General features: G+C 67.6%; 101 protein-coding genes (1 of these 101 only partly in view). 51 read left to right on the plus strand and 50 right to left on the minus strand.

Annotated elements, in window-relative coordinates:
* The first annotated feature begins 346 nt into the window (after positions 1–346).
* Together GBZ48_RS00275 and GBZ48_RS00280 are read left to right on the plus strand one after the other, a co-directional pair.
* Positions 347–2,041: a methyl-accepting chemotaxis protein gene (locus GBZ48_RS00275; RefSeq protein ID WP_174469147.1), complete on the plus strand. Its 1,695-nt coding sequence runs from the start codon at positions 347–349 to the stop codon at positions 2,039–2,041.
* Between the two features lie 104 nt (positions 2,042–2,145).
* Complete coding sequence (locus GBZ48_RS00280) at positions 2,146–3,099, plus strand: alpha/beta fold hydrolase (protein ID WP_174469148.1); 954 nt, start codon at positions 2,146–2,148, stop codon at positions 3,097–3,099.
* 361 nt (positions 3,100–3,460) lie between these two features.
* Here GBZ48_RS00280 and GBZ48_RS00285 read toward each other — a convergent pair whose 3' ends face one another.
* Positions 3,461–4,090: an LbetaH domain-containing protein gene (locus tag GBZ48_RS00285; protein WP_174469149.1), complete on the minus strand. Its 630-nt coding sequence runs from the start codon at positions 4,088–4,090 to the stop codon at positions 3,461–3,463.
* Positions 4,091–4,394: 304 nt separating this feature from the next.
* On the opposite strand from GBZ48_RS00285, the gene GBZ48_RS00290 reads away from it, so the two are divergent.
* Positions 4,395–5,432, plus strand: coding sequence for an ABC transporter substrate-binding protein (locus GBZ48_RS00290; RefSeq protein WP_246306887.1), 1,038 nt, complete (start codon positions 4,395–4,397; stop codon positions 5,430–5,432).
* A gap of 81 nt (positions 5,433–5,513) precedes the next feature.
* Here the strand turns inward: GBZ48_RS00290 and GBZ48_RS00295 are convergent, their stop codons facing one another.
* The 11 genes from GBZ48_RS00295 to GBZ48_RS00345 form a co-directional block, all read right to left on the minus strand.
* Entirely contained in the window at positions 5,514–8,252 is a 2,739-nt protein-coding gene (locus tag GBZ48_RS00295; protein ID WP_174469150.1) for a PAS-domain containing protein, read from the minus strand.
* Between the two features lie 105 nt (positions 8,253–8,357).
* Positions 8,358–9,437 carry an ABC transporter ATP-binding protein gene (locus tag GBZ48_RS00300; RefSeq protein ID WP_174469151.1) on the minus strand — a complete coding sequence of 360 codons (1,080 nt, stop codon included), beginning with the start codon at positions 9,435–9,437 and terminating at the stop codon, positions 8,358–8,360.
* Entirely contained in the window at positions 9,434–11,623 is a 2,190-nt protein-coding gene (locus GBZ48_RS00305) for an ABC transporter permease (protein WP_174469152.1), read from the minus strand. Before GBZ48_RS00305 ends, GBZ48_RS00300 begins: the two co-directional genes overlap by 4 nt.
* A 136-nt stretch (positions 11,624–11,759) precedes the next feature.
* A complete protein-coding gene (locus GBZ48_RS00310; RefSeq protein WP_343049028.1) occupies positions 11,760–12,809 on the minus strand; it encodes an ABC transporter substrate-binding protein in 1,050 nt (349 codons plus the stop codon).
* Positions 12,810–12,957: 148 nt separating this feature from the next.
* Positions 12,958–13,707: a response regulator gene (locus GBZ48_RS00315; RefSeq protein ID WP_174469154.1), complete on the minus strand. Its 750-nt coding sequence runs from the start codon at positions 13,705–13,707 to the stop codon at positions 12,958–12,960.
* A 50-nt stretch (positions 13,708–13,757) separates the two neighbouring features.
* Positions 13,758–14,675 carry an NAD(P)-dependent oxidoreductase gene (locus GBZ48_RS00320; RefSeq protein WP_174469155.1) on the minus strand — a complete coding sequence of 306 codons (918 nt, stop codon included), beginning with the start codon at positions 14,673–14,675 and terminating at the stop codon, positions 13,758–13,760.
* A 59-nt stretch (positions 14,676–14,734) separates the two neighbouring features.
* Complete coding sequence (locus tag GBZ48_RS00325; protein ID WP_174469156.1) at positions 14,735–16,627, minus strand: TRAP transporter large permease; 1,893 nt, start codon at positions 16,625–16,627, stop codon at positions 14,735–14,737.
* Between the two features lie 193 nt (positions 16,628–16,820).
* Positions 16,821–17,861, minus strand: a complete 1,041-nt coding sequence (locus GBZ48_RS00330) for a TRAP transporter substrate-binding protein (RefSeq protein ID WP_174469157.1) — start codon at positions 17,859–17,861, stop codon at positions 16,821–16,823.
* 96 nt (positions 17,862–17,957) lie between these two features.
* Positions 17,958–18,974, minus strand: a complete 1,017-nt coding sequence (locus tag GBZ48_RS00335; RefSeq protein ID WP_209798177.1) for a transketolase family protein — start codon at positions 18,972–18,974, stop codon at positions 17,958–17,960.
* A complete protein-coding gene (locus GBZ48_RS00340; RefSeq protein ID WP_174469159.1) occupies positions 18,971–19,828 on the minus strand; it encodes a thiamine pyrophosphate-dependent enzyme in 858 nt (285 codons plus the stop codon). Before GBZ48_RS00340 ends, GBZ48_RS00335 begins: the two co-directional genes overlap by 4 nt.
* A gap of 25 nt (positions 19,829–19,853) precedes the next feature.
* Complete coding sequence (locus GBZ48_RS00345; protein ID WP_174469160.1) at positions 19,854–20,603, minus strand: SDR family NAD(P)-dependent oxidoreductase; 750 nt, start codon at positions 20,601–20,603, stop codon at positions 19,854–19,856.
* A 221-nt stretch (positions 20,604–20,824) separates the two neighbouring features.
* On the opposite strand from GBZ48_RS00345, the gene GBZ48_RS00350 reads away from it, so the two are divergent.
* The gene (locus tag GBZ48_RS00350) at positions 20,825–21,769 is read left to right on the plus strand and encodes a LysR substrate-binding domain-containing protein (RefSeq protein WP_174469161.1); all 945 of its coding nucleotides are present in this window, start codon (positions 20,825–20,827) and stop codon (positions 21,767–21,769) included.
* On the opposite strand, the gene GBZ48_RS00355 is transcribed toward GBZ48_RS00350, so the two are convergent.
* Complete coding sequence (locus GBZ48_RS00355; RefSeq protein WP_343049030.1) at positions 21,766–22,758, minus strand: LacI family DNA-binding transcriptional regulator; 993 nt, start codon at positions 22,756–22,758, stop codon at positions 21,766–21,768. The genes GBZ48_RS00350 and GBZ48_RS00355 overlap by 4 nt on opposite strands.
* 309 nt (positions 22,759–23,067) lie before the next feature.
* Here GBZ48_RS00355 and GBZ48_RS00360 point away from each other — a divergent pair, with 309 nt between their 5' ends.
* Genes GBZ48_RS00360 through GBZ48_RS00380 form a run of 5 tightly spaced genes read left to right on the plus strand, consistent with a single transcriptional unit; the run spans position 23,068 to position 27,929 of the window.
* Positions 23,068–24,090 (plus strand): TRAP transporter substrate-binding protein, encoded by a 1,023-nt coding sequence (locus tag GBZ48_RS00360; protein ID WP_174469163.1) that lies wholly within the window; start codon positions 23,068–23,070, stop codon positions 24,088–24,090.
* A 28-nt stretch (positions 24,091–24,118) separates the two neighbouring features.
* Positions 24,119–25,015, plus strand: coding sequence for a ribokinase (locus tag GBZ48_RS00365; RefSeq protein ID WP_174469164.1), 897 nt, complete (start codon positions 24,119–24,121; stop codon positions 25,013–25,015).
* Between the two features lie 56 nt (positions 25,016–25,071).
* Positions 25,072–26,010 carry a dihydrodipicolinate synthase family protein gene (locus tag GBZ48_RS00370; protein ID WP_174469165.1) on the plus strand — a complete coding sequence of 313 codons (939 nt, stop codon included), beginning with the start codon at positions 25,072–25,074 and terminating at the stop codon, positions 26,008–26,010.
* Positions 26,011–26,053: 43 nt separating this feature from the next.
* Positions 26,054–26,599 carry a TRAP transporter small permease gene (locus tag GBZ48_RS00375; RefSeq protein ID WP_174469166.1) on the plus strand — a complete coding sequence of 182 codons (546 nt, stop codon included), beginning with the start codon at positions 26,054–26,056 and terminating at the stop codon, positions 26,597–26,599.
* 49 nt (positions 26,600–26,648) lie between these two features.
* A complete protein-coding gene (locus GBZ48_RS00380) occupies positions 26,649–27,929 on the plus strand; it encodes a TRAP transporter large permease subunit (RefSeq protein ID WP_174469167.1) in 1,281 nt (426 codons plus the stop codon).
* Between the two features lie 15 nt (positions 27,930–27,944).
* Here the strand turns inward: GBZ48_RS00380 and GBZ48_RS00385 are convergent, their stop codons facing one another.
* Positions 27,945–28,664 (minus strand): FadR/GntR family transcriptional regulator, encoded by a 720-nt coding sequence (locus tag GBZ48_RS00385; RefSeq protein WP_174469168.1) that lies wholly within the window; start codon positions 28,662–28,664, stop codon positions 27,945–27,947.
* 192 nt (positions 28,665–28,856) lie between these two features.
* Between GBZ48_RS00385 and GBZ48_RS00390 the strand changes: the two genes are divergently transcribed.
* From GBZ48_RS00390 to hydA (GBZ48_RS00415), 6 genes are all read left to right on the plus strand, one after another.
* Positions 28,857–29,657, plus strand: a complete 801-nt coding sequence (locus GBZ48_RS00390; protein ID WP_174469169.1) for a transporter substrate-binding domain-containing protein — start codon at positions 28,857–28,859, stop codon at positions 29,655–29,657.
* Positions 29,658–29,761: 104 nt separating this feature from the next.
* Entirely contained in the window at positions 29,762–30,433 is a 672-nt protein-coding gene (locus GBZ48_RS00395; RefSeq protein ID WP_174469170.1) for an amino acid ABC transporter permease, read from the plus strand.
* A 1-nt stretch (position 30,434) separates the two neighbouring features.
* Complete coding sequence (locus GBZ48_RS00400; protein ID WP_174469171.1) at positions 30,435–31,229, plus strand: amino acid ABC transporter ATP-binding protein; 795 nt, start codon at positions 30,435–30,437, stop codon at positions 31,227–31,229.
* The gene (locus GBZ48_RS00405; protein WP_174469172.1) at positions 31,226–31,753 is read left to right on the plus strand and encodes an ureidoglycolate lyase; all 528 of its coding nucleotides are present in this window, start codon (positions 31,226–31,228) and stop codon (positions 31,751–31,753) included. Before GBZ48_RS00400 ends, GBZ48_RS00405 begins: the two co-directional genes overlap by 4 nt.
* A 17-nt stretch (positions 31,754–31,770) precedes the next feature.
* Positions 31,771–33,024, plus strand: a complete 1,254-nt coding sequence (locus GBZ48_RS00410; protein WP_209798179.1) for a cysteine desulfurase-like protein — start codon at positions 31,771–31,773, stop codon at positions 33,022–33,024.
* Between the two features lie 56 nt (positions 33,025–33,080).
* Positions 33,081–34,517 (plus strand): dihydropyrimidinase, encoded by a 1,437-nt coding sequence (gene hydA / locus GBZ48_RS00415; protein ID WP_174469173.1) that lies wholly within the window; start codon positions 33,081–33,083, stop codon positions 34,515–34,517.
* Between the two features lie 13 nt (positions 34,518–34,530).
* On the opposite strand, the gene GBZ48_RS00420 is transcribed toward hydA (GBZ48_RS00415), so the two are convergent.
* The 12 genes from GBZ48_RS00420 to GBZ48_RS00475 form a co-directional block, all read right to left on the minus strand.
* Positions 34,531–35,799 carry a CynX/NimT family MFS transporter gene (locus GBZ48_RS00420; protein ID WP_174469174.1) on the minus strand — a complete coding sequence of 423 codons (1,269 nt, stop codon included), beginning with the start codon at positions 35,797–35,799 and terminating at the stop codon, positions 34,531–34,533.
* A 152-nt stretch (positions 35,800–35,951) separates the two neighbouring features.
* Positions 35,952–36,653 (minus strand): (5-formylfuran-3-yl)methyl phosphate synthase, encoded by a 702-nt coding sequence (locus GBZ48_RS00425; RefSeq protein ID WP_174469175.1) that lies wholly within the window; start codon positions 36,651–36,653, stop codon positions 35,952–35,954.
* Positions 36,650–37,270, minus strand: a complete 621-nt coding sequence (locus GBZ48_RS00430) for a DUF447 domain-containing protein (protein WP_174469176.1) — start codon at positions 37,268–37,270, stop codon at positions 36,650–36,652. The genes GBZ48_RS00425 and GBZ48_RS00430 overlap by 4 nt, the downstream gene beginning before the upstream one ends.
* Positions 37,267–38,691: a DUF6513 domain-containing protein gene (locus tag GBZ48_RS00435; RefSeq protein WP_174469177.1), complete on the minus strand. Its 1,425-nt coding sequence runs from the start codon at positions 38,689–38,691 to the stop codon at positions 37,267–37,269. The genes GBZ48_RS00430 and GBZ48_RS00435 overlap by 4 nt, the downstream gene beginning before the upstream one ends.
* On the minus strand, positions 38,667–39,236 hold the full coding sequence (locus GBZ48_RS00440) for a flavoprotein (RefSeq protein ID WP_174469178.1): 570 nt from the start codon (positions 39,234–39,236) through the stop codon (positions 38,667–38,669). The genes GBZ48_RS00435 and GBZ48_RS00440 overlap by 25 nt, the downstream gene beginning before the upstream one ends.
* Entirely contained in the window at positions 39,233–39,934 is a 702-nt protein-coding gene (locus GBZ48_RS00445; protein ID WP_246306889.1) for an amino acid kinase family protein, read from the minus strand. Before GBZ48_RS00445 ends, GBZ48_RS00440 begins: the two co-directional genes overlap by 4 nt.
* Before the next feature lie 4 nt (positions 39,935–39,938).
* Positions 39,939–40,436, minus strand: coding sequence for a dihydroneopterin aldolase (locus GBZ48_RS00450; protein ID WP_174469179.1), 498 nt, complete (start codon positions 40,434–40,436; stop codon positions 39,939–39,941).
* Positions 40,437–40,627: 191 nt separating this feature from the next.
* On the minus strand, positions 40,628–41,572 hold the full coding sequence (locus GBZ48_RS00455) for a GlxA family transcriptional regulator (protein WP_246306890.1): 945 nt from the start codon (positions 41,570–41,572) through the stop codon (positions 40,628–40,630).
* Positions 41,573–42,015: 443 nt separating this feature from the next.
* On the minus strand, positions 42,016–42,825 hold the full coding sequence (locus GBZ48_RS00460) for a formylmethanofuran dehydrogenase subunit C (RefSeq protein WP_174469181.1): 810 nt from the start codon (positions 42,823–42,825) through the stop codon (positions 42,016–42,018).
* On the minus strand, positions 42,822–43,727 hold the full coding sequence (fhcD, locus tag GBZ48_RS00465) for a formylmethanofuran--tetrahydromethanopterin N-formyltransferase (protein WP_174469182.1): 906 nt from the start codon (positions 43,725–43,727) through the stop codon (positions 42,822–42,824). The genes GBZ48_RS00460 and fhcD overlap by 4 nt, the downstream gene beginning before the upstream one ends.
* Entirely contained in the window at positions 43,718–45,406 is a 1,689-nt protein-coding gene (locus tag GBZ48_RS00470) for a formylmethanofuran dehydrogenase subunit A (RefSeq protein ID WP_174469183.1), read from the minus strand. The genes fhcD and GBZ48_RS00470 overlap by 10 nt, the downstream gene beginning before the upstream one ends.
* Positions 45,399–46,595, minus strand: a complete 1,197-nt coding sequence (locus GBZ48_RS00475; protein ID WP_343049034.1) for a formylmethanofuran dehydrogenase — start codon at positions 46,593–46,595, stop codon at positions 45,399–45,401. Before GBZ48_RS00475 ends, GBZ48_RS00470 begins: the two co-directional genes overlap by 8 nt.
* 366 nt (positions 46,596–46,961) lie before the next feature.
* Between GBZ48_RS00475 and GBZ48_RS00480 the strand changes: the two genes are divergently transcribed.
* From GBZ48_RS00480 to fae (GBZ48_RS00510), 7 genes are read left to right on the plus strand one after another with little or no spacing between them, the layout of a single operon-like run.
* A complete protein-coding gene (locus tag GBZ48_RS00480) occupies positions 46,962–47,975 on the plus strand; it encodes a beta-ribofuranosylaminobenzene 5'-phosphate synthase family protein (RefSeq protein WP_246306891.1) in 1,014 nt (337 codons plus the stop codon).
* Between the two features lie 50 nt (positions 47,976–48,025).
* The gene (locus tag GBZ48_RS00485) at positions 48,026–48,928 is read left to right on the plus strand and encodes an NAD(P)-dependent methylenetetrahydromethanopterin dehydrogenase (protein ID WP_174469186.1); all 903 of its coding nucleotides are present in this window, start codon (positions 48,026–48,028) and stop codon (positions 48,926–48,928) included.
* Positions 48,925–50,088 carry an ATP-grasp domain-containing protein gene (locus tag GBZ48_RS00490; RefSeq protein ID WP_343049037.1) on the plus strand — a complete coding sequence of 388 codons (1,164 nt, stop codon included), beginning with the start codon at positions 48,925–48,927 and terminating at the stop codon, positions 50,086–50,088. The genes GBZ48_RS00485 and GBZ48_RS00490 overlap by 4 nt, the downstream gene beginning before the upstream one ends.
* Positions 50,063–51,028 carry a methenyltetrahydromethanopterin cyclohydrolase gene (gene mch / locus GBZ48_RS00495; RefSeq protein ID WP_174469188.1) on the plus strand — a complete coding sequence of 322 codons (966 nt, stop codon included), beginning with the start codon at positions 50,063–50,065 and terminating at the stop codon, positions 51,026–51,028. The genes GBZ48_RS00490 and mch overlap by 26 nt, the downstream gene beginning before the upstream one ends.
* 13 nt (positions 51,029–51,041) lie before the next feature.
* Positions 51,042–51,959, plus strand: a complete 918-nt coding sequence (locus tag GBZ48_RS00500) for an ATP-grasp domain-containing protein (protein ID WP_174469189.1) — start codon at positions 51,042–51,044, stop codon at positions 51,957–51,959.
* Positions 51,956–53,032, plus strand: coding sequence for a triphosphoribosyl-dephospho-CoA synthase (locus GBZ48_RS36045; protein WP_246306892.1), 1,077 nt, complete (start codon positions 51,956–51,958; stop codon positions 53,030–53,032). Before GBZ48_RS00500 ends, GBZ48_RS36045 begins: the two co-directional genes overlap by 4 nt.
* The gene (gene fae, locus GBZ48_RS00510; protein WP_246306893.1) at positions 52,927–53,415 is read left to right on the plus strand and encodes a formaldehyde-activating enzyme; all 489 of its coding nucleotides are present in this window, start codon (positions 52,927–52,929) and stop codon (positions 53,413–53,415) included. Before GBZ48_RS36045 ends, fae (GBZ48_RS00510) begins: the two co-directional genes overlap by 106 nt.
* Here fae (GBZ48_RS00510) and GBZ48_RS00515 read toward each other — a convergent pair.
* Positions 53,394–54,122 (minus strand): HisA/HisF-related TIM barrel protein, encoded by a 729-nt coding sequence (locus GBZ48_RS00515; RefSeq protein ID WP_174469191.1) that lies wholly within the window; start codon positions 54,120–54,122, stop codon positions 53,394–53,396. The two genes, fae (GBZ48_RS00510) and GBZ48_RS00515, sit on opposite strands and share 22 nt — an antisense overlap.
* Between GBZ48_RS00515 and GBZ48_RS00520 the strand changes: the two genes are divergently transcribed.
* The 4 genes from GBZ48_RS00520 to GBZ48_RS00535 all read left to right on the plus strand — a co-directional run bounded on the left by GBZ48_RS00520 (position 54,121) and on the right by GBZ48_RS00535 (position 57,959).
* Positions 54,121–55,113 carry an ATP-grasp domain-containing protein gene (locus GBZ48_RS00520; RefSeq protein ID WP_174469192.1) on the plus strand — a complete coding sequence of 331 codons (993 nt, stop codon included), beginning with the start codon at positions 54,121–54,123 and terminating at the stop codon, positions 55,111–55,113. The genes GBZ48_RS00515 and GBZ48_RS00520 overlap by 2 nt on opposite strands.
* Positions 55,106–56,155 carry a hydantoinase/oxoprolinase family protein gene (locus GBZ48_RS00525; RefSeq protein WP_174469193.1) on the plus strand — a complete coding sequence of 350 codons (1,050 nt, stop codon included), beginning with the start codon at positions 55,106–55,108 and terminating at the stop codon, positions 56,153–56,155. The genes GBZ48_RS00520 and GBZ48_RS00525 overlap by 8 nt, the downstream gene beginning before the upstream one ends.
* A gap of 10 nt (positions 56,156–56,165) precedes the next feature.
* Positions 56,166–56,648, plus strand: a complete 483-nt coding sequence (locus tag GBZ48_RS00530; RefSeq protein ID WP_174469194.1) for a GreA/GreB family elongation factor — start codon at positions 56,166–56,168, stop codon at positions 56,646–56,648.
* A gap of 237 nt (positions 56,649–56,885) precedes the next feature.
* Complete coding sequence (locus GBZ48_RS00535; protein ID WP_209798180.1) at positions 56,886–57,959, plus strand: HAD family hydrolase; 1,074 nt, start codon at positions 56,886–56,888, stop codon at positions 57,957–57,959.
* 104 nt (positions 57,960–58,063) lie between these two features.
* Here GBZ48_RS00535 and pabB read toward each other — a convergent pair whose 3' ends face one another.
* The 8 genes from pabB to GBZ48_RS00575 form a co-directional block, all read right to left on the minus strand.
* Positions 58,064–59,515 carry an aminodeoxychorismate synthase component I gene (pabB, locus tag GBZ48_RS00540; protein ID WP_174469195.1) on the minus strand — a complete coding sequence of 484 codons (1,452 nt, stop codon included), beginning with the start codon at positions 59,513–59,515 and terminating at the stop codon, positions 58,064–58,066.
* A gap of 3 nt (positions 59,516–59,518) precedes the next feature.
* Positions 59,519–60,121 (minus strand): GNAT family N-acetyltransferase, encoded by a 603-nt coding sequence (locus GBZ48_RS00545; protein WP_246306923.1) that lies wholly within the window; start codon positions 60,119–60,121, stop codon positions 59,519–59,521.
* A 128-nt stretch (positions 60,122–60,249) separates the two neighbouring features.
* A complete protein-coding gene (locus GBZ48_RS00550; protein WP_174469197.1) occupies positions 60,250–61,134 on the minus strand; it encodes an ABC transporter permease in 885 nt (294 codons plus the stop codon).
* A gap of 3 nt (positions 61,135–61,137) precedes the next feature.
* Positions 61,138–62,421, minus strand: a complete 1,284-nt coding sequence (proV, locus tag GBZ48_RS00555; RefSeq protein ID WP_246306894.1) for a glycine betaine/L-proline ABC transporter ATP-binding protein ProV — start codon at positions 62,419–62,421, stop codon at positions 61,138–61,140.
* Between the two features lie 67 nt (positions 62,422–62,488).
* On the minus strand, positions 62,489–63,286 hold the full coding sequence (locus GBZ48_RS00560; RefSeq protein WP_174469198.1) for an adenine nucleotide alpha hydrolase family protein: 798 nt from the start codon (positions 63,284–63,286) through the stop codon (positions 62,489–62,491).
* The gene (locus GBZ48_RS00565) at positions 63,279–64,523 is read right to left on the minus strand and encodes an electron transfer flavoprotein subunit alpha/FixB family protein (RefSeq protein WP_174469199.1); all 1,245 of its coding nucleotides are present in this window, start codon (positions 64,521–64,523) and stop codon (positions 63,279–63,281) included. Before GBZ48_RS00565 ends, GBZ48_RS00560 begins: the two co-directional genes overlap by 8 nt.
* Positions 64,520–66,436: a DUF3483 domain-containing protein gene (locus GBZ48_RS36890; protein WP_174469200.1), complete on the minus strand. Its 1,917-nt coding sequence runs from the start codon at positions 66,434–66,436 to the stop codon at positions 64,520–64,522. Before GBZ48_RS36890 ends, GBZ48_RS00565 begins: the two co-directional genes overlap by 4 nt.
* Before the next feature lie 39 nt (positions 66,437–66,475).
* Positions 66,476–68,521, minus strand: coding sequence for an NADH:flavin oxidoreductase (locus GBZ48_RS00575; protein ID WP_174469201.1), 2,046 nt, complete (start codon positions 68,519–68,521; stop codon positions 66,476–66,478).
* Between the two features lie 315 nt (positions 68,522–68,836).
* Between GBZ48_RS00575 and GBZ48_RS00580 the strand changes: the two genes are divergently transcribed.
* A complete protein-coding gene (locus GBZ48_RS00580) occupies positions 68,837–69,970 on the plus strand; it encodes a DJ-1/PfpI family protein (RefSeq protein WP_174469202.1) in 1,134 nt (377 codons plus the stop codon).
* 43 nt (positions 69,971–70,013) lie between these two features.
* Here the strand turns inward: GBZ48_RS00580 and GBZ48_RS00585 are convergent, their stop codons facing one another.
* The 3 genes from GBZ48_RS00585 to GBZ48_RS00595 form a co-directional block, all read right to left on the minus strand.
* The gene (locus GBZ48_RS00585) at positions 70,014–71,168 is read right to left on the minus strand and encodes a helix-turn-helix domain-containing protein (RefSeq protein ID WP_209798181.1); all 1,155 of its coding nucleotides are present in this window, start codon (positions 71,166–71,168) and stop codon (positions 70,014–70,016) included.
* A 107-nt stretch (positions 71,169–71,275) separates the two neighbouring features.
* Positions 71,276–72,397 (minus strand): FAD-binding oxidoreductase, encoded by a 1,122-nt coding sequence (locus tag GBZ48_RS00590; protein WP_246306895.1) that lies wholly within the window; start codon positions 72,395–72,397, stop codon positions 71,276–71,278.
* Positions 72,398–72,479: 82 nt separating this feature from the next.
* Positions 72,480–73,760 carry an aromatic ring-hydroxylating oxygenase subunit alpha gene (locus tag GBZ48_RS00595; protein WP_174469203.1) on the minus strand — a complete coding sequence of 427 codons (1,281 nt, stop codon included), beginning with the start codon at positions 73,758–73,760 and terminating at the stop codon, positions 72,480–72,482.
* Between the two features lie 759 nt (positions 73,761–74,519).
* On the opposite strand from GBZ48_RS00595, the gene GBZ48_RS00600 reads away from it, so the two are divergent.
* From GBZ48_RS00600 to fae (GBZ48_RS00610), 3 genes are all read left to right on the plus strand, one after another.
* Positions 74,520–75,410, plus strand: coding sequence for a glycine betaine ABC transporter substrate-binding protein (locus tag GBZ48_RS00600; protein WP_174469204.1), 891 nt, complete (start codon positions 74,520–74,522; stop codon positions 75,408–75,410).
* A gap of 136 nt (positions 75,411–75,546) precedes the next feature.
* Positions 75,547–77,262, plus strand: coding sequence for a methyl-accepting chemotaxis protein (locus GBZ48_RS00605; RefSeq protein WP_246306896.1), 1,716 nt, complete (start codon positions 75,547–75,549; stop codon positions 77,260–77,262).
* 38 nt (positions 77,263–77,300) lie between these two features.
* A complete protein-coding gene (gene fae, locus GBZ48_RS00610) occupies positions 77,301–77,834 on the plus strand; it encodes a formaldehyde-activating enzyme (RefSeq protein WP_174469205.1) in 534 nt (177 codons plus the stop codon).
* A gap of 54 nt (positions 77,835–77,888) precedes the next feature.
* On the opposite strand, the gene GBZ48_RS00615 is transcribed toward fae (GBZ48_RS00610), so the two are convergent.
* From GBZ48_RS00615 to GBZ48_RS00640, 6 genes are all read right to left on the minus strand, one after another.
* Positions 77,889–78,635 carry a substrate-binding periplasmic protein gene (locus GBZ48_RS00615; RefSeq protein ID WP_174469206.1) on the minus strand — a complete coding sequence of 249 codons (747 nt, stop codon included), beginning with the start codon at positions 78,633–78,635 and terminating at the stop codon, positions 77,889–77,891.
* 199 nt (positions 78,636–78,834) lie between these two features.
* Positions 78,835–80,109: an MFS transporter gene (locus GBZ48_RS00620; RefSeq protein ID WP_174469207.1), complete on the minus strand. Its 1,275-nt coding sequence runs from the start codon at positions 80,107–80,109 to the stop codon at positions 78,835–78,837.
* A 75-nt stretch (positions 80,110–80,184) separates the two neighbouring features.
* A complete protein-coding gene (locus GBZ48_RS00625) occupies positions 80,185–80,361 on the minus strand; it encodes a hypothetical protein (protein WP_174469208.1) in 177 nt (58 codons plus the stop codon).
* A 20-nt stretch (positions 80,362–80,381) separates the two neighbouring features.
* A complete protein-coding gene (gene purU / locus GBZ48_RS00630; RefSeq protein WP_174469209.1) occupies positions 80,382–81,245 on the minus strand; it encodes a formyltetrahydrofolate deformylase in 864 nt (287 codons plus the stop codon).
* Between the two features lie 41 nt (positions 81,246–81,286).
* Positions 81,287–81,817, minus strand: a complete 531-nt coding sequence (locus tag GBZ48_RS00635) for a prolyl-tRNA synthetase associated domain-containing protein (protein WP_174469210.1) — start codon at positions 81,815–81,817, stop codon at positions 81,287–81,289.
* Between the two features lie 191 nt (positions 81,818–82,008).
* Entirely contained in the window at positions 82,009–83,022 is a 1,014-nt protein-coding gene (locus GBZ48_RS00640; RefSeq protein ID WP_174469211.1) for a GlxA family transcriptional regulator, read from the minus strand.
* Between the two features lie 114 nt (positions 83,023–83,136).
* On the opposite strand from GBZ48_RS00640, the gene GBZ48_RS00645 reads away from it, so the two are divergent.
* The 7 genes from GBZ48_RS00645 to GBZ48_RS00675 all read left to right on the plus strand — a co-directional run bounded on the left by GBZ48_RS00645 (position 83,137) and on the right by GBZ48_RS00675 (position 92,007).
* Positions 83,137–84,390 carry a sarcosine oxidase subunit beta family protein gene (locus GBZ48_RS00645; protein ID WP_109085702.1) on the plus strand — a complete coding sequence of 418 codons (1,254 nt, stop codon included), beginning with the start codon at positions 83,137–83,139 and terminating at the stop codon, positions 84,388–84,390.
* A 10-nt stretch (positions 84,391–84,400) separates the two neighbouring features.
* Positions 84,401–84,742: a sarcosine oxidase subunit delta gene (locus tag GBZ48_RS00650; RefSeq protein ID WP_174469212.1), complete on the plus strand. Its 342-nt coding sequence runs from the start codon at positions 84,401–84,403 to the stop codon at positions 84,740–84,742.
* Positions 84,739–87,750 carry a sarcosine oxidase subunit alpha gene (locus GBZ48_RS00655; protein WP_174469213.1) on the plus strand — a complete coding sequence of 1,004 codons (3,012 nt, stop codon included), beginning with the start codon at positions 84,739–84,741 and terminating at the stop codon, positions 87,748–87,750. Before GBZ48_RS00650 ends, GBZ48_RS00655 begins: the two co-directional genes overlap by 4 nt.
* Positions 87,751–87,761: 11 nt before the next feature.
* On the plus strand, positions 87,762–88,316 hold the full coding sequence (locus GBZ48_RS00660) for a sarcosine oxidase subunit gamma (protein WP_174469214.1): 555 nt from the start codon (positions 87,762–87,764) through the stop codon (positions 88,314–88,316).
* Between the two features lie 15 nt (positions 88,317–88,331).
* Positions 88,332–89,606 (plus strand): serine hydroxymethyltransferase, encoded by a 1,275-nt coding sequence (glyA, locus tag GBZ48_RS00665; protein ID WP_174469215.1) that lies wholly within the window; start codon positions 88,332–88,334, stop codon positions 89,604–89,606.
* 215 nt (positions 89,607–89,821) lie between these two features.
* Entirely contained in the window at positions 89,822–91,204 is a 1,383-nt protein-coding gene (locus tag GBZ48_RS00670) for an L-serine ammonia-lyase (protein ID WP_174469216.1), read from the plus strand.
* A 53-nt stretch (positions 91,205–91,257) separates the two neighbouring features.
* Positions 91,258–92,007 (plus strand): hypothetical protein, encoded by a 750-nt coding sequence (locus GBZ48_RS00675; protein WP_174469217.1) that lies wholly within the window; start codon positions 91,258–91,260, stop codon positions 92,005–92,007.
* Between the two features lie 10 nt (positions 92,008–92,017).
* On the opposite strand, the gene GBZ48_RS00680 is transcribed toward GBZ48_RS00675, so the two are convergent.
* Together GBZ48_RS00680 and GBZ48_RS00685 are read right to left on the minus strand one after the other, a co-directional pair.
* On the minus strand, positions 92,018–92,662 hold the full coding sequence (locus tag GBZ48_RS00680; RefSeq protein WP_174469218.1) for a response regulator transcription factor: 645 nt from the start codon (positions 92,660–92,662) through the stop codon (positions 92,018–92,020).
* Entirely contained in the window at positions 92,659–94,308 is a 1,650-nt protein-coding gene (locus tag GBZ48_RS00685; RefSeq protein ID WP_246306897.1) for an ATP-binding protein, read from the minus strand. The genes GBZ48_RS00680 and GBZ48_RS00685 overlap by 4 nt, the downstream gene beginning before the upstream one ends.
* 235 nt (positions 94,309–94,543) lie before the next feature.
* Here GBZ48_RS00685 and GBZ48_RS00690 point away from each other — a divergent pair, with 235 nt between their 5' ends.
* The 8 genes from GBZ48_RS00690 to mnhG are packed head-to-tail and all read left to right on the plus strand — an operon-like array spanning position 94,544 to position 102,095.
* Positions 94,544–95,413 (plus strand): universal stress protein, encoded by an 870-nt coding sequence (locus GBZ48_RS00690; RefSeq protein WP_174469219.1) that lies wholly within the window; start codon positions 94,544–94,546, stop codon positions 95,411–95,413.
* Between the two features lie 21 nt (positions 95,414–95,434).
* On the plus strand, positions 95,435–95,932 hold the full coding sequence (locus tag GBZ48_RS00695; RefSeq protein ID WP_174469220.1) for a PTS sugar transporter subunit IIA: 498 nt from the start codon (positions 95,435–95,437) through the stop codon (positions 95,930–95,932).
* 51 nt (positions 95,933–95,983) lie between these two features.
* Positions 95,984–98,935 carry a monovalent cation/H+ antiporter subunit A gene (locus GBZ48_RS00700; protein ID WP_174469221.1) on the plus strand — a complete coding sequence of 984 codons (2,952 nt, stop codon included), beginning with the start codon at positions 95,984–95,986 and terminating at the stop codon, positions 98,933–98,935.
* Positions 98,935–99,279 (plus strand): Na+/H+ antiporter subunit C, encoded by a 345-nt coding sequence (locus GBZ48_RS00705; RefSeq protein WP_109085712.1) that lies wholly within the window; start codon positions 98,935–98,937, stop codon positions 99,277–99,279. The genes GBZ48_RS00700 and GBZ48_RS00705 overlap by 1 nt, the downstream gene beginning before the upstream one ends.
* A complete protein-coding gene (locus GBZ48_RS00710) occupies positions 99,276–100,904 on the plus strand; it encodes a monovalent cation/H+ antiporter subunit D (protein WP_343049049.1) in 1,629 nt (542 codons plus the stop codon). Before GBZ48_RS00705 ends, GBZ48_RS00710 begins: the two co-directional genes overlap by 4 nt.
* Positions 100,901–101,401: a Na+/H+ antiporter subunit E gene (locus GBZ48_RS00715; RefSeq protein ID WP_246306898.1), complete on the plus strand. Its 501-nt coding sequence runs from the start codon at positions 100,901–100,903 to the stop codon at positions 101,399–101,401. The genes GBZ48_RS00710 and GBZ48_RS00715 overlap by 4 nt, the downstream gene beginning before the upstream one ends.
* Positions 101,398–101,679, plus strand: a complete 282-nt coding sequence (locus GBZ48_RS00720; protein WP_174469222.1) for a K+/H+ antiporter subunit F — start codon at positions 101,398–101,400, stop codon at positions 101,677–101,679. Before GBZ48_RS00715 ends, GBZ48_RS00720 begins: the two co-directional genes overlap by 4 nt.
* Positions 101,676–102,095, plus strand: coding sequence for a monovalent cation/H(+) antiporter subunit G (mnhG, locus tag GBZ48_RS00725; RefSeq protein WP_174469223.1), 420 nt, complete (start codon positions 101,676–101,678; stop codon positions 102,093–102,095). Before GBZ48_RS00720 ends, mnhG begins: the two co-directional genes overlap by 4 nt.
* Positions 102,096–102,118: 23 nt before the next feature.
* On the opposite strand, the gene GBZ48_RS00730 is transcribed toward mnhG, so the two are convergent.
* On the minus strand, positions 102,119–102,847 hold the full coding sequence (locus tag GBZ48_RS00730) for a GntR family transcriptional regulator (protein WP_174469224.1): 729 nt from the start codon (positions 102,845–102,847) through the stop codon (positions 102,119–102,121).
* 223 nt (positions 102,848–103,070) lie between these two features.
* On the opposite strand from GBZ48_RS00730, the gene GBZ48_RS00735 reads away from it, so the two are divergent.
* From GBZ48_RS00735 to hydA (GBZ48_RS00760), 6 genes are read left to right on the plus strand one after another with little or no spacing between them, the layout of a single operon-like run.
* The gene (locus tag GBZ48_RS00735; RefSeq protein WP_174469225.1) at positions 103,071–104,087 is read left to right on the plus strand and encodes an ABC transporter substrate-binding protein; all 1,017 of its coding nucleotides are present in this window, start codon (positions 103,071–103,073) and stop codon (positions 104,085–104,087) included.
* A 52-nt stretch (positions 104,088–104,139) separates the two neighbouring features.
* Positions 104,140–104,961, plus strand: coding sequence for an ABC transporter permease (locus GBZ48_RS00740; RefSeq protein ID WP_174469226.1), 822 nt, complete (start codon positions 104,140–104,142; stop codon positions 104,959–104,961).
* A gap of 4 nt (positions 104,962–104,965) precedes the next feature.
* Positions 104,966–105,784 carry an ABC transporter ATP-binding protein gene (locus tag GBZ48_RS00745; protein WP_174469227.1) on the plus strand — a complete coding sequence of 273 codons (819 nt, stop codon included), beginning with the start codon at positions 104,966–104,968 and terminating at the stop codon, positions 105,782–105,784.
* Entirely contained in the window at positions 105,781–107,115 is a 1,335-nt protein-coding gene (locus tag GBZ48_RS00750) for an amidohydrolase family protein (RefSeq protein ID WP_174469228.1), read from the plus strand. Before GBZ48_RS00745 ends, GBZ48_RS00750 begins: the two co-directional genes overlap by 4 nt.
* 50 nt (positions 107,116–107,165) lie before the next feature.
* A complete protein-coding gene (locus tag GBZ48_RS00755; RefSeq protein WP_246306899.1) occupies positions 107,166–107,912 on the plus strand; it encodes a maleate cis-trans isomerase family protein in 747 nt (248 codons plus the stop codon).
* 24 nt (positions 107,913–107,936) lie between these two features.
* Complete coding sequence (hydA, locus tag GBZ48_RS00760) at positions 107,937–109,373, plus strand: dihydropyrimidinase (protein WP_174469229.1); 1,437 nt, start codon at positions 107,937–107,939, stop codon at positions 109,371–109,373.
* 22 nt (positions 109,374–109,395) lie between these two features.
* Here the strand turns inward: hydA (GBZ48_RS00760) and GBZ48_RS00765 are convergent, their stop codons facing one another.
* The 3 genes in view from GBZ48_RS00765 to GBZ48_RS00775 are tightly spaced (each overlapping or abutting the next) and all read right to left on the minus strand, a layout consistent with a single transcriptional unit that may run on beyond the window.
* The gene (locus GBZ48_RS00765; RefSeq protein ID WP_246306900.1) at positions 109,396–110,133 is read right to left on the minus strand and encodes a GntR family transcriptional regulator; all 738 of its coding nucleotides are present in this window, start codon (positions 110,131–110,133) and stop codon (positions 109,396–109,398) included.
* On the minus strand, positions 110,130–111,533 hold the full coding sequence (locus tag GBZ48_RS00770) for an amidase (protein WP_174469230.1): 1,404 nt from the start codon (positions 111,531–111,533) through the stop codon (positions 110,130–110,132). Before GBZ48_RS00770 ends, GBZ48_RS00765 begins: the two co-directional genes overlap by 4 nt.
* Positions 111,530–112,577, minus strand: the 3' portion of a protein-coding gene (locus GBZ48_RS00775) for an MFS transporter (protein ID WP_246306901.1). 80 nt of this gene lie beyond the right edge of the window; only the last 1,048 of its 1,128 coding nucleotides appear in the window; the start codon falls outside the window, past its right edge; the stop codon is at positions 111,530–111,532. Before GBZ48_RS00775 ends, GBZ48_RS00770 begins: the two co-directional genes overlap by 4 nt.

Raw genomic sequence — 112,577 nt, forward strand, 5'->3', positions numbered from 1 at the left:
ATCACCCCAGGACCGGAGATTGCAGACCGCATCATGGTTCCCGAACCGTTCGCCCACACTGGCCATGGTGGATTGTGCATTGCCATATACGGTGCCATGGACGCAATGGATCCTATTGCCGCGTGGTTTTGTGCGGCCGCAGGGGAATTCGGGTGCTTCCGAAGAATAACTCCAGAAAGAATTTTGAATTTTAAGATCGAAATTAAATAAAAATCACGCTACTCGCAGATATATACCGATAAAAACAAGGAATGCTCTGGATATTTTTAATATTAGAAATGATCTGTTAAGACAATTTTGGGATAGTCAAAGTATAAGACCTGAATTTTCGAGAGATCATGACGCGATGACCACCGTTTCCCTGAATTTATCGATCCGCGGAAAGCTGTGGGGGCTTGTCGTGGCGGCGAGTGTCGCGTGTCTGGCGATCGCGGGGGCCGGCCTGTACCTGAACCACGAGCGCATGCACCAGGACCGGGTGGCCACGCTGAAGTCGCTGGTCGACATCGGGTACAGCATCGCCGAAAAATACGAGGCCGATGCCGTGGCCGGAAGAATCACGCGGGAAGACGCGCAGGCGCGCTTCAAGGAGGCGCTGCTGTCGCTCAGGTACCAGGGCAGCGGCTATCTCTTCGCCTACACCTACGACAACCACGGCTTCGCGCATCCCAACGCCAAGGTGATGGGCAAGGACGCATCGGGTCTGAAAGACGCCAAGGGCGTGCCGATCCTGCCGGCCATGGTGAAGATCGCAAGGCAGGGGGAGGGTACGTATCTCTATCCCTGGTTCGTCAACAACAACGGGACCGACGAGACCGAAGAGAAGCTGTCCTATGTCCGGGGCTTCGAGCCCTGGAAGATCTTCATCAGCACCGGCATCACCATCGACGATCTGCAGGCCGCCACGATGGGGCAGCTCTGGAAGTTGCTTGGGATCGCGGCCCTCCTGGGGCTGCCGGCCATCGCGCTGATCGCGCTGGTCGGCCGCAACGTCAGCGCCGACATCGCGCGGCTGAGCCGGAGCATGCACGCTTTGGCCGGGGGCGATCTGTCGGTCGCCCTTCCGGAAACCAACCGGCAGGACGAGATCGGCGCAATGGCCAAAGCGGTCCAGGTGTTCAAAGAGAACGCCGCGGGCAAGGCCCGGCTGGAAGCGGAGCAGGCCGAATACGCGCGCCGGGCCGAGCTGGAAAAGCGCCAGACCATGCTGACGCTGGCCGCCGACTTCGAGGGTCGCGTGAAGGGCATCGTCGACACGGTGGCGGCGGCGGCGACGGAGATGCAGGGTTCCGCGCGCTCCCTCTCACATGTGGCGGAAGACAGCGTCCACCAGATCACGGCGGTGGCGGCCGCGTCCGAACAGGCCTCCACCAATGTGCAGACCATCGCCGTCGCGGCGGAGGAACTGTCGGCGTCCATCACGGAGATCGGGCGTCAGGTCGACACCTCCACCCGCATCGCCGGACAGGCGGTGACGGAGGCGCAGCGGACCGGCGATGCGATCCGCGGTCTGGTGGAGGCCGCCCACGAGATCGGCCAGGTGGTCGAACTGATCAACAGCATCGCCGGACAGACCAACCTGCTGGCGCTGAACGCCACCATCGAGGCGGCGCGGGCGGGGGAGGCCGGAAAAGGCTTCGCCGTCGTCGCCAGCGAGGTGAAGGCTCTGGCGACGCAGACGGCGCGCGCCACCGAAGGCATCCAGAGCAAGGTCGTTGAAATCCAGGCGGCGACCACCGGCGCGCAGGACGCAATCGGGGCGATCGCCAAGACCATCGGCCAGATGAGCGAGATCGCCACCGTCATCGCCTCCTCCATCGAGGAGCAGAACGCGGCGACGCAGAACATCGCCGGCAACATCACGCAGGCGGCGCGGGGCACGGAGGTCGTCTCGACCAACATCGTCGGGGTGAACCGGGTGGCCACCGACACCGGCAGCGCGGCGATCCAGGTGCTGGGCGCATCGCAGGGGCTGGCGCTCGAAGCGGAACGCCTGCGGGAAGAGGTGGCGGGCTTCATCGCCACCATCCGGGTCGCCTGACGACCGGCTGAAGACAAGGGGGCGGCAGCAGCGGACCGGCGGAGTCCGGTCGGCCCGCGCCGTCCCCCCTTGCGCACACCATGCGAACCAACGGGAAGATGACGATGAGACGTACTGTGACGCTTGGGCTCGGCATGGCGCTGTACGCCCTGGCCTGTTCGGCCAGCTTGGCTGCCGATGGGATCACCGGGGCCGAGCATTGGGTCGAGAATGCCGGAATCCGGATTTATGTCTGGGAGAAATACGCCGACAAGCCGACCGGCAAGAAGGTCGTGGTCCTGGCCCATGGTTCTGCCACGGCCGGCCGGGAAAGCTTCGACCTGCAGGTTCCGGGCAAGCCCTCCTACAGCCTGATGGACCGGCTGGCCCGGGAGGGGTTCGACGTCTTCGCGCTCGACACCCGCGGGTTCGGGCGCTCGACGCATCCGGACACGCACATGACCACGGCGCAGGCGAAGGACGATCTGAAGGCGACGATCGATTACGTCCTGAAGCTGCGGGGCGTGTCGAAGGTTGACCTGCTCGCCTGGTCCTGGGGAACGCAATATGGCGGGATGTATGTGATGGACCATCCCGGCACGGTCGAGAAATACGTCAGCTACGCCCAGATGCACGCGAACAGCCCGGACGTCGCCCGGCGCCGTGCCCGGATCGATGCCTTCCGGGCGACTCCCTACATCACCATTCCCGAGGCCGGCTGGAAGCCGCGCTTCACCTCGATGGCGCCGGCGGAGGTCAATGAATCCGACGTCGTCGATGCCTTCGCCAAAGCCGCGGCGAAGGTGGAGGTGAAGACTGCGACCGGGCCGCAACTGGACCTCGCCACGATTCTGCCGATGGTCAACGCCCGGCTGGTATCCGTGCCGACGATGCTCATTCATGGCCAGTACGACGACGTGGCGGACACCGACGGTCTGCTGCCCTTCTTCGCGCAACTGCCAAACCCGCGGAAGGCCTACGTCGTCGTTCCGGACGCCGGTCACATGATGCACCTGCAAAAGGGACACCGCCTGTTCCAGCAGGAGGTCGTCGGCTTCCTCAAGGATGCGGCGCCCTGATCGGCTCCCGGTCACCGGTCGGACCTTGACCTAGTCTATGCCCATGAATGGAACCTTGTTCGACAGGACGCACCCGGCGCGTGGAAATTGGGCTGTTGCCAAGTGCGCTCTGCCAAGATGCTTAGGCGGCGAGTGTGCGACTGGAAGACCGGTTGCACACTCGCCGCCTTCTTCTCACCGTATTATTGTCCTGTGCCGTCCTCCTGTCTGGCGCCAGCATTGTGGCGACCGACGACGGAGCCGCACCCGGCAGCTTTGCGGCCCGATTGGTCGAGGCAATCATCCCCATCATCGTCGCAGCCGGTTGGTTCGATGAAGGCCAAATCCTGCCCCCGCAAGACCAGGGCCGGTTCACTTGGCGTCACGTCCGCTGTTTTTGATGGAAGAAGGACTGAGGGCGCAGAGGGGCTTCGTTGAACAGGCCGAAAGCCTGGATGACCATTCCGGTCGGTACGGTGAGGCCGCGGGCGACGCCGCTCCCCTTGAGGACGCCACCCCGCCGGTCCGGGTCCGGGTCGCGGTGGCAGCCGCCGGCCTGGAGCCTGCAATTCTGCATCCGGATCGCGCCGAGAACCTGGGCTCCGTCGCCGATGTGGTTGTCGAGTGCGAGCGAACCGGCGCCGAGCAGCCGGACGCGGCTGCCGATCTCGATCAGGCCGTGGGGATGATCGGCCTTGATGGTGAAGCCACCCTCTTCGCCGATTTCGGTGTCGGCACCGATTGTCACCCGCGCGTCGGCAGCGACGATGCGTGTGCCGGCAAAGAGCCGGGTGCCGCTGCCGACCGTCACCTCGCCGCCCCCCGTCGCCTGAATGATCGTTCCGGGCCAGAGCGTGACGCCGGCCGCCAGGGTGACGCCCGGTGAAACCAGGGTCGAAAACGGATCGAACACCAGAACGCCGTTGTCGGCGAGCGCCGCCACCGCTTCGACGGGCAGGAAACCGGCGCATCCACGCGCCCGGTTGACGGCGGCGACGAGGGAGTCACTCAAGATCGCCGGCCTCCGTGCGCCTCGATCCGGGCAGAGCCGGGCGCCTTCGGTTAACAGTGTTTCGCCGATTTCCCATAACGGTGACATCCGCCATTCATTCGGCCCTTGTATGAACAATTGGAAACAATGGTGCCGGCAAACAATGCGGCATGCACAAATACGGAGCGGTCGAAGGAACACGGGAAGTTGCCTCTGTCCCTCCTCGCCATTGATACCAGCCTTATCCCTGATGTGCCAAAGCTTTTGGGCGACACGGTATCGTCAGAGAAAACAAGAACACAAGTTCACTCGGAGGATTCTTCTCATGGTTGGTGCGGTTGCCAAGATGAAGTCTGTCGGTGTCGGCATCGGCGCGTTGGTTGCGCTTGCCGCGATCCCGGCTTATGCACAGGGAAGCGTCACCGTCATGTGCGGTGTGCAGGAGGAATGGTGCAAGGCCATGGTCGTCGCCTTCGAGAAGAAGACCGGCATCGGCGTCGCCATGACCCGCAAGAGCGCCGGCGAGGCTCTGGCCCAGATCCGTGCCGAGGCGGCCAATCCGAAAATCGACATCTGGTGGGGCAGCTCGGGCGATCCGCATCTCCAGGCGGCCGAGGAAGGCCTGAGCGTTGCTTACGAGAGCGGGCAGATGAAGGACCTGCAATCCTGGGCGGAGAGCCAGTACAAGCAGTCGCAGGGACGCAGCGTCGGCGTCTATGCCGGCGCGCTCGGCTTCGTCTACAACACTGAGATGCTTGCCAAGCGGGGCATCCAGCCGCCGAAATGCTGGGCCGACCTGCTGCGCCCGGAGTTCAAGGGCGAGATCCAGATGCCCAACCCCAATTCGTCGGGGGGGGCCTATACCGCGGTGGCGACCCTCGTGCAGATCTTCGGGGAGGATGCCGGCTTCGATTATCTGAAGAAGCTGAACGAGAGCATCAACCAGTACACCAAGTCCGGTGCCGCACCCGCGGCGGCGGTGGCGCGGGGCGAGACGCTGGTCGGCATCTCCTGGGTCAATGACAGCGTCATCCAGAAGGTGAACAAATTCCCGGTCGAAATCTCCACCCCGTGCGAGGGGACCGGCTACGAGATCGGTTCGATGAGCATCCTGAAGGGAGCCAAGAACCTTGAGGCGGCCAAGAAGTTCTACGATTTCGCCCTGACGCCGGAAGCGCAGGATTACGGTGCCACCAACTTCCAGATGACGCCGTCCAACAAGCAGTCGGTGCTGCCGCCCGCCGCGCCGAAATTCGAGGATGTCCGGCTGATCGACTATAATTTCCAGAAATACGGCATGGCCGAGGAGCGCAAGCGGCTGTTGAGCCGTTGGGATGCCGAGATCAAATCCGCTGCCAACTGATCGATCGGTCCGGCTTCGATGAGCCCGCTTTCCCCATGTCGGGGGAGGCGGGCTTTTCTGTCTTTGGGAGCTTGTTCGGCGTCAGGCCTGTCCCGGCAGGGCCGAAATCTCCGCCCGACCACGGGCCGCGGGAGGGGCCCCACCACCCAGGACGTTCCGGATTTGGGCGGCCAGCAGGGGCTTCTGGTAGGGCTTTTGGATGAAGTGGATGTCGAGCGGCAAGCTGGCGCTTTCCACCAGGAAGTCCCGCGCATAGCCGGAGCAGAAGAGGATCTGGAGCGTCGGTTGCCGGACCTTGGCGATAGCGACCAGGGCGGGGCCGTTCATGCCGCCCGTCAGGATGACGTCGGTGAACAGGAGATCGAACGCCGTCCCCTCCAGCAGGAGCAGCGCCTCTTCCGCCGAGGCCGCCGGCACCGCCCGGTAGCCCAGCGCCGTCAGCATGTCGACCGTGGTCGTGCGGACGGCGGGATCGTCCTCCACCACCAGGATGCGCTCGGGACCGCCTTCGACCGGGCCGGCGTCGCGCGGCAGGACCAGTGTTTCCGGCAGCATCCGGGCGCGCGGGAAGGCCATCGCCACCAGCGTGCCGACGCCGGCCTCGCTCTGGATGTCGACCTTGCCGCCCGACTGGCGGACGAAGCCGTAGACCATCGACAGGCCGAGCCCGCTGCCCCGCCCGAAGCGCTTGGTGGTGAAGAAGGGCTCGAAGACGCGCGACAGTACGGCGGGCGGCATGCCGCTGCCGTCGTCGCGGACCGACAGGACGATGGCGTCGCTCCCATCCTGTCTGGAGTCCTGCGTGGCGGCTTCCGTGGCGATGACGATGGTGCCGCCGTCGGGCATGGCGTCGCGTGCATTGACCACGAGATTGAGCAGGGCGTTCTCCAACTGGCCAGGGTCGACCAGGGCGGGGGGCAGCCCCGGCGTCAGCGCCGTCTTCAGGACGATGCCGCCGCCCAGCCCATAGGCCAGCAGGTCGAGCATGCCCTCCACCAGTTCGTTCAGGTCGACGGCTTGCGGCTGCAACGCCTGCTGCCGCGAGAAGGCCAGCAGCCGCTGGATCGTCGTGGCACCGCGTTCGGCGGCGTCGAGCGCCCGCAGCGCCTTGCCGCGCACCGGATCCTGCTCCGGTGACTCGTCATGGATCATCTGCAGATTGCCCATGATCGCGGCGAGCAGGTTGTTGAAGTCGTGGGCGATGCCGCCGGTCAACTGGCCGACCGCCTCCATCTTCAGGGCGTGGCGGAGCTGCTTCTCGATGTCCTTGCGTTCGGTCAGGTCGGAATAGGTGGTGATGAAGCCGCCCGACGGCATCGGGCTGCTGTGCAGCTCCACCACCCGGCCATCGGGGAAGTGATGCTCGCAGCGGACCGCCTGTTCCGTGCGCAGCCGGGTCAGCGCGTCGAGATCGACGCTGCTGCCGTCGAGCATACGGATGCCGACCCCGCGCCGCAACAGGCTGCGTTGCAGTTCCGCCAGTTCGCGGCCGGCGACCTCGGCCGGGGTGAAACCGTTGAGGTCGAGGAAGCGCGGATTCCAGGTGACCAGCCGGCCATTCTCGTCGAACACCGACAGTCCGTCATTCATGTTGACGAACACCGCTTCCAGCATGCGGGAGTTCTCGCCGAGCTTGCGGGCCAGCGCGTCGCGCTCTGCGACATTTTCCTTGAAGACGCTGAAGGCGCGGGCAAGGTCGCCGATCTCGTCCGGCCGGCCGGTGGCGGGGACGCTGACCAGCCTGTCGCCGCCGGCCAGCGCCGACATCGCCCGCGTCACTGCGCGCAAATTGCCGGCAACGTCGCGCATGACGTAGACCGCCGCCGCGATGGCGGCGAGCGCGCAGAGGGCGCCCAGCGCCAGGATGCTGGCCTTGCCCGAGGACAGGGCGGAGAAGGTTGCGTCGCCCCGGCTGCGCGCGGCCGTCTGCATCGTGCTGGTGACGCTCTCGACCTCGCGGTTCAACTGGACCGACAGGGTGTTGGCGGCGGCGACCAGGAAACGGCTGCGCTGCTCGATGCCGAGCTGGCGGGTGCGGATGTCGAAAACGGCTGCCTGGCTGTCGAGCACGGCCAGAAGCTGGTCGAGCGAGGGGGCCATGATCGCCAGCGCCGGGGCGGTGGTGTCGATTGCCCGCAGGCTCTGCCGGTCGGCGTCGAAGCCGCTGTACCAGCGCGCGAGGTCGGCCGGGATGGTGGTCGTCAGGGCGGCGGAGACGGCGTCGCGCGTGCGGTCGGCCAGCCGCAAGACCGAGAAGGGCAGGGGCGGCGTCCCGGTTCCCTCAAGGCCGTGGAAGCCGGGATGCTCAAAGGTCTTGGCAGCGGCCCCTGCCAGTGTCTCGCCGAGGATGCGCTGGTGCTCCAGCCCGAGCCGGATCGCCGACGCCTCCGCCCGTACGGCGATGGCCTCGCCGGTGACGTCCATCAGGTTGCGCAGCGTACCGTCGAGCCGGCCGGCGAGGCGGACCAGCGACGGAACGTCGGACGGGACATGCAGCGAGGCCCGCTCCAGCCCCGGCAGGCGGTTGACCAGGCCGGTCAGGTCGGCGAGCTTGAGTTCGAGCTGGCTGCGTTCCTCGTCCAGGCTGGGGGTGGCCTCGATGGCGGCGATGAAGGGCGCGCGGGCGGCGAGCCCGGTGCTCAGCTCCGCCATCCGCATCGCCAGCGCGATGTTGCCCAACCCCTCGCGTTGGAGGGAGAGCAGGGCGCGTTCCGTCTCCCCCAGCCCGAACCAGCCGACCCCGCCGACCGCCGTCGTCAGGACCACCATGGCTCCGAAGGCGGCGAGCAGCCGGCCGCGAACACTAACGGGGGACAGCATGCGTCTGACCATCGGGTTGGAGGCTAGCGCCGGCCGCCCCGCCGACGCCAGCGGTAAAAGCGGCGGCCGGCGCGAGCGGGGCGGTAGGTGGCGGAGCGGGAGGTGTCAGCGCGCGACGGCGGCGATGCCATCGCCGGTGAAGGTCGCGAGCGCGCTGGCCCCCGCCGGCACCGGGGTGGCGACGTTCGGATCGACCACGAACAGGTCGCCGAACTCGCTGACCAGCCCATACTCCATGTGCGAGCCGAGATATGTCGCCTTGCGGACCGTCACCGGGATGCCGTCTCCGCCAGTTTCGCCGGCCGACACGGTCCGCAGGCGGATCGCGTTCGGCCGGACGGCCAGCAGCACCCCGCCGGCCGGCAGCCCCGGGTCGGGAACCGACAGCGTCACCCGGCCGAGCGCCACCGTGGCCATGCCGCCGCTGCGCCCCACCAGTTCGCCGTCGATCAGGTTGGCGCCGCCGATGAAGTCGGCGACGAAACGGCTGTTCGGCCGGCGGTACAGCTCGTCCGGCGTGCCGGTCTGGGCGATCACCGATCTGTTCATCACGATGATCCGGTCGGAGACGGCCAGCGCCTCCTCCTGGTCGTGGGTGACGTAGACGGAGGTCAGGCCGAGCTTCTGCTGAAGCTCGCGGATGTCGTCGCGCATCTTGCGGCGCAGCTTGGCGTCGAGGTTGGACAGCGGCTCGTCGAACAGCAGCACCTCCGGCTCCAGCACCAGGGCACGGGCGACGGCGACGCGCTGCTGCTGTCCGCCGGACAGCTCGCTCGGCAGGCGCTGGCCGTAGCCGCCGAGCCCGACCAGTTCCAGCCCCTCGGCCGCCTTGGCGGCGGCGTCGCGCTTGCGCACGCCGCTGACCACCAGCCCGTAGGCGACGTTGTCGGCCACACTCATGTGCGGGAACAGCGCGTAGGACTGGAACACCATGGTGACGTTGCGGTCGGTCGCCGGCAGACGGGTGACGTCCTTGCCGCCGATCAGGATGGTCCCGCTGCTCGCCATCTCCAATCCGGCGATCATGCGCAGCGTGGTGGTCTTGCCGCAGCCGGACGGCCCCAGCAGGGTGACGAGGGTGCCCGATTCGATCGTGAAGCTGACGTTGTCCACCGCCGCCGTGTTGCCGTAGCGGCGGGAAACGTTGCGGAACTCGACGCCCGCGGGCTTGCTGGCGATGCTCATACCGGCTTCTCCTGAAGCGTGACGGGGGTGGCGGTGCGGCGGCCGATGCGGCGCTCGCCGACAAGCAGCTGGATGAGGGCGATGACGACCGACATCAGCACGATCAGGGCCGAGCTGTAGGCGATGGCGAGGCCGAAATCGCCCTGCTCGACACGGCCAACGATGTAGGCGGTGGCCAGCTCGTATTTCGGGCTGACCAGGAAGATGACCGCGCTGATCGAGGTGATGGCCCGGACGAAGCTGTAGACCAGCGAGGCGACGATGGCCGGGCGCAGCAGCGGCAGGATCACCCGGCGGATCGTCTGCACGCTGCCGGCCCCCAGCGTCAGCGAGCATTCGTCGAGGCTGCGGTCGATCTGCGACATGGCGGCGACGCCGGCCCGGATGCTGACCGGCATGTTCCGGAAGACGAAGCAGACGATCAGGATGGTGACGGTGCCGGTCAGCTCGATCGGCGGCTGGTTGAAGGCGAGGATGTAGCTGATGCCGATCACCGTGCCTGGGATGGCGAAGCTCAGCATCGTCAGGAACTCGAAGGCGCCCTGGCCCTTGAAGCGCTGGCGCACCAGCAGATAGGCGGTCAGCAGACCGACGGCGGCGGTCAGCGGGGCCGACAGGGCGGCGACCTCGATGGTCGTGAACAGCGAGCCCCAGGCCCGGCCGGACCAGATCAGCCCGCCCGGACCCCAGCTGAGGTCGAAGGCCGCCAGATAATGGCGCAGGGTCAGGCTGTTGTTGCGGCCCCAGTTCTCGGTGAAGCCGCCGAACAGGATCAGGCCGTAGAGCACGAAGGTGAAGGCGGCCCAGGGCAGGGCGGTGGCATAGGCGGCGATCTTGATGCCGCGCGGAAGCTGCGACGGGATGCCGTTGTCGCCCTTGCCGCCGACCGTCGCGTAGGATTTCTTGCCGAGCCATTGCCGCTGCACCCAGAAGGCGCCGAGGCACATGCAGAGCAGGATGATGCCGAGTGCGGCGGCACGGCCGGGGTCGTTCTGGGCGCCGACGACCGCGAAATAGATCTTGGTCGACAGCACTTCGAAATTGCCGCCGAGGATCAGCGGGTTGCCGAAGTCGGCCAGGCTCTCGATGAAGCTGATCAGGAAGGCGTTGGCGACGCCGGGACGCATCAGCGGCCAGGTGACGGTGCGGAAGGTGACCCAGCGGCTGGCCCGCAAGGTCTGCGCCGCCTCCTCCAGCGAGGGGCCGATGCCCTGCACGACGCCGATCATCACCAGGAAGGAAATCGGCGTGAAGGCCAGCGTCTGGGTCAGCAGCACGCCGGGAAGCCCGTAGATCCAGCGCGAGACCGGGATGCCGAACCAGTCGGCCAGCACCAGCGTGACGGTGCCGTTGCGCCCGAACAGCAGGATCACGGCGAGGCTGATGACGAAGGGCGGCGTGATGATCGGCAGGACGGTCAGCACGCGCAGCAGCTTCTTGGCACGGAAGCCGGTGCGCACCGCCACCAGGGCGAAGGCCAGCCCGAGCAGGGTCGTCGCGATGCCGGTCATCACCGCCAGGAAGACGCTGTTCCACACCACCCCGCAGGCTTTCGCCTCGGTCAGGCAGGACAGGCGCCAGATGTCGGGAGCGGCGAGGCGTGACCACAGCGCCGCGGCCGAGAAGGCGCCGGTGCCGGTGTCGCCGGCGCCGCTCAGGACATAGCCGACCGGCAGGAAGACGAAGGCGGCGATGGCGGCCAGCACCAGCCCGATGGCGCCCGCCGTGAAGCGGTCGCCCTTCATGAAGCCCAGCCCGGCGAAGCCGTTGGTCATCAGGAACAGGAAGGACAGCGCGGTCAGCGCCGCCCCGGCGCCGAAGCCGCCCTGGCCCAGCGGCAGCGGGCCGAACAGCGCGCCGAGCCAACCCCAGGCCCAGCCATTGAGGCCGATGGCGAAGCCCTGTGCGGCGGTCCAGGCCAGTCCGAAGGCTCCGCTCGCCAGCAGGATCGCCGGTTGCCGGGCGTGGAGCCGGGGCAGGGCGGTGGCGACGAGCGCCAGGATCAGCGGCAGGGCGGCGGGCAGGAGCCACCAGCGCCCGTTGGTCAGTCCGTCGATCAGGGCGGAGCCGGCCGGGCCCGGGGACGGTGGTGCAAGTGTGGGCTGGGTGCCGCTGCCGGCGAACCAGGGCAGCAGGGCGAAGCCCACCCACCCCAGCGCCAGCCAGACTGCTGAACGAGGACGCATCACGTCACCTGCGAATTTTTGCGGTCCGGGCATGACCGCCCCTTCCCTCCCCCGTTACGGGGGAGGGGGACGACGGATGTCCCGATCGGAGAAAAGGTGCGGAGGCGGTTACGCTGTAACCGCCATTCGGCAACCGTTACTTGGCGACGGCCTTGATTTCGGCGTCCCAGCGCGACAGCAGGCGCTTGCGCTCTTCGGCGGTGCCGAATTTCTGGAAATTGTAGTCGATCATGCGGATCGCCTCCAGCTTCGGCGCCTCCGGCGGGATCGCCGCCTTGCGGTTGGACGGCATCTGGAACTGCTTGGTCTCGGCGCCGGTCGCCTGACCTTCCGGCGACAGGGCGAACTCGTAGAAGGCCTTGGCGGTGTCGAGGTTCTTCGTGCCCTTGATGATGCTGACCGAGCCGATCTCATAGCCGGTGCCCTCGCAGGGGGCGGCGACATCGACCGGGAAGCCGTTCACCTTCTGGTTGATGCCGTCATGCATGAAGATGATGCCGACCAGAGTTTCGCTGCGTGCGACGGCCGCCGCCGGGGCGCTGCCCGACTTGGTGTACTGGTTGACGTTGTCGTTCAGCTTCTTCAGGTAATCGAACGCCCCATCCTCTCCCAGAACCTGGACCAGGGTGGCCAGCGCGGTGTAGGCGGTGCCCGAAGCGTTGGGGTTCGCGATCTGGATCTCTTCCCTAAATTCCGGACGCAGCAGGTCGGCCCAGCATTTCGGCGCGCTGATCTTGCGCTTGGCCAGAAGCTCGGTGTTGTAGACGAAGCCGAGCGCACCGGCGTAGATGCCGACGCTGCGCCCCTGCGACTGCTTGTACTGGCTCTGCGCCCAGGGCTGGAGGTCCGCGAACTGCGGGCTTTCATAGGCCAGCGTCAGCCCTTCCTCGGCCGCCTGCAGATGCGGGTCGCCGGGGCCGCCCCACCAGACATCGGTCTTCGGGTTGGCGGACTCGGCGCGAATCTGCGCCAGCGCCTCACCGGCGCTCTTGCGGCTCATGGCGACGGCGGTGCCGGTCTTCTTCTCGAAGGCGACGGCAATCGCCTTGCACCATTCCTCCTGCACGCCGCAGAGAACGGTGAGGGGGCCTTGCGCCTTGGCCGGGGTCGCCGTCAGGGCGATCACGGAGCCGGCCGCCAGGATGCCGAGGCCGACCGACTTGATCCAGTTGCCAGCGGATGTCACGGAGCACTCCTCCCTTGGAGTTCGGGTTGATTTTTGACGATCGTACATTTGTTCGCTTCCCCAGCGTAAGCGGCCAGGGTGAACGGCGAATGTCACGCTTCAAGGGAGTGGCTGTAACTTTGTTAACAGAAGCCCGCTTGGGGGGCGGTCAGTGACCGAATGCCTCAATGTCGCAGTCGAAAACATATCCCAGCCCGCGCTCGGTGCGGATCAGCCAGGGCTGCTGCGGGTTGCGTTCGATCTTGCGGCGCAGGCGCAGGATCAGCACGTCGATGGTCCGGTCGAAGACATCGTCCCGGTCATGGTGGGTCAGGTCGAGGATCTGGTTGCGGCTGAGCACCCGTCCATGGGCGCGGACCAGCGCCACCAGCAGATCGAACTCTGCCACCGTCAGCGGCACCGGCTTGCCGGCCGGATCGAACAGCCGCCGCCCGTCCTCGTCCAGGGTGAAGCCGGCGAAGCGGTAACCGCGCTTGCAGGGGGCCGGGACGGGAACGTTCTCGCGGGCGGTGCGGCGCAGGACAGCCTTCACGCGTGCGATGAACTCGCGGTTGTTGAAGGGCTTCACAATGTAGTCGTCGGCGCCGACCTCCAGCCCCATGATGCGGTCGATGTCGTCGCCGCGGCCGGTCAGCATGATGATCGGGACATCCATCGTGCCCCGTACCTGGGCGGCGATGGAGATGCCGTCGCGGTCGGGCAGCCGCAGGTCGAGCACGATCAGGTCGAGCCGTCCGGCGCCGAGCACCGTCATCAGCGTCGCCGCATCGGGACAGCGGACCGTCTCGTACCCCTCGCCGGCAAGCAGGTCGGCGACCATCTGGAGGACCGCCGGATCGTCGTCGACGATTCCGATCGTCAGACGCCTGCCGCCATTCGGTGACGTGTTCGATGACATCCTGCCCGCCCGCTGATGAGGGCGCAGGATCGCATTCCTTCCCGCCGGGATCAACCGGTCTGGCCGGGATTTCCAATCGGTTCCGCAGCCTGGCCTGTTCCATTGAGAGCGTGGTAGCTGCGGATCACCTGACTGTCGTCCATCGCCCCCTCTCCGCGGCCGGAGGTGGCGAGGAACATCTGGTGGGCGACGGCGGCCAGCGGCAAGGCCACCTTGGTGTCGCGGCCGGCCTCCAGCACGATGCCGAGATCCTTGACGAAGATGTCGACGGCGCTGGTGATGCCGGGGTCGGCCTGCAGCATGCGCGGGCCGCGGTCCTTCAGCATCCAGCTGGATGCCGCGGAACCGCTCATGATCTCCAGCAGGATGTCGAGATCGACGCCGACCTTGGCGGCGAGCGCGAAGGCTTCGGCGACCACGGCGATGTGGACGCCGCACAGCAGCTGGTTGACGGTCTTCACCGTGGCGCCCTGGCCCGGCCGCTCGCCGACATGAAAGACCTTGTCCCCCATCGCCGCCAGCACCGGGCGCAGCCGCTCCACCACCGCTGCCGGTGCCGCCGCCATGATCGACAGCGTACCGGCGACCGCACCCACCACGCCGCCGGACACCGGCGCGTCGACGAAGCGGCGGCCCGCCGCCTCCACCCGCGCCGCCAGGGCGGCAACCGCTCCCGGCGGGCAGGTCGCCATCAGGATCACCGCCGATCCGTCCGGCAAGGCCTCCAGCGCGCCGTCGGCGAACAGCGCCTGCTCGGCCTGGGCGGCATTCACCACCATCAGCACCAGTGCATCGGCACCGGCCGCCGCCGCGGCGGCGCTGGCCGCCGGCCGGGCGCCGCGCGACGCCAGGGCGGCAATGCTGTCGCCGCGGACATCGAAGCCCTGCACGGCGAAACCCTTGGCCAGCAGGTTGTTCGCCATGGGCATTCCCATGGACCCGAGGCCGATGAATCCGACGGTCGTCATTGTCCGGTGTCCTTGGATACGGAGACTGTGAAGGGGAGAGAGGCCAGTGCCGGGGCGGGTCAGCCGAGGAAGCCGATCGACACCCAGGGGAACGCCGCGACGACGATCAGCCCGACCGCCAGCGCCGCCAGATATCCCAGGATGGGTTTCATGCCTTCGTCCGGGCTGATGCGGCTGATGGCGCAGGCGGCGTAGTAGCCGACACCGAAGGGCGGGGCGAACAGGCCGATGCCCATCGCCAGGATGACGATCATCGCATAGTGGACCTCATGCACGCCGATCTGGCGGGCGATGGGGAACAGGAGCGGTCCGAACAGCACGATGGCGGGGATGCCTTCCAGCACGCTGCCCAGGATGATGAAGGCGACGATGGACACCGCTATGAATACCGGCACGCCGCCGGGCAGTTCGCGCATGACCGTCGCCAGGGTGTTGGAGAAACCCGACTGGGTGAGCGCCCAGGCCATGCCGGTGGCCGCGCCGATGATCAGCAGGATGGCGCCGGACAGGGCTGCGGTATCGACCAGCATCGGATAGATGCGGCGCCAGTCGAACTCGCGATAGACCAGCAGCCCGGCGATCACGGCATAGACGATGCCGATGGTCGACACCTCGGTCGCCGTCGCCACGCCTTCGATCACCGCGGCGCGGATGATGAAGGGCAGGGCGATGGCGGGCAGGGCGATCAGGAACGCCTTGCCGATCTCGCCCCGGCTGGCGCGGCGGACATGGGACAGATCCTCGTCGCGGTAGCGCCACCAGACCAGGGCGGCGAGCGCCACGCCCAGAACGATGCCGGGAAGCAGTCCGCCGGTGAACAGGGCGGCGATGGACACGCCGGTGACGGAGCCGATGGTGATCAGTACCAGGGAGGGCGGAATGGTTTCGGTCTGGGCGCCGGTGGCGGACAGCAGGGCGACCAGATCGCCGGGCTTGGCGCCGCGCGCCTTCATCTCGGGGAACAGCACCGGCGCCACCGCCGCCATGTCGGCCGCCTTGGAGCCCGAGATGCCGGACACGAGATACATCGCACCGATCAGCACATAGGACAGGCCGCCGCGCACATGGCCGAGCAGGCTGGCGAGGAAGCCGACCATGGCGCGGGCCATCCCCGTCATCTCGATCAGCTGGCCGAGAAAGACGAACAGCGGCACCGACAGCAGAATCAGGTGGCTCATGCCCTCGTCCATGCGGCCGACCATGACGATGGCCGGAGTCGAGGTGGCGAGCGACAGATAGCCGAAGGTGGCAAGCCCGAAGGAGAAGGCGATGGGCAGGCCGAGGAACACCATCACGCCGACGCCGACGACGAAGAAAAGCAGCAGGTTGAGGTTGCCGAGTCCGGCGAAGACCGGACCGGCCAGCACCGCCGCACCGATGGTTGCGACCACCGCCAGCGCCGCCCACAGCACGTCGGCAGCGCGGCCGACACGGGCCAGCCGCAGCAGGGCGACCGAGATCATCAGGACGATGCCGACCGGCAGCGCCGAGGCGCGCCAGGAGTTGGCGATGTCGAGCGCCGGGGTGGTGACCCACACCTCTTCCGAGGCGAATTCATAGGCGGGTTCGGCCATCAGCAGCAGGAAGGCCAGCGCCGCCGTCATGGCGAGCACGTCGAGGAAGGCCTGGGCGCGCGGTCCCAGCATGCCGACCAGCGCCGTCATCCGCATATGCTCGCCCCGGCGCAACGCCACGACCGAGCCGAACATGGCGAGCCAGAGAAACAGGATGGAGGCCAGCTCGTCCGACCAGATGATCGGGCTGTGGAGGAGATAGCGCCAGATGACGCCGACCAGCAGCACGCCGACCTCGGCGAGCACCAGCAGCGCCGCCGGAAGTTCGACGAGGAGGCCGATGCCCCGGTCGAGCTGGCCGAGCCAGCGGGCCTGGGTGCCGGACGGCTGTCCGGAACCGTGGGCGACGGTTGCCGCCGCATTGATGGGAGTGTTCATGAGGCCAGCCCTTCGGAAGGACGATCGGTGGACGGGACGGCCGCCCCGGACCCGCCGCCCCTGAAGCCGGTGCCATTCGAACCGGGTTCAGGGCGGGGGCGCGGGTCGGCCGGGTCGCAATCGACGGCAGTCTCAATGGACGGCAGTCTCAGTCTGGAGGGCCTCGGCCTGGACGGTTTCGGCCCGGACGGACTCAGCCGAGTTTGCCGGACACCTTTTCCAGCAGTTCCCAGGCGGTGGCGCCGTACTTGTCCTTCCACTCCTGATAGAAGCTGGTCGAGGACAGCGCCTTGCGGAACGGCTCGCGATCGACGGTGTGGAAGGTCAGCCCCTTGGCGGCCAGATCCTTCTGGAGGCTGTCGTTCAGGGCGGCGATGTCGGCGCGCTGGTCGTCGGCCGAGCGGTCCAGTTCGCGGCCGACGATCCCCTGCACATCGGCCGGCAGCTTGGCGAAGGCGCGCTTGTTGCCCAGCACCCAGTAGCCGTCCCAGACATGGCCGGTCAGGCTGCAGGTCTTCTGCACCTCGTACAGGCGGGCGGTGGCGATGATCGCCAGCGGGTTTTCCTGCCCCTCCACCACCACGGTCTGGAGCGCCGAATACAGCTCGTTGAAATTGATCGGGGCGGGAGCGGCGCCGATGGCCTTGAACAGCGAGGTCAGAGCCGGCGCCGGCGGCACCCGCATCTTGAAGCCCTTGATGTCGTCGGCGGTCTTGATGACGCGGGTGGAGGAGGTGACGTGGCGGAAGCCGTTGTCCCAGATCTTGCCGAGCGTCATGATCGGGGTCTTGGCGATCTCGGCGCGGATGTGCTTGCCGAGGTCGCCGTCCATCGCCTGCCAGACGGCGTTGTAGTCGTTGAAGGCGAAGCCCATGCTGGTGATGCCGGACACCGGGACGAAGGTGGCGAGGATCAGCGAGCTGAGATTGAAGATCTCGACGCCGCCATTGCGCACCTGACCCAGCAGGTCGGTGTCGCTGCCCAGCTGGTTGGCCGGGAACAGCTTGATGTCCAGCCGGCCGGAGGTCGCTTCGCGGATGCGGTCGATCGCTTCCTGGGCGCGGATGTTGACGGGATGGGTCGGGTCCTGGCCGGTGGCGTACTTGAACTGGAATTCGGCGGCGTCCGCCGGGTATTTCAGGATGGTGACCAGCGGCATGGCACCGGCGGCGGCCAGAACGGCGCGGCGGCTGGGACGGAACGAGGTCGCGCGGAAGGGCGGCATCTTGAGCATGGTTTCCTCTCCGGAATTCTATAATTCGGCTTTTTTGGGTTTGGCCTTTTTGGGCGGCGAGGGCGGGGAGGCAGCCTCCCCGCGTCCCGAAGGCCCTTACAGCCAGCCCTTGATGCTGGCCGCCATCGCGTCGGTCGAGATGCCGTAGAGGTCGTGCAGGGTCGGCAGGGCGCCGGCCTTCAGGAACTCGTCGGGCAGGCCGATCTGGCGGAAGACCGGGGCGACGCCGGCGCGCAGCAGGGTGCCGGCCACCGCCTCGCCCAGCCCGCCGATGACGGTGTGGTTCTCTGCCACCACCACCATGCGGCCGGTGCGCGCCGCCTCGCGCAGGATCGTCTCGGTGTCGAGCGGCTTGATGGTGGGGACGTGCAGCACCCCGACGCCGATCTTGTCGGCCTCCAGCCGCTGCGCCACCTCCAGCGCCCGCATCGTCATGATGCCGGACGAGATCACCAGCACGTCCGCGCCGTCGCGCAGCAGCTTGGCCTTGCCGAGTTCGAAGGTGTAATCGTACTCGTCCAGCACCAGCGGGACGTTGCCGCGCAGCAGGCGCATATAGACCGGCCCCTGGTGCGCGGCCATGGCGGGCACCACCTGCTCGATCTCGTGCGCATCGCAGGGGTCGATCACCACCATGTTCGGCATGGCGCGGAACAGCGCCAGATCCTCGGCCGCCTGATGGCTGGGACCGTAACCGGAAGTCAGGCCCGGCAGGGCGCAGGCGATCTTGACGTTGCGGTTCTCCTCCGCAATCGTCTGATGGACGAAGTCGTAGGCGCGGCGCGAGGCGAAGACGGCGTAGGTGGTGACGAAGGGCATCATGCCCTCATGCGCCATGCCCGACGCCGCCCCCATCAGCAGCTGTTCGGCCATCCCCATCTGATAGAAGCGATCCGGGTATGCCTGGGCGAAGATGTGCAGGTCGGTGTATTTGGCGAGGTCGGCGGTCATGCCGACGATCTCCGTCCGCTGCTTCGCCAGCTCGACCAGCGCATGGCCGAAGGGGGCCGGCTTGGTCCGCTGCCCTTCCGCCGCGATGGAGGCGATCATCGCGGAGGTCTTCAGGCGCGGCTTGGCGGCGTTGGAGCCGGGGGTGGCGGTGGCGGTGCTCATGCGGTCCTCCCGGCGTCGAGCGCGTCCAGCGCCAGCTGCCATTCGTGCGCGTCGACGCGGATGAAGTGGTTCTTTTCGCGGGCTTCGAGGAAGGGCACGCCCTTGCCCATCCTGGTGTCGCAGACGATCATCCGCGGCTTGGGCTCCGGGTGGGACTTCGCGGCGTCGAAGGCAGCGACCACCGCGTCCATGTCGTTGCCGTCGACCCTTTGGACGAACCAGCCGAAGGCCTCCAGCTTGTCGACCAGCGGCTCGAACGCCATCACCTGGGTCGACGGGCCGTCGGCCTGCTGGTTGTTGACGTCGACGATGGCGATCAGATTGTCGAGCTTGTAATGGGCGGCCGACATGATGGCCTCCCACACCGAACCCTCGTCCAGCTCGCCGTCGGAGAACAGGGTGTAGACGCGGCTGGCCGAGTTCTTGCGCTTCAGCCCGAGGCCGATGCCGACCGCGATGCCGAGGCCGAGACCGAGCGAACCGCCCGACATCTCCATGCCCGGGGTGTAGGCGGCCATGCCCGACATCGGCAGGCGGCTGTCGTCGCTGCCGTAGGTCTCCAGCTCTTCGGCCGGGACGATGCCGGCCTCGATCAGGGCGGCGTAGAGCGCGATGGCGTAATGGCCGTTGGACAGCAGGAAGCGGTCGCGCCCCTCCCAATGCGGGTCCTCCGGCCGGTAGGTCATGGCGTGGAAGTAGGAGACCGCCAGCACGTCGGCGATGTCCAGCGCCTGCCCGATATAGCCCTGGCCCTGGACTTCGCCCATCAGCAGGGCGTTGCGGCGGATGCGGTAGGCGCGTTCGGCCAGCGGCACATTGTGCCCCAGCGGGGTGGAGTCGATTGCGGTGTCCACGGGAGGTGTCTCCAGCATTTCGGGATCAGTGGATCAGCATGCCGCCGTTGACGTCGAGCGTGGCGCCGGTGACGTATGAGGACAGCTCGGACGCCAGGAACAGGCAGGAGCGGGCCACATCGTCGGCGTCGCCCAGGCGGTTCAGCGGAATGCCCTTGAGGATTTCCGTCCGCAGCTCCGGGGTCAGCTTGTCGCCGGTGATGTCGGTCTGGATCAGGCCGGGCGTGACCGAATTGACGCGGACATTGTCCGGCCCCAGTTCGCGGGCCATCGCCTTGGCCAGCCCCAGCACGCCGGCCTTGGCCGCGCTGTAGTGCGGACCGCCGAAGATGCCGCCGCCGCGCTGCGCCGACACCGACGAGATGCAGACGATGGAGCCGGACTTGCGCTCCCGCATGTGGGGGACGACCGCCTGGCTCATGTAGAGCGTGCCGCGCAGGCTGACGTCGGTCACCGCCTCGTAATTCTTCGGGCCGATGTCCATGAACTTCAGCGGCTGGGTGATCCCGGCGTTGTTGACCAGCACGTCGATGCGGCCGAATTCCTCCACCACGCGGTTGGCGACGGCGAAGCAGGTCTCGCGGTCGGTCACGTCGCAGGCGAAGCCGCGGTGCGCCTCGCCCAGTTCGGCGGCGGCTTCGGCAGCCTGGGCACCGTCGAGGTCCAGGATGATCGCGCGCCCGCCATGCAGCGCGAAGAGCTTGGCGGTCGCCCGTCCGATGCCGCGGCGCGACGCCGCCCCGGTGATCACGCAGACCTTGTTGGACAGCAGCATGGTCGCTTCCTCTTTTCGAAGCAGGCTCCGCCATGGCGGCCATGCGGGTGCCGCGACGGAGCATCGGATTTGTTGGGAGTTCTGTTGGATTATCGGGGTGTTCGGTGTGGTCGGCTGATGGTTCGTCCTGCCGACCGTTGAGGAAATACTATGTTCTTGAGATGAGTCTGACAAACGAATAAGATCGCAATTAGATGAGCTGAATTCACTGAAATGCTGCGATGCGGAAGCGGGTCTCAATCAAGGCGTTGCAAGCGTTCGAGGCTGCCGCGAGGTTGCAATCCTTTGCAACCGCAGCGCAGGATCTCGGACTGACACCGTCGGCGATCAGCCACCAGGTGAAGCTTCTGGAGGAGCAGCTGGGCTTTCCGCTCTTCCACCGGGTGCACCGGTCGGTGACGCTGACCGATGCGGGGCGGGCCTATGCCGCGGAAATCATCGCGGCTTTCGCCCGCATCGACACCGCCACGCGCAACGCCACCACCGCCGGGGCCGGCACCACCATCCTGACCGTCCGTTCGATGCCGAGCTTCGCCACGCAATGGCTGATGCCGCGGCTGAGCCGGGTGAAGGAGCTTCACCCGGCCATCGACATCCGGCTCCAGGCCTCGGTCTCACCCATCGACCTGACGACGGGGGCGGTGGACATCGACATCCGCTACAACCCCGGTCCATCGCCGTCCGGTTGCGTGATGGCCCTGTTTCCCGAGGACACCATCGTGCCGATGTGTGCCCCGGAGCTGGCGAATGGCCTGAACCCGATCCGCCGGCCGCAGGATCTGAGCCGGCATATCCTGATCCATTCGGAAATCAACATCGTCGGCTGGCGCGACTGGGCCCGCCGGCATCGCGGCGTGCAGCTGGACATGGAGCGCGGCCTGCGCTTCGACCGGTCCTTCATGGCGATCAACGCCGCGGTGAACGGGATGGGGGTTTGCCTGGACAGCCTGCTGCTCGCCCGGCGGGAACTGGAGTCGGGCAGGCTGGTGATCCCGTTTCCGCCCCGGCCGCTCAAGGCGCAGGGGCACGGCTTCGTGACCTTGAAGTCGTCCTTCGACCTGCCGAAGGTCCGGCTGTTCCGCGACTGGCTGTTCGACGAGTTGGAATCCTGCCGCCAGTGGGAGGAGCGCTGCCTCGCGTCCCTGCAAGGGGGGGCGGCGCGTTAGCGGCGTGGAGCCGCCGTCGTCCCCCGGCGGATCAGGGTCGGCACCAGCGGCGGCAGAGCGGACGGTCGGCTCCCCTCCAGGCAGGCGAGCAGATAGGCGGCGGCGCGCCGGCCGATCTCGTGATTGTCGACGTGCATGGTGGTCAGCGGCGGATCGAGCTGGCGGCTGATGGCGATGTCGTCGAAGCCGGTGATGCTGAGGTCATGCGGCACCGACAGCCCCATCGCCCGCGCCTCCAGCAGGGCGCCGAGGGCCAGGTAGTCGTTGCCGCAGATCACCGCGGTCGGCGGCGGATCGGTCGCCAGCATGGCGCGCACGCTCTGCCGGCCGAAATCGATGCTCCATTCCCCTTCGCACAGATGCTGCGGACGGATGCCGAGGCCGCGTTCGGCCAGCGCCTCGCGCACCCCGTCCAGGCGCGCGGCGACACGGTCGTTGCCGGCCGTCGGCTGGATGATCACCCCGATGGTTTCGTGGCCGAGGTCGAGCAGATGGCGGGCGATGGTGTGGAAGGCCTGCCGGTTGTCGAAGCCGATGCAGGGATGCGGGCTGTCCGGACGGTGGCTGTAGGTGACGATATAGGGAATGTGCCGGGCCTGGATGCTGGCGAACAGATCGGGCCGGTGGGCCTCGCCGACGATGGCCAGCGCCTCCACCCCGCGGGCCAGCATCGCCTGGACGTCGTGCGCCGCCTGATCCTGGTCGTAATTGAAGCAGCTCAGCAGCAGCGTGATGCCGCGGTCGGCGAAGGCGGCCTGCATCGCCCCGACCTGGGCGGCAAACACCTCGTTGTCGAGGGTGGGGATCACTGCCCCGACGATGGAGGTGCGGCGGCGAGCCAGCGCGCTGCCGGCGGCATGCGGCATCCAGCCCATCGCCTTGGCGGTCGCCAGCACCCGTTCGCGGATCGCCGGGGCGACCTTTTCCGGATTGTTGAAGACGCGCGAAACGGTGGCGATCGACACCTCCGCCGCCGCGGCGACATCCACGGCACGGGGCGCACGCGGTGCACCGGATACAGGGGGCGCACCGGACGCACGGGGCGCAGGTCCGGGCTTCGGATCGCGCTCTGACATCGCCGGCATCTCCATAAGGTTGTGCGGAACCGCTTCATTGAAAGCGGTTACACATCCTCCATGCCACGTCAAGTTTGTTGTTGCATCAGTCCGTGATGCGATCTATGTAAGCGCTTACATCAATGGCGCCGGCCCTGTGACGCGCTCACGTTTCCCGGCCCGTTTTTTCCATGGCAACCCGCGAAGGCCCGCCGACGAACGGGCCGCATCAGGAGGAATGGTATGCGCAACGGTCTTCAGGCAGTTCTGGCGAGCGCCGTCACGGCAGGCATGCTGCTGTTCAGCGGCATGGGCAATGCGGCGGAGATCGGCGCGCACACCATGAAGCTGGCGAGCGCTGGTGCCGACGGGTCGCCGCTGGCGCTGGGCATGGCGAAGTTCGCCGAGATCGTGAAGGAAAAGAGCGGCGGCAAGATCAAGGTCCAGCTCTTCACCAACGGCGTGCTGGGCGGCGACGTTCAGATGATCTCCGCGCTGCAGGGCGGCATCGTCGAGATGACGGTGCTGAATGCCGGGCTGCTGTCCAGCCTGGACGACAATTTCGTCATGGTCGACCTTCCGTTCCAGTTCGACTCGCCGAAGGTCGCCGACGCGGTGATGGACGGCCCGGTGGGCAAGACCCTGCTGGACAAGCTGTCGGCCAAGGGGCTGGTCGGTCTCGGCTATTGGGAACTCGGCTTCCGCCAGCTGACCAACGGCCGCCGTCCGATCGCCACGGTCGAGGACATCGCCGGCCTGAAGATCCGCGTCGTGCAGTCGCCGATCTACATCGACCTGTTCAACACGCTGGGCGCCAACGCCGTGCCGCTGCCCTTCCCGGAAGTCTACACCGCGCTTGAGAGCAAGACGGTCGACGGCCAGGAGAACCCGGCCCCCAGCATCCTGACCGCCAAGCTGAACGAGGTGCAGAAGTACCTGACACTCAGCAACCACATGTACAACCCGCAGGCCGTGCTGGTCGGCGCCAAGTTCTGGGCCAAGCTGAACGAGGACGAGCGCAAGCTGATCCAGGACGCCACGCTGGAGGCCCGCGATTACGAGCGCCGCGTCTCGCGCGAGCAGGCGAGCAAGGCGGTGGACGAGCTGAAGGCGAAGGGCATGACCGTGACCGAGCTGGCCCCGGCGGAAATCGAGAAGTTCCGCGCCAAGATCCGCCCGGTGGTCGAGAAGTTCTCGCAGAAGGTCGATCCCGCCCTGATGGCGCAGGCCCAGGCCGAGATCGCCAAGGCGCGCGCCGCCCAGTGACGGTGCGGTAAGGCAGCGGAGCAGAGCCATGATCGTCGTCTTCGGATCCATCAACCTCGACATGATCTTCGCCATGGAGGATCTGCCCCTTGCCGGGCAGACCCTGCTGGCGCGGTCGCTGGACTTGCATCCCGGGGGCAAGGGGGCCAACCAGGCCGTCGCCGCCGCCCGCGACGGCGCCGTGGTGACGATGGTCGGGGCCGTCGGCGGCGACGGGCTGAAGGAAACCGCGCTGAGCGGGCTGCGCGGCGCCGGTGTCGATCTGTCCCGGGTTGCGGTGACAGACCGGGCGACCGGCACCGCCGCCGTCTGCACCGACGCGGCGGGCCGCAACCAGATCGTCGTCGCCGGCGGGGCCAACCTCCAGGCGCGTGCCGATCAGGTGGAGGACGCACTGCTCTCGCCCGGCACCACCCTGATCGTGCAGATGGAGTCCGATCCCGGCGAGACCGCGGCGCTGATCCTGCGCGCCCGCCGGCTCGGCGCACAGGTGATCCTGAACCTCGCTCCGGCCGCCCCGCTGCCGCTGCCGGTGCTGAAGTCCGTCGACATCCTGGTGGTGAACGAGGATGAGGCGGCGTGGCTCGGCAATCATCTCGGATGCACTGGCACCGCGCCGTCGCTCAACTCACTGCTGGGCAACACGGTGATCCGCACGCTGGGCGGCGACGGCGTCGAATGGTCGTCGATTGATGGCAGCGGCCGGCAGCCTGCTCCCGCCGTTGCCGTGCGCGACACCACCGGAGCCGGCGATTGCTTCGTCGGGGCGCTGGCGGCCGAACTGGACCGCGGTCAGCCGCTTGCTGCGGCGATCCGCCGCGCCGCTTGTGCCGCCTCGCTGTCCTGCACGCGGGCCGGCGGTCAGGCCAGCCTGCCGGCGGCGGCGGAAACCGACGGAGCACTCGGCGGGCTGGCGGCAGCCTGACAGGCAAGCTGTCCATTCCCTCGCTTTCGCATTCCCTCCCGATTGGAAGAGTTCCCATGGCGCAGCGCATTGACGGCATCATCCCGGTGATGCTGACCCCCTTCACCGATGCCGGCGAGATCGATTATCCGGGGCTGACCCGCCTGATCGAGTGGTATCTGGCCAATGGCGCCGACGCGCTGTTCGCCGTCTGCCAGTCCAGCGAGATGCAGTTCCTGTCGCTGGCCGAGCGGGTGGATCTGGCGAAATTCGTCGTCGCCGCCGTTGCCGGCCGGGTGCCGGTGGTGGTCTCCGGCCACATCAGCGACGATCTCGACACCCAGGTCGAGGAACTGACGGCGATGGCCGCCACCGGCGGCGACGCGCTGGTTCTGGTGACCAACCACCTCGACCCGAAGAACGAGGGAACGGAGGAGTTTCGCCGCCACCTGTCCCATCTGCTGGAGCGGCTGCCGAGCGACATCCCGCTGGGCCTCTACGAATGCCCGGCGCCCTACCGCCGGCTGCTGAGCGACGAGGAGCTGCGGCTGTGCATCGACAGCGGCCGCTTCGTCCTGCTGAAGGACGTCAGCTGCGATCTGCCGACGGTCGAGCGCCGGCTGAAGATCGCCGAGGGCTCCGGCCTCGCCATCATCAACGCCAATGCGGCCATCGCGCGCGACGCCATGCGGGCCGGGTCGCCGGGCTTCACCGGCGTCTTCACCAACATCCACCCCGACCTCTATCGCTGGATGCGGCTGCATGGCGACCGACATCCCGAACTGGCGGACGAGCTGGCGACCTTCCTGGTGGTGGCCGCGGTGTCGGAAAGCCTGGGCTATCCGGCCTTCGCCAAGATGTACCACCAGCGCCTCGGCACCTTCGGGTCGATCCGATGCCGGGTGATTCAGTACGACGTGCGCGAACGCTTCTGGGCGCTCGACGCGGTGCTCGACAAGGTGGTTGCCGGCACCGAAGCCTTCCGCGCCAAGATCGCTGCCCTGCCGGCCGAATGACCTGACGGCATCCTGAAAGAAAAGAGTCTTAGGGGAGGAACGGATGGGCCGCTTCATCGACGGGTATGTCTTCGTTTTGAAGGTCGCGATCGTGGCCTGTCTGGCCGGCATGCTGGTGCTGGTTTTCGGCAACGTGGTGCTGCGCTACGGCTTCAACAGCGGCATCACGGTGTCGGAGGAGCTGTCGCGGCTTCTCTTCGTCTGGATGACCTTCATGGGGGCGGTGGTGGCTTTGCACAAGCACGGCCATCTCGGCATGGACACGATGGTCGCCCTGTTGCCCAGGACGGGGCGGTTGGTCTGCTTCTGCCTCAGCCATCTGCTGATGATCTACGCCACCGGACTGCTGCTTGGCGGCAGCTGGGACCAGACCCTGATCAACCTGTCGGTGACGGCGCCGGCCACCGGCCTGTCGATGGGGTTCTTCTATGGCTCCGGTGTCGTGTTCGGCGTCCTGGCGCTGGTGATCCTGGCCTTCAACCTCGTCCGCGCGCTCACCGGCCGCCTCAAGGACGGCGAGCTGATCACGGTGACGGAGTCCGAGGAAACGGTCGACGCCACGCATGCGCCCACCGGCCGGCACGCCTGATTCCCCCGGCCTGATTCCGCGATAGCCCGAGCGGCAAGGAGTTCCTTCCATGACCGTCACCGTCTTCCTCGGCTCGCTGCTGGGGGCCATGGCCATCGGCACGCCGATCGCCTTCGCGCTGCTGCTGTGCGGCGTGGCGCTGATGTTCCATATGGATCTGTTCGACGCCCAGATCGTCGCCCAGAACGTCGTCAACGGCGCCGACAGCTTCCCGCTGGTCGCCGTACCCTTCTTCATGCTGGCGGGCGAGGTGATGAATGCCGGCGGACTGTCGCGGCGCATCGTCGCCGTGGCGATGGCGCTGGTCGGCCATATCCGCGGCGGGCTCGGCTATGTCGCGATTCTCGCCTCCTGCATCCTCGCAAGCCTGTCCGGGTCGGCGGTGGCCGATGCCGCCGCCCTGTCGGCCCTGCTGGTACCGATGATGGTGCGGGCCGGCCATGACAAGGCGCGCTCCTGCGGGCTGATCGCCGCCGGCGGCATCATCGCGCCGATCATCCCGCCCAGCATCGGCTTCATCCTGTTCGGCGTCGCGGCCAACGTGTCGATCACCAAGCTGTTCCTCGCCGGCATCTTCCCGGGCCTGATGCTGGGTCTGGGGCTGGTCGCCGCCTGGTGGCTGGTGGTCCGCCACGAGGATCTGGCCCCGCCGCCACGCGCGACGAAGGGCGAGGTCGCGGTGGCGGTGAAGGATGGCTTCTGGGCACTGATGCTGCCGGGCATCATCATCTTCGGCCTGAAGTTCGGCATCTTCACGCCCACCGAGGCGGCGGTGGTGGCGGCGGTCTACGCGCTGTTCGTCGCCGTGGTGGTCTATCGCGAGCTGAAGCCGTCGCAGCTGTTCGAGCTGTTCGCCTCGGCGGCCACCACCACCGCGGTGGTGATGTTCCTGGTCGCCGCCGCCATGGTGTCGGCCTGGATGATCACCATCGCCAACCTGCCGGCCCAGGTCGGCGATATGCTGGAACCCTTCATGGGCAGCCCGACCCTGCTGATGGCCGCCATAATGGTGCTGGTGGTGATCGTCGGGACGGCGATGGACATGACGCCGACCATCCTGATCCTGACCCCGGTCCTGATGCCGGTGATCAAGCAGGCCGGCATCGATCCCGTCTATTTCGGCGTGCTGTTCATCATCAACAACGCCATCGGCCTGATCACCCCGCCGGTCGGCACCGTGCTGAACGTGGTGGCCGGCGTGGCGAAGCTGAACATGGGCAGCCTGATGCGTGGCGTCTGGCCCTTCCTGCTGGCGCAGCTGCTGGTCCTGGCCCTGTTGGTGCTGTTCCCGTCGCTGGTCATGGTGCCGGCCCGCTGGTTCGCGGGCTGACACCGACCGTAGTCTCTACAGGGAGCTGCCGGCCACGGGTTCGGCAGCTCCCCCAACACCCAGCAGAATGCCCAGGCGCCCCGCGGCACCGGTGATGTGATCGGACATTGCCTGTGCCGCGCGGGCGCCGTCGTGCGTCTGCAAGGCCCTTAAAATTCGCTCGTGCTCTTCCAGCGTTTCCCAGATGCGATCCTCCTGGGCGAAGGGAAGCGTCTGGATCTCCGTGACCACCGCATCGACCGTCCGGAACAGGTCCAGGACCATGCGGTTGCCGCAGCCTTCGACGATCAGGTGGTGGAACTTGCTGTCCTCCACCCCGGCCTGGGCGAAGTCGTGCGCCTCGAAGGCGGTGCGCATCCTCACCAGTGTGCTGGAGAGCGTTTCGAGTGCTGCGTCGGGCAGGGCGACGGCGGCGAGCTGGGCGGCGTGAGGCTCCAACGCCAGACGCGCCTCGTAGACTTCGCGCGGTGAATAGAGGTCGGCGAACCGCCAGGCGGCGACCGGGTCCGGCGGCTTGCCGTCGGTCAGAAAGACGCCGCGCCCAACCTCGATCCGGATCATGCCGAGCGTTTCGAGCGCCGACAGCGCCTCGCGCAGCGATGCGCGGCTGATGCTCAGCCTCTCGGCAAGCTCGCGCTGGGGCGGCAGCTGGTCGCCCGGACGCAGTCCCTGTTCGTCGATGATCCGGCGGATCTTCTCGACCGCCGCCTGTGGCACCAACAGCCGTCCACGCATCCTGCCGTTCCCTGTCCGTCGTTGCTCTTGCCGGGGTGCCCCACGCGACGCCTTGACAATAACCCGGAAAGGGCGTGCAATCCAACTGGTCAGACCGGTATGGCCTATCAGACCAAAGAAGACGACAAAACCGGCTTTCAGGGATTCGCGTCAGGCATTCACCCACCCATGCAGGGAGACGCAGGTACAGCCATGCGCAGACAGATTCTCAAATTCGCTCTCTTCGCCGCGGCTTCCGCCACCGTCTGGGGCGGCATCGCACCGGCCCACGCCGCCGACCTCGCCGTCGGCGCCAACATCGGCAACGTTCCGTGGGAGTTCCAGGACGCGACCGGCAAGTTCGTCGGTTTCGAGATCGATGTGGTCAACGAGGCGGCCAAGCGCCTGGGCAAGACCGTCGAGATCGTCAACATCCCCTTCAACGGCCTGTTCTCCGCCGTCCAGTCGGGCCGGATCGCTATGGCGATCTCGTCGATCACCATCACGGACAAGCGGTTGGACTCGGTCTCCTTCGCTCAGCCCTACTATGACAGCGACCAGTCGCTGACCGTGCGGGCGAACACCCCGCTGAAGAGCGTCGATGACCTCAAGGGCAAGTCGCTGGGTGTCGATACCGGCTCCACCGGCGACATGTGGGTGAACCAGAACCAGGCCAAATACAGCTTCGGCGATGTCCGCCGCTATGAGGGGCTGCAACCGGCGATGCTCGACCTCGGGGCCGGGCGCCTGGACGGCTACATCAGCGATATTCCGGCGCTGCTCTACTACACCAAGGACAAGCCGCAGTTCAAAGTCGTCCAGCGCATCCCGACCGGCGAGCGCTATTCCGTGATGTTCGCCAAGGACAGCCCGCTGTTGCCTGCCGTCAACGACCAGATCACCGCGATGAAGAAGGACGGCACCCTGGCCGCCCTGCACGAGAAGTGGTTCGGGGTGAAGCCGGATGCCGACGGCAGCACCGTCAAGGTTCTCGACATCCCGAAGAAGTCCTGAGCGCGGACCGTCTCCCCGCCATCGGACTCCCCGACATCGGATGCCATGGCCGGGCACATAGCGCCTGAGTTGCGCGTGCCCGGCCCATGCCTGGACATTTTCTCATGGATTTGATCGACACCTTCTTCAATGGAAGGGTGCTGTGGGACGCGCTGCCGCTCCTGCTGATGGGGCTGGGGACCACGCTGTCGCTGGGGATCCTCAGCATCGTGCTCGGCCTGATCGGCGGCCTGATCCTGGCACTTCTGCGTCTTTACGGCCCGCCGACCCTGAGCGGACTGTGGGTTCTGTACATCGACCTGTTCCGCGCCATTCCGATCCTGGTGCTTCTGGTCATCGTCTATTACGCCCTGCCGTTCGTCGGCATCCGGCTTTCCCCCTTCGCATCCGCCACCACCGCCCTGTCGCTGGTCAGCGCCGCCTACAGCGCGGAAATCCTGCGGGCCGGCATCCAGGCGATCCCCCGTGGCCAGTTCGAGGCCAGTCAGGCGCTCGGCCTGTCCTACTGGAGCATGATGGGGGACATCGTCCTGCCGCAGGCCGTCCGCATCGTCATTCCGCCGATGACCAGCAACTGCATCAACGTGATGAAGGACACCGCGCTCGCCTCCGTCGTCGCGATGCCGGACCTGCTGAAGCAGGCGACCCAGGCCCAGGCGCTGGCGGCGAACCCGACGCCGCTGATCGGCGCCGCCGCGCTGTATGTGCTGCTGCTCCTGCCGATGGTGCGCGCCGTGGGCACGCTGGAAAAACACTTCGCCAAGGAGCGCCGCTGACATGCAGTTCAACGACATGCAGGCGGGTGAAGCCGGCAGGGCGGCATCGGCGCCCCCAGCCGGCCGGCCGATCATCTCCATCCGCGAACTGCGCAAGATGTATGGAAGTTTCTGCGCACTGTCCGGCATCAATCTCGATGTGGCGGAAGGCGAGGTGGTCGTTCTGCTCGGCCCGTCGGGCTCGGGAAAATCGACCCTGATCCGCTGCATCAACCTGCTGGAGACCTACGATTCCGGAACCGTGACGGTCGACAATGTCGCCGTCCGGCCCGGTCCCAATCTGGCGGCCGTCCGCAGCGAGGTCGGGATGGTGTTCCAGAGCTTCAACCTGTTCCCCCACATGACCGTGCTCCGCAACGTCGCGCTGGCGCCGATCCGGGTGCGCAAGCTGGCACCGAAGGCCGCCGAGGAGCGGGCCATGGAACTGCTGACCCGCGTCGGCATCGCCGAACAGGCCGGCAAGTTTCCCGGCCAGCTGTCGGGCGGCCAGCAGCAGCGCGTCGCCATCGCCCGCGCCCTGGCGATGGAACCCAAAATCCTGCTGTTCGACGAGCCGACCTCGGCACTCGACCCGGAGATGGTCGGCGAGGTGCTGGATGTCATGCAGTCGCTGGCCCGCACCGGCGTCACGATGGTGGTGGTTACACATGAGATGGGCTTCGCCCGCCGCGTTGCCGACCGCGTCATCTTCATGGAGCGCGGCCAGATCGTCGAGGAGGCGAAGCCGGAAGCCTTCTTCTCAGCACCCAAGGAGGAGCGCGCCCGCGCCTTCCTGCAAGCGGTCCTGAACCATTGAGCGCCGCCCGGATCATCCCGACGGTGCCGCTGACCGGCGACGCCTTCGCCCCGTTCGGCACGGTGCTTTCCGCCGGCATGGGCAGGTCGTCCCTGGTCAATGACGGGCGCGGCATCCGCTACGACGCCGAGCATGGGCTGGGCTTCGCCGGCGAGCCGCTGCCGCCGGTGCTGGCGCTCTACCGCATCACGCCCTCGCAGCTGCCCTTCGCCGTGACGGCGATGGAGCAGCATCCGCTCAGCAGCCAGACCTTCGTCCCCATGACCGGCGGGCGCTTCCTGGTGGTGGCCGCCCTCGCCGACGACGGGGGCGAGCCGGATCCGGAGACCGCCCGCGCCTTCGTCGCCGGTCCCGACCAGGCGATCACCTATGCGGGAGGGGTCTGGCACTGTCCGCTTGTGGCTCTCGACGAGACCGCCGACTTCGCCATGATGATGTGGCGCGCCCCCGATCCCGACGCCGACTGCCGCGTCGTCTCCCTGTCCGTGCCGCTGCTGGTCGCCGACCACGCCGCGGCGATCTGACCGAAGGAACTGAACCCGTGTCGAACGTGACGACCTCCCCGCTCGATCTGTCCTTTGTCCGCGCGCAGTTCCCGGCGCTCGCCGGCGACTGGATCTTCATGGACAATGCCGGGGGTTCCCAGACCCTGACGCGTGTCGCCGACCGCATCCGGGATTATCTGCTGACCAGCAACGTGCAACTGGGGGCCAGCTACGCCGTGTCGCGCAAGTCCGGCGCCCGGGTCGCCGACGCCCATGCCGACATCGCCGAACTGATCGGCGCCGCCCGGCCGGACGAGGTGGTGATGGGCGGGAGCACCACGGCCCTGCTCTATACCCTCTCGGCGGCGATGGCCGAACAGATCCGGCCCGGCGACGAGATCGTCGTCACCAACTGCGATCACGAGGCCAACATCGGCCCCTGGCGCAAGCTGGAAGAGAAAGGCGCGGTGATCCGGACCTGGGCGGTCCGCCCCGACAGCCTGGAACTGGCGCTGGACGATCTGGAGCCCCTGCTGAACGGGCGCACGCGGCTCGTCTGCGTCACCCATGCCTCGAACATCCTCGGCACCATTAACCCGGTGGCCGACATCGCCCGGCTGGTGCACCGGCACGGCGCCAAGCTGCTGGTCGATGCCGTCGCCTATGCCCCGCACCGCGCGGTGGATGTGGCGGGCTGGGACGTCGATTACTACGTCTTCAGCTTCTACAAGGTCTATGGTCCCCATTTCGCCGTTCTCTACGGCAAGCACGAGCATCTGGCGGCGCTGCCCAGCCTGAACCATTACTTCATCGACCGCTCGGTGATCCCCTACAAGCTCCAGCCCGGCAACGTGAATTACGAACTCGCCGTCGGCTGCACCGGCATCGTCGACTACCTTGCCGAGCTGGGCGAGCGCTGCGGCGCCACGGGGCCGCGCCGGGCCAGGATCGAGGCCGCCTTCGACGCCATCGCCGCCCATGAGGAGGCGCTTGCCGAACGGCTGCTCTCCTATCTGCGCGAACGCAACGACGTGAAGGTCATCGGCCACGCCGCGGCCGACCGCTCCCTGCGGGTGCCGACCATCAGCTTCGTGGTGGACGGATACCGGTCGGACGAGGTGGTCAGCGCGGTCGATGAGTCGATGATCGGCATCCGTTTCGGCGATTTCTATGCCAAGCGCCTAGTGGAGACGCTGGGGCTGGCCGCGGTCAACGGCGTGATCCGCGTGTCCCTGGTCCACTACAACACGCTGGAGGAGGTTGACCGTCTCATCGCGGCGCTTGGTCGGGCCATGCCGCAGCGGCGGTGAGTGCCGGAATAACCCGAGGATGACCGACCGATCACATCTGGAACAGGATAAGGCACATGGCTGAGTTCGATCTGGTGGTGCGCAACGGCACGGTGGTCACGGCCGCCGATGTCAGCCGCTGCGACATTGGCATCAAGGATGGCCGTATCGTGGCGCTGGCCGAGCGGCTCGACACATCCGGGCAGGTGCTCGACGCCTCCGGCAGGCTGGTGATGCCGGGCGGCATCGACAGCCACGTCCACATCGCTCAGGACGGCGACGACGGCACGGTCATGGCCGACGATTTCCGCAGCGGCACGCTCTCCGCGGCCTTCGGCGGCAACACGACGGTCATTCCCTTCGCGCTCCAGCCCAAGGGCAAGTCGTTGCGCGCTGCCGTCCAGAACTACCATGCACGAGCGGAAGGCCAGTGCCTGACCGACTATTCCTTCCACCTCATCATCTCCGACCCGACCGAGCAGGTGCTGGGGCAGGAACTGCCCGCCCTGGTGCAGGACGGCTACACCTCGTTCAAGGTCTTCATGACCTACGACGATCTGAAGCTGAACGACCGCGAGCTTCTGGAGGTGTTCGACGTCGCCCGGCGCGAGAAGGCGCTGGTGATGGTCCATGCCGAAGGTTATGACGCCATCAAGTTCCTGACCGAACGGCTGGAGCGCGCTGGCCGCACCGATCCCTATTACCACGCCGAATCCCGCCCAATCCCGGTGGAGCGGGAGGCGACCCATCGCGCCATCTCCTTCGCCGAGATCGTCGACGTGCCGATCATGATCGTCCATGTCTCGTCCGCCGACGCCATCGAGCAGATCCGCTGGGCGCAGAGCCGCGGCCTGAAGGTCTATGCCGAAACCTGTACCCAGTATCTGACCCTGACGGCCGACGACCTGAAGGGGCTGAACATGGAGGGCGCCAAATACGTTTGCAGCCCGCCGCCGCGCGACAAGGAAAGCCAGGACGCCTGCTGGACCGGCCTGCAATCCGGGCTGTTCTCGGTCTTCTCCTCCGACCATTGCCCCTTCCGCTTCGACAGCCCCGCCGGCAAGAAGAAGCAGGGCGAGCGGACGGCCTTCAAATGGGTCCCCAACGGCATTCCCGGCGTCGAGGTCCGGCTGCCGATCCTGTTCTCCGAAGGGGTGGGGAAGGGGCGGATCTCCTTGCAGGAGTTTGTCGCCCTGACATCCACCAACCATGCCCGGATGTACGGCCTTGCCCCGCGCAAGGGCAGCATCGCCATCGGCGCGGACGCCGACCTCGTATTGTGGGATCCCGACCGCAAGGTGACGATCACCCAGGAGCTGATGCACCACGGGGCCGACTACACGCCCTATGAGGGGATGGAGGTGACGGGCTGGCCCGAAACCGTCCTGCTGCGCGGCACCGTCATCATCGACAAGGGCGTCCAGACCGGCAAGTCCGGCGATGGCCGGTTCCTGCACCGGTCGATTTCGCCCTTCGCGGCACCGCGCGGCCGCCGCCCGACTCAGTATGACTGAGCGGAGGGCGTAATCAGAGGCGGAGTTGGCGGGGGCGGCCGGCGAGATAACCGAAGACGCCCGCCGCCACCGCGATCACGACGAAGAGCAGGGCGGAGGCGTGCCAGTCGCCGCTCCAGCCATGCAGCAGCCCGACCAGGAAGGGGCCGCTCGACGCCAGAGTGTAGCCGACGCTCTGCGACATGCCCGACAGGTGCGACGCGATGCGGCTGTCGGGCGAGCGCAGCACGATCAGGGTCAGCGCGACGGCGAAGGCCCCGCCCTGGCCGATGCCGAGGATCGCCGCCCACAGCGCGATGGTCCAGAGCGGAGCGTAGAGGCAGCCGATCATGCCGACGAGGCTGCAGCCGAGCATGGAGACGGCGGCGAGGCTCTGGCTCGGGGTGCGGGTCGCCAGCATGGGTGCGACCAGCGCCGCCACCACCTGGACCATGACCGAGCCGGAAACGATCAGTCCGGCCGTCGTCGGGTCGAACCCGCGGTCGCGCAGCATCGGCGCCATCCAGCCGAGCACGATGTAGGCCAATGCCGATTGCAGCCCCATGAACAGGGTGATCTGCCAGGCCAGCCAATTGCTCCACAGGCCGCGCACAGACGCGCTGGCGGGGCCGGCCTCGCTCTGCCGTCCGCAGGTCAGCGGCAGCCAGGCCACTGCCGCCACCACCGCTGGCACCGCCCAAAAGGCCAGGGCGCCGGTCCATTGCCCGAGCGCCCGCTCCAACGGCACCGTCGCGCCCGCGGCAGTCGCCGCCCCGGCGCAGAGCGCCATGGTGTAGACCCCCATCATCAGGCTGATCTTGCGGGGGAAGTCGCGCTTCACGACGGCGGGCAGCAGCACGCCGATGATGCCGATCCCCGCACCCGCCAGCGTCGCCCCTGCGAACAGTGCGGCGAAATTGCCGACGCCGCGCAGCGCAACGCCGAACCCCAGGACCAGCAGCGTGAAGAAAATCGTCCGCTCCGTGCCGAAGCGCTGGGCCAGACGCGGGGCGATCACCCCGAACAGGCCGAGGCAAAGCACGGGTGAGGTCGTCAGCAGCCCGGCCTGCCCGGAACTCAGGCCGGCATCGCGCACCACATCGCCCATCACCGGTGCAAGGCTCGACAGCGCCGGCCGCAGGTTCAGCGCCACCAGCACGAGGGTGACGGCGACCAGCAGCGGATGATGCAGCGCCGGGTTCTCCGCCTGTGAATTTTTCGTCGGAAGGGCGGCAGGTCGGGTGGCCGCCGGGCTGCCGCTGGGAGACTCGGCGGATCGGCCGGCGGCGCTTTCGATGGTCATGGACAGCCTGGGCGGTTTTGTTGGCGGAGCCAAGCAATCGACCATTGGTTGCCCGCAGGGTCAACCCGCCCACGCTGCAACCCACCCCAGCGACCGTGGGGACCCGTGGTGTGAAAAAAGAAAGCAGCAAATCCGGGGCAGGCGTTCGAGTGTTAGAGGCACTCGTTCAGAACAACCGCATCGCGCACGCTTCGGACGACCTCGGCAACCCTGTCCGGGTCGATTGCGTCGCGCCGCGCGCCGCCCTGGCAAAGCGCGCCGCGGAAGCCGAGGATCGAGGGCCCTAGCGCAGCCAGAGGACCGATGTCGGCAAGCCTCAGCGACCCCGCCAGCCCGGCCAGCAGTCTGGCCTCGCGCACCTGCCCGATGAAGGCGGCCAGAGCGTCGGCCGACAGATGATCGCGCAGGGTGCGGCCATCCTTCAGGCCGGTGTCGAGCATCACGCCGGCAAAGCCGGCATCGGCCATGGCGCGGACCAGTTCGGGGGTGGGCGCGGTCAGGTCGGCCAGGATGACGCCGACCAGGGCGGCGGCGCCGCGCGCCCGTGCTGCCGCGGCGATGCAGGCATGCGGATCGCCCCCGGCCATAATGCCTATCTTCACGATGTCGACACCCGTGGCCGCCGTCCGGGAAACCGCCGCCGCCATGACTGCCGGGTCCATCGGCAGATCGCCGATGGTGGCGCTGACCGGTCTGCGTCCATCGACCGTTCGCAGGCAGGCGTCGATAATGTTGGCCGGCAGCGCACCCAGGGCACCGTCGTCCGGGTTCTTCAGATCGATCAGGTCGGCCCCGGCTGTCACGGCGATCCCGGCTTCCACGGGATTGGTCACGCTGGCGAGCATGCGGATCATGAGGACACCTGTTGTTTTGCCATATCGTCCGCAACGGGGCCGGCGGGCGGTTCTGCCGCGAGACTTTCGGACCGGAAGGCCGTCACGCGGTCGGACAGCCAGCCCCAGGCTTCCCGCTCGCGGTCTCCGGCGGTCTTCTCGACGGCGATGGCAAGGTAGGCCATTTCCCGCTCCACCTTCTCCCAGGGCAGCATGTGCAGCCGGCTGCACAGGATCGCCGCCTCGATCACAGCGGCGGCGGCACGGTTGTGGCCCTCGAAGGGCCGATGCGCCTCCCGATGGACGGTCCGGCAATGGAAACGCGGGCGCACCGGGTCGGCCTCGATCCGGACCACCTCCACCTCCCAGTGGGCGAGGCTGTCGACCAGACGCACGCCAACGATGGCGGTTGCCGGGACCAGCGGCCAGTTCCGCCGCCCGGTCAGGCAGCCGGCGAACAGGCGCGCATCGTCGGTGAAATTGATCACGGCCCGGCCGGTGGCTTCGAGCGCGTTGAGCGTGACGGAGGGGCGGAAGGGCGCGATCACCAGATCGTCCGCGGTCCGCGTCACTCCGAAGGGGGCGATGTGCGGAGTCCCGTCGGCGCCCAGCGTGGTGACGATGGTTTCGATGATCATGATGTCTTTCCGCAGGCCCGCCGCCGCTCCTGCAAGGTCGTGCCCGCTGCTTTGAAGCCGTGCGGGTCGCTGCCTGCCTCCGCTTCCGGCGCCTCCTCCACCGTGCAGCCCCAGGTGAGATCCTCATCCTGGACGTAACGTTTGCCGAGTTGCCAGGCGAGGAAGGCCTTCTGCAACTCCACCCCCATGTAGAAGGCGTGTCCGCCATCCTGCGCCAGACCGAGCAGGGGATAGAGCTGGTAAGGGTCGGTCGCCACATGGTGGCCGTCGCGGTTGTAGACATGGACCCCGTCCTCCGCCACCTCGACCCGGAAGGAGGGGTCGCGGATGTTGCGGGCGGTTTCCGCGATCTCGGCCGGCGTGCCGGCGTAGGGACGGCGGTCGCGCAGGGCCATCAGCCCGTCGTCGATGCCCTTCGGCAGGCTGCCGCTTTCCGCGGCGGCATGCATGATCCGCCGCGCCCGGTCGGCCTCGCGCACCGCGGTGCGGGCATGCGGGCTGACCTGAAGGGTGAGGACCGCGCCGATCGACAGTTCCGACACCATGCCCATCAGCAGTGCCGTCGTGCCCGTGGTGTCGGCGTCGGTCAGCTCGGTCAGGTTGCCGATGCCCATCAGCATCCCGATGTCGGGATAGCGCCGGCGCAGGGCGTGATAGCGCACCACCGAGTCCGTGAAGCCGTAATGGATGGGGTCGAGCACCGGGTCGGCCAGGAAACGCCGGCCGGCGGTTTGCAGCCGGTCGATGGCGCGGCACAGCGATTCCAGGTCGCGCGGCTTGGCCGGAACCAGGATTGGCGTGGCGTCCGTCCGGTCCAGCACCCACAGCGTGTCCTCGCTGAGGCTGAGCAGGTAGGAGGCGCCAGCCGCCGCCCCGCGCAGCAGCTCGTCGGGGTCGGCGCTGTCGACGCTGACGCTGTGGCCGGCGGCGACCAGGGCGGAAACGGCAGCCTCCAGTCCCTCGAACCGTTCGCCCGGCTGGCAGCCGAGGTCGATGACGTCGGCGCCGTCGCGGCGCAGCCTTGCGGCGGTCTCCAGCAGATTGTCGATGGAACGGCGGGGCGCGTCGACGATCTCGGCGAAGATCGTCACCGCATGGGCGCTCAGGTCGGCCTGCGTTGCCCGCCCGCCGAGATAGGCGGGAATGTCGCGCAGCTCCTCCGGCCCGCGTTCGAAGGCGACGCCGAAATGAGCGGACAATGCCGCCAGATCGCAGCGCGTCCTGCCGGGCAGGAGCACGCGCGCGCCGGGAGGCGGGGGCGGCAGGCGGCGCCTGATCAGCTCCTCGGTCATCAGGGCGGCGACACTGACGCCGATCTGCACCACGTCGAAGCGGAAGGGGGCGGGCGCCATCCCGTCGAGCATCGCCCGCAGGCGCGGCTCCGCCAGCTTTCCGGTCACGAAGACGAGGTGGTCAGACATTCCAGACGCGCCTTCAGCGCCGCTTCGAGTTCGGGAACGGTTTCGACGACGGCGGTTGCCTCGAACCCGCGCAGCCGTTCGACATTCTCCAGATCGATGCGCCGGGGATAGACCGGCACCATGCCGTGCGGGGCCTCGGTCATCATTTCCGGCGCGGTGTCGCAGGCGAAGACGATGCAGGGCACCCGGCATTTGCCGGCCTGGGCGAAGGCGTTGGTCGGCAGCGTGTCGGAAATCCCCTGCACGCATTTGGCGACCGTGTTGGAGGTCGCCGGCCCCACCACCAGCGTGTGGTATTCGCCGAAATAGAACCGCCCGATCTGCGGGGCGCTGGCGGCCCGGTCGCGGAACAGGCGGGTGCCGGGGGGGAAGTTGCCGTCGCGGCGGCGGTACATCCGCATGACCTCCTCGGCCGCCTTGCTGAGGAAGACGTCGAGGGGCGCCAGCCGCGCCATCAGGTCGAGCGTCTCCTTGATGTAATGGCCCGACCCGGTCAGCGCCCAGGCCAGCCGCGGCGGTGCCGGCGGGGGAGAGATGCTGTTCATGCGCGCACGCTGGGCAGGGGCTCGACCTCGGGGCAGCGCAGCAGGGCGCAGCCGGGGATGCCGCGGCCCGCCAGCGCCTCTTCCATCAGGATGTGGTTGTCGCGATGGATGCACCAGCTGTCGCCGGCGAAGCGTGCGCGCCAGAACGGGAAAGCCGCGTCGACCAGCCCGTCGCGGGCCAGCGACGCCGCGTCGGTCGCCGCACAGGGGCAGGGGCCCGACTTGACCAGCACCAGCGCCGCCGCGTCCAGTTCCACCGCCAGCCATGCCGCGAGGCTGTCGGAGGTGACCTCCCAGCTTTCGGCGATCTCGGGCTGGTCGAGCGCCATGGCCGACGGCAGCCACACCGCCGGCATCCGCACCCGGATCAGCGACCGCAGCCGCTCCCGCGTCGCCGCCGGTTGCAGGGTCGGGCAGATGCCGTGCAGCATCAGCCCGAACTGTTCCATCGCCAGCAGGGCCATGCGGTGGGCGAGCCGGTCGTCGAAGCGCCAGTTGTCCTGGGCGTCGCGCACGGCATCGGCGAAGGGCCCGCCGCCGGGCACGATCACCACGGGATGGAGATGGCCGGGCCGGGCGATCAGATCCAGCCAGGTTCCCAGCCGGTGCCAGTCGGACAGGCTGCCGCCGATCTTGATCACCCAGGGCCGCGCCGCGGGGGCTGGAGATCCGTCTTCGGGCGATGGGTTGGCCATCATCGGGTCAGATCCGCCGGTCCGCCATCGCCAGCGGGCGGCGCGACGCCGGCAGGGATTGGCCCGGCATCTGGTCGCGGGTCCGCTCCAGCCGGATCCCCGGCACCGCGACGCCGTCATAGATGTCCAGCTTCGCCACCGACACGCGGGCCGACTGCACCTGATCGTGGGCGAGGCACATGCGGGCGATCTTTTCCGCCAGCATCTCGACAAGGTTGGTGTGCTCGTCCATCAGGATCCGCTTCAGTCCGGACAGCAGGTCGTCGTAGGACAGCACGTCGCCGATGTCGTCGGAGAACTGGGCGCCGTCCTGGCGCACCTGCAGCAGCAGGTCGATGCGCACCCGCTGAGGCGCGTCACGCTCATAATCGAAGACGCCGATCCGGCAGGGCAGGATGACGTTTTCCAGGAACAGCTCGTAAAGGCCGGCAGGGATGGTGGACAGCCTGGAGTCGGCGGCGGTCAGGCCACGCGCGCATTGGGCGGAAAGAATCGCGTCTAGCATCGGTGCCGTCCTCCTGGCTGTTGTCCGGCGGGGCCGAGCGTGGAACTGGTGTCGGGCGGGCCGCATTTGTACCTTACCGACCTCCGGAGGGCGGCATCTGTTCGAACGCGACAGCAATCTGGCGATTTCCGCCGCCCCATGCCTGTTTTCCTCGATCCGGTCCCGCTTGATCGTCCGCCCCCGCTGCGGCGTCAGGTCAGGCCGGCGAACTCATGCGCGGCGGCAAGTGGGCTGTGACGCTGGCTCTGACGGTCGCTGCGCGGGGCGATGCCGAAATGGTCGCGGTAGCATTTGCTGAAATGGGTGGCGGAGATGAAGCCGCAGCTGATCGACACCTCCATCACCGACATGCGGGTCTGGCACAGCAGCTGCCGCGCCCGCTTCATCCGGAGGCCGAGATAGTATTTGGCCGGCGAGCAGTTCATGTATTTGCGGAACAGCCGTTCCAGATTCCGGCGGGATTGGCCGAGTTCCGCGGCGAGCGTCAGCAGATCCAGCGGTTCCTCGATGTTGGCCTGCATCACCGCCACCGCGGCGTGGAGATCCTCATGGTCCAGCACCGGATTGGCTTGCAGCTCCTCCTGCTGGCGGATGCTGCCGGCGCGGATCTTGGTGTGCAGAAGCTGCTCGGCGATGTCCATCGCCAGCTTCTCGCCATGGCGCGCGGCGATCAGGTGCAGCATCATGTCGGTGGCGGCGGTGCCGCCCGCGCAGGTGAAGCGGTTGCGGTCGATGGTGAACAGCTCGCCGGTCGCTTCGATCTCCGGGAAGGTTTCGGCGAAGCCGGCCATGTTCTCCCAATGGATGGTGCAGCGGTAGCCGTTCAGCAGGCCGGCCCGGGCCAGGATATGGCTGGCCGTGCACAGGGCGCCGAAGGCGATCCCCTGGGCGGCCGAACGCCGCATCCACGAGAACATCGCCCGATCCTCATACCAGTGGCCGCCGATGCCGCTGCACACCATCACGGTGGACAGCGGGGGTGCGTCGGCGATGGCGTGGTCGACGCAGACGCCGATGCCGTTGCTGGCCCGCTGTACGCCGCCGGTCGGGGAAAGCAGCACCCAGCGATACAACTCCTTGCCGCTGATGTGGTTGGCGAGGCGGAGAGGCTCAACCGCCGCGGTGAATGCGATCATGGAGAAATCGGGAACCAGGAGAAAACCGACTGTGTCGGCCTGGGAAACGCCGGATTGCTGCTCGTTGCACTTCATTGTCCCGTGCCCCTCTTCCGCTTTCCTGTTCGTATCGTCGTGGGTCGCGAATGGTCGGCGAACACGCTGTTTACCCGCGGCCTTGTTTGCAGTGGCGGCCGCGTTCGGATGGGCGGGGATCGGTCCCTTTGCGCACCATCAAGTTTTTATGACAAGCAGCCTACGCAGGTCGGGGCCCTGCGACATTGAACAAAGCGGACATAATCCTTGAAGGAGCGCGACGTTGATCGAGTCGGGATTGTTTTTCATGCAAATCATCCGTGTGCACGAACGATAGCACCATCCGCCGGAGCATCCACGTTCTCTCTATGAGGTAGCCCTCCTTTCCCCGAAGGGTCGCTGCCCGCTGGCCTTCGGCCAGGGAGCTTTCACAGGCAGGCCAGCAGCTCGCCACGCCCACCGAACCCACGGTCGCCCAGCCAGCGCCGCGCCCGTCCGGTCAGGCCCCGGCAGGCGGGCGGCACTTCGTTAAGCCCCGACAGGTGATTGTCCAGAAGCGACAGGAAGGGCAGCCGGTTGAGGCCGCAATCGGCGAAGCCCGGCAGCGGATCGATCTCGCCTCGGAACAGAATGGTGCCGTTGCGCATGCCATGGCCGATGAAGGCACCCGGCCTGCCGCCGATCAGCAGGCTGCCGGCATTCATGTGCAGGGCGGCGTAGGCGCCGGTATTGCCGCCGATGGCGATCAGCCCGCGGCGCATGCGCTCGCCGGCGCGGTCGCCGCATGTGCCATGGACCAGGATCCGCCCGCCGGTCATCCCGGCCCGCTCGCCGGGGAGGGCGCCGCCCAACTCGTTGCCGGCGTCGCCCCGGACGATCAGCTCGCCGCCTTGCATGGACGCACCCGCCGCCAGCCCTGCCGCCCCTTCCACCAGCAGCGAGCCGCCGCTCATGCCGGTGCCGGCGCGGTGGCCGACCGGTCCGGCAACCCGTATGATGCCGCCCGCTAGTCCGGCCCCGACGAAGTCGAGCCGCTCGTCGCCCTCCAGTTCCACGATGTCGCCCGGGTTGCCCGACAGGTCGAACAGGTCGCCCACCGCGACATGGCCCCGGCCGAGCCGCAGAGGCAAGGCGGCGATTTCCGACAAGGCCAACTCCGCCAACCGGTGTGGCAGCAGGGGGGAGGCGTCGATGCGGCCGGTCAGCGGGCCTTTCAGACGGAAGCTCAGCACGCTCATGGCAGCAGCTCGTAAAGGTGGAAATGGTGGCGGCCCAGCTTGCCGCCGTAATTGCCGGCGGTGACGCCCCAGATGCCGGAGCCGCGCCCGCGTTCGATCAGGCATTTCAGCCCGGCCGTGGTGGCGGCCGCGACATCGGCGGCGGTCAGCCCGTCGATGACGATCTCCAGCACCGATTCGACCTCGGCCGGCAGGCGGGAGCGGGGCAGGCCGCGCAGTGTCGGACAATAGGCGTCGTTGGTGGAGGCCGGCATCCCCTTGTACTTCGCCCCGATCTTGGAGCCGGAGCGGACGACCCCGCCGGGAAAGGGCAGCACCACGTTGGGCACGGCGCGCATGGCGTCCGCCGCCGCTTCCGCTGCCTCCAGCGCCGCTGTCCGCGCATCGGCAAGGATCAGCAGATTGCCGCCGCCGACCGCGGGGACGCTCCAGCTCGATTCCTCGCACAGGAACTCGCCGTCCATCACCGGGATGCGCCAGTAGCGCCGGCCGCACAGCAGCTTCGACATCTGCTGGCCGTCGCCGAAATAGCGCAGCTTCCGGCCCAGCGGGATCAGATCCTCCTTCACCCCGCGCGGCACGCCGGAAAAGCAGGCGGTACCGGGACAGGTCAGGATGCACTGGCCGACGCGGGTCTCCACCTGCTTTCCCAGAACGCTGCGTCCGGTGGCGAAGAACAGCAGGGCCACGCCTGGGCGCCCGTCGGGAGTTTCCTCCGGCGCCAGCTCCCGCTCGATCCCGGCTTCGCAGCCACAGGCGATGACCGAGGTGGCGAAACCGGTGGCGGCCATGCCGGCATGGCGTGCCCAGGCCGGCGTGTCGGCGGTCACGATCAGCCGGGTCGCCTTCATGTCGAAAGCCTCGGCATAAGTGTTTTCGATATGGATGCCGTTCAGAAGCATGGGTCGGACGCCGTCAGGGTCGGGACGATGGACAGGCCGCCGCGGCCATGGTCGAGGATCTCGCCGTCCGCGATGCGGAAGTTGCCGAGCCGCACGGTCTGGTGATCCTCGAACCATGGCTTCAGCCGCCGCTCGATGGCGGGGTCGAACTCCGGCCGGACGACGATGGTGTCGCCCCAGCCGGTTGCGGTCAGCCGGCCGTTGCGCGCCACCGGCCGACCGTTCTTGAACACCCAGGCAGGGGCAGCGAACATCGCCTCGCGGTCGGGCAGATCATCATAGACCACCACGTCGGCGACGGCGCCGGGGCGCAGGTGGCCGCGGTCGCGCAGCCCCAGCACGCGGGCGGGGCCGGCACGGGTCATGATGGCGATCTCGTCGAGCGTGTATTCGCGCTCGAGGGAGCCGAGCCGGCTGTGCGCCGCGACATCGGGGTTGATCCGCGCCAGCTGCTCGTTGCGGAAGCTGCGGTCCATCAGCAGGCGGATCAGATGCGGATAGCTTGTGAAGGGGCCGCCGTTCGGATGGTCGGTGGTCAGATAGACCCGCCAGGGATCCTCGATCAGCAGGAACAGCTCCAGCCCGATGGCCCATTGCAGTGCGTTGACGAAGGCCTTGTCACGGTAGCGGAACGGCACCAGCCCGCAGCCGCCGTCGCATTCGATGTCGGTGCACACCCATTTGCGCGGGCTGGCGAGGCCGCTGTTGCGGAACTGCGACATGATATCGGCCGACGCGGTGATGGTCTGGCCGAAGATGATCTGGCCGACATCGACCGAGATGTTCGGGCTGCGGTTCACCGCTTCGGCGATCTCGGCGGCGGCCGAGGAGAAACGGCGGTCGCCCTCCGTCCCATAGCTATGGAATTGCAGATGGGTCAGGTGGGCCGGCAGCCCGTCGAGCGCGGCGATGGTGTCGCGCGTCACCGCTTCGTTGCCGGGGATGCCTAGATTGTTGCAGTGGATGTGCAGCGGATGCGGCACTGCCAGGTCGGACAGGGATGTGGCCAGCGTTGTCAGGATGCGGCGCGGCGTGATGCCGTAATGGGGATGCGCCTCGTCCAGATCCAGCCGGCGTTGGTTGAACTTGAAGGCGCTGATGCCGCCGGGGTTCACCACCTTGACGCCGACCGCCTGGGTGGCGTGCAGGGTCCAGGCGACATAGTCGTTGACCTCCGACTGTGTCGCCCCGGCGGCCAGCCGTTCCAGCAGGAAATCGTCGTTGCCGAGGACGGCGTAGCAGCCCTTGTCAATGATCGGAACGTCGGCCAGTTCCAGATGGGTGTGCCGCGCATTGGACGGCAGCATCGCCGGCTCGAAGGCCGCCGTGTAGCCCATCTCGGCATAGCGGTAACCGGTGACGAAACTGGACGGGGTGAACAGGCCGCTGCCGGAGCGGCGCAGCCCGTCCGGGCCGCTGGCGTGCTCGCGATGCTCCTCCGGGAGAAGCAGGCGGGCGAGGTTCACCTTGCCGCCACCGATGTGGCTGTGGATGTCGATGGCGCCGGCCATGACGATGCGGCCGTCCAGATCGACCACCTCCCCGATGCGGGCGTCCTGCGGAGGTGTCGCGGCGATGCGGCCGTCCTTCAGATACAGGTCACGCAACCCGCCGCCGTCGGTGCTCACGGTCGGATCGCAGACGCGACCGCCGCGCAGCAGGGTGTAGGCGTCAGACATGCGCTGTCTCCCGAAGCGGGACGGGGAGTGGGGAGGAGGGCAGGCGGTCGAGCAGGGCGCTCAGCACCGACGCGGCCGACGGCAGCGTCATGGCGGTCGTTCGCAAACGGCGCAGGGGCAGAGCGGCGACACCGTCGCCGCGGTGGATGCTGCCGGAATGGTCGAGGCCGGGGATGGCGACCGGGATCAGCACCTCCGGGTCACGGGGCAACGGCTGTCCGGGGCGGGCCAGCACGATCATCGGTGTGCGGGTGTCCGGCAGTTCCGCGCCGTTCAGGGCCGAAAGCCAGACCAGCGCATCGACCTCGTCGCCTGCCAGCAGGCTTTTCAACCGGTAGCGCAGCGGATCGTGTTCCGGCGGGCCGGCCCCCAGACGGGAGCGCAGCGGCACGCCATACTGCCAGGCGCACACGTAATTGGCGCCCAGCGCGTTGCCCTTGCCGCCCAGCGGCAAGCCGGCACAGCGGGTCGAGGCGTTGGCGGTCACGACCAGGCGGTTGAAGGCCTCGATGGCGACATCGCCGGCCGTCGGGTCCAGCGTGGCGGCGATCCAGCCGACGACGCCGAAGTGTGCCTCGCGCAGCGCCGCGGCGACACGGGCAAGATCCTCCATCGCGATACCCCCGACTTGGTCACCGCGGGGTGTTTCGCCGGCCAGCAACTGCGACAGGGCGGCGGCGATGGCAGGGGCGTGGGTCAGGTCGGCGCTCAGGCGTTCGAACCCGTCCTGTGCCGGGCCGTCACCGGGACCGATCAGGAAGCCGCGCGCCGCGCCGGCATCGCGGAACAAGGGCGTCGGCGGGCGGACGATGCGGTCGAACAGGCGGGGGGCATGGCGCTCGAACTCGGTTCCGAACAGGACGAACAGGTCGGCACGGTTGCGAATTTCGCCGAAGGTGGCGGTCATGGTGCCGGTCACCTGGAGCGCGCGCAGGCCGTGGAACAGGCTGTCGGACGCGGCGTGGTCCACCACCGCACCCAGCCGTTCGGCCAGCGCCAGGGCCGCGGAGACTCCCTCGGTGTCGGCGGCGAGCCCTCCGACTGCGGGAGACACCGCATCTCTCAGCAAGGCCGCCGCGGCGTCCAGCGCTTCGTCGAGTGGAACGGCGCGGCCATTGATGAAGCAGTGGGCCGGCAATGCCGGAAGGGCGAACAGGGTGCGTGCCCGCGCGCAACCGTTGGCGGTCACCCTGAGCTGTCCTGTGCCATCGCGTGCGACCGCAAGGTCGTCGCAGGCCATTGCGCAGAACGGGCAAACGACATCGCTCATGGGCGGTGGAAGGTCGCTCCCGCCGAATACGTAGTCCATATCCCAAACCCCGCGCGTGATGACGAGTGTGGAGAATTATCTTAAATAATAATAGGCATGAGATGTCAGTTCATCTCTTTGCAGAAATGAATAAGTTGGATCCTATTTTTGGGGATTTTCAGAATATAATTTGTTTTCTATTGCTGTTCTCATTGATTTTATCGCCGTCGATTTTATTATGTGCAAAAGGCGGCTGATCGCCTTGGCTTTTGCGACAGGTAGGCCATGATTTGCGGCGAACAGCGCATGACGGTCGACACGGTGCGGGTGGAGGTGCCAGCCCGGCTGCATCTTGGGTTCCTCGACATGGAGGGCGGGCTGGGCCGGCGCTTCGGCAGCCTGGGCCTGACGCTCGGCGGGCTGGGAACGGACCTGATGCTGATCCGGGGAAAATCGGGAAGCGATGTTCCCGTCGGTGCGGACCGCCGGGCGGCGGGGTATCTCGACCGGCTGTGCGGGGCGTTGGGCTTGGAAAACCGCTTTTGCCTGCGGCTGGGCCGGACCATACCGTCCCATTCCGGGCTGGGGTCGGGCACCCAACTGGCGCTGGCCGTCGGGGCTGCCCTGTCGGCGATGACCGGCCGGTCGTTGCCGCCGCGCCGGGTCGCCAGCCTGCTCGACCGGGGCGCGCGGTCGGGCATCGGCGTCGGCGCCTTCGAACAGGGCGGAGTCATTCTGGACGGCGGCAAGGGCGCGTTGGACGAGCCGCCGCCGGTCATAAGCCGCATGGCCCTGCCGGAGGCGTGGCGCATGCTGCTGGTGTTCGATGACGCCAACCGCGGCCTGTCCGGCACGGCCGAGACGGTCGCTTTCCGCGATCTGCCGCCCTTCCCAGCGGACAAGGCGGCCTATCTGTGCCGCTTGGCGCTGATGGTCGGGCTGCCGGCGCTGGCGGAAGGGGATGCGATTCGGTTCGGTGCCGCCGTGACGGAACTCCAGAGCGTGGTCGGCGACCATTTCGCCCCGGCCCAGGGCGGGCGCTTCAGCAGCCCGGACGTGGCCGAGGTTCTGCGCTGGCTGCCGTCGGTTGGTGCTGCCGGGGTCGGGCAGAGTTCCTGGGGGCCGACCGGCTTTGCCATCTTCGGCGATGTAGCATCGGCAGAGCGGGCGGCGGAGGGTGCGCAGGCGCGCTGGCGGACGCGGCCCAACCTGCGCTTCGTCATCTGCCGGGGGCGGAATCACGGTGCTGTTGTGGAGACTTTCTCCGATCAAAGCGCAGTCGCTGCCGGATATGAAAAAGTCGCAAAAAAGACAGCGTGAGTTTGTAAGGTGAAAGACAGTGCCATGAAGCGAACCGAGGACTTCGTTTCATGGAAAAGCCCTATATTATGCACGCCGTTACTCCGGTAAAGGCGGTCAGTCCATTCGACATCAACATGGCGTGCGATGCCGGATATGGCGTCATCGTGCCCTATAGCAATGTCGAGACTGGCGAGGTGCCGGGTCTTGTCCAGGATATGATCTTTTCCCGCGCTCCGGGCGACGCCAAGCGGACCGGTCTGTTCATCGCCGGCCGAGACATCCTGATGGCGCTGGACATGCTGGACGCGGCGTGCCGGGCCATGGTCCCGCCGTTCGAAATCTCGGTCTTCGCCGATCCGTCCGGCGCCTACACCACCGCCGCGGCGATGATCGCGAAGGTCGAGGCCCAACTTGAGAAGGTTGGGTTGGCGTTGGCCGGATCGCGGGTCGCGGTGTTCGGTGGCAAGGGGCCGGTTGGCGGTGTCGCCGCGGTGCTGGCCGCGCGTGCCGGCGCGGCGGTTCAACTGATCGGCCATGACGGTGCGGCGTCCGTCGCCGAGCGGGCGGCCTCATACCGTCACCGGTTTGGCGTGACGCTGGGCGCGGTGGATGGCTCGACCGACGCCCATAAGGCCGCCATCCTCGCGGAAACCGACGTGGTTCTGGCGGTCGCCCGTGCCGGCGTCCAGGTGCTGAGCCGCGCGCAGATCGCCGCTGCCCCGTCGGTGCGGGTGGTGGCCGACGTCAATGCCGTGCCGCCGGCCGGCGTGGAAGGGGTGGACGCCTTCAGCGACGGCGTGGCCATCGACGGGACGGACGCCGTCGGCATCGGCGCGCTCGCCATCGGCAACGTGAAGTTCAAGACCCAGCATGGCCTGTTCAAAGCGATGCGCGAGGCGGCGAAGCCGGTCTATCTGGCCTTCGACGACGCGTTCACCCTGGCCCGCGCCCAATGCCGGAAAACGGCGTGATCCTGGTCGCCGCCCTGTCGGGCCGGGCAATCGCCCAGGCGGTGGCGCGAACCGGAGCCGTCGTGGCGACGCTGGACCAGTTCGGCGATGCCGATCTGCCGCTGCCCGCCCTTTGCGTGGCCGGTGATCCCGTCACCGGCTTCGAGCGGGACGCGTTGATCGCCGCCGCCCGGACGCTGGCTCCGCCGGGCAGCGGTCTGGTCGTCGGATCGGGATTTGAACAGGCGCCCGACCTGCTGGCCGCCCTGATGCAGGCCGGTCCTTATCGGCTGCTCGGCAACGGGCCGGACGCGGTGCGGGCGGTCAAGGACCCGGCCGGTTTTGCCGCGCGGCTGGCGACGCTGCGGCTGGAGGAGTTGGGCATCGGGCATCCGGAGATGCGGGTGGCGATGTCCGACGATGAGGTTTCCGGGGACTGGCTGGTCAAACGGGTGGGTGCGGCCGGGGGTTGGCACATCGTCCCCTGGACCGGCGGCCCACTGCCGGACGGTCATTACCTGCAATGGCGGGCGGCGGGGCGGCCAACCTCCGTCGCCTTCATCGCCGACCGCTCCGGCTGGTGCGAAACGGTGGCGATCAGCCGGCAATGGGCCGATCCGGCACCCGATGCGCCCTTCCGCTATGGCGGGGCGGTGCTTCCGGCGGCGGTGCCTCAATCCCTCGCCGACCGGCTTGCGGAAGCGGCACGCCGCATTGCTGCCGCTTTCGGGCTGGTCGGGCTGAACAGCCTGGACCTGTTGGTCGACGGCAAATCGGTGACGGTGCTGGAGGTCAATCCGCGTCCGGGGGCCACGCTCGACCTGCTCGAACGCCACCGGCAGGGCGGGGTGATGCGTGCCCATCTCGACGCTGCCGCCGGACGCGACTGGAAGCTGGGGGCAGCGCGTCCGGGCGTCATTGCCGGGGCGGTGGCCTATGCCGACTCTGCCCTGACGGTGCCGGCGGATTTCCCCTGGCCCCCTTGGTGCGCCGACCTGCCTCGGGCTGGAGGCGCGGTGGGCGTCGGGCAGCCGCTGTGCAGCGTCACCGCCTGGGGCGGCGACGAGGAAGAGGCGCGACGCCGTCTGTCCTGCCGGATCGAACGCATCGTCGCGGACTGCACGCGGCGGGCCTGCTTTGTGGAGAGAACCGCCGATGTCGTCCCTTCCCTTCAGTGTTAACCGGCTTGCCGCACCCCTGGTCCATGCCCTGGTGGCGGACGCCGCCATGCTGCGGATCGGGGTGGAACAGCATCCCGCGGGCTGCACCGTGATCGATGCCGGCATCGACCGGCCCGGCAGCCTGGAGGCCGGGCGCCGCATCGCCGAGATTTGCCTGGGCGGCGCCGGCAGCGTGCGCATCGGCATGGACTCTCCCTTCGCCCATTGGCCGGCGCAGGTGACGGTGACCGCCGCCGATCCGGTCCTGGCCTGCCTCGGCAGCCAGTATGCCGGCTGGAGCCTGTCGGGCGAGAAGTTCTCCGCCTTGGGATCGGGGCCGGGACGTGCCCTGGCGGTGAAGGAACCGCTGTTCGCAGAACTCGGCTACCGCGACATGGCCGACCGCGCTGTGCTGGTGCTGGAGACGGACAAGCGGCCGCCGGCATCGGTGGTGGAGAAGGTGGCGCGCGACTGCGGCGTGCCGGCGGAGCGCGTGACCCTGATCCTGACGCCGACCCGCAGCCCGGCCGGCATCATCCAGATCGTCGCCCGCGTGCTGGAGGTCGGGCTGCACAAGCTGCATGCCATGCATTTCCCGCTGGAGCGGGTGCGCGACGGCGTCGGCTGCGCGCCGTTGCCGCCGCCGGGGCGCGACTTTGTCCAGGCGATGGGCCGCACCAACGACGCCATCCTGTTCGGCGGCACCGTCCATCTGCTGGTCGACGGTCCGGACGACGACGCGGCTGATCTGGCGGCCCGCCTGCCCAGCTCAGCCTCCGCCGACTATGGCCGGCCCTTCGCCGATCTGTTCGCGGCGAGCGGCTTCGACTTCTTCAAGATCGACCCGATGCTGTTCAGCCCGGCCCGCGTGATCGTGACCGCCTTCGAAAGCGGGCGGAGCTTCAGTGCCGGGGTTCTGGCTCCGGCGCTGCTCGACCGCTCCTTTGGCATCGGCATGTAGGGGAGGCCGGGGCATGGGGCTGATCCATATCGCCATCTTCGTGGACGGCGCCGACTGGCACACCCGGCGGCTGACCGCCGCCTTCGCCCGCCTTGGCGCGAAAGCGCTCCCGGTGTCGCTCAGCTCCTGCGGCTTCGGTCCCGAGGGGCCGGTGATTCCGGGTTTCGCGGGGGGGCTGCCCGACGCCTGCCTGGTTCGCACCATCTCCGCCGGCAGTTTCGAGCAGGTGACGCTGCGGCTTGGCGTGCTGCATGCGCTGGCCCATGGCGGGGTGCCGGTTGCCAACACCCCCGTGTCCATCGAGCGCTGCGTCGACAAGAGCGCCACCGCCTTCCGGCTGGCCGCCGCCGGGATACCGACCCCACGGACCTGGAGCGTTGCCGACCCGGTCCAGGCCTCCGCCATCCTGGCCGCCCTCCATGCCGAGGGACGGGCCGCGGTGCTGAAACCGCTGTTCGGATCGCAGGGCAAGGGGTTGCGCCGGCTCGATCCCGGCATGGCTCTGCCCGGCCCGGAGGAGATCGCCGGTGTCTATCATTTGCAGGAGTATGTCGGCGCGGCCGATGGCGGCTGGTTCGACTGGCGGGTCTTCGTGGTGGATGGGCGTCCGTTGGCCGCCATGGTCCGCCAGGGCGATCACTGGATCACCAACGTGAAGCAGGGAGCGCGCTGCCATCCGGCAAGTCCGGGCGGTGTGCTGGGCGATCTGGCGGTGGCCGCCGCCGCCGCGGTCGGTGCCGACTATGCCGGGGTGGACGTGATCCGCGCGCCCGACGGCCGGTTCCTGGTGCTCGAGGTCAACAGCATGCCGGCATGGCGCGGCCTGCAGGCGGTGACGCCGGTGGACGTGGCGCAGGCGCTGGCCGATCTGGTCCTTGCCCGTCTGGCATCGGCCTCGCCGGTGTCGGCGGACGCACGGAGGGCCGGATGAGCGCCCTGTTGCCGACCCCGATCTACGATTGCCGGTCCTTGGTGGAGGAGGCGGTGTTCACCGCCTGCCGGCTGGAGCTGATGGCGCTGAAACCCGGCAACGTTCATATCCATGCAGACGGCCATGGGATGAGCGTGGCGCAGTTCCTGGACAGCGCCGCCGCCATCGCCCCGATCCTCGCCACGCCCGGCCGCCGGGTGGGGGAAGCGATCCTGCATGCGGTCGCGGCGACACGGGATGTGGCCGGCTGCAACACCAATCTCGGCATCGTCCTGCTGCTGGCGCCGCTCGCCACGGCAGCGCTGTGCCGCGATAAGGGCGAGCCGTTGCGGCTTCGGCTGGCGCGGGTGCTCGACGGGCTGAGCGTCGCCGATGCCGCCGACGCCTTCGCAGCCATCCGCCTGGCTCTGCCGGCCGGGCTGGGAGAGGCCCAGCAGCATGACGTCGCCGCGGCCCCGCGTGTCGACCTGCGGGCCGCGATGGCGGCGGCGGCCGACCGCGACCTGATCGCCCGACAGTACGCCACCGCCTTCGCCGACGTCTTCACCTTCGGCGTTGCGCGCGGCCGCTCGGCCCTGCGTCGTGGCGCCAGTCCGGCGGAGGCGGCGAGCGCCATTCACCTGGGCTTCATGGCGCTGCACCCGGACACCCACATCGCCCGCAAGCATGGTGCGGCGGTGGCGGAGCGGGTGCGGGCGCAGGCGTTCCGGCTGGAGCGGCGACTATCCATTGGTTCTGCCTTTGGCGGCAACTCCGGAACAGCGCGCCGGCTCCTCGCTTTCGACCGCGCGCTGAAGCGCCGCGGCCTCAATCCGGGCACGTCCGCCGACTTGACGGTGGCCTGCCTGTTCGTGCTTCGGCTGGCCGGCGATCTGCCGGCCGGGCCGTGGCCGCCGGACGACTGCCGGCGGAATCTGATCGAACCAACCATCGCAAGGGACGCGCAATGCCTAAGATCGACAAGGTTATGGTCGGCGAAGCTCTGGTGGGCGACGGCAACGAGGTCGCTCACATCGATCTCATCGTCGGTCCGCGCGGCAGCGCCGCCGAGACCGCCTTCTGCCAGACCCTGACCAACCAGAAGGAAGGGGTGAACGGCCTGCTGGCCGTGCTGGCGCCGAACCTGATGGTCAAACCCTCCACGGTCATGTTCAACAAGGTGACGATCAAGAACGCCAAGCAGGCCGTGCAGATGTTCGGCCCGGCCCAGCGTGCCGTCGCCCTGGCGGTCGCCGAATGCGTCGAGGACGGCACCATTCCGGCGGACGAGGCCGACGACCTGTTCATCTCGGTCGGCGTCTTCATCCACTGGCAGGCGGAGGACGACCGCAAGATCCAGGACTACAACCATGAGGCCACCAAGCTGGCGCTGAAGCGCGCCATCGCCGGCAACCCGACCGCCAAGGAAATGCTCGACGGCGTGGCCGCCGCGGTTCACCCCTTCGCCGCCTCCTGATCGGAGACGAAGCGGGACAGCGTTCCGGCGTCGAGGCGCCGGTCGTGGAGCGCGCTGGCCACCAGCACGGCATCCGTTCCGTGCCGCGCCAGCGCGTCCAGGTCCGCCGCATCGCGCACCCCGCCGGCGCCCCACACCCGAACCCCCGGGCGTCGGGCCGCCAGCGAGGCGATGCGGTCGAGGTCCGGCCCCTCGCCCGAGCCGACCCGGTCCAGCGTCATGGCGATCACCCGTGCGGGCCAGAGGCAGGCATCCTCGTGCAGCGCCGCCGGTCCCAGCGCTTTGCCCCGCCGGACATCCAGCGACAGCGCCACCCGGTCCCCGCCGGTCAGCGCCAGCGCTGCGTCCAGCGTCTTTCCGTCCGTCTGGCTTTCGCTGCCGATCACCAGATGCCAGAGCCCGGCATCGACCCAGCGGCGGCAATCGTCCGCCGTCGCCAGCCCGGCATCGACCCAGAAGGCGACCTCCGGCCAGCGCGCCTGGAGAGCCGCGACGGTGGAGCGATGGTCGCCATGCCCGCGGATCGCGTCGAGGTCGGCGACATAGCAGGCGCGGAAGGGTTGCAGCGCCAGCAGCGCGGCCACGATATCCTGCGGTGCCGATCCTGCGGTCAGCGCGCTTTCGATGGGGCGGTAGCGGTCGCGCTCCCCCCGCTTGGCATGAACCACCTGCCCGCCCAGCAGGTCGATGACGGGAACGATGTCCATGGAGAACAGCCTTCGTCGGGTTCTGGTCTGCGAGTATGTCACCGGCGGCGCGCTGTGCAACGGGCCGCTTCCGACCGACCTGATGGCGGAGGCCAACGCGATGGTCGCCGCCCTGGTCGGCGATCTGGTCGCGCTGGATGGAATACACGTCACGCTGTGCTGGGACAACCGGCTTGCCGCGCCGTCCTTCCCAGCGGACCGGGTCACCCTGTTCCCGGTGGCGCCGGGCGAGGAGCCGGAGGCGCGCTGGCGCGCCGCGGCCGCTCTGTGCGACGTGGTCTGGCCGATTGCGCCGGAAAGCGACGGGCTGCTGGCGCAAGTGACCGCCCTGTTCCACGACACCGGCCGGCCGGTGGTCGCCTGCGCTGCCGACGCCATTGCTCTGGCGTCGTCGAAGACGGCGACGGCGGCCCGGTTGGCCGCCCACGGCATCGCGACGATTCCCACCTTCCCCTTCGGCGCCCCGCCGCCGCCCGCCGCCCGTCATGTGGTGAAGCCGGACGACGGCGCCGGCTGCCTCGACACCTTCATCGTCGACGACATCGCCAGTTGGACGCCGCCGCATACCGGCCGCTGGATCGTCCAGCCGCTGGTGGAGGGGGAGGCGTGCAGCCTGTCCATGCTGGTCGACGACACCGGCGGAGTGAGGCTGCTCGGCTGCAACCGCCAGAAGGTGAAGCGTGGCGATGGGAGCTTCTCTTTCCACGGTGTCGAGGTCGGGGCGATGGAGCACCGCCGCATCGTCTGGGAACCGCTGGCGCGTGCGATTGCCGCCGCGATCCCGGGCTTGCGCGGCTATGTCGCCGTGGACCTCATCGACCGGCCCGATGACCCGGATTCGAATGGCCCGGTGGTGGTGGAGGTGAACCCGCGCCTGTCCGTCGGCTATTCCGGGCTGTCGCGGGTGCTGGGCTGGAACCCGGCGGGTGAAATCCTGGTTCTGTTCCACACCAGATCGGCCGATGCCGGCCGGGAGGATGCGCATGTCTGACACCCGTGGAACGGCCCCCGATGGAACGGCGATCATCGGCTGGGACATCGGCGGCGCCCATCTGAAGGCCGCCTGGGCGGAGGAGGGCCGGCTGCGAGATGCCGTGCAGGTGCCGTGCCGGCTCTGGCAAGGGCTGGGCGAGTTGGACACGGCGCTGACCACGGTTCTGGAGCGCCTGCCGGCCGGCGCCGACCATGTGGTGACGATGACGGGCGAACTGGTCGACCTGTTCGACGACCGCACCCAGGGCGTGCAGACGCTGATCGATCGCATCGCGGCTGCCGTGCCGCCGGGGCGGCTGCGCGTTTATGCCGGGCGGCGCGGGCTGCTGTCGCCGCAGGAGGCGCGCGGACAGGTGATGGACGTGGCGTCGGCCAACTGGATGGCGACCGCCGCCGTGGTCGCCAAGCGCCTGCCGGCGGCGCTGCTGGTCGACATGGGCAGCACCACCACCGACATCGTGCCGGTGCGGGACGGCGGGGTGGTGGCGCGCGGCGTCACCGATCATGACCGGATGGCGGTGGAGGAACTGCTCTATACCGGGCTGACCCGCACGGCGGTGATGGCGATGGAGCGCACCGCTCTGGTCGCTGGCGAGCGGCTGCCGATGATGGCCGAGTATTTCGCCACCAGCGCCGACCTCTACCGCGTGCTGGGCCGGCTGGACGAGGCTGCGGACCAGCATCCCGCCGCCGACAATGGGCAGAAGACGGTCGAGGCCAGCCTGCGCCGTCTGGCGCGCATGGTCGGCCATGATGCCGGCGATTACGATCCGGCGGTCTGGCGGGCGATGGCCGGCGATCTGGTCGAACGCCAGCTGCGCCGCATCCATGACGCCGCTTCGCGGGTTCTGTCGGCCGGCGCGCCGCCGCTTCCGCAGGATACGCCCGTGGTCGGGGCCGGTGTCGGGCGCGCGGTGGTGAAGGAGGTGGCTGCCCGGCTCGGTCGCCCCTACCTGGATTTCTGCGATGTGGTGGGGGCTCCCGGTCAGGGTTGGGTCGCAAGCTGCGCCCCCGCTGCGGCCATGGCGCTGCTGGGCTGAGGGAACCGGGATGAGCCGCGCCTTCGTCAAGGAAAGCGATGCCGAGACCGAGGGTCCGTTGCCCCAGGTCAACGGGCCCCTGCATGTGTCCGCTGCCACTGTCGCCGCCTGGCAGGAGGAGCTGGCCGCGGCAGACGCGGAGGTGGCGCAGCTGCGCGGTTCCGATGCGCCGGAGGACCGGCAGGCGATGAGCAGTGCCAAGCGGCGAGCCGACCTGCTGCGCGCCCGGCTGGCCGCCGCCGTCGTGATGCGTCCAGCCGGCCCGGAAGATGAGGCCGGGTTTGGCTCCGTCGTCGTCGCCGAGGATGAGACCGGGCGCCGGTGGACCTTCACGCTGGTTGGCGGGGAGGAGGCCGACCCCGCTGCCGGCCGCATCAGCTGGCAATCCCCGTTGGGGGAGGCGCTGGTCGGCGGACGCGTCGGTGACGTGGTGGACTGGCCGCGCCGGGGCAAAGCCCTGTCCCTCACCATCCGTTCGGTCTCGCCGAACTGAGCGGCTACAGATATCTCAAGGAAATCCTCTGTATAGACGACCGATTCAGGCCAATACGCGACGGATATTGAAAATTAGATTCAGTGGACATGTGTAAATAATCTGTCATAAACTGTGCTCCTCAACTGAAAAAATCTTGGACAGTTCGGGATAATCCCCAGAACAGCCCGCACCACTCCAACGCAGTGGTTCCGGTCTCGAAGAATCGTGTCTTTGAACAGGGAAGAGAGGGCGCAGATGAAGACGCTTTTCCGCTCCGCGCTGCTTGCGGGCATGGTCGCGATGGCTCCAATGGCCGCCATGGCCCAATCGGGCTCTCCTCAACCGCTCGCCCATTGGCCGGCGGAGGCGGCGACGAGCCTCAAGGCGCTGGTGTCCGCCAATGCCGGCAAGGGCGCCTATGCGGTGTTCGATGCCGACAACACGCTGTACCGCTACGACCTTGAAGAATCCCTGCTGCCCTATCTGGAGCGCAAGGGCGTGCTGTCGCGCGAGAGCATGGACCCGTCCTTGAAGATCATCCCGTTCAAGGACGTGAACGGGCACAAGGAAAGCCTCAACAGCTATTATTACCGGCTGTGCGAGATCGACGATCAGGTGTGCTATCCGTGGGTGGCGCAGATCTTTTCCGGCTTCACCCTGACCCAGTTGAAGGGCTTCGTCGACGAGATGCTGGCCGACGGCAAGCCGATCCCCGCCACCTACTACGACGGCGGCGCGGTCAAGACGGTCGAGGTGAGCCCGCCCAAATTCTACACCGGCCAGCAGGAGCTGGTGAACCATCTGACCGCCAACGGGATCGACGTCTATGTGGTGACCGCCGCCAGCGAGGAGCTGGTCCGGATGGTGCTGTCCGACCCGAAATACGGCTACAATATCAAGCCGCAGAACGTCATCGGCGTCACCATGCTGCTGAAGAACCGCGCCACCGGCGAGGTGACCACGGCACGCAAGCTGATCGCCGAGGGGAAATACGACTGGGCCAAGACTATGGACCTGGAACTCGGCACCTATCTGTGGGCGCCGCTGACCTGGTTTGCCGGTAAGCACGCGGCGATCCTCACCTATATCGACCAGTGGAAGAAGCCGGTGCTGGTGGCGGGAGACACCCCCACCAGCGATGGTTACATGCTGCTCCATTCCACCGATGCGGCGAATGGCGGCTTGCGGGTGTGGGTCAACCGCAAGGACAAGTACATGAAGCAGATCAAACAGATGTGGGAAACTGCCGCTGCGGGCCAAGCGGACCAGAAGCTGCCGGTCCTCGCCGACCGGAACTGGGTCGTCGTCCAGCCGAACGATATCCAGTGACAACGGCGGTTCTTGCCCGCCATCGCCCAAAACAGGAAGGCCCCGACCGTGAAACCGGCCGGGGCCTTGGTTTTTTCCTGGCACCCGCGCCGGTCTTCGCCGGCTCAGCCGCCATCCAGCGCGCGCAGCAGCGGGCGGATCTTCACCATCATCTCGTCATGCTCGCCGCCGGGATCGGAATCGGCGACGATGCCGCCGCCGGCCTGGGCGATGACGCGGTCGGGCGTGACGGTCAGGGTGCGGATGACGATGTTGCTGTCCATCGCTCCGTCGAAGCCGATCCAGGCCACCGATCCGCAATAGGCGCCGCGTCGAGAGGATTCCAGCTCGTCGATGATCTCCATGGCACGGATCTTGGGCGCGCCGGTGATCGAGCCGCCGGGGAAGGTGGCGCGCAGCAGGTCAACCGGTCCCAGCCCAGGCCTCAGCCGCCCTTTGATCACCGACACCAGATGATGGACGGAAGCGAAGCGCTCAACCCCGCACAGGACCGGTACCTTGACGCTGCCGATGCGCGCCACGCGGCCGATGTCGTTGCGCAGCAGGTCGGTGATCATCAGGTTCTCGGCCCGGTCCTTGATGCTGTGTTCAAGCTCGCGGGCGAGAGCCTCGTCTTCCTCCACGGTGGCGCCGCGCGGGCGGGTTCCCTTGATCGGACGGGTTTCCATGCGGCCGTCGCCATCGAGCCGGATGAAGCGCTCCGGCGAGGCGCTGGCCAGACCGGCGCCATCGGGCAGCGACAGGCAGGCCGCGAAGGGGGCGGGGCTGCGCGCCAGCAGGCGGCGGTAGAGATCGAGCAAAGACAGGCCCGCCGGCCGGTCGGCCAGGAAGCGTCCGGTGAAGTTGGCCTGGAAGATGTCGCCCGCGCGGATGTATTCCAGCACCTGCTCCACCCGGCGGCAATACTCGTCGCGTTCGATCTCGGCCCGCCAGGGCGCGCTGGTGGGGTTGGGCGGCGGCAAATCGATTGACGCCGCCGCCAGCATATCGGTGAACGACTGAAGGCGGCCGGCCGCGCGGAGTCGGCGCCGGACCGGACTGCTTTCGGGAAATCCATTGGACAGCACCCAGCCGCGCCGCTCCCATTCATCGAAAACGATGACCGTATCGTAGAAACCGAAGGCCATGTCGGGCAGGCCGCTGTCGTCGCCGTGCCGTGCGGGCAGCCGTTCCAGCACCTGTCCCAATTCGTAGCCGAGGAAGCCGACGGCGCCACCGGCGAAAGGAACGGGCAGGTCGGCGGGAAGGGGCAGGCGATGGGCGTCCAACTCCCGTTCGAGCACCGTGAACGGATCGCCGACGACGGCCTCGCCATCCACCGTGACGGAGCCGCCGCGCGCTTCGACCGTGCGGAAGGGATCGACGGCGACGATGCTCCACCGGCCCCGGCCGCCGGCTTCCGCGGCGCTGTGCAGAAGTGTGGCGAAAGGTTGGCCGGACCAGGGTGCGAAGGCGGCGACCGGATCGCGGTAGGGAATTTCGCGGATCAGCAGCGGACACTCGTCGCCCGCGCTCTCCCCGGCCGGGAGGTCGAAGACAAGGCCGTCATGCGGCATGCGTCATGCTCCGGCGCTGGGGGTGAAGGACTTGACCCAGAAGCGAAGGGGTTTGGCTGTTTCTTCCCGGTCGCAGGAGTCGCACCAGGACAGGGTGCCGCCGATGTCCGGCTCCAGCCGGTAGCCCAGCCGCCGCCATGCGGCATCGGGCGTCCGGTAGGTCTTCGGGCGGCGGGGATGGTCGGTGGAGCGCACGATCTCGCCGAAGGCGGCGGATGCGAAACGGCCATTGTCGCGGATATGGGATTCGCCGATTTCGAGCAGGGCCGTTCCGACACCCCGCCCACGGTGGGAGGGCAGGACAACCACCTCACCGAAATAGAAGATCGCGCCCGGATCGCGGCCGGCATGGGTGAAGGGATCGCTCAAGGCGTCGATTTCCTGGTCGAGCGGCGCGCCGGTGACCGCCGCGACCATGCGGTTGCGGTCGAAAGCGGCAAGGATGAGCCCGCCCGGCAGGCTGCCGAGATCGGAGAGATACCGTTCCTCGTACGCGGCCGACCCGCGATAGAGATAGGGAAAATCGCCAAGCACCGCCAGCCGCAGGGCGGCCAGCTCCTCCAGCCGGTCGGCCAGTACGACGCCGGCCAGCCGCTCCACCTGCATGTCGCCCAACGCCAACCCCGGCCCCAGGCCATGTGCCTGTGCATCGGCATGCGGCCGCAGCCCGTGAGGAGGCAGGGGCCGCGCCGGAAGAGCGGCGGCGGAGCCCCCTTCCGGAAGAGCCCCCGCGCTCACCGTGCCGGCACCGGCAGGAACCGGCGCAGGAACGCGAAGCGTACCGGGCGCGAAGCGGCGGCGGTCTGGCCGAAGCTCTGGGTGATGCGGTCGAGGATGATCGCCAGCAGAACGACGCTGAGACCGCTTTCGAAGCCGAGCGCGATGTCCAGCCGCTGAATGCCCTGCAGCACGACATTGCCCAGGCCGCCGGCACCGATCATCGAGGCGATGACGATCATCGACAGCGCCATCATCATGGTCTGGTTCACCCCGGCCATGATCGAGGGCAGGGCGTTCGGCAGCTGAACCTTGAACAGGAGCTGTCGGTCATGGCAACCGAAGGCCTTGCCGGCCTCGACGATCTCGGCCGGAACCTGCTGGATGCCGAGCGAGGTCAGGCGCACGGCCGGCGGCATGGCGAAGATCACGGTGGCGAGGATACCCGGCACCCGGCCCAGGCCGAAGAACATCACCGCCGGGATCAGATAGACGAAGGCCGGCATGGTCTGCATGAAGTCCAGCGTGGTGCGGACGATGCTTTCGACCACGCGGTTGCGCGCCATCCAGACGCCCAGCGGCACGCCGATCAGCAGGCTGAGCAGGGTGGCGGTCAGCACCAGCCCCAGGGTGGAGGCGGTCTCCGTCCACAGCCCCATGCCGGCGATCAGCGACAGGGCGGCGACCGTGAAGACGGCGAAGCCGGTGCCGACCCGCCACAGGGAGGTCGCGACGATCAACCCGATCAGCAGCCAGGCGGGCGCGCCCACCAGCACGAAGTCGATAGCGCCGCCGAAGCCGTTCACCACCGTCGCGATCGCGTCGAAGGTCGGCTGGAAATGGTCGAGCATGAAGGTGACCAGTTCCTCGACCCATTTGCCGATCCTGATTTCGAAATCCATCGGTCAATCCCCCCGAACCAAGGTGTGGAGCATGAGGGCGCGCGAGATGGCGCCGAGGAAGTTGTCGTCGTCGTCGACGACCGGCACCGGCCATTCGCTGTCGGCGACCAGGGCAAGCAGGGAATGGATCGGCGCCGAGGCGTTGACCGTGCGGACGCCGGGCAGGAAGGCATTGACGAAGCGCGGCTGCGGACCGTTCAGCTCGCGTTCCAGCGTCGCCCGCGAGACGATGCCTTCGAAGTGGCCTTCCGGGGTGCGGACATAGCCGAAGTTGTGGTGGTTCTCGCGCAACTGGTGCAGGGCGGGAGCCAGTTCGCCGGGCAGGCGGATGACGGTGTTGGTCGCCTCGAACCGGGCGACGTCGCCGGCCCGCAGCACCTTGGAGGCATCGACGTTGCGGAAGAAGGAGCGGACGTAGTCGTCGGCCGGGCGGCTGAGGATCTCGTAAGGCGTGCCGACCTGCACGATGCGTCCGCCTTCCATGATGGCGATGCGGTCGCCGATGCGCATCGCTTCATCGAGGTCGTGGGAGATGAAGACGATGGTGCGCTGCTGTTCGCGTTGCAGGCGCAGCAGCTCGTCCTGCATCTCGGTGCGGATCAGCGGGTCGAGGGCGGAGAAGGCTTCGTCCATCAGCAGGATGGTCGGGTCGTTGGCCAGCGCGCGGGCAAGGCCGACGCGCTGTTGCATGCCGCCAGACATCTCGCGCGGATAGCGGTGGGCATAGGTGCCCAGGCCCACCTGCTCCAGCGCCTGCTGTGCGGCCTTGTGGCGCTCCGCCTTGGAGGCACCGGAGATTTCCAGGCCGAAGGCGGCATTGTCCAGTGCGGTCAGATGCGGCATCAGGGCGAAGGACTGGAAGACCATGCCCATGTTGCGGCGGCGGGCCTGGATCAACTCGGCCTTGGACATGCTGACCAGATCCTTGCCGTCCAGCAGGATTTCGCCGCTGCTGGGCTCGATCAGCCGGTTCAGTAGGCGGATCATGGTGGATTTGCCGGATCCCGACAGTCCCATGATGACAAAGATCTCGCCGGCGCGGACCTGAAAGCTGGCGTCGAGGACACCGACATTGACGTTCAGCTTTTCCAGGACCTCCGCCTTGCTGGCGCCCTGGCGCAGCATCGACAGGGCCGGCTTCGGATCGGCCGAGAAGACCTTGTAGACGTTCCGCACCTCCAGGCGGACCGCCGCATCTTCTCCGGTGCCGCTCCTGGCGGCTGAGCGGGGAAAGCCCAGGCTGGCAGGGCCGCCGACCGAAACCGCGCTTCGCGTCATCGTGCTCATCGGCATGCCTCCCCCGGGTTGGCGACAGCGTGACCTGCGGTACTGGGAGGGTCGTTTTGCATGGTTTTCATGGAAGCATTCCCTGTTCGACAAGGCTGTCGTAGATGGCCAGCGCCCCCGCTTCAGGTGTCGGGTTGACCAGCAGTTGGCCTTTTCCGCTCTTGCTCTCGGTCGCCGCCTTCAGCCGGTCCAGGGCCGAACCGCCGCGCTTGACGCGCATCAGCTTGGGCTTCGGGCGCCACGGCCGATGCTCGCACTCCGACAGGAAGAGATCGGCGGTCGCCTGGGCCGCCACCGGCTCGATGACGCCCCGCCGGGCCGGGCCGAAGGCCGAGGCGCGGGCGGGCGGGGCGGATGGATGGACGGTCGCTATGAGGCGGCCGGTGACGGTCAGTGCCCGGCGCTGTCCGCGCGGCAGCGCCTGGACGAGGTCGGTCATGCTGGCCGAGTAGTCCGGTGCATCGGATGGGCCGATCCGCACCACATCGGAGACGACGGCGGCTTCGAGGCCGCGGGCGATCAGATAGGGCAGCATGCCGCTGCCCTCGCCGTCCTCCGCCTGCCTCCCGGTCAGGACCAGCGACGGGGCGAGACGGCGCAGGTGGGCGATCAGCGGTTCGACCGGATCGGCATCCTCCGGCAGGACCAGAACCGTCAGCCGCTCCAGCCCCATGCCGAGATAGGCGCGCAACGCGTCGGCATCAGCGGCCGGACCGGCATGGATCGCCGTCAGCCGCTTTGGCCGCAGCGCCAGCGCCATTTCCAAAGCCTGCGCGTCGGTGGCGGCACGGCGGGCGCGGCCGGAGACCGGATGGCGGCCGATGGACAGCAGGACCGCGACATCGTTTGTGGCGGCTTCAGTCATGGCGGCGCTCCCGGATCAGCCGGATCAGGGCAGGCATGACGGCCTGCGCATCGGCGACGATGGACAGGTCGGCGCGCTTGATCATCTCGGCATGGAGGTCGGTGTTGACAGCGATCACATGGCGGACGCCGGTGATGCCCTGAAGATGCTGCGGCGCGCCGGCGATGCCGAAGGCAAGGTAGCAGCGCGCGCTGACCAAGGTGCCGGAAGCGCCGACCTGCCGTTCGCGGGGCAGATGGCCGGCATCGCAGACCACGCGGCTGCCGGCACGGGTGGCGCCGAGTGCTTCGCCCAGATCGGCGAAGCTCCGCCAGTCGGTCACGCCGTTGCCGGCGCTGAGGATGAAGTCGGTCTCCGACAGGGACAGGGCGTCGGGATCGACGGCCAGCCGGCGGGCGCCGCCCAGCCGGGGCAGAACCTCCTCCCCGGCGATCACCGGCGTGGCGAGGTCGAGCGGCCGGGCCTCGTGCCGCACGCCGTCGAGCGGGGCGAAGGCATCGGCGGCCACCGTCATCAGCCGGGTAGGGCGGTGCCCGGTCTCCAGCGAGCCGCCGGCGGACTGGCGGGTCGCGCGGTCGGGTCCGAGGCCCTGCACCCCGGCGAACAGGCGCTCTCCCATCGTTGTGGCGACCCGCCGGGCAACGTCGGCGCCGTCCGGGCTGTCCGGGAATAGAATGTGGCGAGGGGACAGCGTGGTCATCAGTGCGGAAGCGGCGGCGGCTCGTCGTTCCGGCACGTAATCGTCGGCCCAGCCGTCGGGCAGGGCGACATGGCGGTCGGACCCGGCCTCGGCCAGCGCCTCGCCCGAACCGGTGCAGACGGTCACCACGGCACCGCCTCCCGCATCGGCCAGCAGACGGGCGGCGGCGATCACCTGCCGGTCATGTTCGCTGACCTCGCCGCCGGGGCGGTCGAGCATGGCGAGAACCAGATAGGCCGGCTCGACGATCACCTGGAGCGGAATTGCGGGCACGGTGGCGACGGCGATCCCGACAGCCGCGGCGGTGCCGGCCGAAGCCGCGTCGCGGGTCCAGTCATAGCGCGGGCGCGGCTGGCTCTGGATCAATGCGGCAGCCCGAAGGGCGCGCGGGTCGCGGCGGCGTTCGTTGACAGCGGCGGCGACCGGCTGACGCAGCAGGCGCGGACGCTGGCCGGTCAGGACTGTTCGGGCGGCGCGTTCGGCCCGGGGATCGACACGCCGACGGAATTGAGGGCGGATCGGCGAGGGTTGGGTCATCGGGCGGTCTCCGTCGCGGCGAGCACCAGTTCGGCGATCTCCGCCACCTCCGGTCGAGGACCGACGACGCCTTCCAGCATCAGGGTGCAGTTGGGGCAGGCGACGGCGACCAGCGAGGCGCCGGTCTCGCGGGCGTGCTCCATGCGGACGTCGGGGATGCGGCGCTCGCCCGCCACGTCGGTCAGCGGGGCGCCGCCGCCCCCGCCGCAACAGCTCGACCGCATTCCGGCGCGCAGCATCTCCCGGCGTTCCACCCCGATGGCGTCGAGCAGGGCGCGCGGCGCCTCGATCTCGCCATTGTAGCGGCCGAGGTAGCAGGGGTCGTGGAAGGTGACGCTGCGCCCCACCGGCCTGGCGACCGACAGCGCGCCGGCGGCGACCAGCTCCAGCAGCAGGGCGGTGTGGTGGACGACGGTCCAATTGCCGCCGAAGGCCGGATATTCGTTGCGCAGCGTGTGCAGCGCATGGGGGTCGGCGGTGACGATGCGGGTGAAGCGGCGGGCGTTCAGCGTCGCCACGTTGCGGGTCGCCAGCGACTGGAAGGTCGCCTCGTCGCCCAGCCGACGGGCGACGTCGCCGCAATCCAGCTCCTCCTCGCCCAGCACGGCGAAATCCACCCCGGCGCGGCGAAGCAGAACGACCAGCGCCCGCAGCGAGCGCTGGACCCGCAGGTCGAAGGCGCCGTCTCCGACCCACAGCAGCGTGTCGCAGGAGCCACCGGCCGGCAGCCGGGGCAGGGCAAGGTCGGCAGCCCAGTCCCAGCGCCGGGCGAGCGCACGGCCGCCGGGATTGTCGGTGGCGCGCAGTTCCTCCAGCATGATGGCGGCCTTGCCGGGAGTGGCCCCCAGCTCCAGCGTCTGGAAGCGGCGCAGGTCGACGACGGCGTCGACATGCTCGATCATCATCGGGCATTCCTGCACGCAGGCGCGGCAGGTGGTGCAGGACCATAGCGTGTCGGGATGGATCATCGCATCCGGCCCGATCAGCGGCAGCGCTGCCCCGCCATGGGCCTTGCCGACGCCGCGGCCTGGATGGGGATTGCCGGCATAGGCGGCGTCGCTGGCCTGCCCATCCATGGCGGCGACCAGATCCTGCACCAGCTTCTTCGGGTTCAGCGGCAGGCCGGCGGCGAAGGCCGGGCAGGCCGTCTCGCAGCGCCCGCACTGGACGCAGGCATCGAAACCGAGCAGCCGGTTCCAGGCAAAATCGACGGGACGCTCCACACCCAGGGCGACCGGCTCCGTCTCCTTCGCGGGGGCCAGCGGCAGCGGCTTCAGCCCGGTGTCACGGCCTGCTCCGTCATGGAAGCGGGCCGGACGCGGATGGAAGGCGAGATGCAGCGCCCCATGCACCGCATGCTTCAGCGGCCCCTTCCACACGCCCCACACCAGATCGGCCAACGCCACTCCGGCAATCGCGATCAGGACCAGGGCGAGCGCCTCCGGCATCACGCCGCCCAGCGCCTGGTCGAGGGCGACCAGCAGCAGGCCGCCGGAAAACCCCAGAAGCGACAGGGGAAGGCGGGCGAAACGTCCCTGCGACAGTTCGCGCGGACGCAAGACCCGGCGGCGATGCCGGACCATCAGGGCACCGGCCAGCATGACCGCCAGCACCACCGCCAACAGCAGCCAGAGAATGCGCGTTCCACCGAAGGCGACGCCCATCGCCACCAGCAGCGCCAGCGCCGCGAGGAAGCCGCCGGCGACCATGGCATGGAAGCGGGCATTGAACGGCGTCCGCCCCACGACATGATGGACATCGACCAGATAACGGCCGGGCAGGGCGCGCAACCCGGCGACCACACCGACCGTCGCCGGCCGGCCGGCCAGCCAACGCCGCGACTGCCAGGCGGCCAATGCCGCGCCGATGGCGAGGACGGCAAGGACGACGGTGGTGAGAGCGGTGGCGATCACGTCGGACGGCTCCTGTCGCTTGGCTGGGATTGAAGGGTGTCAGATGTCCTTGCAGAGACGCGCCGCGTCGTAGATGGCGGCGTGGATGTTGCGGCCGGCCACCGCATCGCCGATGCGATGCAGTGTGTAACCGCCATGGCCGTTGGCCTGCACCGGCTGCGGCCGGCCGGCGATCAGGCTGTCGAGATCGGTTTCACCGCGGTTCAGCGACAGGTCCTTCAGATCGAAATAGAGGCCGTCGTTGGGCAGGGTGCCCAGTTCCACCACGATCTGGTCGACCAGCCGTTCCTCTTCCTCGTGGGTGTACTCGTTGCGCAGGACGGCGACGCGGCGGTTGCCCTCCGGGTAGATTTCCACGAGCTGTTGGTTGGTGGTCATCACCACGTTCAGCTTGTACAGCTCGCGCAAGTGGATCGGCTGGTTGGTTGTGCCGACCTCCTCCGCGACCATGCGGTCGGGGGTGGCGATCTCCACCAGGGCGCCGCGCTTGGCCATGAATTCCGCGCAGGAGGCGCCGTGATGCTGGCCGGTGCCGTCATACATCAGGACCGTCCCCGTCGGTTCCACCGTCCCGGTCAGGATGTCCCAGGTCGACACCGCCAGATCGGCGCCCTTAAAGTCGCCGCGGTTGGGACGGCCGCCGGTGGCGAGGATCACCACGTCGGGGTTCTCGGCCTCGACTGCGGCGCGGTCGGCCTCCACCCCCAGCCGGATATCGACGCCCAGCTTGGTGACCTGCTGGGACAGCCAGCGGGTGATGCCGCTCATCGCCTCGCGCCAAGTCGCCTTGGCGGCGATGCCGATCTGGCCACCGGGAGCGGCGTTGCGTTCGAGCAGCACGACCGAATGGCCGCGCTCGGCACAGACACGGGCGGCTTCCAGGCCGCCGGGGCCGCCGCCGACCACCACGACGCGGCGCCTGCGCTCCGCCTTCGGGATCACGTGCGGCATGCTGCGCTCGCGGCCCGTTGCGGCGTTCTGGATGCACAGCGCGTCGCCGCCGACATAGATGCGGTCGATGCAATAGCCGGCGCCGACGCACTGGCGCACGTCGTCGAGCCGTCCTTCCATCAGCTTGCGCACCAGATGCGGGTCGGCGATGTGGGCGCGGGTCATGGCGACCATGTCGACATGGCCCTCCTCCACCGCACGGGCGGCGGTGGCGAGGTCGGTCACGCGCTGGGCGTGGAAGACGGGAATGCCCGCCTCGCGCTTGATACCGCTGGCCAGATGCAGGAAGGGGGCGACCGGGAAGGACATGTTGGGCAGCGAGATGGCATGGGCCAGATGGTCGCGCGCCTGTCCGCCCAGCACGTTGACGAAATCGATCAGCCCGCGTTCGGCATAGGTGCGGGCGATGGCGATACAGTCCTCGTGACTGAGGCCGTCGTCGATCAATTCGTCGCCCGACATGCGCATGCCGATCACGTAATCGTCGCCGACCTCGGCACGGATTGCCTCGAACACCTCGATGCCGAAGCGCATGCGGTTTTCCAGGCTGCCGCCGTATTTGTCGGTACGCCGGTTGACCGAGGGGCTCCAGAACTGGTCGATCAGGTGGCCATGGGCGGCCGACAGCTCGAAGCCGTCCAGCCCGCCTTCCTTGCAGCGGCGGGCGGCGGCGGCATAGCCGGCGATGATCCGCTTGAAGTCGAAATCCTCCATCTCCTTCGGCGTGTTGCGGTGCGCCGGTTCGCGGGCGGCCGAGGCGGAGACGGTGGGCAGCCAGTTTTCGGTATCCCAGCGGGTGCGCCGGCCCATATGGGTCAGCTGGATCATCAGCGCCGCGCCGTGGCGGTGCACCCGGTCGGAGAATTCGCGGAAGAAGGGGATGACGCTGTCGTCGGCGACGGAAATCTGGTTCCACGGCGCCGCCGGGCTATCCACCGCGACGGAGGAGGAACCGCCGAACATCGTCAGGCCGATGCCGCCTTTGGCCTTTTCCTCGTGATAGAGCTGGTAGCGTTCCTTCGGCTTGCCTTCGGATCCGTAGCCCGGCGCGTGGCTCGTGCTCATCACGCGGTTACGGATCGTCAAATGCTTGATCTGCAGAGGCTTCAGAAGGGCTTCGGCGGGTGAGGACATGGCAGGAACGATCCCCAGTATTGAGCCTGCCAAGAATTGACCATCGGCGCCATTGTCGCGTTGCCCCGCGCGACCGGGAATTACCTTTTTGCGACAGGGATGAAAGGGGAGGGCGCTGAACGAAGAAGCATATGATTTTTTTTGGAAAATCGAGAAAGCCGCGCCGCCTCTGAATTCGTTTTCAAAGCGCCCCGTCCCCACCAATCGATAGCGTACGTCACCGTGCTGATCCTCAAATTGGGCTTTCAGCGGGTTGAACGTGATGGATCATCCACCTATTATCGCGATCGCCAGATAATATCCGGGTAATTCAATATGCGTACACGAATAATAAAAATCCCGAGAGCTGTCGGCATTGGGTTTTTTCTGGGCGTTGTCGCTTTGGTGTCTATTTGGTCAGCCGCTTTGGTGCGCACAGAGGGGGGCCAGGAAGCCAAGGTTGGCTTTGACATTCCGACTTATTTCAACCGACTTTCCCGCCAAAAGCCGATTGTGGCGGTGATTGCTGAGAATTCGTTCACTGAACTCACAGACTATGTGATTCCATTTGGAGTGCTTTCCGCATCCGGGACGGCGAGTGTGTTTGCACTTGCTACGCAACAAGGTCCTGTGCAGTTGTTTCCAGCCCTAAAGGTGCAGCCGCAAGCAACGACTGCCCAATTCGATGCCCGTTTCCCTGATGGCGCGGATTTCGTGATTGTTCCCGCAGTTCATCGGGTGGATGACGCAACACTCATCGCTTGGATCCGGTCTCAAGCGGAAAAAGGTGCGACGATTGTTGGAGTTTGCGATGGCGTGTGGGTTGTCGCAAATGCGGGCCTGCTCCGCAGGAAAAGTGCCGTCGGTCACTGGTATTCGATTAACGATCTCAAAGCCAAATTCCCGGGCGTCCATTTTCTGCGGGACAGACGCTATCTTGCCGATGGCAATGTCGTGACCACGACAGGGGTCACGGCCTCCATTCCGGTGTCCATTGCGCTCGTTGAGGCAATCGCAGGCCGAGAACGCGCAACGGAAGTCGCACAACATCTCGGAATCAAGGATTGGGGAGCGTCACATCGCGGTGAAGATTTCAGTCTGACGCTGGCGAGCATCTCGACTGCGGCCATCAACTGGTTGGCGTTCTGGCGGCATGAGGACATTGAGATTCCGGTCGCTCATGGGACGGATGAAATTGCCTTGGCTCTGGCTGCGGATGCCTATTCGCGCACGTATCGCTCCGCCGCCTATGCCCAATCGACGACATCCGAACCGATTACCACGAAGCACGGCTTGGTTGTGATTCCGGACAGGGTGGCTGGTCAGAGTACGGGCAGTCCAACGGTCGAGCTGCCAATCAATCTTCCGGCTGCTTTGATGCTCGACGAAGCTCTCCGTCAGATCGGGAATATCTACGGCGTCGCGACCGCGGATTTTGTCGCGTTGCAGATGGAGTATCCGAAGCCATAAACGCGCGTATGAGAAGGTGGCCAACCAAGTTTCAAACAGGCCGTCAGTCCACCTGTGCAGTGTCCCGGGCGATAGGCTCCGGATCCTCGAACAGGCGGCGGTCGGGCAGAGGGGAGTTGGCGTTGGAGCGCCGGAAGGCTGCAAGGGGGGAGACATGCGGGTCGGCCTCCACATCCGGCCCGGCGGTGCGGCGCACCTCTGATGGCGAAACGCCGAACAGTTCCCGGAACTGGCGGGAGAAGTGGGCGCAGTCGGCGAAGCCGGCCTCGTTCGCGATGGCGGTGACCGACCGCTTAGTGTTGCGCAGCAGCCAGTGGCCGTAGCGCAGGCGCAAGGACCGGTAATAGGTGGCCGGGCTGGTGCCCACCGCCAGCCGGAACAGCCGTTCGAACTGCCGGGTGCTGACATTCAGCCGGTGGACGATTTCCTCCACCGACAGCGGATCGCTGATGTGCTGCTCCATCAGCAGCAGGGCACGGCGGACCCGGTCATTGGTGATCTCCACCACCGTCGGCGGCTGAGGCTGCGACTGGCTGGCGGGACGGGCCTTGTCGATCAGCAGGATGTGCATGGTCTTCTGGGCGGTGGCGCGGCCCAGATGGCGTTCGATCAGGAAAGCGGCCAGATCGGCCACCCCGGCGCCGCCCGAACAGGTGATGCGGTCGCGGTCCACCACATAAAGCTGGTCGGCAACCGGCACCAGATCGGGAAACTCCTCGATGAAATCGCGGTGATGATACCAGCTGACGCAGCAGCGCCGGTTCTTCATCAGGCCGATGCGGCTCAGCACGAAGCTGCCGGTGCACACGCCCACCAGGGTCACGCCATAGGAAGCGGCGGCGCGCAGATAAGCGAGGGTTTCGTCGTCCAGCTGCGGGCCGGCATGCAGCAATCCGCCCACCACGACCACATAGTCGAAGCGGCGGGGATCGGTCAGCGGTTCCCAACGGGCGACGCCGATGCCGCAGCTGGACATCACCGGTTCGGCCCGCGAGCCCATGATGGTCCAGCGGCAGCGGATCTGCCGCGACCGGTCTCCCTCGTCGGCCGCCAGCCGCAGAGCGTCGATGAAGGGGGCCAGCGCCGTCAGGGTGAAATTGTTGGTCAGGATGAACCCGACCGACAAGAGCGCGCGTTCCTCCTGCCGGGGGGCGGGACCGCTACCGCCGAACCGGCGATATTCCACTGTCTTCCCCACCAGGACACCCTCCCAGTCCGACGGCCCCCGTTTGACGGCCCTCTTCCATCCTTCGGAATGCTAGCGTCAGCGGCCTGCCCCCGGAAGACAATTCATTGGCGATGCTTCTAACGTTCCACCACCAGATCGCTGGTGGGACGGCTGCAACAGAGCAAGATCAACCCCTGGTCGATTTCCCGTTTGCGGATGCCGCCGGTGTGGTTCATTTCCACCGTGCCGGAAATCAACTTTGTCTTGCAGGTTCCGCACAGCCCGCGCGAACAGGATGTCGGAACCCGGATGTCGGCCGCCGATGCCGCATCCGCCACGGCCATGTCCGGCAGGCAGGTGAAGACCTTGCCGGTCTTGGCGAATTCGATGCGGAAACCGGCCGATTGCAACGCGTCCTCGATTGGAGCGTTTGGGGCCGGTGCGTCCTGGGGCGGTCCCGCGGCGGCAAGGTCGGCCACCAGCTCTTCGAAGTTGAAGCTCTCCTGATGGTAGCGGCTCATGTCGAAGCCGCCTTCCTCCAGGAAGGCGCGCACCGCCTTCATGAAGGGACCGGGACCGCAGACATAGACTTCCCGATCCATGAAGTCCGGCGCGATCAGGCCCAGCATCGGCAGCGACAGCCGGCCGGTGAAGCCGGCCCAATGAGCCTCGGTGCCGATGCCCTCGCAGACATGGGCGACGCGCAGGCGCCGGCCGGGGCCGGTCAGCGCGTCCAGTTCACGGCGGAAGACGATGTCGGCCGGGGTGCGGGCGGCATGGACGAAGACGATGTCGTGATCCTCGCCGAGATCGTCGAAGGTCCGGGTCATCGACATCAGCGGCGTCACGCCGCTGCCGCCGGACAGGAACAGGAACTTGCGCGGCGTCTCGGACTCGCCGGGAGTGAATTCGCCGAGCGGGCCGACCGCGCGGATTGTGTCGCCCGGCTTCAGGGTGTCGTGCAGCCAGTTCGACACCGGGCCGCCGGGCACGCGCTTGACGGTGATCGAAAGCCGGTGCGGCCGCGCGGCGGAAGAGGAGACGGTGTAGCTGCGGTGAATGGTCTCGCCGCCGATGGGCAGTTCCAGCGTGATGAACTGGCCCGGCCTGAACCGGAACAGGCAGGGGTGCCGCGGTGCGAAGACGAAGGTCTTCACATCGTGCGTTTCGTCCCGTACCGCCCGGCACACCAGCGTGTCGTCGATTTCGGGATCCCAGTTCCGGACCGGAGGCGGACCCGCATCCTGCTGCATCGTCATCTCTCTTCCTGAGCCGTGAAGCCTTGGTCGCGAACGGCGGGCGGTCCCGGCGTTTGGCCGGCCGGGACGCCCCGGCGTCGCGTCATTCGGCGGCGACGCTCACTGCGGCCTGCTTGCCCAGCAGATGCTCGGCCATGCGGCCGACGTACCACTCCGTGAACTTCTCGACGAGCGGCTCGGTGTAGGGCGAGTAGGGGCCCGGCTCGTAGGCGGGGCTGATGGCGCCGTTGTGCGAGATCTCGACCAGATCGGCGTCCTGCTGGTTGGTCGCCTCCCACACCTCCGTCAGGCGGTTCAGGTCGTAATCGACGCCTTCCACCGCGTCCTTGTGGACCAGCCAGCGGGTGCGCAGCAGATTGCGGTCGGGACCGAGCGGGAACACCGAGAAGGTCACGATGTGGTCGCTCATGAAGTGGTTCCAGGAATTCGGCTGGGTCCAGAAGGACAAGGCACCCAGCTTGCGCTCGGCGATCGACCCCAGCAGCTTCTTGGAGGCGCTGCGCGTGTCCTTGGTGTGGGCCTCGCCGGCACCGTCCAGCGGCAGGCGCTCGGCGCGGAAGCCGGTGGTGTCGGTCAGATGATCGATCTCGCGGCTGGGGAAGCCCGATGCCTCCCAGCCAGTATGGCAGGATTTGACCAGAGCATCGTACTTGGCGGCATGTTCCATCCGCTTCGGGTTGGTGCCATCGGGGGCGAAGCCGAAGCCGTATTCGAACAGCGGGATGGTCAGTTCCGGATGGTTGCTGACGCAGTGGTAGCATTCACGATTGTTCTCCATCGTGAGCTTCCAGTTGCCCTTCTCGATCAGGTCGACGGTCTTGGCGATCTTGCAGTTCTTCAGATCGTGCGGAAGGATATAGGGCTCGATGGCCGCTGCCATGCGGTCGATGTCGTCCGGAGCCTCTTCCGCCAGGCAGATGAAGATCAGGCCGCCGACCGAGCGGATGTGGACCTTTTTCAGATTCCGGCACTTGCGGTCGAAATCGTTGCCCATATGCTCGGCGAACAGAAGCTCGCCGTCCTGGCCGTAGGTCCACTGGTGATAGCTGCACACCAGATTGCCGACGGAGGTCTTCTCCTTCAGGACGATGCGCGCGCCGCGGTGGCGGCAGACATTGTGAAAGGCGCGCAGTTCCATGTCGTCGTCGCGCATGACGATGACGGACGTCTTGCCGATGTCCACCACCATCACGTCGCCCGGCTCCGCCACATCCGGTTCCACACCCACATGCAGCCAGTGGCGACCGAAGATGATTTCCATGTCCAGCTTGAAGATTTCATCGCTGGTGTAGAACGGGGCTTCCAGGCTGTACCCCTTTTTTCTGCGCTTCAGCAGGGCTTCAATGGAAATCTCGGACGACATGGCGGTTGACCTTCTGCGGGAGTGGGCCAGCGGGAGTTGGGCAATGCGTTCGTGGATTCGCTTCAACCTTGACCGGGCTGTGATTTTCTCGATTCCACGACACACAGCCTGCCGCCGGCCGCAGCGCGTCGCGTTCTGGATTGCGACATCAACTTTAAAAAGGCCGACAGGACATCCTGTCTTTTTGCGCAGGCCGGGCACGAGGCAATGGTCGGTTTGCGACAGGATGCGAATGTTCGGGAAGGATGGCCGTTCGATCCGGCCAGGAGAATAACCGGCCGGCATCCGGCGACATATAAGAGTTAATCGACCTCGGCAACGTCTTATCGCCACAGGCCAGCCACAGCGTATTTCCTATTTCCATGGCAGATTTTAAAATATCCGGCGGTAAAACCGGCAGCATTCGCCGGGCGGGCAGACGTCGTACGGCGTTGTCGCAAATGCGATACGAACTGCCGCTGTGATGAAGGTTTTTTGCTTTCAAGGCCGGCATTCTTCGTCAATCAGCACTGATGCCAGCAAAGGTTCGCATCGGTTGGAAACAGCTTTCCGTTCAATGCCGGACGGCGGTCGGCCACCCGTTTCCATGGACGCTAACCCGTCACGCGACCGCAATCACCGGTAGGTCGGAGATGACCTGCCGGGCCGTGTGCGCGCGTCCGGTTCAAGTCCCGGCACGGCGGATCGGTCAATCCAAGCGGAAGAACCCAAACAAACAAACGACGCCCAAACAAACAAACGACACGAGGAGGCTTCTTGATGAAAATCTTCGGTAAAGCCTTGGGCATGCTGCTGTCGGCGGCCGTGACGGTCGGTCTGGGGACCGCTGTGACCGCCATCCCGGCGCAGGCCGCGGAGAAGTCGATCAACATCGGTTGGACCGCCTGGTCGGATGCCGAGGCGGTGACGAAGCTCGCCAAAGCGGTGATCGAGGAGCGGTTCGGCTACAAGGTCGAACTGACCATGGCCGACATCGGCATCCAGTATCAGGGCATCGCCAGCGGCAAGCTGGACGCCATGCTGATGTCGTGGCAGCCGCTGACCCACAAGCCCTATCTCGACAAGGTCGGCAAGGACATCGTCGATCTCGGCCCGCTCTACACCCGCGCCCGCCTGGGCTGGGTGGTGCCGGACTACATCCCCGTCGATCAGGTCAAGACCATCGAGGATCTGAAGAAGCCGGAGGTGCAGAAGCAGCTCGGCGGCAAGATCCAGGGCATCGATCCGGGATCGGGGTTGATGCAGGCGTCGGAAAAGGCGCTGAAGACCTACGATCTGAAGGGAATGCAGCTGGTGTCGGCCAGCGATGCCGCGATGCTCGCCGCTCTGGAGCGCGCCATGAAGCGCAACGAGTGGATCGTCGTGACCAGCTGGAGCCCGCACTGGATGTTCGCCAACTGGAAGCTGCGCTATCTGGAGGATCCGAAGGGCGCGCTCGGCGGGCTGGAAAGCGTGAACGCCGTGGTCCGGAAGGGCTTCTACCAGGATCACCCGGAAATCTACGAGTTCCTGAACCGGATGGTTCTGCCCATCGGCGATCTGGAGGCGATGATGCAGGAAGCCCGCCAGACCAGCTATGAGAAGGCGGTCGACAATTACATCAAGAACAACAAGACCCGGATCGATTACTGGGTCACCGGCAAGCTCTGATCCGTAGCCGGGCACCCTTTCCCGCACCATTCCCGGCACTGTCGATGGAGGCGGTCCGTTCTCAACGCGCAAACGCGTGACGGACGGCCGTCTCCAGCCATTCCCGTTTTCAGTCCATTCATGATCGGGAGCGCCGATGAACTCGCCAGATCACCTGCAAGGCACCGTGCCGGCCGGCATCGGGATGTTGTCGGTTACGGGATTGTGCAAGCTGTACGGCGGCAATGCCGCCCGCGCCTTGACCATGCTGCATGCCGCGAGGGAGCACGCCGACATCCGGCGGGAAACCGGTACGGCGGTGGCGGTCGCCGATGTTTCGTTCGGTCTTGCGGCCGGCGAAATTCTTGCGATTCTCGGGCGGTCCAATTCGGGCAAATCCACCCTGATCCGCATGGTGAACCGTCTGATCGAACCGACCGCGGGCATCGTGTGCCTGAACGGGCGCGACATGGCGGCGATGAAGCCGGCCGAACTGGTGGCCGCCCGCCGCGACGCCATGGCGATGACCTTCGGCGCTGTCGCGCTGATGCCCAACCGCACTGTCCTGGAAAATCTGGCGTTCGGGCTGGAGATCGCCGGCTTGCGCCGGCGTGAGCGTCAGGACCGCGCCCTGGCCGTGCTGACGCGCATGGGGCTGGCCCATCTGGCCGACCGGCGTCCGCCTGAAATTCCGTCCGAGGCGCGGCTGCGGATCGGGCTGGCGCGGTCCCTGATCGGCGATCCACCGTTGCTGCTGATGGATGCTCCCTTCGCCGGGGTCGATCCCGTCCTTCGGCTGGAGCTTGAAGCGGAACTCCTCGACTGGCAGCGGGCGCATCGGGCGGCCGTGCTGTTCACCACGCAGGACCCGGACGAGGCGATGCGGATCGCGGACCGGATCGCCTTCATGGAGAACGGACGGATCACACAGGTCGGCACCCTGGATGAGATTCTGGAAACCCCCGTGAACGACCATGTTCGGTCCGCCTTCCAGGATATCGCGGCACGGCGGCGCGAGCGCCAGCGTTCCATCCAGTTGGAGGCGCTGATTTCACATTTCGAACGGACGGCGATGGAGGGGCTGGACACGGTGGATTCGTCGGCGGGAGCGCTCGACGGCACCGCAAGACAGCTGACCGGCATCATCGACCGCACCAACGAGCAGGCCGGCGAGACCGTGGTGGCGGCGGAGCAGATCGCAAGCAACGTCCAGTCCGTTGCTGCTTTGGCCGATGAGACCTTCCGGTCGTTGGGGGAAATCCGCCTCCGCATCGACGATTCCACCCGCATCGCCCTGTCGGCGGTCGAGGAGGCCCGCAAGGCCGACCAGTCGGTGCACAGCCTGCGGCAGTCGGCTGACGGCATCGGCAACGTCGTGCGCATCATCGACGAGATCACCGGACAGACCAATCTCCTGGCGCTGAATGCGACCATCGAAGCCGCCCGCGCCGGCGAGGCCGGCAAGGGCTTCGCCGTGGTGGCGCAGGAGGTGCGCCAGCTGGCCAGCCAGACGGCCAAGGCGACGCAGGATGTCTCGCTCCGCATCCAGGCGATGCAGGACGCGACCGGCAACGCCGCCCAGGCCTTGCAGAGCATCACCGCCGTGATCGAGGAGATCAGCACGATCTCGCTGGCCATCGCCAAGTCGATGGAGGCGCAGGCCGCCGCCTCGGCCACCATCCATGCCAGCATCGACCAGGCGGCATCCGGGGCGGGCGTGGTCGCGCGCAACGCCCGGCATGTCACCGGCGGCGCCCGCGACACCGAGAGCGCCACACGCCACGTCCTGTCCGCCGCTGCCGACCTCGCCGGTCAGACCGTACGGCTGCGCGGCAGCATCGAACAGTTGCTGGACGGCATCCGCACCGGATGACCGGCCCCACCACCCTTTCTCAAGAGAGCAGAAATCCCATGAGCAATCCGCTGTTCCGTGTCGGCGAGGCCACCGTTTTCGCCAAGGAAGGCCAGTTCACCGACGCCATGCCGGAAATCGTGATCGGCACGGTCGACGGTCCGGCCGGCCATGCATTCGCCACCATGATGGGGCAGACCGCCGGCCACACCCGCATGTTCGCGGTGCGGGATTGCAACCAGATGGTTCGCCCGGCCACCATGATGGTGTCCAAGGTGACAATGAAGTCCAGCGCCTATGTCGACCTGTTCGGCGGCGTCGTCCAGGCCGCCACCGCCGATGCGGTGCTGGACTGCGTCATCGACGGCCTTCTGCCGCGCGACGGGATCAACGACCTGTGCATTCTGGTGATGGTGTGGATCGATCCCCGCTGTGCCACCGATGCGAATCTCGACCGTGCCGATCTCTATCGCACCAATTACGAGGCGACCAAGATCGCCATCGGCCGGGCGATGCGCAACGAACCCACCATCGACGAGCTGATCGAGAACCGGCACAAGGTTCGCCACTTCATGCTGGATGCGCAGGAGTGAGCGTCAGCCCAAGGGCGGCAGCCATGCGCCGGCTCTTTGGGATCGGGTCTTCGACTACCGGTCCCAATTGCTGATGATGGCGTCGATGGTGCCGTCCTTCTTGAGTTTTTCATAGGCTGCACGCAACCGTTCGGCCTTATCCGCCCGAGCCTTCGGCACCGAGATGTAGCGCGGCACCATTGCCAGAGGCTTGGGCAGGATTTTGACCGACGCGGTACGGCCTTCGCTGTCGGCCAGATATTTCAGCACCTGCAAATCGCCGGCGATGGCATCGACACGGCCGAGAAGCAGGCGCCGGAACGAGACGACGCTGCTGCTGCTGGGGATCCTCTCGAAGAGATGCGACTTGTCGAACTCGGGTGTGTATTCGAAGCCTTCGACGACGCCGACCCGCAGCCCCCGCAAATCCTCGATGGTCGAGTAGCCGATGTCCGAATTGCTGCGGACCATCAGAACGGTTGCGCCGACCCGGTAAGGTCCGATCAGATGGCCGCGATCCAGACGGCGGGGCGAGGTGAAGAACTGGAAAGCGACATCCACCTCGTTCTCGTCGTGGGCGCGCACCACCTCCGGCCAGGTCATCGGGCGGTGAACCGGATACACGCCGATTTCCTTCAGCATCGCTTCGACGATCTCGGTGTCCATTCCCGTTCGCTTGCCCCGCAACGTAAAATTATAGGGCGGGAAGAAATCCTCGGAAGCGACGAGCCAGTTCTCGGCGCGGGCCGGGGCCGCGGTGAAAATCAGCGCGGCAGTCAGCAGCGTCGCGATGCATCCCATGACAGTGCCCAGCACCCTCATGATCGGCGCCGTCCGCTTCGCTGGATGAAGAATACTGGAAACAGGAACCATCGATCTCGCCAACATGCCGGAGTTTTGGGAGCTGCACGCTTCATGGGTGAAGCAGCATCTCCGTCTCCGGCGAGTGGTACATCGACAGCTTCGGGTTGGGGAAGGGATCTTATCGACGGTCGTGCCGCCCCCCGTCGCCCCGGGGCCTTCAAAGCCTCGACGGTTCTGCGTCGGGTGCTTCCTCCCCGATGTCGTTTCCGGACTTTTCCATGCCCGGCGTCACGCCGTCCAAAGGCCCCGGGATCGGTGCCTGGGGAAGGAAGGGGAGGCGCTGCTCCAATGGCACAGGGGGGCGGACCGTCATCCGCCAGAGCGCGAACGCCAGCGCAATCCCGGCGACCAGGGCCGTGAACAGGAACAACCCATCCTGCTCGAACACCGCCATCACCAGCGAGGCCAGGAAGGGGCCGGCGATGGCGCCCATCGAGAAGCCCAGCACCATGCCGCCGCTGGCCGGCACCATTTCGGCCGGCGTCAGGAAGTCGTTGGTGTGTGAGACACAGATCGGATAGATCGCGAAGATGATCCCGCCGAACAGGGAGATGCCGGCCAGCAGCGGGCCGAACCCGCCCTGCGGCAGCATCGTCATGCCGATGCTGATGACGGCCAGGGCTGCGAACAGGCCGACCACGACCAGCCGCCGGTCGATAAGGTCCGAAAGCTTGCCGAAGGGCCATTGAAGGAGCATGCCGCCGATGATGGCGGCGCTGATGAAGGTCGCGGATTGGCCCAGATCGTAGCCGAGATGCCGAACATAGACCGGACCCAGCCCATAGAAGGCGCCGACGACCAGCCCGCTGATCACCGTGCCGGCAAATCCCAGCGGACTGGCGCGGTAGAGATGGCCGATCCTGATGGACTCCAGCTTCTGCAACAGGGGCGGGGCCGTGCGGCTCAGCGCGACCGGGACGAGGGCGAGCGAGACCAGGATCGACACGATGACGAACTGCTTGAAGCCGTGCGGATCGTCGATGACCATCAGATACTGGCCGACCCCTTGCGCGCCATAGAGCGCGATCATATAGAGGGCCAGGATTTGCCCGCGCGTGGCCGAGGTGGCGCTCTGGTTCAGCCAGCTTTCGATGCAGACGAACAGGCCGGCCATGCAGCAGCCCTCCACGAGGCGAAGGGCGATCCAGGCCGCGGGATCGGACCCCAGCGTGTGGCCCAGCGTCGCTGCGACCAGAACCGTGGCGGAGGCGCTGAAGGCGCGGATGTGGCCGACCTGCCCGACCAGCCGGAACGCCTGCGTCGAGCCGACCGTCACCCCCAGATAATAGGCGGCGGTCAGGGCGCCGAGCAGGATGGGCGATGCGCCGGCGGCATCCAGCCGAACGCTGACGATGGTCGTCAGCGCTCCCGTACCCCCCATCATCAGGAACACCGCGAGAAGCAGCGGGACGATCGGTTGGATGAGTGACATCGCTTGATCCGCCGGAGGGGGAGAAATGCCCGCATGTCGGAGCCTGACAGTCCCGACAAGGCGGGAACAGCGGCCTTATAGCCGGGTGTCGCCGTTGTGGACACTGGCAAGAAAAGCTTCGACGGTGGCGAGTGCCATACGTTCATCCTCGATCACGACATGCCGGCGCAACTCCTGCACCGCGGCGGCGACGCCGCCCGATGCGAAAGCGCGGCGGATCGCCTGGGTGGCGTTTTCGTCGATGAGTTGCAAGATCGCTAGCCTCCTTCGTATTACCGCAGGACGATTGCGCGATGGTCGTGGAGCATGACGCGCGCTTCGATGTGCAGACGGATGGCGCGGGCCAGGACGACGCTTTCGACATCGCGGCCGATTGCGACCAGATCGTCGGGCGACATCGAGTGATCGACGCGCGCCACCTCCTGTTCGATGATCGGTCCTTCGTCGAGGTCGTCGGTGACGTAGTGCGCCGTGGCGCCGATCAGCTTCACGCCGCGCTTGTAGGCTTGGTGATAGGGCTTGGCCCCCTTGAAGCTGGGCAGGAAGCTGTGGTGGATGTTGATGACCCGCCCGGCCATCCGCGTGCAGAGCTCCTGCGAGAGAACCTGCATGTAGCGGGCGAGCACGACGAGTTCCACGTCGTTCGTTTCCACGATCTCCATCAGGCGGAGTTCCTGCTCCCGCTTGTTGCCGGGAGAAACCGGGAGATGGTGGTAGGGGATGCCGTGCGATTCGACCTGGGACCGGAAGGCGTCGTGGTTGGAGACGACGCCGACGATGTCGATCGGCAGCGCCCCGATGCTGTGGCGGTACAGAAGATCGTTCAGGCAATGGCCGAACTTCGACACCATGATCAGGATCTTCGGCCGTCGCCGGGCATCCCGCAGCGTCAGGGTCATCCCGAAGCGCCCGACGATGGGTTGCAGGTCTTCGATGAGGGCGGCTTCACTGTGGATCGATTCCGGAGCGTCGAAGGCCATCCGCAGGAAGAAATGCTCGCCGTCGTGATCGACGAATTGCGCGCTTTCGATGATGTCGCAGTCACGGTCGGACAGATAGGTGGAGATGGCGGAGATGATCCCCGGCCGGCTCAGGCAACTGACGTTCATATAGAAGAGGTTGTGATTGGGACGCATCGCAGATCTCTCGCCTAAGGATTTGGCCGGGGGAGGACTGGTCAGGCGATGTCGACGATGATCGGCTCATAGCCGAGCCGGCCCAGGAAGGCCGACAGGTCGTCAGGATGCATCGACAGCGTCGCGCGGTTCGTCATCGGGTGGAAATTGACGGTGTCGCCGGCCAGGACGCGGCGTTCCAGCACCAGACGGACGCGATGTTCCTTGTCCGCCACCAATGCCAGCGGGCTGACCCCGCCCGGTTCGATGGACAGGACCTGCTCCAGAGTGACCGGCGAGGCGAAGGACAGCTTGGCCGAGCCGATGACCGGCGCCAGCTCCTTCATGTTCACCGACTGGTCATGCGGCAGCACCACCAGCCACAGCACGCCCTTGGCATCCTTCAGAAGCAGGTTCTTGGTGTGCACGCCGGGAACGCTGCGCCAATGCTCCTCCGCATCGGCGACGGTGCGCACCGGCGGATGGGCGTGCAGGCGCATCGGCGCCGACGCCAGGGCGAGTTCCCGGCACAGCTCTTCGGGAATGCCGGCCTCACGCCAGTGCATCTGCAGGGTGTCGTTGTCGTCGAGCATGGTCGCCATCCTTGTTGAGTCCGGCAGGCCGCGGAAGGCGGAATGCCGCAGTGCGGGTCGAGGGCACCGTGGATGGTTGCGCGCCCGACCGTTCCGTTGGACGCAGCATGGCGAAAGGATCCACCCGCCGATTGTACGGGTGCGTCACCGGCGTTGAACGGAGCGGCCGTGGCAAAGTCCCTGCCGGAGTCTCAGCCCTTGCGGAAGACGGACGGCGTCATGCCGCGCCGTTCCTTGAAGGCGCGGACGAAGTGCGAGGAATCGCAGAAACCGACGGCGGCGGCGACCTCCGTCACCGACTGCTCGGTGTTGCGCAGCAGGAATTCGGCATGCTCCAGCCGCATGATCCGGTAGGCCTCGGTCGGCGTCATGCCCAGTGCGTTCTGGAAATGCCGCTCCATCTGGCGCCGGGCCGCCCCCAGCCGGCGGGCCATCTCCGCCACCGACAATGGCACGTCGATGTTCTGCTGCATCAGCAGCAGCGCCTTCCGCACCACCTCGTCATTGGTGGAGAAGTCGAGCGGGATGCCCGGCTGCGGCTTCTCCCCGCGCAGGGCGTCGTCGATGATCATGATGTGCAGGCTTTTGCGCGCCTGGGCCCGCCCGACATGCTTTTCCACGAGATGGGCCGCGAGATGGGCCGAGCTGGTGCCGCCCGAACAGGTCAGCCGGTCGCGGTCGACGATGAAGATCTGATCCGACACCGGCGTGATGCCGTCGAACTGTTCCAGGAAGTCGGCATGGTGGAACCAGCTGATGCAGCAGCGGTAGCCGTCCATCAGCCCGGCCCGCTGCAAAATGAAGGCGCCGGTGCAGACGCCGACCAGCGGGATTCCCGCTGCCGCCGCCTGACGGAGATAGCGGATGTAGTCGGGGCTGAGGTTGGAGATTTCGTCGATCAGTCCGCCGATCACGACGATGTAGTCGAACTTTGCCGGGTCGCCTAACCGCTCGGTCGGTTGCATCAGCATGCCGCAGCTCGACGCCACCGGCCGCATCTGGTCCGAGAGCACTGCCCACTCGCACAGGATCGGCCGGCTGCGGTCGCCCTCGTCGGCGGCGAGCCGCAGCACGTCGACGAAATTGGCGAAGGCACACAGCGTGAAGCGGTGGGCGAGGACGAAGCCGACGGACAGGCGCGGTGCGGCGGGGCGATCCTGAAACCGGCCCGGCTTGGTGGCGTTTGTCCTGGCAATGACTGTCATGTGACCTCCGGCGGACGCACCGTCGCACAGGTGACATTAAACTGACGCATCCATTCTGTCCAACGAAGGGTCGCCTCCCGATACTGTCAGCACATTGAACTTCGCGGTGCTGCCATGACCCGCTTCTCATTTTCCTCGCTGTTGACCAACGCGCTGACCGGCAACAAGAACTGGCAGCCCCAATGGCCCGATGCGGAACCGAAATCCGAATATGACGTCGTGATCGTCGGCGCGGGCGGGCACGGTCTGGGTGCGGCCTATTATCTCGCCAAGGAACACGGCATCACCAACGTCGCGGTGGTGGAGAAGGGGTGGCTCGGCGGCGGCAACACCGGCCGAAACACCACCATCATCCGCTCCAACTACCTGTACGACGAAAGTGCCCGGCTCTACGAGCATGCGGTGAAGCTGTGGGAAGGGCTGAGCCAGGAACTGAATTATAACGTCATGTTCTCGCAGCGCGGCGTGATGATGCTGGCGCACACGGTGCATGACATCCAGAGCTTCAAGCGCCACATCCACTCCAACCGCCTGAATGGCATCGACAACGAGTGGCTGACGCCTGAGCAGGCCAAGGAATACTGCCCGCCGCTGAACATCGCCGCTAACGCGCGTTATCCGGTGATGGGGGCCGCGTTGCAGCGGCGCGGCGGCACCGCCCGCCACGATGCGGTTGCCTGGGGCTATGCGCGGGCCGCCTCGGCGCGCGGGGTCGACATCATCCAGAACTGCCCGGTGACCGCCATCCGCCGCGATGCCTCCGGCCGCGTCACCGGCGTCGAGACGGCCCGCGGCTTCATCAAGGCCAAGAAGGTCGCGGTGTCGGCCGCAGGCAACACCTCGGTGGTGATGGACACCGCCGGCGTCCGGCTGCCGCTGGAAAGCTATCCGTTGCAGGCGCTGGTGTCGGAGCCGATCAAGCCGGCCTTCCCTTGCGTGGTGATGTCCAACACGGTGCATGCCTACATCAGCCAGTCAGACAAGGGCGAACTGGTCATCGGATCCGGCACCGATCAGTACACCTCCTACAGCCAGCGCGGCGGTCTGCCGCTGATCGAGCACACCGTCGCGGCGATCTGCGAGGTGTTCCCGATCTTCAACCGCATGCGCATGCTGCGCAAATGGGGCGGCATCGTCGACGTCACGCCCGACCGCTCGCCGATCATCGGCAAGACGCCGGTGCCGGGGCTCTACGTCAATTGCGGCTGGGGCACCGGCGGCTTCAAGGCGACGCCGGGCTCCGCCAACGTCTTCGCCCACACCATCGCCCGCGACGAGCCGCACCCGATCAACGCGCCCTTCACGCTGGAGCGCTTCAAGACCGGGCGGCTGATCGACGAGGCTGCCGCCGCCGCCGTCGCGCATTGAGGAGACGATCATGCTGCTCATCCGCTGCCCCTATTGCGAAGCAGAGCGCCCGGAGGTGGAGTTCGCCTATGCCGGCGAGGCGCACATCGCGCGACCGGCGGACCCCTCCGTCCTGTCCGACGACGAGTGGCGCGACTTCCTGTTCATCCGGACCAACCCGCGCGGCCGGCATTTCGAGCGCTGGCGCCACATGCACGGCTGCGGCCGCTTCTTCAACGCGGTGCGCGACACCGTGACCGACAAATTCTCCATGACCTACAAGGCCGGGGCTCCGCGTCCGAGCGACGAGGAGATCGCACTTGCCTCCAGCGCCGCCGACTCCGCTGCCAGCGTCAAGGATGCACGTCCATGAGCAATTTCCGCATTGCCGGTAAGGGCAGGGTCAACCGCAGCCGTCAGCTCCGCTTCACTTTCGATGGCGTGGATTACAATGGCTTTGAGGGCGACACACTGGCGTCCGCTCTTCTCGCGAATGGCGTCCATCTCGTCGGACGGTCCTTCAAGTACCACCGTCCGCGCGGCATCCTGACCGCCGGGTCGGAGGAGCCGAACGCGCTGGTCGGCAGCAACCGCGGCAACGGGCGGTTCGAGCCGAACACGCGGGCGACGGTGCTGGAGGTCTTCGAGGGGCTGAAGACCGAGAGCCAGAACCGCTGGCCGTCGCTGACCCGCGACATCGGCGCGGTGAACGACGCGCTCTACATGCTGTTTTCGGCCGGTTTCTATTATAAGACCTTCATGTGGCCGAAGAGCTTCTGGGACAAGGTCTACGAGCCGGTCATCCGCAACGCCGCCGGGCTGGGCAAGGCGCCGACCGCCCCCGATCCCGACACCTATGCCAGCCGCTTTGCCCATTGCGACGTGCTGGTCGTCGGTGGCGGTGCCGCCGGCCTTGCCGCGGCGCTGGAAGCCGGGCGCAGCGGTGCGTCGGTCATCCTGTGCGATGAGCAATCGGAGCTTGGCGGTTCGCTGCTGTCGGAGCCGTCGGCCGAGATCAACGGGCAACTGGCCTGGGACTGGCTGGAGGACACCAACGCGGCGCTGGCGGCGATGCCGAACGTCACCGTGCTGCCGCGCACCACGGCCATCGGCTATTACCATCAGAATTTCGTCGGCCTCTGCCAGCGGCTGACCGACCATCTCCGCATCGTGCCGGACGGCGCCCCGCGCGAGCGGATGTGGAAGGTGCGGGCCAAGCAGGTGGTGCTGGCCCAGGGCGCCATCGAAAAGCCGCTGGTGTTCGCCGGCAACGACCGGCCGGGCGTGATGCTGGCCGGGGCCGCGCGCACCTACCTGAACCGCTATGGCGTCAAGGTCGGCAACCGGGTCGTCGCGGTCACCAGCCATGACAGTGCCTGGCATGCCGCCTTTGATCTGGCGAAGGCGGGGGTGGAGGTTGCAGCCATCGTCGATGTCCGCGGGACCGTTCCGACTCAGCTGGTGGCGGCGGCGGATGCGCTGCGCATCAGGACGCTGATCGGCTGGACCGTCACCGGCACCAAGGGCCGGCTGCGCGTCTCCTCGGTGCGCGTCAATCCGGTCGGCGCCGGCGGCAAGGTCGGCGGCGCCGAGACCATCGCCTGCGATGCCCTGCTGATGTCGGGCGGCTGGACCCCCAGCATCCATCTGTTCTCACATACCCAGGGGTCGCTGACCTGGAACGAGGACGGCCAGATGTTCCTGCCCGGCCGTGGCAAGGAGGAGTGCCGCTTGGCCGGCGCCGGCAAGGGCCGTTTCAGTCTGAAGGCCGCCTTCGAGGACGGTGCTGCCGCCGGTGCCGCCGCCGCGGCGGATGCCGGGTCTGGGGCTGGGTTCGGCGCCGAACCGGCCTCGTACCATGTCGAGGGCGAGCTGTCCTTCACGGGGGTTACCGGCCGCGAGCTGCCGACCGACCTCGATCCGGGCCATGCCAAGGCGTTCGTCGATTTCCAGAACGACGTGATGGCCAAGGACATCCGGCTGGCGGTGCGCGAAGGCTTCAAATCCATCGAGCACATCAAGCGCTACACCACCAACGGCATGGCGACGGACCAGGGCAAGACATCCAACATCAACGGTCTGGCCGTCGCGTCCGATGCCTTGAAGCGCCCGATCCCGGCCGTGGGCCTGACCACCTTCCGCCCGCCCTACACGCCGACCAGCTTCGGCACCTTCGCCGGCTACAACAAGGGCGCGCTGTTCGAGGTGACGCGCAAGACGCCGATCGACGGCTGGGCCGAGGAGAACGGCGCGGTGTTCGAGCCGGTGTCGCTGTGGCGCCGTGCCTGGTACTTCCCGCAGGTCGGCGAGGACATGCACGCGGCGGTGGCACGCGAATGCAAGGCGGTGCGCTCGTCGCTCGGCATCTTCGACGCCTCCACCCTCGGCAAGATCGAGATTGTCGGTCCCGACGCCGCCGAGTTCATGAACCGCATGTACACCAACGCCTGGACCAAGCTGGCCCCCGGCCGCTGCCGCTACGGCCTGCTGCTGGGCGAGGACGGCTTCATCCGCGACGACGGCGTGATCGGGCGTCTGGCCCAGGACCGCTTCCACGTCACCACCACCACCGGCGGTGCGGCGCGCGTGCTGGGCATGATGGAGGATTACATCCAGACCGAGTGGCCCGACCTGAAGGTCTGGCTGACCTCGACCACCGAGCAATGGTCGGTGATCGCGCTGCAAGGTCCGAATGCCCGCAAGCTGATCGAGCCGTTCGTCGAGGGCATCGACCTGTCGGAAGGCGCCTTCCCGCACATGGCGGTGGCGACCGGCAAGATCTGCGGCGTGCCGACCCGGCTGTTCCGCGTTTCCTTCACCGGCGAACTCGGCTTCGAGATCAACGTGCCGGCCCGCTACGGCCGCGCGGTGTGGGAAAAACTGTTCGAGGCCGGCCAGCGCTTCGGCATCACCCCCTACGGCACCGAGACGATGCACGTCCTGCGCGCCGAGAAGGGCTACATCATCGTCGGGCAGGATACGGACGGCACGCTGACGCCGGACGATGCCGGCCTGTCCTGGGCCGTCGGCAAGACCAAGCCGGATTTCGTCGGCAAGCGGTCCCTGTCTCGCCCGGACATGCTGGCGGCGAACCGCAAGCAACTGGTCGGCCTGCTGACCAGCGATCCGAAGACCGTGCTGGAGGAGGGGGCGCAGATCGTCCTCGACCCGAACCAGCCGGTGCCGATGGACATGGTCGGCCATGTGACCTCGTCCTACTGGAGTGCCGAGCTGGGACGGTCCATCGCCTTTGCGGTGATCCAGGGCGGCCGGTCCCTGCAGGGCAAGACCGTGCATGTGCCGATGCCGGACAAGGTCCATTCCGCGACCATCGCCGGCATGGTGTTCGTCGATCCCGAGAACAAGCGTCTCAGCGCATAGGAGGCTTACCCATGCTTCTGGCCAATCACCCGTTGCTGGGCAAGACGATCACCGGCGACACCGCAAGCAAGCTGACCATCCGCGCGGCCGACGACGTCGCCCGCTTCAGCCTGCGCATCGATCCTGCCGCCATCCAGGCGGCCGGGGCCGCCTTCGGCATGCCGCTTCCCACCCGCATCGGCGGGATGGTGGAGGCCGGCGGCCGGATGGCTCTGCAACTCGGCCCCGACGAGTGGGTGCTGACGGCGCCTGTCGCCGAGAGCGACGGCATCGCGGATGCCTTCGCCGCCCTTGGGGAAACGCACAGCCTTGTCGATATCGGCCATCGCGAGGTCGGCATCCTGGTGGAGGGGGAGGCCGCGGCGCTCGCCCTGCGTTCGGCCATTGCCTTCGACGTCGAGGCGATGGCGGTCGGCACCGGCTGCCGCACCCTCTTCGACAAGGCGCAGATCGTCCTGATCCGCGAGGACACGAACCGCTTCCGGATCGAGGTCTGGCGCTCCTTCGCCGACCATGTCTGGGGAATCCTGCACGCCGTCAGCCGCGAGATCGCGCTCGGCCTCTGATCGAGAGAAACGCACATGACCCGTCATCAGTCTTTGCCGAAATCCGATCTCACCGATGCCGCGATTGCGGCGGCCATCGGGCGCGAACTGAACCGCCAGAAGTACGAGATCGAGCTGATCGCCTCGGAAAACATCGTCTCGGCGGATGTGCTGGCCGCCCAGGGCTCCATCCTCACCAACAAGTATGCCGAAGGCTATCCGGGCCGCCGCTATTACGGCGGGTGCGAGTTCGTGGACGAGGTGGAGACCATCGCCATCGACCGCGCCAAGCAGCTGTTCGGCGCCGGCTTCGTCAATGTCCAGCCGCATTCGGGCGCCCAGGCCAATCAGGCGGTGTTCCTGGCGCTGCTCCAGCCGGGCGATCGGGTGATGGGCATGTCGCTGGCCCATGGCGGCCACCTGACCCACGGGTCGCCGGTGACCATGTCGGGCAAGTGGTTCGACATCGTAAGCTACGAGGTGCGCGAGAGCGACCAACTGATCGACTATGATGCCCTGCGCGCCAAGGCGTTGGAGACCAAGCCGAAGCTGATCGTCGCCGGTGCCTCGGCCTATCCGCGGGTGATCGATTTCGCCGCGTTCCGCCGCATCGCCGACGAGGTCGGCGCCTATCTGATGGTGGACATGGCCCATTATGCCGGGCTGGTCGCCACCGGCCAGTATCCGGACCCGCTGCCCCATGCCCATGTGGTGACCACCACCACGCACAAGACCCTGCGCGGCCCGCGCGGCGGCATGATCCTGACCAATGACGAGGCACTGGCCAAGAAGTTCAACTCCGCGGTGTTCCCGGGCAACCAGGGCGGCCCGCTGATGCATGTCATCGCCGCCAAGGCGGTAGCCTTCGGTGAGGCGCTGACCCCGGAGTTCAAGGCCTATGCCGCGCAGGTGGTGACCAACGCCAAGGTGCTGTCCGACACGCTGGTGAAGGGCGGGCTGGACATCGTGTCCGGCGGCACCGACTGCCACATGGTGCTGGTCGATCTGCGGCCGAAGGGCGTGAAGGGCCGCGACGCCGAACGCGCGCTGGAGCGGGCCGGCCTGACCTGCAACAAGAACGCCATCCCGTTCGACCCGGAAAAGCCGGCGGTGACTTCCGGCGTCCGTCTCGGCACTGCGGCGGGCACCACCCGCGGCTTCGGCGAGGCGGAGTTCGCCCGCATCGGCGAACTGATCCTGACCGTCGTCGACGCCCTTGCCGCCGCCGGCCCGGAGGGCAATGCCGAGGTAGAGAAGCGCGTGCATGGCGAAGTCCGCGAATTGTGCGAGCGTTTCCCGATCTACGGGTGAGAGTGTGTGAGTTTTTGCAGGTCTTGCCGAGAGATGCTTCACGCTAGAGCCGCTTCATATCGGATCTCGTCATCGGCGTCTCTTGGCCGTCATTCCCGCGAAGGCGGGAATCCAATCGTTTCAAGCGCCTGAACCGAAAGCCTGGATCCCCGCCGCCGCGGGGATGACGGCCGATGATACCTTCCAGAAGCTCACAAACTCTGACGAGGCGCGCGATGTTTCTCAGCGTTTTCGATGTGTTCAAGATCGGCATCGGCCCGTCGTCGTCGCACACGATGGGGCCGATGACCGCGGCGGTGCGGTTCCTCGACATGCTGCGGGCGTCGGCGGATGCCGCACCCGCGGCGATCAAAGTCCGGCTGCACGGCTCGCTCGCCTTCACCGGCAAGGGGCATGCGACGGATCGGGCCGTGCTGCTCGGACTTCTCGACTACCGGCCGGACAGCCTCAATGTCGATGAAGCCGAGGAGCGCATCGCCGAGCTTTGGCGGACCCGGAGGCTGCACCCGGTCGGCCTGCCGGCTCTGGACTTCGATCCGGAAACCGATCTGGTCTTCGACTTCGGGCCGCCGCTGCCCGGCCATGCGAACGGGCTGGTTTTCCAGGCGTTGGACTTGGCCGGCAAGGTCACGCTGTCGGAGATCTTCTACTCCATCGGTGGCGGCTTCGTCGTCACCGCGGCGGAACGGGAAGCTCCGCCAGCGGTGTTCGCGAGCGAGGCCGCCGGCTGGCCCTATCCCTTCCACAACGCCGCGGCGATGCTGCGGATGGCGCGGGAGAGCGGTGCATCCATCGCCGAAATGAAGCTAGCCAACGAGATCGTCGTCCGCTCCCCAGCCGAGGTGGAGGAGAAGCTCGACGCCATCTGGGCGGCGATGAACGGCTGCATCGAGCGTGGCCTCAGTCTGGATGGCCAGCTGCCCGGCAGCCTCAAGGTCAAGCGGCGGGCCAAGGCCATCCATCAGCAACTTCTGCGCGAGCGCGGGGCCAATTCGAGCCTGCCGCACGTCGCGTCCGACTGGCTCGCCATCTATGCGATGGCGGTCAATGAGGAGAATGCGGCCGGCGGCAGGGTGGTGACCGCGCCGACCAACGGGGCGGCCGGCGTCGTGCCGGCGGTGATCCGCTATTACCTCGACCATTGCGCCGGGGCGGAGCCCTCGAAGGTCGCCGATTTCCTGCTGACCGCCGCGGCCATCGGCGGCCTGATCAAGCACAATGCGTCGATTTCCGGGGCGGAGGCCGGGTGCCAGGGCGAGGTCGGGTCGGCCGCCGCCATGGCCGCGGCGGGGTTGTGCGCCGTGCTGGGTGGGACGCCGGAACAGGTGGAGAATGCGGCTGAAATCGCGCTGGAGCATCACCTCGGCATGACCTGCGATCCGGTTGCCGGTCTGGTCCAGGTGCCCTGCATCGAGCGCAACGCCATCGGCGCCACCAAGGCGGTGGCCGCGGCGTCCCTGGCGCTGCGCGGCGACGGCCAGCACTTCATGCCGCTCGACAACTGCATCCAGGCGATGCGGCAGACCGGCGAGGAAATGAGCACCAAGTTCAAGGAGACCAGCCTGGGCGGGCTGGCGGTCAATCTGCCGGAGTGCTGACATTCTCCGCCGTCTTGCCGCCAGCCCCGCCGTCGTCAGCCGAGGTCGATCCCATGGGCAACGGCATCCGGATATTTGCCGCATTGGATGGCGACTTGGAGCCGGTGCTTGCCTGCGGCTGGCTGCTGTCGATGAACCCGGGCGTGACCGTCACGGCCGGACCTCCGGACCGCGGGCCGGGTGCCGGACTGTGCGCACGCGGGTATATGGATCTGCATGTCCTCAAGCAGGACCATGGCAACGACGCGCTGATACGGACCGCTGCGCTCCAGGCACGCCGCCTTGCGGCCCTGCTCCCCGGCGAGGGAGCCCTCGACCTGAGCCATGACCCACCGGTCGGGAGGTTCGATCTGCTGTTGGCCGGCAGGCCGCAGCCCGGCAAGCCGTCCTGCTGGATTGCCGATCCGCAGCGATTCGGGGCGGTCCTGGTGGCGCCGCGCGAGACGCCGTCCCACCTGGGGCAGAGCATTGTCATCCTGGCGGATGGGCCACCACGCGAGTTGAAGTCCTTCAGCATCGCCCGACGGCTTTTCCCGGCCATCGCGTCGGTTCACCTGATTCTCGACGAGCGCGCCGATCCGGGGCGGACGGACGAGTGGCTGCGGCAACTGGACTGCGGGTGTCCGGTCCGGCTTTCGACGGTTCGGCCGACCACCGGTGCGCAGAGCGCCGCCAGTCTCGACGCCGGCGGCGACCTTCTGGTGGTGGAGCGGCCGGCGCGCCTGTGGGGTATGATTGGCTTCGAGTGGCGGTTGGCCGCTCTTCTCGACCGCACGCCTGGGGCCGTGCTGTTCGCTCTTTGAACGCGAGGCGTCACTCCAACCGCTCACCCAGCTTCATCCGCATCAACGCCAGTTCCGGGGCATTGCGGGCCTCCATCTTTTCCAGCACGCGGGCGCGGTGGGTTTCGACCGTGCGGATGCCGATGGCGAGGCGGGTGGCGATGGTCTTGTTGGGCAGGCCCTGGGCGACCATCTCCATCACCTCCAGTTCGCGCGGGCTGAGCAGGGCGAGGCGGCGACGGATTTCCCCGACCTCCGCATCGGCGCTGCGCGCGACGAGGTCACGCGCGAACGCCTCCTGCACCCGCTCGATCAACAGATCCTCGTCGAACGGCTTCTGCAGGAAATCCACCGCCCCGGCCCGGAAGGCCCGCACCGCGGCGGTGACGTCGCCATGGCCGGTGATGACGATCACCGGCAGGGTCAGTCCGCGCCGGATCATCTCCTGCTGCAAGTCCAGCCCGTCCATGCCCGGCATGCGTATGTCGAGAATGGCGCAACCCGGCTGGTCGGGAGACGCCATCTCCAGGAACTCCGCCGCCGATGCGCAGCAGCGTACGGTGATACCTGCCAGATCGAGGTGGAGCGCCAGGGCATCGCGCACGGCCTCGTCATCGTCCACCACGAAGGCCACCGGGGTTGCTCCGGAACCCGCGGCGGGCGTCTCGGTCGTCATGCGGGCTCTCCGTTTTTGCCCGCGGCATGGGCGGGAATGGTGAACTGGAACACGGTGCCGCCATCCGTTCCGCTGCTTGCGGTCAGGCTCCCGCCATGGTTCTCGACGATGGTGCGGACGATGGACAGCCCAAGCCCCATGCCGGTCGGCTTGGTGGTGACGAAGGGGGCGAACAGGTTGCGCTCCACCACCTCGGCAAGGCCGGGTCCGGTGTCGCGCACACCGATGGCGACGAAGCCGGGCTGCGCGGCGGGGCAGGCGAAGATCACGATGCGACGCCGGGCCGGATAGGCCTGGACGGACGGCCCGCTGTCCACGCCTTCGCCCATCGCTTCCGCGGCATTGCGGACGAGGTTGAGAATCGCCTGCTGCAATTGGACCGCGTCGCCGCCGATGGCGGGGAGGGCAGGATCGACTTCCGCGACGATCTCCACCGCATGGCGGCTGGCCAGCGGGCCGGCCAGCGTCAGGCAGTCGGCGATCAGTGTTGCGACCGGCAGCGGGGCGCGGTCGCTGGCTCCCTTGCGCACGAAATCGCGCAGGCTGCGGATGACCCGGTCCGCCCGCTCCGCCTGGGTGACGGTCTTGTCTAGGATCTCGGTCAGGCGGGGGGTGGCCCCTTCGAGTCGCGCGACTTTGCGGGCGGCGCGGGCGTAGCCCATGGTCGCCGCCAGCGGCTGGTTCAACTCATGGGCCAGCGCCGCGGTCATTTCACCGGCTTCGATCAGACGGGAGGCGTGGGCAAGGTCGGACTGCCGCACCCGCAGCCTATCCTCCGCCCGGCGGCGCTCACTGACCACGGCGCCCAGCAGCAGAATGGTGACGGCCAGCGTCAGCATCAGCAGCTGGAAATGCGCCATGCGCGCGGTATCGACGCCGGTCGCCTGGATGGCGGCGATCAGTCCGGCCTGCGTGGCGACCGAGGCAATCACCGCGCCGACCAGCCCATGCCGCACGGCAATCCCGATGGCCGGCAGGAACAACAGATAGAAATGCTCGTACTGCGAGGAGGCGAGCGGGCCGAAATCGAGCCACAGGGTAAAACCGATCAGCGCCCCTTGGGCCAGCGTCTCTGCCGCACCGCTCCAGGACCCGCGCAGCGCCGGCATCCGTCGGCCGATCAGCACCAGGGGCGTCAGAACGGCGATGCCGATGACTTCGCCAGTCCAGTAGCGCAGCAGCACCTCCGGAAAGTTCGTCCACTCGAACAGTCCGGCCGCGGTGTGGATGGCGATGAAGCACAGACCGATGCCCAGAACCGCCACGGCGCTTACGCCCAGCAGCAGGACGATGTCGCGCAGCCGGGACAGCCCGGGATCGATTGCGCGGCGCAGCAGCCATCCTGCGATCCCATAGCCCGCGGCTACGATGCCGTTCGCCAGAAACGGGGCCCACAGCGTCATGGGCTGAAGCGTTATGGGCAGATCGCGGACGACGAGGTCGGCGGCGGTCAGGGCCAGCCAGACCAGGGGCACGGTGCGGACGCCGAACAGCACCGACACCCCCATCATCAGCCCGGCCGGCGGGTTCCACGGCGTGATGTTGATGGACGAGACCGCATGGATGAAGCTGATCCAATCCAGGAACAGGTGGACGGCCAGATAGGCCGGAACGAACATCCATTTGCGGCGGACAATCTGCGACATGGGACGATGGTAACGCCAACCCGCTCCGACTGCATCAGGTGAAATCACCGGGCCCGTATTACTACGGAGACCCTGCTGCATCGGGTGCGGCCCCTTCGGGTCCGTATTTCCCGGCATGGACAGACTGCCGCCGACTTCCGATCATTGAGGTGTTTCCTGCGGAGCGATTTCCGGCAGGCAACGGACTGCACCGGAACAAAAGGACCGGAGACCCCAAGCAACCGGAACCGTCACGATGGCAAGCCTCAAGCGCATTCTGCTGGCAACCGACCTGGAACCGAAATCGGACCGCGCGTTGGAGCGCGCCGTTCGGCTCGCCCACCGGTTCGATGCGGAGCTGACGGCGCTGCATGTCGTCGACGGCAACGGCGGCCGCTATGGCTGCCTGCCGCTGCATCATGTGGAAGGCGAATTGCAGCGCCACATCCTGGCCGCAAGCGGCGGGGGCGGCATCCGGGCGCAGGCGGTCGCGGTGCGTGGCGACGCGGTGGAACACCGGGTCGCCGGCTATGCCGGCCTGTGGCGTCCCGACCTTCTGGTGGTTGGCCTGCACCAGCGCGACCGGGTGGCGGACCTGTTCCTGGCCTCCACCGTCGAGCGCATCGCGATTGCCGACGGAACGCCGATGCTGATCGTGCGCGACAAGCCGCTCCAGCCCTATCTGCGGGCGCTGGTGCCTGTCGATTTTTCCGAACGGTCGCGCTCATCGGTGGAGTCGGCGCGCATGCTGATGGCGGATGGATGCATCCACCTGCTGCATGTCGCCGATCTGCCGGAAGCGTCGGCACTGGACAAGGCACAGGTTGAGCACGATTTCCGGAACGTGCTCGGCCCTTGGGATGACGGGTCGCCGGGTGGACCAGAGGTGGAGACGATCCTGTTGACCGGCCCCCCGGGACAGCGGATCGTCAGTCTGGCCCGGCAGGGGCGGTACGATCTGGTCGCGATGGGCTCGGCCCGGCGCAGCGGCGTTTCCCGTGCCCTGTTGGGCAGCACGGCGTCCGAGGTGATCGAGGCGCTGCCCTGCGACGTGCTGATCGGCGGCGTTGGTATGGGAATGGGCTCCGGCTGGTCCCCGGTACCCGCGCCCACACTTTGCCCCTGATGGGCCTCAATGGAGAACCGGATGACCATCACTGACCATTTTTCAACGTCCAGCGTGATCCTCGATGCCGCGCCCGGCAACAAAGCGGCGCTGCTCGACCAGTTGGCGGCGGAGGCGGCCGGCCGCAGCGGGCGGCCGGCGCCCGAGATCCTGGAGGCCTTGCAGGCGCGCGAGAAGATCGGCTCCACCGCGCTCGGCAGGGGTGTTGCACTTCCCCATACGGAGCTTGCCGATCTGGCGGCCCCGGTCGTCCTGTTCGCCCGTCTCCAGCGCGCGGTTGATTTCGACGCGCGCGACGACGAGCCCGTCGATCTGGTCTTCCTGGCGCTTTGGCCGGCGTCGAACCGAAAGGGACTGCTGGCGGCCATGGCGGAAATCTGCGGGGCGCTGCGCGATCCGCAGTCGCTGCGTCGGCTGCGCGGTGCCAAGACCCCCGATGATGCGGCCCATATCTTCATCCAGGCCGTTGCCCAGGATGAGGACGACGGGGACTGCAACGACGCACCCTCCGGCTTCTGACGCCGTCCATCGCCGCCCCTCCAGCCTGTCGCCAGTCTGCCGTAGGATTTCATGCCCGACGCACTCCCGCTCCTGATCGCCATCGCCTTGCCCTTCGCCGGCGCGGTCGCCGCCGGACTGCTGCCCACCCATGCGCGCAACGCCGCGGCGTGGCTGGCCGGCGGTGTGGCGCTGCTCGGGCTGGCGATGGTGTGGGCGGCCTACCCGACGGTTTCGGCCGGCGGCGTGCTCCGCTTCACCGCCGGATGGATGCCGTCGCTGGGCCTCGACTTCTCACTAAGGATGGACGGCTTCGCCTGGCTTTTCGCCGGGCTGGTGTTCGGAGTCGGCGTGCTGGTGGTGGTCTACGCCCGCTATTACATGGCGGCCGAGGATCCGGTACCGCGCTTCTTCGCCTTCCTGCTCGCCTTCATGGGGTCGATGACGGGGGTGGTGCTGTCGGGCAACCTGGTCCAGCTCGCCTTCTTCTGGGAACTGACCAGCCTCTTCTCCTTCCTGCTGATCGGCTATTGGCACCACACCGCCGCCGCGCGCGACGGTGCCCGCATGGCGCTGACGGTCACGGCGACCGGCGGCCTCTGCCTGTTCGCGGGCGTGCTGATTCTCGGTCACATCGTCGGCAGCTACGATCTCGACGCCGTGCTGACGGCCGGGGACCGCATCCGGGCGCATTCGCTCTACCTGCCGGCCCTGGTGCTGATCCTGCTCGGCGCCCTGACCAAGAGCGCGCAGTTCCCCTTCCATTTCTGGCTGCCGCATGCCATGGCGGCGCCGACCCCGGTTTCGGCCTACCTGCATTCGGCAACGCTGGTGAAGGCCGGCATCTTCCTGATGGCGCGGCTGTGGCCGGTGCTGGCGGGGACCGAGGCGTGGTTCTGGATTGTCGGGTCGGCCGGTCTCGCCACCCTGTTGCTCGGCGCCTACATCGCCATCTTCCAGCATGACCTGAAGGGGCTGCTCGCCTATTCGACGATCAGCCATCTCGGCCTGATCACCCTGCTGCTCGGCCTGAACAGCGAGCTGGCGATGGTGGCGGCGATCTTCCACGTCATCAACCACGCGACCTTCAAGGCCTCGCTGTTCATGGCCGCCGGCATCATCGACCACGAGACCGGGACGCGCGACATCCGGCGCCTGTCGGGGCTGAACCGCTTCATGCCCTTCACCGCCCGCCTTGCCCTGATCGCCGCCGGCGCCATGGCGGGCGTGCCGCTGCTGAACGGCTTCCTGTCGAAGGAGATGTTCTTCGCCGAGGCGCTCTCCGCCAAGGACCCGCTGCCGGTCTTCTTCGACGTGCTGCCGGTCGCCGCGATGGTGGCCAGCGCCTTCAGCGTCGCCTATTCGCTGCGCTTCATCCACGGCACCTTCTTCGGGCCGGACCCGGTGGACCTGCCGCACAAGCCGCACGAGCCGCCGGCCTGGATGCGCTTCCCGGTCGAGGTGCTGGTGCTGGCCTGCATCGTCATCGGTATCCTGCCGGCCGCCACCGTCGGCCCCTATCTCGACATGGCCGCCCGCGCCGCCCTGGGTGCTGCGACGCCGGAATACAGCCTCGCGGTCTGGCACGGCTTCAACCTGCCGCTGGTGATGAGCATGGCCGCCTTCGCCGCCGGGCTGATCCTCTACCGGCTGCTGCAAAGCCACCTCGCTAAGGGGATCGAGGGGCCGCCGCTGATCCGCAGCCTGGAAGGGCGGCGCATGTTCGAGCGGACGATGGTCTTCCTGTCCTGGCGGCTGGCCCGCACCGCTGAGGGGGTGCTCGGCACCCGCCGCCTGCAGCCGCAGCTGCGGCTGGTGGTGGTCGCCGCGGTGCTGGCCGCCGGCTGGACCGTGTGGACCCGCGGGGTAGGGCCGGGCAATCTGGTGCCGTCCGGCATCGACCCGGTGCTGGCGCTGATCTGGCTGCTGGGGGCCGCCTGCGCGCTGGGTGCCGCCTGGCAGGCGAAGTTCCACCGGCTGGCGGCGCTGATCCTGCTCGGCGGCACCGGGCTGGTCGTCTGCGTCACCTTCGTCTGGTTCTCGGCCCCCGACCTCGCGCTGACCCAGCTGCTGGTGGAGGTGGTCACCACCATCCTGCTGCTGCTGGGCCTGCGCTGGCTGCCCAAGCGGATGGACATCCACGGCAGCCGCGGGTCGGAGGCGGTCACGCTGACCCGCCGCCTGCGCGACCTCGGCATCGCCACCGCCGCCGGGGCCGGCATGGCCGGGCTGGCCTTCGGGGTGATGACGCGCTTCCCGCCGGAGTTGCTGGCCCGCCATTTCCTGGAACTGGCCTACAGCGAGGGCGGCGGCACCAACGTCGTCAACGTCATCCTGGTCGATTTCCGCGGCTTCGACACCATGGGCGAGATCGCCGTGCTGGGGGTGGTGGCGATGACCGCCTACGCGCTGCTGCGCCGCTTCCGCCCGGCGTCGGACAGCGTGGACGTTCCCGAACAGCAGCGCGACCAGAGCGCCTTCGACGCCTCGCGGCCCGACCGCAAGGACGGCGACACCGTGGCCGACTGGTTGTTCATCCCGTCGCTGATCGCGCGCCTGCTGTTCCCGGTGATCCTGCTGGTGGCGCTGTTCCTGCTGCTGCGCGGCCATGACCTGCCGGGCGGCGGTTTCGCCGCGGGCCTGACCGTCGCCATCGCCATGATCCTGCAATACATGTTCGGCGGCACCCAGTGGGTCGAGGCGCGGCTGCGCGTTCTGCCGATGCGCTGGATGGGTATCGGACTGCTGCTGGCCGCCGGCACCGGGCTCGGCGCCTGGATGTTCGACCGGCCGTTTCTGACCAGCTACTTCGCCTATTCGCAGATTCCGGTGCTGGGCAAGGTTCCGGTGGCGAGCGCCCTGCTGTTCGACATCGGCGTCTTCGCCCTGGTGGTCGGCGCCACCATCCTGATCCTGATCGCGCTGGCCCGCCAATCGCTGCGCGGCCACCGTGCCGCCGCCCCCCGCCCGCCGGAGGTTCCGGCGGTGCCCGAACCGGTTGCGACCGCCGTGGGAGACGACTGATGGAATTGATCCTTTCGCTCGGCATCGGCGTGCTGACCGGCTCCGGCGTGTGGCTGCTGCTGCGGCCCCGCACCTTCCAGGTGATCGTAGGGCTGTCGCTGCTCTCCTATGCCGTCAACCTGTTCATCTTCTCCACCGGCGGCCTGCGCACGGGTGCTGCGCCGATCCTGGAGGGCGGCCGGGCAGGCACGCTCGCCATGCATGCCGATCCGGTGCCGCAGGCGCTGGTGCTGACCGCCATCGTCATCGGCTTCGCCACCACCGCCCTGTTCCTCGTCCTGCTGCTCGCCGCCCGCGGCCTGACCGGGACCGACCATGTCGACGGAAAGGAGAGCGGCCGGTGAGCGGCTGGATGGACCATCTGACGATTGCCCCCATCATCGTGCCCCTGCTGGCGGGGGCGGTGATGATGCTGATCGACGAGCGGCAGCGCACGCTGAAGGCTGCGATCGGCATGGCCTCGGCGCTGGCGCTGCTCGGACTGGCGATCCTGGCCCTGACCGTCGCCGATTCAGGGGTTGGTGTCGTCCGCGTCTACAGGCTCGGCAATTGGCCGGCGAATTTCGGCATCGTGCTGGTGCTGGACCGCTTCGCCGCCCTGATGCTGGTGCTGACCGGGATTCTGGGCGTCGCCGCCCTGACCTTCTCGCTGCCGCGCTGGCAGAAGGCGGGGGCGCATTTCCACCCGCTGTTCCAGTTCCAGCTGATGGGGCTGAACGGCGCTTTCCTGACCGGCGATCTTTTCAACCTGTTCGTCTTCTTCGAGATCATGTTGGCGGCCTCCTACGGCCTTGCCCTGCATGGCTCGGGGCTGGCGCGGGTGCGGGCGGGGCTGCATTACGTCGCGATCAACCTGTCGGCGTCGCTGCTGTTCCTGATCGGCGTTAGCATGATCTACGGCGTTTCCGGCACCCTCAACATGGCCGACCTCGCCGGCCGGGTCGCCAGCCTGGCTTCCGAGGATCGCGGGCTGCTGGAGGCCGGTGCGGCGATCCTGGGTCTCGCCTTCCTGATCAAGGCCGGGATGTGGCCGCTGGGCTTCTGGCTGCCCAACACCTATTCCACCCTGGGCTCGGCCTCGGCCGCCATCGTTTCGATCCTCAGCAAGGTCGGCATCTATGCCGTGCTGCGGCTGTGGTTGCTGGTGTTCGGCGAGGGGGCGGGGGCGTCGAGCGGCTTCGGCGGCACGGTCCTGCTGATCGGCGGCTTGCTGACCATCGGCTTCGGCTGCATCGCCGTGCTGGCGACGCAGAACATGGCGCGGCTTGCCGGCGCCACCGTGCTGGTGTCGTCCGGCACCCTGCTGGCGGCCATCGGCGCCGGCCAGATGGCGGTCACCGGCGGGGTGCTGTTCTATCTGACCAGTTCCGTGATGGCGGTCGCCGGTTTCTTCCTGCTGATCGAACTGGTGGAGCGCGGCCGGGGCGTCGGCGCCGACGTGCTGGCGGTGACCCGCGAGGCCTTCGGCGAGGGCGATGACGAGGATGCCGACGATGGCGCGGGTGGCGGCGGGGCCGGCGTCCCCATTCCGGCGACGATGGCGATCCTCGGCATCGGCTTCATGTCCAGCGCGCTTCTGCTGGCCGGCCTGCCGCCGCTTTCCGGCTTCCTTGCCAAGTTCGCCATCCTGTCGCCGCTGCTGGCGGCCGGGCCGGAAGTTCCGGTCACCACCTGGATCCTGCTGGCGGCGCTGGTGCTGTCGGGGCTGGCGACGGTGGTGGCGATGACGCGGGTGGGCATCGACGCCTTCTGGGCCTCGCCGGCCGCCGAGGTGCCGCGGGTGCGGGTGGCCGAAATCGCGCCCGTCCTGCTGCTGCTCGCCCTCAATCTGGCGCTGACCATCCAGGCCGGACCGGCCATGCGCTACATGGAGGACACCGCGCGCGCGCTCCATGCGCCGCAGGATTACAACGGTGCCGTGCTGTCCGGCATTCCGACGGCGGGCCCGACGGCCGGAGGTGCCCGATGAGACGGCTGATGAGGCGGTTGCTGCCCTATCCCATGATGACGGCGACGCTGCTGGGGGTGTGGCTGCTGCTGAACGAGAGCGTGGCCCCCGGCACCATCATCCTGGGCGGCGTTCTCTCGCTGGCAACGGCTGCGACGCTGGGCGTGCTCGATTTGCCGGGCGGACGCTTCCGCCGTCCGCAGGCCGCGCTGTCGCTGCTGGGTGTGGTGCTGGTGGATATCCTGCGCTCCAACTGGGCGGTCGCGAAGATCATCCTGCGGCCGGGCGGCGGCGGACGGGTGTCGGGCTTCCTGCGCATCCCGCTCGATCTGCGGGCGCCCTACGGGCTGGCGACGCTCGCCTGCATCGTCACCGCCACCCCCGGCACGGTGTGGGTCGCCTATGACCGGCGGCGGAACACCATCCTTCTGCACATCCTCGATCTGGTGGACGAGCAGGAGTGGATCGACACCATCAAGGGCCGCTACGAGACACGGTTGATGGAGCTGTTCGAATGATCCTGACCCTGCTGATGGGGACGATCTTCCTCACCCAGATCATGCTGGTGGTCGCCATGGCCTTCGCGACCTTCCGGGTGCTGCGGGGACCGCGGGCGCAGGACCGGGTGCTGGGGCTGGACACCCTCTACGTCACGGCGACCATGCTGCTGCTGACCTTCGGCATCCGCAACGGCAGCATCCTCTATTTCGAGGCGGCCCTGATCATCGCCCTGCTCGGCTTCGTGTCGACGGCGGCGCTGGCGAAGTTCCTGATGCGCGGCGAGGTCATCGAATGAACAACCATCTGGCCGATCTCCCCGCCTGGGCTGCCATTCCCGCCGCCCTTCTGCTGCTGGCCGGCGCCGTGCTGACCCTGATCGGAACCGTCGGGCTGCTGCGGTTCGGCAGCTTCTACCAGCGGGTCCACGCGCCGACGCTGGGCTCGACGCTCGGCATCGGCTGCATCCTGCTGGCCTCGATGCTGGTCTTCTCCGTCCTTGAGTCCAGGGCGATCCTGCACGAGGTGCTGATCACCGCGCTGATGGTGGTCACCACCCCGATCACCCTGATGCTGCTGGCCCGCGCCGCCCTCTACCGCGACCGCAGCGAGGGAAGCGACGAGGTGCCGCCGCCGCCCTCGGGGCAGGACGCGCGCGCTTCCGGCACTGCCCCTCAGCCCCAGCCGGGCTTGGGAGGCGGGCAGGATGTGTGATGCGGCGTGACAGGGATCGCCCGTCACAGCGATGCGGTTTGACGCCCAACGTTGCCTGGATCGTCTGAACCGCAGCCGTTCAGCGCAGCGAGCACCGCATCGGCGGTTTGGCGGCTGTGTGCGGCCAGGAGGGCGCCGGCCGTTGCCGCGTCGCGCTGCCGGACTGCGGCCATGAATCCGTCATGTTCGCTCAGCGAGTGCCGCCAGCGCTCCTCATCGTAATTGGCCAGCGACCGTGCCCGGAGAATCTTGGAGGCGAAGCCGGCATAGGTGGCTTCCAGGGACGGGTTGCGCGCCATCGCGACGATCCGGGCGTGGATTTGCCGGTTGGTCAGGAAATAGGCCAGCCGGTCGCCGGCATCGAACTGTGCGTGAAGCTGGTCGTGGAGCCGGTCGAGTTCGGCGAATTCCTCGACCGTGCCCCTCTGGCAGGCGAGGTCGCCTGCCAGCGCTTCCAGCGCTTCCATCACTTCGAAGACGGCGGTGATCTCCGTCGGATCGATTGGCGTCACCACCGCGCCGCGGTGCGGACGTAGCTCCACCAGCCCTTCCGCCGCCAGGACGCGTAGCGCTTCCCGCAAAGGCGTGCGCGAGACCCCCAGCTGTTCGCACAGCTGGACCTCCGGCACGCGGCTGCCCGGCCGCAATTCGCCGGACAGGATCATCGCGCGCAACTCCGCAACGGCACCTTGGTGCAGCGTTTCACGGCGGATCGGACCTGCGGGGGGGGTGGCGGTCTTCACAATGTCCATGGTCGATCCAACGATGCTCATAATGCTGAATGATTGTGCAGCAATGCGCAAACGATGCCATGCGCTTAAAAACAAGGCAAGGGAGTCGCGGAGCGCAGCCGGTTTAAAAAAACACTTATCGCGTTGATATAAAAAGTAAAATCTAAAATCGCCATATTGTATACAATCTGGCACGCGACTTGCGACGGAGGGAATATCGCAATCGCATCAGGGAACCCTGCCCATGTCGCTTCGATCCTTCACGCTTGGCGCCGTCACCAGCGCGGTCCTCGCCCTGTCCGCGGCCGCCGCGACTGCCCAGGCCGCCGACACGGAGGCGGTGAAGCTGGGTTTCGCCAAATGCGCCCACTGCCTGCCGATGGCGCTGACGCCCGACTTGGCGAAGGGCGTGAAGATCGAGGCCATCAACTTCAATTCCGGCAACGACGTGCTGACGGCCCTGGTGTCCAAGAGCATCGACGTGGCGCAGGTCACTTACCTCCATTACATCACCGCCCTCGACAAGGGCTTCGACGTGGTGGCGATCTCCGGTCAGGTGAATGGCGGATCGGAGATCCTGACCGCCAAGGGGATCGAGCTGAAGCCGGACGACTGGGCCGGGCTGAAGGCGCTGATCGCCGACCGCAAGGCGAAGGGCGAGCCGCTGCGCGTCGCCGCTTCGCGCGGGAATGCGCAGGACATCCACATGCGCGGCGCCTTCCTGAAGAACGGGATCGACGCCAACAAGGACGTGCAGTTCGTCAACATTCCGAACCCGTCCGACCATGCCGCGGCCCTCCAGCGCGGCGAGGTCGACGTGATCTGCACGGTGGAGCCCTTCGCCTCGCAGATCCGCAGCAGCGGGGCCGGCCGGCACTTCACGCTTCCCTACGATCAGGCCGCCGGCAACCTGACCAACCTGATCGTCACCCGGTCGGACGTGATCAAGGAGCATCCCAAGGCGGTCCAGGCCACCGTCGCGTCCGTCGTGGCGCTGGTCGACAAGCTGAAGGCGGACAAGGGGGCCTGGGTCGACACCATCAACAAATACACCGGCATGGACAAGACGGTCGCCGCGGAGGCGCTGAAGAACGCCTCGCCGGACTATGCCATGCACAAGGACAGCACCCTCGCCATCGCCGCGATGATGCGCGACCTGAAATACATCAGCCACGACGTCTCCGCCGCGGCCGAGAAGAACCTCGACTACAGCTTCCTGGAAACCGTCACGGCCAAGCCGAAGACCGAGTTGGGCTTCTGAGCGGCTGCCGGCCGCACCCGGCCAGATGTTTCATGGGACAGGAGTCCGGTTCATGACGGCGATAGGAAAAATCTGGGAGCGGTTCGCCTGGGAAAAGGCGGTGGTTCCCCTCGTCATCCTCGTGGCCTGGGAGGCTGTGTCGCGGTCCGGCCTTCTGCCCGCAGCGCTGCTGCCGCCGCCGACGGTGGTTCTGCATGCGTGGGGCGACTGGGTCTTCGGCTTCGACGAGACCAGCCAGGCCAACAGCGGGCGCTGGTTTGCCGATGCGCTGTCCAGCGCCATGCGGGTCGCCGCCGGCTATGCCATCGCGGCGGCCAGCGGCATCCTGCTGGGCATCGCCATCGGCTGGTGGCGCTGGGTCGAGCGGACGGTGGAGCCGACGATCCAGATGCTGCGCCCGGTTCCGCCGGTGTCCTGGATTCCGGTGGCGATCATCTGGTTCGGCATCGCCAACAAGCCGGCCATCTTCCTGGTCTTCCTCGGCGCCTTCTTCCCGATCCTGATGAACACCATCCATGGAGTGAAGACGGCCGACCGCAACCTGATCCGCGCCGCCGCGATGATGGGCGCCACCGAGCAGCAGCTTCTGCGCCATGTGGTGTTCCCGGCGGCCCTGCCCAGCATCTTCGCCGGCCTGCGCATCGGCATCGGCGCCGCCTGGATGCTGACGGTCACCGCAGAGATGGTCGCGGTCAAGAGCGGGCTCGGGTACGTGCTGTGGGACAGCTATTACTTCCTGCGCTACGACCTCGTGCTCGCCGCCATGGCCAGCATCGGTCTGCTCGGCTATGCGACCGACGGCCTGATCAAGCTCCTGATGTCCGTGGCGCTGCACTGGCAGCACGGATCCACCCTGCAAAGCCGGGAGGGCTGACGCCATGGCCTCCATCGAGCTGAAGAACATCACCAAGATTTTCCGCGATGCCAAGCGCAAGCGCGACCTGCTGGCCATCGACGATGTCAGCCTGTCGGTGGAACCCAACCAGTTCCTGTGCCTGCTGGGTTCGTCGGGCTGCGGCAAGTCCACGCTGCTGAACATGATCGCCGGCTTCGAGAAGCCGACCGGCGGCAGCGTGACGGTCGGCGGCAAGCCGGTGGACGGGCCGGGCGCCGACCGCGGCATGGTCTTCCAGCAGGCCAACCTGATGCCCTGGCTGCCGGTGTGGGAGAACGTCGCCTTTCACCTGCGTCTGAAGGGCTGGCGAAAAGCCGACCGCCGGGCCGCGGCGCAGGAATACATCGACATGGTCGGGCTCCAGGGCTTCGAGAACCATTTCCCGGCGGAGCTGTCGGGCGGCATGAGCCAGCGCGTCGGCATCGCCCGCGCCCTGCTGTTGAACCCGCAGGTCATCCTGATGGACGAACCGTTCGCGGCGCTGGATGCCCAGACCAAGATGGACATGCAGGAAGAGCTGGTCGCCATCTGGCAGAAGCAGCGCTGCACCATCGTCTTCGTGACCCACAGCGTTGACGAGGCGCTGGTGCTGGGCACCCAGGTCGCCGTCCTGACCAGCCGGCCGGGCCGGGTGCGCGAACTGATCGACCTCGACCTGCCGCGCCCGCGCGACATCACCGGCCAGCAGTTCAACGACCACAAGCGCCACATCCTGAACCTGATCCGCGAGGAGGGCATGCAGCAGCGTAAGGAGGCGAAGCCGGACTCCATGGCGGCGAGCCGACAGGGTGCTGCGGCATGAACCCCGTTCCCCTCAATCTGCTGCTGACCGGCGTCACCGCGATTACCGGCGACCCGGCGCTGGGCATCGTCGAGGACGCCGCCATCGGCATCCGCGACGGCCGGATCGCCCATCTGGCCCCGGTCTCCGCGGGGCTGCCGGTGGCCGAGCGCACGCTGCACCGTCCCGGCCGGCTGGTGACGCCGGGCTTCGTCAATGCCCATCTGCATGCGGTGTTGGTGATGGTCCGCGGTGTCGCCGCCGATCTCGGCTTCGCCCCGTCCTACACCCCCGGCGTTCCCAAGGGCACCGACGCCACGCCGGATGAGGCGCGGGCGCTCGCCCGGCTGGGTGTGGCGGAGGCGCTGCTGTCCGGCTCCACCCTGGTCTGCGACCATTTCGTCCATGCCGAGGCGACGCTGGAGGCCGTGGCCGAGCTGGGGCTGCGGGTCCATGCCGGCTGGCGGGTGCATGACGTCGATTTCGCCCGCGTGCCGCAGGGGGAATGGCGTTTCGATGCCGGGATCGGCGAGGATCTGCTGCGCCGGACGCTTGACCTGCACGACCGCTGGAACGGGGCTTTGGAGGGGCGCATCGCGGTGCAGATGGCCGCCCATGCGCCGGACACCTGCTCCCCCGGCTTTCTGCGGACGCTCGCCGCCGAGGCGTCGGCCCGCGGCATGCGCGTCAACACCCATCTGGCGCAGAGCCGGGTGGAGGTGGACCGCGTCCGCGCCTCCACCGGCCTCTCTCCCGCAGCCCTGCTGGAAGAGACCGGGATGTTGAACGACCGGCTTCTCGCCACCCATTGCCTCTATGTCGATGACGACGACATCGCGCGGCTGGCCCGTGCCGGCGCCCATGCGGTGCATGTGCCCAAATGCAACGCCGCCTCCGGCAGGCTGGCGCCGACGCCGGCCCTGAAGGCGGCGGGGGTCAATCTGGCGCTGTGCACCGACACCCAGCATGGCGACATGGTGGAGACGATGCGCTGGGCGCTCGCCACCGCCCGCATTGGCCAGGGCGGTGTCACCGCCGACTGGCAGCCGGCCGACGTCTTCCGCATGGCGACACTGGGCGGGGCGGAGGCCGTCGGCATGGCCGACCGGATCGGCACGCTCACCATCGGCAAATGTGCCGATCTGGTGGTGTTCGACAGCCGCCGTCCGCATCTGCGCCCGCAGACCAACCCGCTCGGCACGCTGGTCCATACCGGCCAGGGCCGCGACGTGGAGATGGTGATGGTCGACGGCGAGGTTCTGGTCGAGGACGGCCGCCTGCTGCGCGCCGATCTGGAGCGGATCTGCATCGAGGCCGACGAGGCCGCCCGCGCGCTGTGGGCGCGGGCCTGAACCCCAAAAACCCCGAAAACAAGAAACGCCTGAAGCGATAAGGACCGAACATGACCACGCCCGATCTGACCAAGCGCGTCCTTCTGGGGATGCTGACTCCCTCGTCCAACACAGTCCTTGAGCCGGTGACCTCCGCCATGCTGAGCGGGCTGCCGGAGGTTTCGGCTCATTTCGGCCGCTTCACCGTCAAGGAGATCTCGCTGCGCGCCGCGGCACTCGACCAGTTCACCGACGCGCCATTCCTCGACGCCGCCCGGCTGCTGGCCGATGCCAGGCTGAACGTGATCGGCTGGAACGGCACCTCGGCGGGCTGGCTCGGCTTCGATGCCGACGAGCGGCTGTGCAGCACCATCGCGGCTGAGACCGGTATCCCGGCCTGTACCTCCATGCTGGCGCTGAACGAGATTCTGGAGACGACCGGGCGCAAGCGCTTTGCCATCGTCAGCCCCTATCTCGACGAGATCCAGGAGCGGATGGTCGCCAACTACAACGCCGCCGGCTTCGAGGTGGTGGCGGAGCGTCATCTGAACGACCGCGGCAACTTCTCCTTCTCCGAGATCACCGAGGAGCGGATCGAGCGCATGTGCGCCGAGGTGGCGGAGGCCAAGCCCGACGCCATCGCCATCATCTGCACCAACATGCGCGGCGCCCCGGTGGCGGAGCGGGTGGAGAAGGCGCTGGGTATTCCTGTCTACGACACCGTGTCCACCGTGGTGTGGAAGGCTTTGCGCATGACCGGCGTCGACACCCGCCGGGTCGAGGGCTGGGGCAGCTTGTTCCGGGAACTGCACGGTTGACCGCATAATCGGGGGGAGGGGAGCATGGAGTTCGATCTGGTCATCCGCAACGGCACGGTCGCCACCGCGTCGGATGTGTTCAAGGCCGATGTCGGCGTGCGCGGTGGGACCATCGCCGCGCTGGGCGCCGGTCTCGCCTCCGGAGCCGAGGAGATCGACGCCGCCGGGCTGCTGGTCCTGCCGGGCGGCGTCGACGGGCATGTCCATTTCGACCAGCCGACCGGCGACGGGTCGGTGATGGCCGACGATTTCCTGACCGGCACCCGCTCCGCCGCCTTCGGCGGCACCACAACGGTGCTGCCCTTCGCCTGCCAGGAAAAGGGCCGCTCGCTGCGCGAGGCGGTGGACGACTATCACCGGCGCGCCGCCGGCAAGCCGGTGATCGACTATGCCTTCCACCTGATCGTCACCGATCCGACCGAGCAGGTGCTGGGGCAGGAGCTGCCGGCGCTGATCCGCGAGGGCTACACGTCCTTCAAAATCTACATGACCTACGACGCGCTGAAGCTGAACGACCGCCAGATCCTGGAGGTGCTCGACATCGCCCGCAGCGAGGGCGCCATGGTGATGATGCATGCGGAGAATGCCGACTGCATCGCCTGGCTGACCGAGAAGCTGGAGCGCGCCGGGCAGACGGCGCCCTTCTTCCACGGCGTCTCCCGCCCGCGCGTGGCGGAGCGCGAGGCCACCCACCGGGCGATCTCGCTCGCCGAACTGGTGGATGTGCCGATCCTGATCGTCCATGTCTCGGGTGCCGACGCGGTGGAGCAGATCCGCTGGGCACAGGGGCGCGGCCTGCGGATCTATGCCGAGACCTGCCCGCAATATCTGTTCCTGACCGCCGACGATCTGGGCGGGGAGGGCTTCGAAGGGGCGAAGTGCATCTGCTCCCCGCCGCCGCGCGATGCCGCCAATCAAGCCGTCATCTGGGATGGGCTGACCGGCGGGACCTTCCAGGTCTTTTCGTCGGACCATGCGCCGTTCCATTTCGACGGACCGGGCGGCAAGAAGGTCCATGGCGAACAGGCGCCCTTCCGCTGCGTGCCCAACGGCATTCCGGGGGTGGAGACCCGCCTGCCGCTGCTGTTCTCCGCCGGCGTGATGACCGGACGGATGGAGCTGACCAAATTCGTGGAACTGACCGCCACCAACCCCGCCCGCATGTACGGGCTGCATCCGCGCAAGGGCACCATCGCGGTGGGGGCGGACGCCGACATCGCCCTGTGGGATCCGAACCGCCGCGTGAGCATCACGAACGCCATGCTGCACCACAATGTGGACTACACCCCCTATGAGGGGATGGAGGTCACCGGCTGGCCGGTGGCGACGATTTCGCGCGGGGCGGTGGTGTGCCGCGACGGCGTGCTGCTGGCTGAGCCCGGCCGCGGCAAGTTCCTGCCCTGTGGCCTGCCGGCGCCCGCCCGCCCCAAGAGCGCCCCGGCGCCGGTCCTGCCGTTTTGAGGGTTCCGGCGGGCGGTGGTCGTTACACCGCCCGTCGTGCCCTGGGCGAGGCGCAGGCGGCAGCCACCACCTCGCCGGTGCGGCCGACATGGTGCATGAACAGGCGCTGGGCGGTCTCGCCGTCGCGGGCCTCCATCGCCGCCAGGATCTCGCGGTGCTCCAGCACCGATTCCTTCCAGCGGCCCTGGGCGCCCAGCGCGAAATAGCGCGCCCGCGCCAGCCGGCCGAGCAGCCGGTCATGCGCGTCCACCAGCGCCGGATTCTTGGCGCCCGACACGATCAGCCGGTGGATCTTCTGGTTGATGGAGAAATACTCCTCCAGCGCGCCGGCTCCCTGCAATGCCTCGATCCTGTCTTGGAAGCCGCGCAGGCGCCGCAGGTCGGCGGCGGTCATCCGTTCGGCGGCGAGCTTCGCCGCGAAGCTCTCGATGCAGCCTTCGGCCTCGAACAGGTGGATCAGCTCGTCGGCATCGAGCGGGGCGACGATGGCGTTGCGGTTGGGGCGCAGCATCACCAGCCCGTCGGCCGCCAGCAGCTTCAGCGCCTCGCGCAGAGGGGTGCGGGAGATGCCGAGCTTTTCGCTCAGCTCCGGCTCGATCAGCCGGGCCGAGGGGGGCAGTTCGCCGTAGATGATCATGGAGCGCAGCCGTTCCACCGCCATCTCCGCCAGTGGGGGCGGCGGCACCGTCCGCCGCCGCCGGGAGGCGGCTTCGGGAGGGTCGCTGGGACCGTCGCCAGAAACATCGTTGTCCATGCTCATCCGGTCAGTCCTCGCCCGCCAGTGGCGAGCAGCGTTTCGATGAAGGCGGCGAAGCGCAGAACCCGCCGGTCCAGCCCGCGCGGGGCAACGACCTGCAACCCGACCGGCAGACCGTCACGGCCGGTGCCGCAGGGCACGCTGAGGGCGGGGACCTTGGCGTGGTTGAACAGCGGGGTGAAGACGGCATGCGCGCGTGGCGGCACCGCCTGTCCGCCGATGGTCTCCGGACCCAGCCGGTCGAGCGGCCATGCAACGCAGGGCGCCGTCGGGCCGATCAGCAGGTCGATGTCGGTGAAGAAGGCGGCGAGGGCGCGTGCGACCTCAACCCCCAGCAGCTGCGCAGCCGCGACCTCCGGTCCCATCAGGGTCAGTCCACGTTCGATCTGCGCGGCGATGTCGGGATCGAACCGGCCCGGATCGCGGCGGAAGGTGTCGCCGTAGAGGGCGGCCAGCCCGGCATGCTGCAAGGGCATCAGCGCCGTTTCCGTCACCCCGGCCGGCCAGGATGGATCGCGCCGGACGAGGCGGACTCCCGCCCGTTCCAGTGCCTCCACCGCGCTTTCGACCGCCTTCCGCACATCCTCGTCGATCGGGGCATCCAGGCCGAAGCGGGGGCTGTAGGCGACGGTCAGGCTGCCGGGCGGCCGGCTGTCCGCCGGGGCGACGGCGATGGACTCGGGATCGCGCGGGTCGGGCCCGCAGAGCGCCTCGAACATCAGCGCCGCGTCGGCGACGTCGGCGGCGATGGGGGCCATCACGGCGATGCCGGTGAAGGGCTCGGCGAAGCCCGGTCCATAGGGAATGGCGCCGAAGGACGGCTTGAACCCGACCGCGCCGACATGGGCGGGTGGGCGGCGGCTCGACCCGCCGGCATCGGTGCCGAGCGCCAGCGGCACCAGCCCCGCAGCCACCGCCACGGCCGGCCCGCCGCTCGATCCGCCGGGGGTCAGGCTTGGGTCCTGCGGGTGGTGCGTCGGTCCGAACAGCGGGTTGGTGGTGACGCCCTTGCAGGCGAATTCGGAGCTGTTGGTCATCCCGACGATGACGGCGCCGGCAGCGCGCAGCCGCTCCACCGCGATGGCGTCGGCCGGAGCATGGAAGTCCGCGAACAGGCGCGATCCCTGGGTGACGCGCCGGCCGGCGATCCAGATGGTGTCCTTGACCGCGACCGGCACCCCGGCCAGCAGCGGAGTTTCCCCGGTGGCCAGCCTGCGGTCGACCGCATCCGCCTCGGCCAGCGCGTCGGCCTCGTCGACGGAGACGAAGGCGTTCAGCGCCGGGTTGCCAGCAGCGATGCGGGTCAGCGCCGCCTCGGTTTCGGCGCGGGCGCTGCTGCGGCCGGTGCGCACGGCTTCGGCAATGGCGACAGCGCGTAGGGCGGCGCACGGGGGAGTGGTCATCGCTTGTCCTTCAGAAGGCTGAGGCCGGACAGCGCCGCCAGCAGGCCCACGGCGATATAGCCGGTGGCGAGGTCGCTGACCGCGGCGGCGGCGACCAGCAGGATCGGCCCGGCGATCAGCCCGGCGAAACCGCCGACCATCACCGCGCCGGTCGCCTCGCCGATGCGGCCGGCGGGGGCCAGCCGTGCGACCTCAGCCACGAACACGCCGTTCCAGCCGCTGGCGGTCAGTCCGAACAGGAAGGTCGCCAGGGTCAGCACCGGGAAGGGCAGGGCGGCACCGGCCCATCCCACCAGGATCGATGCCGCGGCCATGCCCAGCCCCAGCAGCCCGACCAGCCGGCGCGGCGCCATCCAGCGCGATGCCACCACACCCCAGCCGAGCCGTCCCACCAGACCGCCGGCCTGCCCGGCGGCCAGCGCCACCCCGGCGGCCACATGCTCCAGCCCCAGTTCGGTCACCGCGAAGACCACGAAAAAGCCGTTCAGCGTCAGCTGGCTGGCGGAGTAGGGGAAGGCCGCCAGCGCCATCCGCCGCAGCGCCGGGTCGCTGCGCAGCAACTGGATCGCCGTGCCCAGTCCGAAACCGGCGGCGGCGGTGCGGGTCAACGGGTCATAGACGGGCCGCAGCCGCTCGAAGACCGGAATGCAGGCCAGCGCCAGCATCGCGATGACCGCATAGCCGGCACGGGGATCCAAGGCGACGGCCAGAAGCGGCAAAGCCAGCGATCCGGCGATGGCGCCGATCTGGTTGCCCGTCTGGCGGACGGAGAACACCATCGGCCGGTCGGCCTCCCGGACCAGCCGGCCGAGGATCGCGGCACTGGCCGGCGTTTCGGGTCCGCAGGCAAGGCCGATGGCAATTCCTGCGGCCAGCAGCCCTGCGGCGCTCCCGCCCGTCATCGCGCACAGCATGGCGGCGGCGACTGCCAGCGCACAGAGGCTGGCGATCCGGAAAGGCCCGAGACGCCCGGCCAGCACGCCGCCATAGAGCGATGCCGCCATCCCGACCGCGAAGCCGGTGGTGGTGAACAGGCCCAGCCCC

Origin of the sequence: Azospirillum melinis, from assembly GCF_013340935.1 — a bacterium.
Taxonomy (GTDB): domain Bacteria; phylum Pseudomonadota; class Alphaproteobacteria; order Azospirillales; family Azospirillaceae; genus Azospirillum; species Azospirillum melinis.

What these genes read in the sequence shown, in the direction of transcription:
- GBZ48_RS00635 (WP_174469210.1), bottom strand. Translation starts at nt 81,817, where the DNA reads ATGCTCGACGACAACGACACCCTGCAGATGCACTGGCGTGAGGCCGGC.
- GBZ48_RS00515 (WP_174469191.1), bottom strand. Translation starts at nt 54,122, where the DNA reads ATGGACATCGTTCCCGTCATCGACCTGCTGGGCGGGCAGGTGGTTCAT.
- GBZ48_RS00280 (WP_174469148.1), top strand. Translation starts at nt 2,146, where the DNA reads ATGAGACGTACTGTGACGCTTGGGCTCGGCATGGCGCTGTACGCCCTG.
- GBZ48_RS00730 (WP_174469224.1), bottom strand. Translation starts at nt 102,847, where the DNA reads ATGGACATTGTGAAGACCGCCACCCCCCCCGCAGGTCCGATCCGCCGT.
- GBZ48_RS00650 (WP_174469212.1), top strand. Translation starts at nt 84,401, where the DNA reads ATGCTGCTCATCCGCTGCCCCTATTGCGAAGCAGAGCGCCCGGAGGTG.
- mch (WP_174469188.1), top strand. Translation starts at nt 50,063, where the DNA reads ATGTCGTCCCTTCCCTTCAGTGTTAACCGGCTTGCCGCACCCCTGGTC.
- GBZ48_RS00420 (WP_174469174.1), bottom strand. Translation starts at nt 35,799, where the DNA reads ATGACCATCGAAAGCGCCGCCGGCCGATCCGCCGAGTCTCCCAGCGGC.
- GBZ48_RS00275 (WP_174469147.1), top strand. Translation starts at nt 347, where the DNA reads ATGACCACCGTTTCCCTGAATTTATCGATCCGCGGAAAGCTGTGGGGG.
- GBZ48_RS00300 (WP_174469151.1), bottom strand. Translation starts at nt 9,437, where the DNA reads ATGAGCATCGCCAGCAAGCCCGCGGGCGTCGAGTTCCGCAACGTTTCC.
- GBZ48_RS00655 (WP_174469213.1), top strand. Translation starts at nt 84,739, where the DNA reads ATGAGCAATTTCCGCATTGCCGGTAAGGGCAGGGTCAACCGCAGCCGT.
- GBZ48_RS00575 (WP_174469201.1), bottom strand. Translation starts at nt 68,521, where the DNA reads ATGTCCTCACCCGCCGAAGCCCTTCTGAAGCCTCTGCAGATCAAGCAT.
- GBZ48_RS00640 (WP_174469211.1), bottom strand. Translation starts at nt 83,022, where the DNA reads ATGACAGTCATTGCCAGGACAAACGCCACCAAGCCGGGCCGGTTTCAG.
- GBZ48_RS00590 (WP_246306895.1), bottom strand. Translation starts at nt 72,397, where the DNA reads ATGACGATGCAGCAGGATGCGGGTCCGCCTCCGGTCCGGAACTGGGAT.
- GBZ48_RS00440 (WP_174469178.1), bottom strand. Translation starts at nt 39,236, where the DNA reads ATGAACAGCATCTCTCCCCCGCCGGCACCGCCGCGGCTGGCCTGGGCG.
- GBZ48_RS00690 (WP_174469219.1), top strand. Translation starts at nt 94,544, where the DNA reads ATGGCAAGCCTCAAGCGCATTCTGCTGGCAACCGACCTGGAACCGAAA.
- GBZ48_RS00715 (WP_246306898.1), top strand. Translation starts at nt 100,901, where the DNA reads ATGAGACGGCTGATGAGGCGGTTGCTGCCCTATCCCATGATGACGGCG.
- GBZ48_RS00660 (WP_174469214.1), top strand. Translation starts at nt 87,762, where the DNA reads ATGCTTCTGGCCAATCACCCGTTGCTGGGCAAGACGATCACCGGCGAC.
- GBZ48_RS00295 (WP_174469150.1), bottom strand. Translation starts at nt 8,252, where the DNA reads ATGCTGTCCCCCGTTAGTGTTCGCGGCCGGCTGCTCGCCGCCTTCGGA.
- GBZ48_RS00365 (WP_174469164.1), top strand. Translation starts at nt 24,119, where the DNA reads ATGATCGTCGTCTTCGGATCCATCAACCTCGACATGATCTTCGCCATG.
- GBZ48_RS00700 (WP_174469221.1), top strand. Translation starts at nt 95,984, where the DNA reads ATGCCCGACGCACTCCCGCTCCTGATCGCCATCGCCTTGCCCTTCGCC.
- GBZ48_RS00755 (WP_246306899.1), top strand. Translation starts at nt 107,166, where the DNA reads ATGACCACGCCCGATCTGACCAAGCGCGTCCTTCTGGGGATGCTGACT.
- GBZ48_RS00545 (WP_246306923.1), bottom strand. Translation starts at nt 60,121, where the DNA reads ATGCAGGTGGAGCGGCTGGCCGGCGTCGTACTGGCCGACCGGCTGGAG.
- GBZ48_RS00740 (WP_174469226.1), top strand. Translation starts at nt 104,140, where the DNA reads ATGACGGCGATAGGAAAAATCTGGGAGCGGTTCGCCTGGGAAAAGGCG.
- GBZ48_RS00480 (WP_246306891.1), top strand. Translation starts at nt 46,962, where the DNA reads ATGACGGTCGACACGGTGCGGGTGGAGGTGCCAGCCCGGCTGCATCTT.
- GBZ48_RS00380 (WP_174469167.1), top strand. Translation starts at nt 26,649, where the DNA reads ATGACCGTCACCGTCTTCCTCGGCTCGCTGCTGGGGGCCATGGCCATC.
- GBZ48_RS00430 (WP_174469176.1), bottom strand. Translation starts at nt 37,270, where the DNA reads ATGATCATCGAAACCATCGTCACCACGCTGGGCGCCGACGGGACTCCG.
- mnhG (WP_174469223.1), top strand. Translation starts at nt 101,676, where the DNA reads ATGAACAACCATCTGGCCGATCTCCCCGCCTGGGCTGCCATTCCCGCC.
- GBZ48_RS00305 (WP_174469152.1), bottom strand. Translation starts at nt 11,623, where the DNA reads ATGCGTCCTCGTTCAGCAGTCTGGCTGGCGCTGGGGTGGGTGGGCTTC.
- GBZ48_RS00335 (WP_209798177.1), bottom strand. Translation starts at nt 18,974, where the DNA reads ATGAGCACCGCCACCGCCACCCCCGGCTCCAACGCCGCCAAGCCGCGC.
- GBZ48_RS00560 (WP_174469198.1), bottom strand. Translation starts at nt 63,286, where the DNA reads ATGACTGAAGCCGCCACAAACGATGTCGCGGTCCTGCTGTCCATCGGC.
- GBZ48_RS00720 (WP_174469222.1), top strand. Translation starts at nt 101,398, where the DNA reads ATGATCCTGACCCTGCTGATGGGGACGATCTTCCTCACCCAGATCATG.
- GBZ48_RS00455 (WP_246306890.1), bottom strand. Translation starts at nt 41,572, where the DNA reads ATGATCGCATTCACCGCGGCGGTTGAGCCTCTCCGCCTCGCCAACCAC.
- GBZ48_RS00530 (WP_174469194.1), top strand. Translation starts at nt 56,166, where the DNA reads ATGAGCCGCGCCTTCGTCAAGGAAAGCGATGCCGAGACCGAGGGTCCG.
- GBZ48_RS00470 (WP_174469183.1), bottom strand. Translation starts at nt 45,406, where the DNA reads ATGTCTGACGCCTACACCCTGCTGCGCGGCGGTCGCGTCTGCGATCCG.
- GBZ48_RS00745 (WP_174469227.1), top strand. Translation starts at nt 104,966, where the DNA reads ATGGCCTCCATCGAGCTGAAGAACATCACCAAGATTTTCCGCGATGCC.
- GBZ48_RS00615 (WP_174469206.1), bottom strand. Translation starts at nt 78,635, where the DNA reads ATGAGGGTGCTGGGCACTGTCATGGGATGCATCGCGACGCTGCTGACT.
- GBZ48_RS00325 (WP_174469156.1), bottom strand. Translation starts at nt 16,627, where the DNA reads ATGAACACTCCCATCAATGCGGCGGCAACCGTCGCCCACGGTTCCGGA.
- GBZ48_RS00695 (WP_174469220.1), top strand. Translation starts at nt 95,435, where the DNA reads ATGACCATCACTGACCATTTTTCAACGTCCAGCGTGATCCTCGATGCC.
- GBZ48_RS00580 (WP_174469202.1), top strand. Translation starts at nt 68,837, where the DNA reads ATGCGTACACGAATAATAAAAATCCCGAGAGCTGTCGGCATTGGGTTT.
- GBZ48_RS00425 (WP_174469175.1), bottom strand. Translation starts at nt 36,653, where the DNA reads ATGATCCGCATGCTCGCCAGCGTGACCAATCCCGTGGAAGCCGGGATC.
- GBZ48_RS00345 (WP_174469160.1), bottom strand. Translation starts at nt 20,603, where the DNA reads ATGCTGCTGTCCAACAAGGTCTGCGTGATCACCGGGGCGGCGTCGCGC.
- GBZ48_RS00445 (WP_246306889.1), bottom strand. Translation starts at nt 39,934, where the DNA reads ATGATGGCCAACCCATCGCCCGAAGACGGATCTCCAGCCCCCGCGGCG.
- GBZ48_RS00705 (WP_109085712.1), top strand. Translation starts at nt 98,935, where the DNA reads ATGGAATTGATCCTTTCGCTCGGCATCGGCGTGCTGACCGGCTCCGGC.
- GBZ48_RS00600 (WP_174469204.1), top strand. Translation starts at nt 74,520, where the DNA reads ATGAAAATCTTCGGTAAAGCCTTGGGCATGCTGCTGTCGGCGGCCGTG.
- GBZ48_RS00750 (WP_174469228.1), top strand. Translation starts at nt 105,781, where the DNA reads ATGAACCCCGTTCCCCTCAATCTGCTGCTGACCGGCGTCACCGCGATT.
- GBZ48_RS00550 (WP_174469197.1), bottom strand. Translation starts at nt 61,134, where the DNA reads ATGGATTTCGAAATCAGGATCGGCAAATGGGTCGAGGAACTGGTCACC.
- GBZ48_RS00385 (WP_174469168.1), bottom strand. Translation starts at nt 28,664, where the DNA reads ATGCGTGGACGGCTGTTGGTGCCACAGGCGGCGGTCGAGAAGATCCGC.
- GBZ48_RS00680 (WP_174469218.1), bottom strand. Translation starts at nt 92,662, where the DNA reads ATGACGACCGAGACGCCCGCCGCGGGTTCCGGAGCAACCCCGGTGGCC.
- pabB (WP_174469195.1), bottom strand. Translation starts at nt 59,515, where the DNA reads ATGCCGCATGACGGCCTTGTCTTCGACCTCCCGGCCGGGGAGAGCGCG.
- hydA (WP_174469229.1), top strand. Translation starts at nt 107,937, where the DNA reads ATGGAGTTCGATCTGGTCATCCGCAACGGCACGGTCGCCACCGCGTCG.
- GBZ48_RS00330 (WP_174469157.1), bottom strand. Translation starts at nt 17,861, where the DNA reads ATGCTCAAGATGCCGCCCTTCCGCGCGACCTCGTTCCGTCCCAGCCGC.
- GBZ48_RS00605 (WP_246306896.1), top strand. Translation starts at nt 75,547, where the DNA reads ATGAACTCGCCAGATCACCTGCAAGGCACCGTGCCGGCCGGCATCGGG.
- GBZ48_RS00370 (WP_174469165.1), top strand. Translation starts at nt 25,072, where the DNA reads ATGGCGCAGCGCATTGACGGCATCATCCCGGTGATGCTGACCCCCTTC.
- GBZ48_RS00675 (WP_174469217.1), top strand. Translation starts at nt 91,258, where the DNA reads ATGGGCAACGGCATCCGGATATTTGCCGCATTGGATGGCGACTTGGAG.
- GBZ48_RS00485 (WP_174469186.1), top strand. Translation starts at nt 48,026, where the DNA reads ATGGAAAAGCCCTATATTATGCACGCCGTTACTCCGGTAAAGGCGGTC.
- GBZ48_RS00525 (WP_174469193.1), top strand. Translation starts at nt 55,106, where the DNA reads ATGTCTGACACCCGTGGAACGGCCCCCGATGGAACGGCGATCATCGGC.
- GBZ48_RS00450 (WP_174469179.1), bottom strand. Translation starts at nt 40,436, where the DNA reads ATGCTAGACGCGATTCTTTCCGCCCAATGCGCGCGTGGCCTGACCGCC.
- fhcD (WP_174469182.1), bottom strand. Translation starts at nt 43,727, where the DNA reads ATGCTTCTGAACGGCATCCATATCGAAAACACTTATGCCGAGGCTTTC.
- fae (WP_246306893.1), top strand. Translation starts at nt 52,927, where the DNA reads ATGGTCGGCGAAGCTCTGGTGGGCGACGGCAACGAGGTCGCTCACATC.
- GBZ48_RS00565 (WP_174469199.1), bottom strand. Translation starts at nt 64,523, where the DNA reads ATGACCCAACCCTCGCCGATCCGCCCTCAATTCCGTCGGCGTGTCGAT.
- hydA (WP_174469173.1), top strand. Translation starts at nt 33,081, where the DNA reads ATGGCTGAGTTCGATCTGGTGGTGCGCAACGGCACGGTGGTCACGGCC.
- GBZ48_RS00770 (WP_174469230.1), bottom strand. Translation starts at nt 111,533, where the DNA reads ATGACCACTCCCCCGTGCGCCGCCCTACGCGCTGTCGCCATTGCCGAA.
- GBZ48_RS00350 (WP_174469161.1), top strand. Translation starts at nt 20,825, where the DNA reads ATGCGGAAGCGGGTCTCAATCAAGGCGTTGCAAGCGTTCGAGGCTGCC.
- GBZ48_RS00390 (WP_174469169.1), top strand. Translation starts at nt 28,857, where the DNA reads ATGCGCAGACAGATTCTCAAATTCGCTCTCTTCGCCGCGGCTTCCGCC.
- GBZ48_RS00595 (WP_174469203.1), bottom strand. Translation starts at nt 73,760, where the DNA reads ATGTCGTCCGAGATTTCCATTGAAGCCCTGCTGAAGCGCAGAAAAAAG.
- fae (WP_174469205.1), top strand. Translation starts at nt 77,301, where the DNA reads ATGAGCAATCCGCTGTTCCGTGTCGGCGAGGCCACCGTTTTCGCCAAG.
- GBZ48_RS00360 (WP_174469163.1), top strand. Translation starts at nt 23,068, where the DNA reads ATGCGCAACGGTCTTCAGGCAGTTCTGGCGAGCGCCGTCACGGCAGGC.
- GBZ48_RS00400 (WP_174469171.1), top strand. Translation starts at nt 30,435, where the DNA reads ATGCAGTTCAACGACATGCAGGCGGGTGAAGCCGGCAGGGCGGCATCG.
- GBZ48_RS00315 (WP_174469154.1), bottom strand. Translation starts at nt 13,707, where the DNA reads ATGTCATCGAACACGTCACCGAATGGCGGCAGGCGTCTGACGATCGGA.
- GBZ48_RS00320 (WP_174469155.1), bottom strand. Translation starts at nt 14,675, where the DNA reads ATGACGACCGTCGGATTCATCGGCCTCGGGTCCATGGGAATGCCCATG.
- GBZ48_RS00435 (WP_174469177.1), bottom strand. Translation starts at nt 38,691, where the DNA reads ATGTCTGACCACCTCGTCTTCGTGACCGGAAAGCTGGCGGAGCCGCGC.
- GBZ48_RS00685 (WP_246306897.1), bottom strand. Translation starts at nt 94,308, where the DNA reads ATGTCGCAGATTGTCCGCCGCAAATGGATGTTCGTTCCGGCCTATCTG.
- GBZ48_RS00290 (WP_246306887.1), top strand. Translation starts at nt 4,395, where the DNA reads ATGGTTGGTGCGGTTGCCAAGATGAAGTCTGTCGGTGTCGGCATCGGC.
- GBZ48_RS00765 (WP_246306900.1), bottom strand. Translation starts at nt 110,133, where the DNA reads ATGAGCATGGACAACGATGTTTCTGGCGACGGTCCCAGCGACCCTCCC.
- GBZ48_RS00645 (WP_109085702.1), top strand. Translation starts at nt 83,137, where the DNA reads ATGACCCGCTTCTCATTTTCCTCGCTGTTGACCAACGCGCTGACCGGC.
- GBZ48_RS00670 (WP_174469216.1), top strand. Translation starts at nt 89,822, where the DNA reads ATGTTTCTCAGCGTTTTCGATGTGTTCAAGATCGGCATCGGCCCGTCG.
- GBZ48_RS36045 (WP_246306892.1), top strand. Translation starts at nt 51,956, where the DNA reads ATGAGCGCCCTGTTGCCGACCCCGATCTACGATTGCCGGTCCTTGGTG.
- GBZ48_RS00735 (WP_174469225.1), top strand. Translation starts at nt 103,071, where the DNA reads ATGTCGCTTCGATCCTTCACGCTTGGCGCCGTCACCAGCGCGGTCCTC.
- GBZ48_RS00375 (WP_174469166.1), top strand. Translation starts at nt 26,054, where the DNA reads ATGGGCCGCTTCATCGACGGGTATGTCTTCGTTTTGAAGGTCGCGATC.
- GBZ48_RS00395 (WP_174469170.1), top strand. Translation starts at nt 29,762, where the DNA reads ATGGATTTGATCGACACCTTCTTCAATGGAAGGGTGCTGTGGGACGCG.
- GBZ48_RS00520 (WP_174469192.1), top strand. Translation starts at nt 54,121, where the DNA reads ATGGAGAACAGCCTTCGTCGGGTTCTGGTCTGCGAGTATGTCACCGGC.
- GBZ48_RS00500 (WP_174469189.1), top strand. Translation starts at nt 51,042, where the DNA reads ATGGGGCTGATCCATATCGCCATCTTCGTGGACGGCGCCGACTGGCAC.
- glyA (WP_174469215.1), top strand. Translation starts at nt 88,332, where the DNA reads ATGACCCGTCATCAGTCTTTGCCGAAATCCGATCTCACCGATGCCGCG.
- GBZ48_RS00460 (WP_174469181.1), bottom strand. Translation starts at nt 42,825, where the DNA reads ATGAGCGTGCTGAGCTTCCGTCTGAAAGGCCCGCTGACCGGCCGCATC.
- proV (WP_246306894.1), bottom strand. Translation starts at nt 62,421, where the DNA reads ATGAGCACGATGACGCGAAGCGCGGTTTCGGTCGGCGGCCCTGCCAGC.
- purU (WP_174469209.1), bottom strand. Translation starts at nt 81,245, where the DNA reads ATGCGTCCCAATCACAACCTCTTCTATATGAACGTCAGTTGCCTGAGC.
- GBZ48_RS00535 (WP_209798180.1), top strand. Translation starts at nt 56,886, where the DNA reads ATGAAGACGCTTTTCCGCTCCGCGCTGCTTGCGGGCATGGTCGCGATG.
- GBZ48_RS00620 (WP_174469207.1), bottom strand. Translation starts at nt 80,109, where the DNA reads ATGTCACTCATCCAACCGATCGTCCCGCTGCTTCTCGCGGTGTTCCTG.